This is a genomic window from Haloferax sp. Atlit-48N (assembly GCF_003383015.2).
Classification (GTDB): Archaea; Halobacteriota; Halobacteria; order Halobacteriales; family Haloferacaceae; genus Haloferax; species Haloferax volcanii.
Window position 1 is genome coordinate 816,366 of sequence record NZ_CP137689.1, and the last position, 111,071, is coordinate 927,436.

General features: G+C 67.3%; 114 protein-coding genes and 1 tRNA gene (2 of these 115 cut by a window edge). 64 read left to right on the forward strand and 51 right to left on the reverse strand.

Annotated elements, in window-relative coordinates:
- On the reverse strand, positions 1 to 975 hold the 5' portion of the coding sequence (gene proS, locus DEQ67_RS04470; protein WP_115891327.1) for a proline--tRNA ligase. Its footprint begins 492 nt before the window's first position; 975 of the gene's 1,467 nt are visible here — the first part of the coding sequence; its start codon is at positions 973 to 975; its stop codon lies off the left edge, out of view.
- A gap of 163 nt (positions 976 to 1,138) precedes the next feature.
- On the opposite strand from proS, the gene DEQ67_RS04475 reads away from it, so the two are divergent.
- The gene (locus tag DEQ67_RS04475; protein WP_115802318.1) at positions 1,139 to 1,636 is read left to right on the forward strand and encodes an HTH domain-containing protein; all 498 of its coding nucleotides are present in this window, start codon (positions 1,139 to 1,141) and stop codon (positions 1,634 to 1,636) included.
- Positions 1,637 to 1,678: 42 nt separating this feature from the next.
- Here the strand turns inward: DEQ67_RS04475 and DEQ67_RS04480 are convergent, their stop codons facing one another.
- Positions 1,679 to 2,158 carry a hypothetical protein gene (locus tag DEQ67_RS04480; RefSeq protein ID WP_004064295.1) on the reverse strand — a complete coding sequence of 160 codons (480 nt, stop codon included), beginning with the start codon at positions 2,156 to 2,158 and terminating at the stop codon, positions 1,679 to 1,681.
- Positions 2,159 to 2,406: 248 nt separating this feature from the next.
- Here DEQ67_RS04480 and DEQ67_RS04485 point away from each other — a divergent pair, with 248 nt between their 5' ends.
- The 3 genes from DEQ67_RS04485 to DEQ67_RS04495 all read left to right on the forward strand — a co-directional run bounded on the left by DEQ67_RS04485 (position 2,407) and on the right by DEQ67_RS04495 (position 5,393).
- A complete protein-coding gene (locus tag DEQ67_RS04485) occupies positions 2,407 to 4,329 on the forward strand; it encodes a beta-CASP ribonuclease aCPSF1 (protein ID WP_004064294.1) in 1,923 nt (640 codons plus the stop codon).
- Positions 4,330 to 4,441: 112 nt separating this feature from the next.
- The gene (locus DEQ67_RS04490; RefSeq protein ID WP_115802319.1) at positions 4,442 to 4,825 is read left to right on the forward strand and encodes a methylglyoxal synthase; all 384 of its coding nucleotides are present in this window, start codon (positions 4,442 to 4,444) and stop codon (positions 4,823 to 4,825) included.
- Between the two features lie 136 nt (positions 4,826 to 4,961).
- Entirely contained in the window at positions 4,962 to 5,393 is a 432-nt protein-coding gene (locus DEQ67_RS04495; protein ID WP_115860229.1) for a DUF7332 family protein, read from the forward strand.
- Here DEQ67_RS04495 and DEQ67_RS04500 read toward each other — a convergent pair whose 3' ends face one another.
- Both DEQ67_RS04500 and DEQ67_RS04505 read right to left on the reverse strand, forming a co-directional pair.
- Positions 5,394 to 6,200 (reverse strand): endonuclease III domain-containing protein, encoded by an 807-nt coding sequence (locus DEQ67_RS04500; RefSeq protein ID WP_004064291.1) that lies wholly within the window; start codon positions 6,198 to 6,200, stop codon positions 5,394 to 5,396.
- 69 nt (positions 6,201 to 6,269) lie between these two features.
- Positions 6,270 to 6,695, reverse strand: coding sequence for a DUF371 domain-containing protein (locus tag DEQ67_RS04505; protein WP_004064290.1), 426 nt, complete (start codon positions 6,693 to 6,695; stop codon positions 6,270 to 6,272).
- A gap of 299 nt (positions 6,696 to 6,994) precedes the next feature.
- Here DEQ67_RS04505 and DEQ67_RS04510 point away from each other — a divergent pair, with 299 nt between their 5' ends.
- The 3 genes from DEQ67_RS04510 (at position 6,995) to DEQ67_RS04520 (ending at position 10,192) form a co-directional block, all read left to right on the forward strand.
- Positions 6,995 to 7,918 carry a coiled-coil protein gene (locus tag DEQ67_RS04510; RefSeq protein WP_004064289.1) on the forward strand — a complete coding sequence of 308 codons (924 nt, stop codon included), beginning with the start codon at positions 6,995 to 6,997 and terminating at the stop codon, positions 7,916 to 7,918.
- 92 nt (positions 7,919 to 8,010) lie between these two features.
- The gene (gene sppA, locus DEQ67_RS04515; protein ID WP_004044056.1) at positions 8,011 to 9,012 is read left to right on the forward strand and encodes a signal peptide peptidase SppA; all 1,002 of its coding nucleotides are present in this window, start codon (positions 8,011 to 8,013) and stop codon (positions 9,010 to 9,012) included.
- Positions 9,013 to 9,055: 43 nt separating this feature from the next.
- Positions 9,056 to 10,192 (forward strand): DUF373 family protein, encoded by a 1,137-nt coding sequence (locus DEQ67_RS04520; RefSeq protein ID WP_115860227.1) that lies wholly within the window; start codon positions 9,056 to 9,058, stop codon positions 10,190 to 10,192.
- A 35-nt stretch (positions 10,193 to 10,227) separates the two neighbouring features.
- Here DEQ67_RS04520 and DEQ67_RS04525 read toward each other — a convergent pair whose 3' ends face one another.
- Positions 10,228 to 10,419 (reverse strand): DUF7333 family protein, encoded by a 192-nt coding sequence (locus tag DEQ67_RS04525; protein WP_004044054.1) that lies wholly within the window; start codon positions 10,417 to 10,419, stop codon positions 10,228 to 10,230.
- An 88-nt stretch (positions 10,420 to 10,507) separates the two neighbouring features.
- Entirely contained in the window at positions 10,508 to 11,290 is a 783-nt protein-coding gene (locus tag DEQ67_RS04530; RefSeq protein WP_004064287.1) for an aldo/keto reductase, read from the reverse strand.
- 236 nt (positions 11,291 to 11,526) lie between these two features.
- On the opposite strand from DEQ67_RS04530, the gene DEQ67_RS04535 reads away from it, so the two are divergent.
- Positions 11,527 to 11,724, forward strand: coding sequence for a hypothetical protein (locus DEQ67_RS04535; protein ID WP_013035477.1), 198 nt, complete (start codon positions 11,527 to 11,529; stop codon positions 11,722 to 11,724).
- 213 nt (positions 11,725 to 11,937) lie between these two features.
- Here the strand turns inward: DEQ67_RS04535 and DEQ67_RS04540 are convergent, their stop codons facing one another.
- Together DEQ67_RS04540 and DEQ67_RS04545 are read right to left on the reverse strand one after the other, a co-directional pair.
- Positions 11,938 to 12,801: a 2-oxoacid:ferredoxin oxidoreductase subunit beta gene (locus DEQ67_RS04540; RefSeq protein WP_004044051.1), complete on the reverse strand. Its 864-nt coding sequence runs from the start codon at positions 12,799 to 12,801 to the stop codon at positions 11,938 to 11,940.
- Entirely contained in the window at positions 12,798 to 14,558 is a 1,761-nt protein-coding gene (locus tag DEQ67_RS04545; protein ID WP_004044050.1) for a 2-oxoacid:acceptor oxidoreductase subunit alpha, read from the reverse strand. Before DEQ67_RS04545 ends, DEQ67_RS04540 begins: the two co-directional genes overlap by 4 nt.
- A 306-nt stretch (positions 14,559 to 14,864) precedes the next feature.
- On the opposite strand from DEQ67_RS04545, the gene DEQ67_RS04550 reads away from it, so the two are divergent.
- A complete protein-coding gene (locus tag DEQ67_RS04550; RefSeq protein ID WP_115860223.1) occupies positions 14,865 to 15,509 on the forward strand; it encodes an FAD-dependent oxidoreductase in 645 nt (214 codons plus the stop codon).
- A 52-nt stretch (positions 15,510 to 15,561) separates the two neighbouring features.
- Here DEQ67_RS04550 and DEQ67_RS04555 read toward each other — a convergent pair whose 3' ends face one another.
- From DEQ67_RS04555 to DEQ67_RS04565, 3 genes are read right to left on the reverse strand one after another with little or no spacing between them, the layout of a single operon-like run.
- A complete protein-coding gene (locus DEQ67_RS04555; protein WP_115860221.1) occupies positions 15,562 to 16,383 on the reverse strand; it encodes an ABC transporter permease in 822 nt (273 codons plus the stop codon).
- Positions 16,380 to 17,231, reverse strand: a complete 852-nt coding sequence (locus DEQ67_RS04560; protein ID WP_115860219.1) for an ABC transporter ATP-binding protein — start codon at positions 17,229 to 17,231, stop codon at positions 16,380 to 16,382. Before DEQ67_RS04560 ends, DEQ67_RS04555 begins: the two co-directional genes overlap by 4 nt.
- Entirely contained in the window at positions 17,224 to 19,149 is a 1,926-nt protein-coding gene (locus DEQ67_RS04565) for a NosD domain-containing protein (protein WP_115860217.1), read from the reverse strand. Before DEQ67_RS04565 ends, DEQ67_RS04560 begins: the two co-directional genes overlap by 8 nt.
- A gap of 222 nt (positions 19,150 to 19,371) precedes the next feature.
- Between DEQ67_RS04565 and DEQ67_RS04570 the strand changes: the two genes are divergently transcribed.
- Together DEQ67_RS04570 and acs are read left to right on the forward strand one after the other, a co-directional pair.
- The gene (locus tag DEQ67_RS04570) at positions 19,372 to 21,072 is read left to right on the forward strand and encodes an acyl-CoA mutase large subunit family protein (protein ID WP_004064281.1); all 1,701 of its coding nucleotides are present in this window, start codon (positions 19,372 to 19,374) and stop codon (positions 21,070 to 21,072) included.
- A 186-nt stretch (positions 21,073 to 21,258) separates the two neighbouring features.
- Complete coding sequence (acs, locus tag DEQ67_RS04575; RefSeq protein ID WP_115891326.1) at positions 21,259 to 23,247, forward strand: acetate--CoA ligase; 1,989 nt, start codon at positions 21,259 to 21,261, stop codon at positions 23,245 to 23,247.
- Between the two features lie 29 nt (positions 23,248 to 23,276).
- On the opposite strand, the gene DEQ67_RS04580 is transcribed toward acs, so the two are convergent.
- Positions 23,277 to 23,522, reverse strand: coding sequence for a hypothetical protein (locus DEQ67_RS04580; RefSeq protein WP_004044043.1), 246 nt, complete (start codon positions 23,520 to 23,522; stop codon positions 23,277 to 23,279).
- Positions 23,523 to 23,698: 176 nt separating this feature from the next.
- Here DEQ67_RS04580 and DEQ67_RS04585 point away from each other — a divergent pair, with 176 nt between their 5' ends.
- The gene (locus tag DEQ67_RS04585) at positions 23,699 to 25,321 is read left to right on the forward strand and encodes a long-chain-fatty-acid--CoA ligase (RefSeq protein WP_006600532.1); all 1,623 of its coding nucleotides are present in this window, start codon (positions 23,699 to 23,701) and stop codon (positions 25,319 to 25,321) included.
- Between the two features lie 83 nt (positions 25,322 to 25,404).
- Here the strand turns inward: DEQ67_RS04585 and DEQ67_RS04590 are convergent, their stop codons facing one another.
- A complete protein-coding gene (locus DEQ67_RS04590) occupies positions 25,405 to 26,013 on the reverse strand; it encodes a Tat pathway signal protein (RefSeq protein WP_115802329.1) in 609 nt (202 codons plus the stop codon).
- Between the two features lie 561 nt (positions 26,014 to 26,574).
- Between DEQ67_RS04590 and DEQ67_RS04595 the strand changes: the two genes are divergently transcribed.
- The 6 genes from DEQ67_RS04595 (at position 26,575) to DEQ67_RS04620 (ending at position 32,348) form a co-directional block, all read left to right on the forward strand.
- Positions 26,575 to 27,903, forward strand: coding sequence for a substrate-binding protein (locus DEQ67_RS04595; RefSeq protein WP_199505983.1), 1,329 nt, complete (start codon positions 26,575 to 26,577; stop codon positions 27,901 to 27,903).
- 120 nt (positions 27,904 to 28,023) lie between these two features.
- Positions 28,024 to 28,992: a branched-chain amino acid ABC transporter permease gene (locus tag DEQ67_RS04600; protein WP_004044039.1), complete on the forward strand. Its 969-nt coding sequence runs from the start codon at positions 28,024 to 28,026 to the stop codon at positions 28,990 to 28,992.
- Positions 28,989 to 30,170 (forward strand): branched-chain amino acid ABC transporter permease, encoded by a 1,182-nt coding sequence (locus DEQ67_RS04605; protein ID WP_004064270.1) that lies wholly within the window; start codon positions 28,989 to 28,991, stop codon positions 30,168 to 30,170. The genes DEQ67_RS04600 and DEQ67_RS04605 overlap by 4 nt, the downstream gene beginning before the upstream one ends.
- Entirely contained in the window at positions 30,167 to 30,925 is a 759-nt protein-coding gene (locus DEQ67_RS04610; RefSeq protein ID WP_004064268.1) for an ABC transporter ATP-binding protein, read from the forward strand. Before DEQ67_RS04605 ends, DEQ67_RS04610 begins: the two co-directional genes overlap by 4 nt.
- Positions 30,922 to 31,665 (forward strand): ABC transporter ATP-binding protein, encoded by a 744-nt coding sequence (locus DEQ67_RS04615; protein ID WP_115802330.1) that lies wholly within the window; start codon positions 30,922 to 30,924, stop codon positions 31,663 to 31,665. Before DEQ67_RS04610 ends, DEQ67_RS04615 begins: the two co-directional genes overlap by 4 nt.
- Before the next feature lie 2 nt (positions 31,666 to 31,667).
- Positions 31,668 to 32,348 (forward strand): thioredoxin family protein, encoded by a 681-nt coding sequence (locus DEQ67_RS04620; RefSeq protein ID WP_115860213.1) that lies wholly within the window; start codon positions 31,668 to 31,670, stop codon positions 32,346 to 32,348.
- On the opposite strand, the gene DEQ67_RS04625 is transcribed toward DEQ67_RS04620, so the two are convergent.
- From DEQ67_RS04625 to DEQ67_RS04650, 6 genes are all read right to left on the reverse strand, one after another.
- Entirely contained in the window at positions 32,345 to 32,749 is a 405-nt protein-coding gene (locus tag DEQ67_RS04625; protein WP_004044034.1) for a universal stress protein, read from the reverse strand. The two genes, DEQ67_RS04620 and DEQ67_RS04625, sit on opposite strands and share 4 nt — an antisense overlap.
- A gap of 54 nt (positions 32,750 to 32,803) precedes the next feature.
- Positions 32,804 to 33,058: a DUF7520 family protein gene (locus DEQ67_RS04630; protein WP_115802332.1), complete on the reverse strand. Its 255-nt coding sequence runs from the start codon at positions 33,056 to 33,058 to the stop codon at positions 32,804 to 32,806.
- Between the two features lie 414 nt (positions 33,059 to 33,472).
- Positions 33,473 to 35,236: a cbb3-type cytochrome c oxidase subunit I gene (locus tag DEQ67_RS04635; RefSeq protein ID WP_004064261.1), complete on the reverse strand. Its 1,764-nt coding sequence runs from the start codon at positions 35,234 to 35,236 to the stop codon at positions 33,473 to 33,475.
- A gap of 98 nt (positions 35,237 to 35,334) precedes the next feature.
- On the reverse strand, positions 35,335 to 35,694 hold the full coding sequence (locus DEQ67_RS04640; protein WP_004064260.1) for a DUF6684 family protein: 360 nt from the start codon (positions 35,692 to 35,694) through the stop codon (positions 35,335 to 35,337).
- A gap of 102 nt (positions 35,695 to 35,796) precedes the next feature.
- The gene (locus DEQ67_RS04645) at positions 35,797 to 36,162 is read right to left on the reverse strand and encodes a DUF7541 family protein (protein WP_004064259.1); all 366 of its coding nucleotides are present in this window, start codon (positions 36,160 to 36,162) and stop codon (positions 35,797 to 35,799) included.
- 45 nt (positions 36,163 to 36,207) lie between these two features.
- Positions 36,208 to 36,411 (reverse strand): hypothetical protein, encoded by a 204-nt coding sequence (locus tag DEQ67_RS04650; RefSeq protein WP_004044029.1) that lies wholly within the window; start codon positions 36,409 to 36,411, stop codon positions 36,208 to 36,210.
- Between the two features lie 157 nt (positions 36,412 to 36,568).
- On the opposite strand from DEQ67_RS04650, the gene DEQ67_RS04655 reads away from it, so the two are divergent.
- Both DEQ67_RS04655 and DEQ67_RS04660 read left to right on the forward strand, forming a co-directional pair.
- Positions 36,569 to 37,678 (forward strand): OBG GTPase family GTP-binding protein, encoded by a 1,110-nt coding sequence (locus tag DEQ67_RS04655; RefSeq protein ID WP_004064256.1) that lies wholly within the window; start codon positions 36,569 to 36,571, stop codon positions 37,676 to 37,678.
- Positions 37,675 to 38,166, forward strand: a complete 492-nt coding sequence (locus tag DEQ67_RS04660; RefSeq protein WP_115802334.1) for a TIGR04206 family protein — start codon at positions 37,675 to 37,677, stop codon at positions 38,164 to 38,166. Before DEQ67_RS04655 ends, DEQ67_RS04660 begins: the two co-directional genes overlap by 4 nt.
- 43 nt (positions 38,167 to 38,209) lie before the next feature.
- Here the strand turns inward: DEQ67_RS04660 and DEQ67_RS04665 are convergent, their stop codons facing one another.
- A complete protein-coding gene (locus DEQ67_RS04665; protein ID WP_004064253.1) occupies positions 38,210 to 39,652 on the reverse strand; it encodes an MATE family efflux transporter in 1,443 nt (480 codons plus the stop codon).
- A gap of 135 nt (positions 39,653 to 39,787) precedes the next feature.
- On the opposite strand from DEQ67_RS04665, the gene DEQ67_RS04670 reads away from it, so the two are divergent.
- Complete coding sequence (locus DEQ67_RS04670) at positions 39,788 to 40,567, forward strand: VOC family protein (RefSeq protein ID WP_004064251.1); 780 nt, start codon at positions 39,788 to 39,790, stop codon at positions 40,565 to 40,567.
- 154 nt (positions 40,568 to 40,721) lie between these two features.
- On the forward strand, positions 40,722 to 41,633 hold the full coding sequence (gene artA / locus DEQ67_RS04675) for an archaeosortase A (RefSeq protein WP_004064249.1): 912 nt from the start codon (positions 40,722 to 40,724) through the stop codon (positions 41,631 to 41,633).
- Between the two features lie 20 nt (positions 41,634 to 41,653).
- Here artA and dph5 read toward each other — a convergent pair whose 3' ends face one another.
- A complete protein-coding gene (gene dph5, locus DEQ67_RS04680; protein WP_115802335.1) occupies positions 41,654 to 42,463 on the reverse strand; it encodes a diphthine synthase in 810 nt (269 codons plus the stop codon).
- 117 nt (positions 42,464 to 42,580) lie between these two features.
- On the opposite strand from dph5, the gene DEQ67_RS04685 reads away from it, so the two are divergent.
- The 3 genes from DEQ67_RS04685 to DEQ67_RS04695 all read left to right on the forward strand — a co-directional run bounded on the left by DEQ67_RS04685 (position 42,581) and on the right by DEQ67_RS04695 (position 44,205).
- Positions 42,581 to 43,156 carry a DoxX family protein gene (locus DEQ67_RS04685; protein WP_049921758.1) on the forward strand — a complete coding sequence of 192 codons (576 nt, stop codon included), beginning with the start codon at positions 42,581 to 42,583 and terminating at the stop codon, positions 43,154 to 43,156.
- 87 nt (positions 43,157 to 43,243) lie between these two features.
- Positions 43,244 to 43,453 (forward strand): DUF7542 family protein, encoded by a 210-nt coding sequence (locus DEQ67_RS04690; RefSeq protein WP_004044021.1) that lies wholly within the window; start codon positions 43,244 to 43,246, stop codon positions 43,451 to 43,453.
- A 308-nt stretch (positions 43,454 to 43,761) separates the two neighbouring features.
- Positions 43,762 to 44,205, forward strand: a complete 444-nt coding sequence (locus tag DEQ67_RS04695; RefSeq protein WP_004064228.1) for a Rieske (2Fe-2S) protein — start codon at positions 43,762 to 43,764, stop codon at positions 44,203 to 44,205.
- A gap of 54 nt (positions 44,206 to 44,259) precedes the next feature.
- On the opposite strand, the gene DEQ67_RS04700 is transcribed toward DEQ67_RS04695, so the two are convergent.
- Positions 44,260 to 44,739 (reverse strand): Lrp/AsnC family transcriptional regulator, encoded by a 480-nt coding sequence (locus DEQ67_RS04700; protein ID WP_006600528.1) that lies wholly within the window; start codon positions 44,737 to 44,739, stop codon positions 44,260 to 44,262.
- A gap of 234 nt (positions 44,740 to 44,973) precedes the next feature.
- On the opposite strand from DEQ67_RS04700, the gene DEQ67_RS04705 reads away from it, so the two are divergent.
- Both DEQ67_RS04705 and DEQ67_RS04710 read left to right on the forward strand, forming a co-directional pair.
- Entirely contained in the window at positions 44,974 to 45,396 is a 423-nt protein-coding gene (locus DEQ67_RS04705; RefSeq protein WP_115860211.1) for an NAD(P)-binding protein, read from the forward strand.
- Complete coding sequence (locus DEQ67_RS04710) at positions 45,393 to 47,570, forward strand: amino acid permease (RefSeq protein ID WP_008605846.1); 2,178 nt, start codon at positions 45,393 to 45,395, stop codon at positions 47,568 to 47,570. Before DEQ67_RS04705 ends, DEQ67_RS04710 begins: the two co-directional genes overlap by 4 nt.
- Before the next feature lie 239 nt (positions 47,571 to 47,809).
- Here DEQ67_RS04710 and DEQ67_RS04715 read toward each other — a convergent pair.
- The 3 genes from DEQ67_RS04715 to DEQ67_RS04725 all read right to left on the reverse strand — a co-directional run bounded on the left by DEQ67_RS04715 (position 47,810) and on the right by DEQ67_RS04725 (position 49,544).
- A tRNA-Thr gene (locus DEQ67_RS04715) sits at positions 47,810 to 47,882 on the reverse strand.
- 92 nt (positions 47,883 to 47,974) lie between these two features.
- Positions 47,975 to 48,961: a class I SAM-dependent methyltransferase gene (locus DEQ67_RS04720; RefSeq protein WP_008605845.1), complete on the reverse strand. Its 987-nt coding sequence runs from the start codon at positions 48,959 to 48,961 to the stop codon at positions 47,975 to 47,977.
- A 112-nt stretch (positions 48,962 to 49,073) separates the two neighbouring features.
- Positions 49,074 to 49,544, reverse strand: a complete 471-nt coding sequence (locus DEQ67_RS04725) for an HTH domain-containing protein (protein ID WP_049896119.1) — start codon at positions 49,542 to 49,544, stop codon at positions 49,074 to 49,076.
- A gap of 195 nt (positions 49,545 to 49,739) precedes the next feature.
- On the opposite strand from DEQ67_RS04725, the gene DEQ67_RS04730 reads away from it, so the two are divergent.
- A complete protein-coding gene (locus DEQ67_RS04730) occupies positions 49,740 to 50,168 on the forward strand; it encodes a universal stress protein (protein ID WP_049897042.1) in 429 nt (142 codons plus the stop codon).
- 82 nt (positions 50,169 to 50,250) lie between these two features.
- Here DEQ67_RS04730 and DEQ67_RS04735 read toward each other — a convergent pair whose 3' ends face one another.
- Positions 50,251 to 50,691, reverse strand: coding sequence for a universal stress protein (locus DEQ67_RS04735; RefSeq protein ID WP_006600526.1), 441 nt, complete (start codon positions 50,689 to 50,691; stop codon positions 50,251 to 50,253).
- A 117-nt stretch (positions 50,692 to 50,808) separates the two neighbouring features.
- Here DEQ67_RS04735 and DEQ67_RS04740 point away from each other — a divergent pair, with 117 nt between their 5' ends.
- A complete protein-coding gene (locus DEQ67_RS04740; protein WP_006600525.1) occupies positions 50,809 to 51,525 on the forward strand; it encodes a TVP38/TMEM64 family protein in 717 nt (238 codons plus the stop codon).
- On the opposite strand, the gene DEQ67_RS04745 is transcribed toward DEQ67_RS04740, so the two are convergent.
- Positions 51,500 to 54,313 carry a cation-translocating P-type ATPase gene (locus DEQ67_RS04745; RefSeq protein ID WP_115860209.1) on the reverse strand — a complete coding sequence of 938 codons (2,814 nt, stop codon included), beginning with the start codon at positions 54,311 to 54,313 and terminating at the stop codon, positions 51,500 to 51,502. The two genes, DEQ67_RS04740 and DEQ67_RS04745, sit on opposite strands and share 26 nt — an antisense overlap.
- A gap of 95 nt (positions 54,314 to 54,408) precedes the next feature.
- Here DEQ67_RS04745 and fdhF point away from each other — a divergent pair, with 95 nt between their 5' ends.
- Together fdhF and yqeC are read left to right on the forward strand one after the other, a co-directional pair.
- The gene (gene fdhF, locus DEQ67_RS04750) at positions 54,409 to 56,451 is read left to right on the forward strand and encodes a formate dehydrogenase subunit alpha (protein ID WP_115891325.1); all 2,043 of its coding nucleotides are present in this window, start codon (positions 54,409 to 54,411) and stop codon (positions 56,449 to 56,451) included.
- Complete coding sequence (yqeC, locus tag DEQ67_RS04755; RefSeq protein WP_115860205.1) at positions 56,444 to 57,208, forward strand: selenium cofactor biosynthesis protein YqeC; 765 nt, start codon at positions 56,444 to 56,446, stop codon at positions 57,206 to 57,208. Before fdhF ends, yqeC begins: the two co-directional genes overlap by 8 nt.
- A gap of 37 nt (positions 57,209 to 57,245) precedes the next feature.
- Here yqeC and DEQ67_RS04760 read toward each other — a convergent pair whose 3' ends face one another.
- The 5 genes from DEQ67_RS04760 to DEQ67_RS04780 all read right to left on the reverse strand — a co-directional run bounded on the left by DEQ67_RS04760 (position 57,246) and on the right by DEQ67_RS04780 (position 61,650).
- Positions 57,246 to 57,686, reverse strand: coding sequence for a pyridoxamine 5'-phosphate oxidase family protein (locus DEQ67_RS04760; protein ID WP_004044008.1), 441 nt, complete (start codon positions 57,684 to 57,686; stop codon positions 57,246 to 57,248).
- 79 nt (positions 57,687 to 57,765) lie between these two features.
- Positions 57,766 to 58,086: a hypothetical protein gene (locus DEQ67_RS04765; protein ID WP_004044006.1), complete on the reverse strand. Its 321-nt coding sequence runs from the start codon at positions 58,084 to 58,086 to the stop codon at positions 57,766 to 57,768.
- A gap of 66 nt (positions 58,087 to 58,152) precedes the next feature.
- Complete coding sequence (locus DEQ67_RS04770; protein ID WP_115860203.1) at positions 58,153 to 60,633, reverse strand: heavy metal translocating P-type ATPase; 2,481 nt, start codon at positions 60,631 to 60,633, stop codon at positions 58,153 to 58,155.
- Positions 60,634 to 60,635: 2 nt separating this feature from the next.
- Entirely contained in the window at positions 60,636 to 61,430 is a 795-nt protein-coding gene (locus DEQ67_RS04775) for a sulfite exporter TauE/SafE family protein (protein WP_004064203.1), read from the reverse strand.
- A gap of 1 nt (position 61,431) precedes the next feature.
- Positions 61,432 to 61,650, reverse strand: a complete 219-nt coding sequence (locus DEQ67_RS04780; RefSeq protein WP_004064201.1) for a hypothetical protein — start codon at positions 61,648 to 61,650, stop codon at positions 61,432 to 61,434.
- A gap of 165 nt (positions 61,651 to 61,815) precedes the next feature.
- On the opposite strand from DEQ67_RS04780, the gene DEQ67_RS04785 reads away from it, so the two are divergent.
- From DEQ67_RS04785 to DEQ67_RS04810, 6 genes are all read left to right on the forward strand, one after another.
- Complete coding sequence (locus tag DEQ67_RS04785) at positions 61,816 to 62,043, forward strand: hypothetical protein (protein ID WP_058565934.1); 228 nt, start codon at positions 61,816 to 61,818, stop codon at positions 62,041 to 62,043.
- The gene (locus tag DEQ67_RS04790) at positions 62,044 to 62,583 is read left to right on the forward strand and encodes a cytochrome c oxidase subunit II (protein ID WP_004064197.1); all 540 of its coding nucleotides are present in this window, start codon (positions 62,044 to 62,046) and stop codon (positions 62,581 to 62,583) included. It abuts the gene before it with no gap.
- A complete protein-coding gene (locus tag DEQ67_RS04795; protein WP_115802341.1) occupies positions 62,583 to 64,355 on the forward strand; it encodes a b(o/a)3-type cytochrome-c oxidase subunit 1 in 1,773 nt (590 codons plus the stop codon). Before DEQ67_RS04790 ends, DEQ67_RS04795 begins: the two co-directional genes overlap by 1 nt.
- Positions 64,352 to 64,546 carry a hypothetical protein gene (locus tag DEQ67_RS04800; RefSeq protein ID WP_004064193.1) on the forward strand — a complete coding sequence of 65 codons (195 nt, stop codon included), beginning with the start codon at positions 64,352 to 64,354 and terminating at the stop codon, positions 64,544 to 64,546. Before DEQ67_RS04795 ends, DEQ67_RS04800 begins: the two co-directional genes overlap by 4 nt.
- 182 nt (positions 64,547 to 64,728) lie before the next feature.
- The gene (locus DEQ67_RS04805) at positions 64,729 to 64,950 is read left to right on the forward strand and encodes a hypothetical protein (RefSeq protein WP_004064191.1); all 222 of its coding nucleotides are present in this window, start codon (positions 64,729 to 64,731) and stop codon (positions 64,948 to 64,950) included.
- Between the two features lie 134 nt (positions 64,951 to 65,084).
- A complete protein-coding gene (locus tag DEQ67_RS04810; protein WP_115802342.1) occupies positions 65,085 to 65,516 on the forward strand; it encodes a universal stress protein in 432 nt (143 codons plus the stop codon).
- Positions 65,517 to 65,539: 23 nt separating this feature from the next.
- Here the strand turns inward: DEQ67_RS04810 and DEQ67_RS04815 are convergent, their stop codons facing one another.
- Complete coding sequence (locus DEQ67_RS04815) at positions 65,540 to 65,941, reverse strand: hypothetical protein (protein WP_004064187.1); 402 nt, start codon at positions 65,939 to 65,941, stop codon at positions 65,540 to 65,542.
- Between the two features lie 150 nt (positions 65,942 to 66,091).
- On the opposite strand from DEQ67_RS04815, the gene DEQ67_RS04820 reads away from it, so the two are divergent.
- A complete protein-coding gene (locus DEQ67_RS04820; protein ID WP_115860201.1) occupies positions 66,092 to 66,751 on the forward strand; it encodes a bifunctional 4-hydroxy-2-oxoglutarate aldolase/2-dehydro-3-deoxy-phosphogluconate aldolase in 660 nt (219 codons plus the stop codon).
- Between the two features lie 110 nt (positions 66,752 to 66,861).
- Here DEQ67_RS04820 and DEQ67_RS04825 read toward each other — a convergent pair whose 3' ends face one another.
- The 9 genes from DEQ67_RS04825 to DEQ67_RS04865 form a co-directional block, all read right to left on the reverse strand.
- Entirely contained in the window at positions 66,862 to 67,875 is a 1,014-nt protein-coding gene (locus DEQ67_RS04825; protein ID WP_115860199.1) for a hypothetical protein, read from the reverse strand.
- Positions 67,876 to 68,051: 176 nt separating this feature from the next.
- The gene (locus DEQ67_RS04830) at positions 68,052 to 68,747 is read right to left on the reverse strand and encodes a carbonic anhydrase (RefSeq protein ID WP_004043993.1); all 696 of its coding nucleotides are present in this window, start codon (positions 68,745 to 68,747) and stop codon (positions 68,052 to 68,054) included.
- A gap of 22 nt (positions 68,748 to 68,769) precedes the next feature.
- Entirely contained in the window at positions 68,770 to 70,611 is a 1,842-nt protein-coding gene (locus tag DEQ67_RS04835; RefSeq protein WP_115891324.1) for a PH domain-containing protein, read from the reverse strand.
- Entirely contained in the window at positions 70,608 to 71,072 is a 465-nt protein-coding gene (locus tag DEQ67_RS04840; RefSeq protein WP_049896144.1) for a PH domain-containing protein, read from the reverse strand. Before DEQ67_RS04840 ends, DEQ67_RS04835 begins: the two co-directional genes overlap by 4 nt.
- An 83-nt stretch (positions 71,073 to 71,155) precedes the next feature.
- Positions 71,156 to 71,932, reverse strand: coding sequence for a DUF7260 family protein (locus tag DEQ67_RS04845; RefSeq protein ID WP_115891323.1), 777 nt, complete (start codon positions 71,930 to 71,932; stop codon positions 71,156 to 71,158).
- A complete protein-coding gene (locus tag DEQ67_RS04850; RefSeq protein WP_115891322.1) occupies positions 71,923 to 72,960 on the reverse strand; it encodes a metallophosphoesterase family protein in 1,038 nt (345 codons plus the stop codon). Before DEQ67_RS04850 ends, DEQ67_RS04845 begins: the two co-directional genes overlap by 10 nt.
- On the reverse strand, positions 72,957 to 73,082 hold the full coding sequence (locus DEQ67_RS04855; protein WP_004043988.1) for a hypothetical protein: 126 nt from the start codon (positions 73,080 to 73,082) through the stop codon (positions 72,957 to 72,959). Before DEQ67_RS04855 ends, DEQ67_RS04850 begins: the two co-directional genes overlap by 4 nt.
- A 106-nt stretch (positions 73,083 to 73,188) precedes the next feature.
- Positions 73,189 to 73,635 carry a transporter gene (locus DEQ67_RS04860; protein ID WP_115891321.1) on the reverse strand — a complete coding sequence of 149 codons (447 nt, stop codon included), beginning with the start codon at positions 73,633 to 73,635 and terminating at the stop codon, positions 73,189 to 73,191.
- Between the two features lie 113 nt (positions 73,636 to 73,748).
- The gene (locus DEQ67_RS04865; protein ID WP_004043986.1) at positions 73,749 to 74,435 is read right to left on the reverse strand and encodes a YqjF family protein; all 687 of its coding nucleotides are present in this window, start codon (positions 74,433 to 74,435) and stop codon (positions 73,749 to 73,751) included.
- A 117-nt stretch (positions 74,436 to 74,552) separates the two neighbouring features.
- Between DEQ67_RS04865 and DEQ67_RS04870 the strand changes: the two genes are divergently transcribed.
- From DEQ67_RS04870 to DEQ67_RS04880, 3 genes are read left to right on the forward strand one after another with little or no spacing between them, the layout of a single operon-like run.
- Positions 74,553 to 75,398, forward strand: coding sequence for an aldo/keto reductase (locus DEQ67_RS04870; protein WP_115860791.1), 846 nt, complete (start codon positions 74,553 to 74,555; stop codon positions 75,396 to 75,398).
- 1 nt (position 75,399) lies between these two features.
- Complete coding sequence (locus DEQ67_RS04875; protein WP_006600515.1) at positions 75,400 to 75,918, forward strand: macro domain-containing protein; 519 nt, start codon at positions 75,400 to 75,402, stop codon at positions 75,916 to 75,918.
- A 2-nt stretch (positions 75,919 to 75,920) separates the two neighbouring features.
- Positions 75,921 to 76,124, forward strand: a complete 204-nt coding sequence (locus tag DEQ67_RS04880; RefSeq protein ID WP_004064159.1) for a hypothetical protein — start codon at positions 75,921 to 75,923, stop codon at positions 76,122 to 76,124.
- Between the two features lie 39 nt (positions 76,125 to 76,163).
- Here the strand turns inward: DEQ67_RS04880 and DEQ67_RS04885 are convergent, their stop codons facing one another.
- Positions 76,164 to 77,192, reverse strand: coding sequence for a succinylglutamate desuccinylase/aspartoacylase family protein (locus DEQ67_RS04885; protein WP_008573471.1), 1,029 nt, complete (start codon positions 77,190 to 77,192; stop codon positions 76,164 to 76,166).
- A gap of 94 nt (positions 77,193 to 77,286) precedes the next feature.
- Between DEQ67_RS04885 and DEQ67_RS04890 the strand changes: the two genes are divergently transcribed.
- The 6 genes from DEQ67_RS04890 to DEQ67_RS04915 all read left to right on the forward strand — a co-directional run bounded on the left by DEQ67_RS04890 (position 77,287) and on the right by DEQ67_RS04915 (position 82,509).
- Positions 77,287 to 78,633 (forward strand): NADH:flavin oxidoreductase, encoded by a 1,347-nt coding sequence (locus tag DEQ67_RS04890; RefSeq protein ID WP_115891320.1) that lies wholly within the window; start codon positions 77,287 to 77,289, stop codon positions 78,631 to 78,633.
- 26 nt (positions 78,634 to 78,659) lie between these two features.
- Positions 78,660 to 79,034 (forward strand): helix-turn-helix domain-containing protein, encoded by a 375-nt coding sequence (locus DEQ67_RS04895; protein ID WP_004043983.1) that lies wholly within the window; start codon positions 78,660 to 78,662, stop codon positions 79,032 to 79,034.
- Entirely contained in the window at positions 79,034 to 79,327 is a 294-nt protein-coding gene (locus tag DEQ67_RS04900) for a DUF7521 family protein (protein ID WP_004064151.1), read from the forward strand. The genes DEQ67_RS04895 and DEQ67_RS04900 overlap by 1 nt, the downstream gene beginning before the upstream one ends.
- 214 nt (positions 79,328 to 79,541) lie before the next feature.
- Positions 79,542 to 79,967, forward strand: coding sequence for a thioredoxin (gene trxA / locus DEQ67_RS04905; protein ID WP_115860185.1), 426 nt, complete (start codon positions 79,542 to 79,544; stop codon positions 79,965 to 79,967).
- Between the two features lie 60 nt (positions 79,968 to 80,027).
- Positions 80,028 to 81,506 (forward strand): AMP phosphorylase, encoded by a 1,479-nt coding sequence (locus DEQ67_RS04910; RefSeq protein WP_115860183.1) that lies wholly within the window; start codon positions 80,028 to 80,030, stop codon positions 81,504 to 81,506.
- Positions 81,507 to 81,555: 49 nt separating this feature from the next.
- On the forward strand, positions 81,556 to 82,509 hold the full coding sequence (locus DEQ67_RS04915; RefSeq protein ID WP_004064146.1) for a ribose 1,5-bisphosphate isomerase: 954 nt from the start codon (positions 81,556 to 81,558) through the stop codon (positions 82,507 to 82,509).
- A gap of 33 nt (positions 82,510 to 82,542) precedes the next feature.
- On the opposite strand, the gene DEQ67_RS04920 is transcribed toward DEQ67_RS04915, so the two are convergent.
- Positions 82,543 to 83,205, reverse strand: coding sequence for a helix-turn-helix domain-containing protein (locus DEQ67_RS04920; protein ID WP_115860181.1), 663 nt, complete (start codon positions 83,203 to 83,205; stop codon positions 82,543 to 82,545).
- Between the two features lie 97 nt (positions 83,206 to 83,302).
- Between DEQ67_RS04920 and DEQ67_RS04925 the strand changes: the two genes are divergently transcribed.
- Positions 83,303 to 84,997: an NADH-quinone oxidoreductase subunit D gene (locus DEQ67_RS04925; RefSeq protein ID WP_115860179.1), complete on the forward strand. Its 1,695-nt coding sequence runs from the start codon at positions 83,303 to 83,305 to the stop codon at positions 84,995 to 84,997.
- A 39-nt stretch (positions 84,998 to 85,036) separates the two neighbouring features.
- On the opposite strand, the gene DEQ67_RS04930 is transcribed toward DEQ67_RS04925, so the two are convergent.
- From DEQ67_RS04930 to ribH, 6 genes are all read right to left on the reverse strand, one after another.
- Entirely contained in the window at positions 85,037 to 87,976 is a 2,940-nt protein-coding gene (locus DEQ67_RS04930; protein WP_115891319.1) for a methyl-accepting chemotaxis protein, read from the reverse strand.
- Between the two features lie 282 nt (positions 87,977 to 88,258).
- On the reverse strand, positions 88,259 to 89,503 hold the full coding sequence (rbcL, locus tag DEQ67_RS04935) for a type III ribulose-bisphosphate carboxylase (protein WP_115860175.1): 1,245 nt from the start codon (positions 89,501 to 89,503) through the stop codon (positions 88,259 to 88,261).
- 128 nt (positions 89,504 to 89,631) lie between these two features.
- Positions 89,632 to 91,551, reverse strand: a complete 1,920-nt coding sequence (locus DEQ67_RS04940) for a DEAD/DEAH box helicase (RefSeq protein WP_115891318.1) — start codon at positions 91,549 to 91,551, stop codon at positions 89,632 to 89,634.
- A 224-nt stretch (positions 91,552 to 91,775) separates the two neighbouring features.
- Positions 91,776 to 92,252 carry a type IV pilin gene (locus DEQ67_RS04945; protein WP_115891317.1) on the reverse strand — a complete coding sequence of 159 codons (477 nt, stop codon included), beginning with the start codon at positions 92,250 to 92,252 and terminating at the stop codon, positions 91,776 to 91,778.
- 215 nt (positions 92,253 to 92,467) lie between these two features.
- Entirely contained in the window at positions 92,468 to 93,622 is a 1,155-nt protein-coding gene (locus DEQ67_RS04950; protein WP_115802359.1) for a pyridoxal phosphate-dependent aminotransferase, read from the reverse strand.
- Positions 93,619 to 94,023: a 6,7-dimethyl-8-ribityllumazine synthase gene (ribH, locus tag DEQ67_RS04955; protein WP_004064116.1), complete on the reverse strand. Its 405-nt coding sequence runs from the start codon at positions 94,021 to 94,023 to the stop codon at positions 93,619 to 93,621. The genes DEQ67_RS04950 and ribH overlap by 4 nt, the downstream gene beginning before the upstream one ends.
- A gap of 107 nt (positions 94,024 to 94,130) precedes the next feature.
- Between ribH and DEQ67_RS04960 the strand changes: the two genes are divergently transcribed.
- The 14 genes from DEQ67_RS04960 to DEQ67_RS05025 all read left to right on the forward strand — a co-directional run bounded on the left by DEQ67_RS04960 (position 94,131) and on the right by DEQ67_RS05025 (position 108,428).
- Positions 94,131 to 95,879 carry a flippase activity-associated protein Agl23 gene (locus DEQ67_RS04960; RefSeq protein ID WP_115860169.1) on the forward strand — a complete coding sequence of 583 codons (1,749 nt, stop codon included), beginning with the start codon at positions 94,131 to 94,133 and terminating at the stop codon, positions 95,877 to 95,879.
- Between the two features lie 171 nt (positions 95,880 to 96,050).
- Positions 96,051 to 97,199 carry a 5-(carboxyamino)imidazole ribonucleotide synthase gene (locus DEQ67_RS04965; RefSeq protein ID WP_115891316.1) on the forward strand — a complete coding sequence of 383 codons (1,149 nt, stop codon included), beginning with the start codon at positions 96,051 to 96,053 and terminating at the stop codon, positions 97,197 to 97,199.
- Between the two features lie 6 nt (positions 97,200 to 97,205).
- On the forward strand, positions 97,206 to 97,817 hold the full coding sequence (gene purE, locus DEQ67_RS04970) for a 5-(carboxyamino)imidazole ribonucleotide mutase (RefSeq protein ID WP_004064110.1): 612 nt from the start codon (positions 97,206 to 97,208) through the stop codon (positions 97,815 to 97,817).
- A gap of 199 nt (positions 97,818 to 98,016) precedes the next feature.
- On the forward strand, positions 98,017 to 98,433 hold the full coding sequence (locus DEQ67_RS04975; protein WP_004043965.1) for an NADH-quinone oxidoreductase subunit A: 417 nt from the start codon (positions 98,017 to 98,019) through the stop codon (positions 98,431 to 98,433).
- Entirely contained in the window at positions 98,430 to 99,131 is a 702-nt protein-coding gene (locus DEQ67_RS04980; RefSeq protein ID WP_004043964.1) for an NADH-quinone oxidoreductase subunit B, read from the forward strand. Before DEQ67_RS04975 ends, DEQ67_RS04980 begins: the two co-directional genes overlap by 4 nt.
- Entirely contained in the window at positions 99,128 to 100,801 is a 1,674-nt protein-coding gene (locus tag DEQ67_RS04985) for an NADH-quinone oxidoreductase subunit D (protein WP_004064108.1), read from the forward strand. The genes DEQ67_RS04980 and DEQ67_RS04985 overlap by 4 nt, the downstream gene beginning before the upstream one ends.
- A complete protein-coding gene (locus DEQ67_RS04990) occupies positions 100,801 to 101,850 on the forward strand; it encodes a complex I subunit 1/NuoH family protein (RefSeq protein WP_004043962.1) in 1,050 nt (349 codons plus the stop codon). The genes DEQ67_RS04985 and DEQ67_RS04990 overlap by 1 nt, the downstream gene beginning before the upstream one ends.
- Positions 101,847 to 102,308: a NuoI/complex I 23 kDa subunit family protein gene (locus DEQ67_RS04995; protein WP_004043961.1), complete on the forward strand. Its 462-nt coding sequence runs from the start codon at positions 101,847 to 101,849 to the stop codon at positions 102,306 to 102,308. Before DEQ67_RS04990 ends, DEQ67_RS04995 begins: the two co-directional genes overlap by 4 nt.
- Positions 102,309 to 102,413: 105 nt before the next feature.
- Positions 102,414 to 102,674 (forward strand): NADH-quinone oxidoreductase subunit J, encoded by a 261-nt coding sequence (locus DEQ67_RS05000; RefSeq protein ID WP_004043960.1) that lies wholly within the window; start codon positions 102,414 to 102,416, stop codon positions 102,672 to 102,674.
- On the forward strand, positions 102,671 to 103,039 hold the full coding sequence (locus DEQ67_RS05005) for a hypothetical protein (protein WP_004043959.1): 369 nt from the start codon (positions 102,671 to 102,673) through the stop codon (positions 103,037 to 103,039). The genes DEQ67_RS05000 and DEQ67_RS05005 overlap by 4 nt, the downstream gene beginning before the upstream one ends.
- On the forward strand, positions 103,039 to 103,341 hold the full coding sequence (gene nuoK / locus DEQ67_RS05010) for an NADH-quinone oxidoreductase subunit NuoK (RefSeq protein WP_004043958.1): 303 nt from the start codon (positions 103,039 to 103,041) through the stop codon (positions 103,339 to 103,341). Before DEQ67_RS05005 ends, nuoK begins: the two co-directional genes overlap by 1 nt.
- 3 nt (positions 103,342 to 103,344) lie before the next feature.
- Entirely contained in the window at positions 103,345 to 105,381 is a 2,037-nt protein-coding gene (gene nuoL, locus DEQ67_RS05015) for an NADH-quinone oxidoreductase subunit L (RefSeq protein WP_115802362.1), read from the forward strand.
- Positions 105,378 to 106,907: a complex I subunit 4 family protein gene (locus tag DEQ67_RS05020; protein WP_004064105.1), complete on the forward strand. Its 1,530-nt coding sequence runs from the start codon at positions 105,378 to 105,380 to the stop codon at positions 106,905 to 106,907. Before nuoL ends, DEQ67_RS05020 begins: the two co-directional genes overlap by 4 nt.
- Complete coding sequence (locus DEQ67_RS05025; protein WP_004064104.1) at positions 106,908 to 108,428, forward strand: NADH-quinone oxidoreductase subunit N; 1,521 nt, start codon at positions 106,908 to 106,910, stop codon at positions 108,426 to 108,428. It begins immediately after the preceding gene.
- Between the two features lie 38 nt (positions 108,429 to 108,466).
- Here DEQ67_RS05025 and DEQ67_RS05030 read toward each other — a convergent pair whose 3' ends face one another.
- Positions 108,467 to 108,847, reverse strand: coding sequence for a DUF7522 family protein (locus DEQ67_RS05030; protein WP_004043954.1), 381 nt, complete (start codon positions 108,845 to 108,847; stop codon positions 108,467 to 108,469).
- Between the two features lie 89 nt (positions 108,848 to 108,936).
- On the opposite strand from DEQ67_RS05030, the gene DEQ67_RS05035 reads away from it, so the two are divergent.
- Both DEQ67_RS05035 and DEQ67_RS05040 read left to right on the forward strand, forming a co-directional pair.
- Positions 108,937 to 110,394: a DHH family phosphoesterase gene (locus tag DEQ67_RS05035; protein ID WP_004064103.1), complete on the forward strand. Its 1,458-nt coding sequence runs from the start codon at positions 108,937 to 108,939 to the stop codon at positions 110,392 to 110,394.
- Positions 110,395 to 110,437: 43 nt separating this feature from the next.
- Positions 110,438 to 111,071 carry the 5' portion of a CBS domain-containing protein gene (locus DEQ67_RS05040; RefSeq protein ID WP_004064102.1) on the forward strand. It continues 149 nt past the right edge of the window, so the window shows 634 of its 783 coding nt (coding positions 1–634); it begins with the start codon at positions 110,438 to 110,440; its stop codon lies beyond the right edge, outside the window.

Sequence of the window (111,071 nt, forward strand, 5' to 3'; positions counted from 1 at the left end):
GCCCGCGTCTTCGAGGTCTTCGGCGATGTCCTCGGCGTAGTCGAGGACCTTCTCCTGCGTGTCGGCCTGCCAGATGGGGACGATGACGACCTGCTCGGGCGCGATGGTCGGCGGCAGGACGAGGCCCTGGTCGTCGGAGTGCGTCATGATGAGCGCGCCGAGCGAGCGCCACGACAGCCCCCACGAGGTCGTGTGGGCGGGCTCTTCGTCCTCGTCTTCGGTCGTGTAGGTGAGGTCGAACGCCTCTGCGAAGGAGGTGCCGAGGTAGTGGGAGGTGCCGGCCTGCACGGACTTGCCGTCGGGCATGAGCGCCTCGACGGTCGTCGTCGTGTCCGCGCCGGGGAACTTGTCGTGTTCCGGCTTCGCGCCGCGGAGCACGGGGATGGCGAGCACGTCCTCGTAGAGCGACTGGTACTGCGAGAGGCGGGTCATCGTCTCGTCCCACGCGCCGTCGCGGGTCTCGTGGGCCGTGTGACCTTCCTGCCAGAGGAACTCCTTGGTGCGGAAGAACGGCTTCGTCTCGGTCGCTTCCCAGCGCACGACCGAGGCCCACTGGTTCACGCGGAGCGGGAGGTCGCGGTGGCTACGGACCCACTGGGCCATGTAGGGCGCGATGATGGACTCGGAGGTCGGGCGGACGGCGAGGCGCTCTTCGAGTTTCTCGTGGCCGCCGTGGGTGACCCACGCCACCTCGGGGTCGAACCCCTCGACGATGTCCTTCTCGCGTTCGAGGTAGCTCTCGGGGATAAACAGCGGGAAGTACGCGTTCTGGACGCCCGTCTTCTTGAACTCGCCGTCGAGGTAGTTCTGGATGGACTCCCACAGCGCGTAGCCGCGCGGGCGAGTCACGATGAAACCGCTCATGCCCTCCGGGCCGTAGTTCGCGAGACCCGACTTCTGGACGACCTCGGCGTACCACTCGCCGGTGTTGTACTGCTTCGACTCGGTGATACCGAGTTCCTGCTCGTCGCTCATTGCCCATCGGTAGCCGCAGCGAACCCTTAAACGCCCCGAAGGTGCCGGCGCGCCGCCCCGCCGCGCAGACCACCTCTCGTCGACGACGGTCGGCGGTTCCGGCGGACGCATAGATACATATCGCCGGCTATCCTACCAGTACGTGGTGGTTGGTGTGCTAACAATGGACACAATTGTAAGCGGCGAACGGCCGACTCCTCGGGAGGGGACGGTCCGAATCGAACTGTGGGTTCCGAGCGGGCGGCGCGCGGAGTTCACACCGGTTATCGACCGACTGGACGACGCCGTCGGGCGCGGCCTTATCGAGGAGTACACCGTCGAGACGTGGGACCGGTTCGTGGACCTTTCGGGGAGCCTGAGTCCGCGCGAGCGACGCGTCCGCGACCGGCTCGCGTCGTACGCCCAGTGGGCGGCGACACACGGCGAGCGGCTGACGGGATTAGGCGACCTCGGCGTGCGCGGCGTCGGACGGATGGGCCCCGAGCGGCTGACGCGGCGGACCCCGCGAGCGGTCATGGCAGAGTACGAAAACGGCGTGCTCGCGCACGTGACAGCGTGCGAGGAGTGCGTCGGCGCGTTCCGTGGACGGCTCCGCGACCTCGACTCGGAACACGAACGCGAGTCCGAAACCTCGTCGGAGCCGGTTCGTATCGAGTGGTAAGACGCGACTCGAACCTCTTTTTCGCGCGACGCCGTCCGGTGGTCAGCGCCGACTGTCGAACGGCGAGTCACCCTCGCGCCACGACCACCCCGGCAGGCGCGTCTGAAAGCCCGCGGCGAGCGCGGCGTCGAGGTCGTCGCGGCCGGCGGGACCGTCGGTGTGGACGGCCACGTCCGCGAAGTGGAACGTCGCCTGCGCGAGGAGTCGGAGCGGCTCGCCGCCGGCGATGGTCGCCGCGAGCTCGCGCCCGAGCACCTCGTCGACGACGAACCCCGGGTAGTCGTCCTGTACGTCCAGCCGCTTGAGGATGCGGACGTAGGCCGCGACGTTGACGCCGACCTCGCCGTCGGCGAACACCGCGTCGACCGCCTCGCGGTAGGCCGCCTCGTCGACCGCGCCGACGCGCGTGTCGAACTGCTCGCCGAGTCGCCGTCGCGTCTCGTTGATGAGCGGGACGACCACGTCCGCGCGCGCTCGAACCCAGTCGTGTTCCGCCGAGACGGCCGCCGGTGTGAGTTCCATGGTCGTCGGTCGGCCCCGAGACGCTTCGGCTTTGCGAAGGGTTTTATACTGGCGACATGGTACTGTCGGGTAAGCGGGTTTTCCCTGCCTCTTCCCGCAGTCGAGATACAACCGTATTCAGTTCACTATGCTCTCTCCGCAGTCGGCCGAGACTGGCACTCGTACACGTGGACCGGCTCGCGTCGACGCTCCTGAGGTAGGGGTTCCCGAGACCTGCCGGCGCAGGACCGGACGGGTCGCTCGTAACTATGAGCTCCGTAGATAAACAACTCGAGAATCTGAAGGCAGAGATTACGAACGAACTCCCCCGCGACATCTCGGTTTCCGACGTCAAGTACGAGGGTCCCGAACTCGTCGTCTACACGCGCGACCCGAAGAAGTTCGCTCAGAACGGCGACCTCATCCGGAAACTCGCGAGTAAGCTCCGAAAGCGAATCACGGTTCGCCCGGACCCGGACGTGCTGTCCGACCCCCGCGAGGCCGAACCCAAGATTCTGAGCGTCATCCCCGAGGAGGCCGGCGTCACCGACCTCGACTTCCACATCGACACCGGCGAAGTCGTCATCGAGGCCGAGAAACCGGGCATGGTCATCGGTCGCCACGGCTCGACGCTCCGCGAAATCACGCAGAAAGTCGGCTGGACGCCCGAAGTCGTCCGCACTCCCCCCATCGAATCCTCGACGGTTTCGAACGTCCGCAACTTCCTGAAGCAGGAACGCGAGGACCGCCGCCGCATCCTCGAACGCACCGGCCGGCAGATTCACCGCGAGCAGCTCTCGGACGACGAGTGGGTCCGCATCACGACCCTCGGCTGCTGCCGCGAGGTCGGCCGCGCGTCTTTCATCGTCTCGACGCCCGAGACCCGAATCCTCGTCGACTGCGGCGACAAACCCGGCTCCGACGACGTGCCGTATCTGCAGGTCCCCGAGGCGCTCGGGTCGGGCGCGAACTCGCTCGACGCGGTCGTCCTCACCCACGCTCACCTCGACCACTCGGCGCTCATCCCGCTTCTGTTCAAGTACGGCTACGACGGCCCCATCTACACGACCGAGCCGACCCGCGACCTCATGGGCCTACTCACGCTCGACTACCTCGACGTCGCCTCGAAGGAGGGACGCACCCCGCCGTACGAGTCCGAGATGGTTCGCGAGGCCATCAAGCACACCATCCCGCTTGAGTACGGCGACGTGACCGACATCGCGCCCGACGTGAAGCTCACGTTCCACAACGCGGGTCACATCCTCGGCTCCGCCGTCTCGCACTTCCACATCGGTGACGGCCTCTACAACGTCGCGTTCTCCGGCGACATCCACTACGAGGACACCCGCCTGTTCAACGGCGCGGTCAACGACTTCCCGCGCGTGGAGACGCTCGTCCTCGAATCGACCTACGGCGGCCGCAACGACTACCAGACCGACCAGCAGGACTCCGAGGAGCGCCTCATCGAGGTCATCAACGAGACGTACGACCGCGGCGGCAAGGTCGTCATCCCGGCGTTCGCCGTCGGTCGCTCACAGGAGATTATGCTCGTCCTCGAAGAGGCGATGCGCTCGGGCAAGATTCCGGAGATGCCCGTCCACCTCGACGGGATGATCTGGGAGGCGACGGCCATCCACACGACCTACCCCGAGTACCTCCGCGACGACCTCCGCGACCGCATCTTCCACGAGGACGAAAACCCGTTCCTCGCCGAGGAGTTCAACCACATCGACGGCGGCGAAGAGGAGCGACAGGACGTCGCCGACGGCGAGCAGGCCATCATCCTCTCGACCTCCGGGATGGTCACCGGCGGCCCCATCATGTCGTGGCTCCGCCACGTCGGCCCCGACCCGAAGTCCCGACTGGTCTTCGTCGGCTACCAGGCGCAGGGGACGCTCGGCCGCCGCATCCAGAACGGCTGGGACGAGATTCCGGTCAACGGCCGCGACGGCATGGGCCGGTCGGACACGCTGAAGCTCAAGATGGACGTGGAGACGGTCGACGGCTTCTCCGGTCACGCCGACCGGCAGGGCCTCGAAAACTTCGTCAAGACGATGAACCCCCGTCCGGAGAAAGTGCTGTGCGTTCACGGTGACGAACGCTCCGTGCAGGACCTCTCGTCGGCGCTCTACCACGACTACAACATGCGGACGTTCGCGCCGAAGAACCTCGAGACGTTCCGCTTCAAGTAACGACTCGCAGTCACGGCGACCCTCACCGGCGCGTCAACCGCCGCCGCACAACGATTTCTCACGGACGGCATCCGGGCGAACATTAATCAGGACTCTCGAACGAGTGTTTGCTATGCGTCTCGCACTTATTGCGCACGACGAGAAGAAGCCGGACCTCATCGCCTTCGCCGAGGAGCGGCAGGACGACCTCGAACGCTTCGAACTCATGGCGACGGGCACGACCGGCCAGCGACTCATCGACGCCACGGGCCTCGACATCGAGCGCAAGCAGTCCGGGCCGCTCGGCGGCGACATGCAAATCGGCGCGGAGATCGCGAGCGAGACCTGCGACGGCGTCATCTTCCTCCGCGACCCGCTGACCGCCCAGCCCCACGAGCCGGACATCACCGCCCTGCTCCGCATCTGCGACGTCCACCAGACGCCGCTTGCGACCAACCTCGCCAGCGCCGACGCCGTCCTCGACGAACTCATCCGACAGCTCGACGGCGAGGTGTAGTCTCCGGAACTGAGCCGCGCCGCGACCGAACCGCGCCGCGACCCCCGCGTCCATCGCCTCGTTTCGCTTCGAGAGACGGTATCACGCCTGAGAATCGCGGCGTATCCTTAATTAGCAGCGCGCCGGAGGCGACGGTATGCACGCCGCGACTCGCACGTCTCTGATGCTCGCCGTGATTCTCACTGTCGCGACCGCCCCGGTCGCCGCCGCGACCGGGCCGACCTCGCCGTGTTTCCCCGGCGAGGGCCACCAGTTCGACATCGGTGGCGAGGGTGCGGGCATCGACCTCGTGGTCTTCCTCTCGATGTTCGAGAACCTCGGCGGCGAGGGCGGCTTCGGGATGGAAGCCAGCGGCTCCGTCGGCAACGACTCCATCGTCCAACTCCGGGCGGGGGTTGCCTTCGACGGCGTCGGTCCCGCCGCGGCGTTCCTCTCGAACCCCTTCTCGCGGTTCAGCGTCGTCTACGACTACTCGATGACTCTCCCGATGTTCGCCGACTCGGGCATCGAATCGAGCTACGAGGACGACGGTTCGCCGGTGAGCGGACTCGACGCGACGGCCTGTTAGTCAGTCGTCCGCGGCCGCGGGGTCGGTGACGGACTGCGCCGCCGCGTCGACGCCGACCATGTCGCACACGTCGGCCATCGGGCACGCGTCGGGGCCGTCGAGACACGCGGGTTTGCGGGCCGTGCAGAACTCGCGGCCGAACTGAATCATCGCGGTGTGGCCGAAGCCGCACTTCTCGTCGGGGATGTCGCGTTCGAGCGCCGCCCGAACGCCTTCGTGGTCGGCGTCGGCGGGCGCGAGCCCAATCCTGCGGGCGATGCGGTGGACGTGGGTGTCGACGGGGAAGACGCCGCCGCGCCCGCCCGCAAAGAGGAGGACGCAGTCGGCGGTCTTCGGGCCGACGCCTTTCATCTCCAAGAGGCGGTCGCGGACCGTCGCGGGCGCTTCCTCGCGGACGTAGCGGTCGAAGTCGGCCTCGCTCCCGAAGTCGGCCAGCACCTCCTCCGCGACGCCCCGGATGAGCTTCGATTTCTGGTTGTAGAGGCCGCCGGAGCGGATGGCCTCGACGATGCCCTCGCGGTCGGCCGCCGCCAGCGACTCGGCGAGGTCGCCGCCGCCGTACTGCGCCATGAGTTCGTCGTGGGCGGGCTGGCTCGCCTTGTCGCTCGTGTTCTGGCTCAGGATGGTTCGGACGAGACACTCGAAGCCGCCCTGCCCGCCGTAGGCCTTCCGCCAGTAGCGCTCGCCGAGGCGGTCGACGACGACCTCGGCGCGCGTCGCGGTCTCGGGGTCGGCGGGGTCGAACGCCGTCTCTCGGCCGCCGCCGCTCGCGCCGCCGCTGATGTTCTCTGCGGGTTCGTCGGGCATGGCCGGAGGTTACGACCGCGCGGTGAAAAACGCATCCCGTCGGCCGACTCCTCGGCCGATTGCGCCGAGTTACTCGACTTCGATAGTGACGGTCAGTTCCGCCCCGTCGGCGAGCGCCGAGACGAGGTCGCGGTCGAAGCCCGCCGCGGCGTGAGCCGCGTCGACCGCGCCGGTTCGGTCGTCCACGTAGTCGCTCGTGCGGAAGACGATGCTGCGGTCGCCCTCGAACGTGAGGTCCGGGTGTCCGCGGGCGTGGACGGCCTGCTCGTGGGTTTCGTCGCCTGCGTCCACGCGGACGTGCACGTCGATAGCCGCGTCGCGGGACTGGCAGGCCTCGACGAACGCTGGGTCGAAGTCGGCGGGCGTGCGGTCGGCCTCGACGCCGATGATACAGTCGCCCGCGGGGGTGAGCCAGTCGTCCGTCGTCACCTCGAAGGTGCTCGCGTGTTCGGCGCGTACGTGTTCGTGGCCGCGTGCGCGAATGACCTCTCTCATGACGTGGCATCCGACCCGACTCGGTTTAGCCCCCACGATTCACATCCCATTTATATACGCCTTTGGCAACGACTAACATGGTGAATACGGTCGATACGAGCGGTGTGGTAACTGTTTTCACCCGAATTTCCACCGAAGTATTTATTAACTGGTCGCTTGTATGTGTATGTACCTGAGCGCCTCCGGCGTTCCGGCGGCATCGCACGCAGAATGATCGGGAATTCTTATCCACGGTCGGTCGCACTCCCACGAGCAGCCGCCACGCACGGAGTGGTGATGGTATCGAGGATTGATTACGCATGGTAACGAAGCAGGAAGTACTTAGCGAGTTCGACGTGCAGGAACTCGACGAGGCACGAAACATCGATCTCCCAGACGAAAAGCTCGAGAGCGGCTCGAAAGGCGAACTCATCAAACTCGCCGGTCAACTCCGTGACCGCCGCAATGAACTAAACCAGATGGCTTCCGAGCGCGCGTCCAAGCGCGACGACCTCAACGCGAAGACTCGCGAGAAGGTCGACGAAGCCCAGAAGCACCGCGAGAAGCGCGACGAGATGAACTCGCAGGTGCAGGAACACAAGCAGAGCCGCAACGAGCTCAACGCGAAGGCCAACGAGCTCTTCGACGAGGTCGACGAGATGAAAAGCGACCTCGAGCTCGACGACGGCAAGGACATCGACGAGCTCAAAGAGGAGATCGAGCAACTCGAGTTCCGCCAGCAGACCGAAGTCCTCTCGACCGAAGACGAGCGCGAGCTCATCGAGAAAATCGAGAACAAGCGCGAAGAGCTTCGCCAGAAAAAGGACAAGGTCGAAGAGAGCGGTGACCTCGAAGAACTCATCGAAGAGGCAGAAGAGGTCCGCTCCGAGGCGTCCCAGCACCACCAGAAGGTGACCGAGCTGGCCGACGACGCCCAGGAACACCACAACCAGATGATCGAGGCCTACCGCGAGGCCGACGACATCCGCGACAAGGCCGACGAGATGCACGAGCTCTTCGTCGAAGCCCAGGAAGCGGCCGACCGTCACCACGAGGACTTCGTCCGCGTCCAGAAGCGCCTCCGCGAGCTGGACAAGAAGGAAGAGCGCCAGCGCAAGGACTCCCGCGCCGAGGAGCGCGAGGCCGCCAAGGCCGAGGCCGAGGAAATCTACCAGAAGTTCAAGGAAGGCGAGACCCTCGAGACCGAGGACCTGATGAAGCTCCAGAAGTCCGGGCTGCTCTAAACTTCGGTCACTTTCTCTCTCTCTTCGTCGCGCTTGCGACGTATCATTTTTATGCCGTTCGAAGCCCGAGCGACAGCCATGAGTGATTCACCGTGACCGACAGTTTCACGCGCGTCTACCGGCTGGCTATCGTGGTCGTTCTCGCCGTCGTCGGGGCGGCGGTCGGCTGGATTCTGTTCTACCGCGTCCCCGACACGCTCGCGGACCTCGCGGGACTCCTCCTGTTCATCGGGACGGTCGTCGCCGCGCTCCGCGTCGGCGGCAGGCTCGCCGCCTCGGCGTTCCCCGACTACGACGTGGCCGAAGTCGCCGTCGAAGGACCGATTTCCCGCGACGGCGGCGGCGGTCCGGTTCCGGGTCGCGGCGGCGGGACGCCCGCCGACGACATCGTCGAGCAGGTCGACGCCGCGGCCGACGACGACAGCGTCGACGCGCTGCTGGTCAAACTGAACACGCCCGGCGGCGAGGTGTTGCCGAGCGACGATATCCGCCGGGCCGTTGCCGACTTCGACGGGCCGACGGTCGCCTACGCCACGGACACCTGCGCCTCGGGCGGCTACTGGATTGCCAGCGGCTGCGACGAACTGTGGTCCCACGACGTGAGCGTCGTCGGCTCCATCGGCGTCATCGGCTCGTCGGTCAACGCCTCGGAGCTGGCCGACAAGGTCGGGCTCTCCTACGAGCGGTTCGCCGCGGGGAAGTACAAGGACGCCGGGATGGCCCTGAAAGAGCCGACCGAGGACGAACGCGAGTACCTCCAGGGGCTCATCGACGACTACTACGACGACTTCGTCGAGCGCGTGGCCGAGGGCCGCGACATGGACCCGCAGGTCGTCCGCGACACCGAAGCCCGCGTCTACCTCGGTGAGGAGGCCCACGAACTCGGCTTGGTCGACTCGCTGGGGAGCCGCGACGACGTGGAAGACCGACTCGCCGAACGCCTCGGCCGCGACGAGGTGTCGGTGCGGGAGTTCACCCCCGAGGTCGGCCTCACCGACCGGCTCCGCGGCGGCGTCGAAGGGGCGGCGTACGCCTTCGGCGCGGGACTCGCCTCGTCGGTCGACCCCGACGACGGCTTCTCGTTTCGGTTCTGACGACTGGGAGGCTTTTTAGCCCGCGCCCCCGTTCGTCTTCCACGTGACAACGCTCGTCCTCTGTGTCGACCGGGCGAACGACATCGGCCGCAAGACCGGGCTCTCGACGCCCGTCGTCGGCTGGGAAGCGGTCCGGTCGCTCGTCACCGACGTGGGGCTCTCGGACCCCGAGGATTCGAGCGTCAACTGCCTTCTCGCGGCGCTGCGGACGACCCGCGAGCTCAGAGACGAGCGCGAGGACGCCGAAATCGCGGTCATCTCGGGGACGAGCGACAGCGCCGTCGGAGCCGACCGCGCCGTCGCGCGACAGCTCGACGACCTCGCCGAGCAGTTCGACGTCGAGTCCGCCGTCGTCGTCATCGACAGCGCGGAAGACGAGCGGCTCGTCCCGGTCGTCGAAAGCAGGTTCCGGGTCGACGCGGTCGACCGCGTGGTCGTCCGGCAGGCCCACGACATCGAGTCGACGTACTACCTGCTCAAGCAGTTCCTCGGCGACGAGGAGCTTCGCTCGACGGTACTCGTCCCGCTCGGCGTCGGCCTGCTTCTCGTCCCGTTGCTGCTCGTCCAGTTCAGCCCCGAGGTCGCCATGGCCGGGGTCGCCGCCCTGATGGGCGCGGTGCTGCTCTACAAGGGACTGGCCATCGACGAGGTCCTCTCGGACGCCCCGGACCAGATTCGCGACGCCCTCTACTCCGGGCAGGTGTCGGTCGTCACCTACGCGGTCGCGGCCGGGCTGGCCATCGTCGGGCTGTTCCTCGGCGCGCTCGCCATTCGGTCCCCCGGCGTCGGCGGGGGAGAGGAGGTGCTCGTCCCGTCGCTCCTGTTCGTCTACCACAGCGCGCCGTGGCTGGCGCTCGCCGCGCTGACCGCGAGTGCGGGCCGCCTCTTGGACGAACTCATCGGGAGCGAGCGCGTCTCCACGTCGTACATGAACCTCCCGTTCGGCGTCGTCGCCATCGGGCTCGTCGTCCGCGGGTTCGCCGGGTTCCTCCTCGAACGACAGGGCGAGCTAGCGAACCTCGAACTGCTCGGGCGACTCGCGCTCACGCCGGTCCAGCGGCTGGCGATGTTCATCGTCGCCGGCGTCGTCGTGAGCGTCGTGGGCGTCCGCGTCTCCGCGAGCGTCTCGGACGAGACCCTGGAGGACGTCGTCGACACGCCCAGAGAAAACGAGAGCTGAGGATTTCTGTCCCGTGTTTTCGTGTCGTCCCCTCGTTAGTTCGACGCCCGGTACTCGCCGTGTTTGACGCCGATGGCGAGACAGAGTGCCCCGAAGACGAGCATCGACGGCGTCACCATCATCAGGACCGTACTCGTCGCCATCGCGCCCATCCCGACGAGGGCCGCGGTTCCGACGACGACGAGCGCGACGAGCAACGCGACTGTCTTGGGGAGGTCGAACTCCATGGGATTCTGTCGGGACTCGTTCGACAAATCCGTTGCGGCTCCGGGCGACGAATCGAGAGTCGAACCGGGAACAGGCGGGTTCGGTCGCTTACCAGGGCGCGAAGTCGGGGTCGACGCGGCGGTCTTCGACGTCGATGGCGTCGATGGCGGCCACGTCCTCGTCGTCGAGTTGGAGCGCGAGCGACTCCCAGTTGTCGCGGATGTGGACCTCGCCCGTCGCTTTCGGAATCGCGGTGACGCCCTTCTCGCGGAGCCACGCCAGAGACACCTGCGCCTCGCTCGCGTCGTGTTTCTCCGCGATGTCGGACAGCACGTCGACGTCGAAGACCTCCCCGCGGGCGAGCGGCGAGTACGCGACGATTTCGATGTCCTCCTCGGCGCAGACCTCGCGGAGTTCCTCCTGCTGGAAGAGCGGATGCATCTCGATTTGGTTGGCGAAGACGCCGGACTCGGACAGTTCGACGGCCTCGCGGACCTGTTCGGGCTCGAAGTTGGAGATGCCGACGCGCTCGGTCAGCCCTCGCTCGACGAGTTCGTCGAAGGCCGCGAGCGTCTCTTCGGCGTCGTACTCGCGGGACGGCCAGTGGACGTACAGGAGGTCGACGTAGTCGACGCCGAGCTTTTCGAGGCTCGCTTCGGTGCTCTCGATGACGTCGTCGTGGGACAGTTCGTCGGCCCACACCTTCGTCGCGAGGAACACCTCGTCGCGGTCGACGTCGGCGGCGGCGATGCCCTCACCGACCTCCGCCTCGTTCCCGTACGCTTGGGCGGTGTCGATGTGCCGGTAGCCCATCTCCAGCGCCGTCTGCACCGCGTTGCGACACTCGTCGGCGTTCGTGTTCTGCCACGTCCCGAGCCCGAGCATCGGCATCCCGTTCGCTCGCGGTGCGTCGTCTGCTGAAGCGAGGTTCTCCGTCATGGCTGATTCAAGGGCCGCGAGTTGAAAAGACGTTCCGGAAGGGCGGGCAAATTTCCGGCTTTCACGGCCTGAGGGTGTGTCACACGGGGTCTCAGACGCTCGTCACCCGATGCCGCTCGACGCCGCCCGACGCTCGGCGGCGGATAGTTTATGTGTCATGTGATAGCATATCTGACTGGTGGTCAGGAATGTCGTCCGCATCAGAGCCGTTGACAGAAGAGAACACGAACGCGTTCGCACACCGTATCGCGGGTGACTCGCTCGTCTACGAGTGTCCCAACTGCGAGTTCGGTGAGGTGTTGGTGACGGAGCTCATCGAATCCGACGACGCGCGGTGTCTCGACTGCGGGACGCGCTACCGGCTCAACATCGAGACGGTGGCGTAAGAGCGGGTCGTCGGGAGACTCGGTGGCGGTCGGTCGGCTCGGTCGCCCGGACCTCCGTGGTCCCGCTCGGACCGACTCGGTCAGTCGACTCTTTTCGGCGGTGAAGCGTTCGCGGCGCTCGCGGGCCTATCGAGCAGTCGGAGACGGTCGAAAGAACGGTCGAAGTTCGGTGAGCGGTCCGCGCGGCGTCAACCGCGAGTTCGGCGGTCGTCGTTAGTAGAACTCGCGGACGAGGTCCATCGCGTCGTCGGGCGCGCCCGACGGGATGTCCGACATATCCTGGTCGACGCCGAACTTCTCCTCGTAGGAGACGGAGCTTTCGTCCTTGTAGATGATGCCCTCGTACTCCTTCGACGAGTCGAGAATCTTCTCTTTGGCCGCGTCGTAGTCGGTCGGGTCGTGGTCGGTGTCCGCGAGGTCGACGAGGTTGTCGCGGAAGTAGTCGTAGGTGTCCACGTCGTTGAACGTGACACAGGGACTGAACACGTTCACGAAGCCGAAGCCGTCGTGTTCGATGGCCTCCTGGACGATTTCCGCGTGGCGCTTGTGGTCCGTCGCGAACGACTGCGCGATGAACGTGCCGCCGGCGGCCAGCGACAGCGCGAGCGGGTTGACCGGGGGCTGCTGGGGCCCTTCGGGGGTCGTCGAAGTCTCGAAGTCCTCCCGCGAGGTCGGCGAGGCCTGCCCCTTGGTGAGGCCGTAGATGCGGTTGTCCATGACGGTGTAGGCCATGTCCACGTTGCGGCGGACGGCGTGGATGAAGTGGCCCGCGCCGATGGAGTAGCCGTCACCGTCGCCGCCGGCGGCGACGACGGTCAGGTCGGGGTTCGCCAGCTTGACGCCGGCGGCGACCGGGAGCGAGCGCCCGTGGACGCCGTGGATGGCGTACGAGTGCATGTACGTCCCGATTTTCCCGGAACAGCCGATACCGGCGACCATGAACGTGTTGTCGGGGTCGGTGCCGGAGTTGGCGAGGGCTTTCATGATGCCGTTCATCGTCCCGAAGTCCCCACAGCCGGGACACCAGGTCGGTTGTTTGTCTGACTTGAAGTCGGTGAAGCGGACGTTTGAGCTCATGCTGAGACCTCCTCTGCGTCGAGGGTGGCTTTGATTTCGTCTGCGAGTTCGTCCGCCTTGAAGCGGACGCCGTCGTATTTGTTAATGCGCTTGACACGGGTCAATGTGTCGTGCTCGACGACGTTGGCGAACTGCCCCGTCGCGTTACACTCGACGACGATGACCTCGTCGGCCGCCTCGATTTCCTCGGTGAGGTCCGGCCGCGGGAACATGTACGGGACCGACAGGAAGCGCACGTCGATGCCGTCCTCTTCGAGGAAGTCGAGCGCCTCGACGAGCGCGCCCTCGTTGGAGCCCCACGAGAGGATGAGCGTGTCCGAATCGGCGTCACCGAACTCGCGCGGCGAGAAGTCCTCGGTCTGCTTTGCGGTCTCGACCTTCCGGTCGCGCTTGTCGACCTGCTCGACGCGCATCGACCGGTCTTCGGTCCGTCGACCGAGTTCGTCGTGTTCGAGGCCGGTCGACATGTGCGCGCCCTGCTCCGTGCCGGGGAACGCGCGCGGGCTGACGCCGTCGTCGGTGAGCGCGTGCGGCTGGAAGCGACCTTCCTCGTCGAGCCACTCGTCGATGGAGTCGTCGTCGACGACCTTGCCGCGGTCGATTTCGACTTCGTCCATGTCGAACGTCTCGGGGGAGAACGTCTGTTCCGTGACCGCCATCGCCAGGTCGGCGGCGACGTACACCGGGACCTGGTACTTCTCGGCGAAGTTGAACGCTTCGACGGTCTTCCAGAAGCACTCGTCGATGCTCGTCGGCGCGACGACGAAGCGCGGAATCTCGCCGTGGCCGCCGTACAGCATCATGTTGAGGTCGCCCTGTTCCTGCTTGGTCGGCATCCCCGTCGAGGGGCCCGAGCGCATCACGTCGACGATGACGAGCGGCGTCTCGGAGGTGGCGACGAGACCGAACGTCTCGGTCATCAGGTCGATACCCGGACCGGACGTGGCGGTCATCGACCGCGCGCCGGCGCGCGCCGCACCGAGCGCGAGGTTGATGGCCGCGAGCTCGTCTTCCGCCTGCACGACGTGGCCGCCGTAGCGTTCGATGCGGCCGGTGAGGTACTCCATCACGTCGGTCGCGGGCGTGATGGGGTAGCCGGCGTAGAAGCGACAGCCGGCGGCGATGGCGCCCATGCCGATGGCCTGGTCGCCGTTGATGAGCACGTAGTCCTCGTCGGTCGTCTCGAGGTCGTAGTCGAACTCGTGGTCGTACTCGTCGTGGACGTATTCGAGGCCCGCGCGGGCCGCCTTCTTGTTGTTCTCGACGATGGCCTCGCCCTTCCCGCCGAAGCGCTTCTGGAGCGCGCTGTCGAGGTTCTCGATGGGGAAGTCAGCGACGGCGCACGCCGCGCCGAGCGCGACGACGTTGCGCATGATAGCGCCGCCCGCCTCCTCGGCGAGCGCCTTGAGGGGGATGTCCAGCCCGACCATTCCCTCGGGGATTTCGACGTCCGCCATGGTGGAGCGGTCGCCGTCGTAGATGATGACGGAGCCCTCGTGCAACTCGTCGAGGTTCTCGTCGATTGTTCGTTGTGTGAGCGCGATGAGCACGTCGAGTCTGTCGACGACGCTCTGCACGGGGTCGATGGCAGTCCGAACCTTGTACGCGGTGTATCCGCCCCGGATTCGCGAAGCGAAATCCTTAGACGTGAACACGTGGCGTCCGGCCCGGGAGAGTGCCTGAGCGAAAATCTTCCCCGTGGAGTCTATGCCATCGCCAGCCTCGCCGCCGATGGCCCAGTTGAAGTCCGCAGGCATGCTGGGTGAAATCTACCCATAGCCGGGTCAAAAGCCTTCTGAAAATTGGTGTTAAACGATGGTACTGATAATAAATGAAAATTTGACGAGTGAGTTCTGTGAGTGCCTAAAATAGGCCGACCTGCGGACTAATATACGAATTGTGGGAATAGAACCGACCAAATGTCTAATTGAGGTGTGTTTCACCATCTCGTGGCAATTATCTCCGGTTCACACTATGTGCACGGTCGGCACGGTTCGAGCCTGACTCCGGCGCGCACGTCCGGGAAGGCAAGGCCCTTGTGAGCCTGCGACCAACCCGGTCGCATGGACGCAATCGTCACCGTCGCCGCGGCCCGCGACGTCGGTCCCGGAACGGTCGCCATCGAGTTCGAGACGCCCGACGGCTTCGAGGCCGAGCCGGGCCAGTTCGTCAAGCTCTCCGCCGAGGTCGACGGCGAGTCGTACGCGCGGTTCTACACGCTCTCGTCGCCCGGCGTCGGCGACACGTTCGAAGTGACCGTCGGCATCGACCCCGAGGAGGCAGGGCCGTTCAGCCAGCACCTCGACTCGCTCGCCGCCGGCGACGACGTCGAGATTTCCGGGCCGTTCGGCCGGAGCTACTACGACGGCGAGTCGCGCGTGGTCGTCCTCGCGGGCGGCCCCGGCGTCGGCCCCGCGGTCGGCATCGCCGAGGCCGCGGTCGCCGACGGCAACGAGGCCGCCGTGGTCTATCTCGACGACGCGCCCGCCCACGAGGAACGGCTCTCCGCGCTCCGCGACGACGGTGCGAGCGTCGTCGTCACCGGCGACGAGTCCGACCTCGCAGACGCCGTCGCCGACGCGCTCACCGGCGACGAGGGCGAACAGCTGTTCGTCTACGGCTTCGCCGACTTCGTCTCGCGCGCGACCGACGCCGTCGAGGCCGCCGGCGGCGACGCCGACGCCGCGAAGGTCGAGAACTTCGGGTAACCGCTTCGCGCGCGCTGCCTGCGCCGTCCGCGGGCTCGCGCCGCCCGGAACACTATTCTACCGGCCGCCACGCCGTCAGCACCGCGACCGCGAGCGCGACGACGACCCAGCCGACGAGCCCCGCGAGCGCCGCGGCCGGCGACCCGCCCCCGCCGGTCTCGATGGCGACGCCGAGGACGAGCGACCGAAACGCGCCGTTCGGGCTCACCGCGAGCGCGAGCGGCACCGCGTCGATGCCGAGGGTCCCCGAGGCAAGCCCGGCGACGGCGGCGGCGTCGACGCCGACGACGAAGGCGACGACCAGGCCGACGGCGAGCGCGATCGCCTGTCGGGCGGTCCGCGCGGCGGCCGAGACGGCCAGCGCGACGGCCGCGACCGCGAGCGCGAACAGCACCGCGAGGACCGAAAAGCGGAGGAACGCGACCGGCGAGTCGGCGGCCTCGTTCAGCGCGAGAAACGTCGGGTCCGGCGGCGAGAGCACCGGGACGGTCGCGCCCGCGGCGAGCAACGACCCGAAGACGACGAACACGAGCGCGAGCCCCCGGCCGAGGTAGACGCCGCCGACGTAGGCCGGGCGAGACACGTCGAACGTCCTTAGCACGTCGAGTTCGCCCGACTCGCGGTCCGAGAGCACCGCCCGGTAACAGAGCGCGACGGCGAGAAGCGGAACGAGCGCCTCCACGAACGGGACCAAATCCAGAACCAGCGGGACGTAGCCGCCGCGCGCGCCCGACCCCGCGGCCGCGACCGCGACGACCGTCAGCCCGAAGACGACCGACAGCGCGACGACAGCCGGAGTCCTGACGACCGTGCGGAGCTCCCGGGCCGCGATGGCGAACAGGTCGCTGACGCCGCCGGAGCCGGCGTCGCTCATCTCCCCGTCACCCCCTCGGTCGCCACGAGGTCACCGAAGGCGGTCTGGAGGTCGGCCGCGCCGACGGATTCGACCACCGCCCGCGGGTCGCCGTCGGCGACGAACCGGCCGCCGCCGAGGACGACCACCCGGTCGGCGGTCCGCTCGACGGGACCGAGGTTGTGCGACGAGAGGACGACCGCGACGCCCGCGTCGGCGAGGTCGGAGACGATGTCGAACAGTCGCTCGACCATGCCGGGGTCGAGGCCGCTTGCCGGCTCGTCGAGGACGACCACGGCCGGGTCCCCGACGAGCGCCCGCCCGAGACCGAGGAGGCGCGTCATCCCGCCGGAGAGCGCGCCCACCCGGCGGTCCGCGGCGTCCACGAGGCCGACGCGCTCCAGCACGCCGGCCACGTCCACGTCCTCGTCCACGAACTGCGCGTAGAAGTCGAGCGTGTCGGCCGCGGAGAAGCCGGCGCGGAAGCCGGGCTGTTGCGGGAGGTAGCCCACGCGGCCCCGGCCGCCGCCGCTCTCTGTCGACCCCACCGTGACGGTCCCCTCGTCGGGCGCGCGGACTCGCGCGAGAAACCGCAGGAGCGTGGACTTCCCCGAGCCGTTGGGGCCGACGAGCGCGACGATTTCGCCGGGCGCGACCGACAGCGAGACGCCGTCGAGGACGCCCACGTCTCCGAAGGCGTGACTGAGGTCGGTCGCGGCGATAGCCGGCCCGTTCGAGGCCGAGACGGCTGCTTCGCCCGTCGATTCGTCGGAGTCTGTCTCGGCAGTCTCGGCGGTCGCCGCGGGGTCGGGACTCGGCATCGTGGTGGGGTCGTCAGTCGTCGGGGGTGTCTGGTCGCGGTCAGTCATCGGTCTCCTCCGTCGCGTTCAGGGCGGCGAGCGTCTCCGGTCGAACCGGCTCGGTTCGGGGCGCGGCGTCGACCACGCCGGACCCGCGGAGGCCGGACACCGCGTCGCGGGCGCGGCGGAGCGCGCGCATCGCGGGGGACTCCGAGAGCGCGAGCGCGCCGGGTTCGCGGCCGAGTTCGGCGTCGACCGGCCCGGAGGGCTGGTACGCCCGGTCGTAGACCCCGTCGGCGTCGGCGTCTTCGAGCGGGAGGTCGCCCCAGTGGTTGCCCTCGCCGCCGGCGGTCCACGTCCGCATCGGGCCGAGCGACGACTCGACGCGCACGTCGTTGTCGACGATGTCGTTTCGGACGACGACGTTCGTCGGGAACGTCGAACTCCCGCGGACGCCGACGCCGTTGCCGGCGACGACGTTTCCGACGTACACCTGCCGGTCGCCGCTCACGTCCATGCCGTAGTCGTTGCCGGCGAAGACGTTGTCAGCGACGTAGGTGTCGCTCCCGGCGGGCATGAACCCGAAGTCGGACTCGCGCACGTCGTTTCCGACCACGAGGTTGCCGACGGGCCGGGTCATGAGGACGACGCCGATGCGGTCCCCGCGGACGACGTTGCCGGCGACGAGCGCCTCGGAGGTGTACATCTGGTGGACGCCGTAGCGACCGTCTTCCATGCGGTTGTCGCGGACGACGCTCCCGTCGGCGCGGTGGGTGTAGACGCCGTCGCGGCCGTCGATGAACGTCGAGTCCTGCACGACCGCCCGCTCGCCGATGAGGACGACGCCCATGAAGCCGTCGGAGGGTTCGTCGGCCCCGCGGACGGTCACGCCGTCGACGACGCTGTCGGCGCTCTCGCGGGCGATGATGCCGCTCGCGGGCGTGTCGATTTCGACGCCGCGGACCGCCGACTCGTTCGCGCCGTCGAGGACGACGCCGGCGTCGCCGCGGCCGTAGGCGAGTTCGACGCGCGTGTCCCAGTCGACGGATTCGTTGCTGGCGCGGACTCGTCGCGTCCCCACCCCGCCGACGCCGGCGATTGCGAGGTTCCCGACCGCGCTCCGGTCGGCGCGGAGGTGGACGACGCTGCCGTTGCCGTCGCCGACGAGTCGGGTGTCGCGTCCGGCACCGCGGAGCGTCACCGAGCGGTTCAGGTCGACCGCGTCGACCGAGTAGGTGCCCGCGGGGACGTAGACGGTCGTGTTCGCGGGGGCCGCCGTGACCGCCGCCTCGACGGTCGGCGCGTCCTCGCCGACGACGGTCGAGACGGGTCTGTCGAACAGCGCATCACTCGCAGCGGTGGTCCCGTTCGCCCACTCGTGGTGGGCGGCGACCGACGACTCGAAGGCGGCGAGGCGGGACGAAAGCGGGTCGCCGGCGCGGTCGCGGAGCGTCGCCCAATCGACGACCTCGCCGCCGTGGGCGTCCGCGAACGAGCGGGCCGCGTCGGCGTCGGAAAACGGGACCGCAATCGGGCCGGAGGGGACCCGCGCGCCCGAGTCGACGACGAACGACGCCTCGGACGCCTTCGTCCAGTCGGGGTTGCGGTTGTGTTCGGTTCGGAGGTAGCCGTCGCCGTCGAGGTCGGGCGAGACGGTCGCGTAGTCGGTGACGAACACCGCGAGCGGGTCACCGAACTGACGGGCGCTCTCGGGCGTGGACACGTCGGCGGCGGCCGTCCGTACGTCGTAGTAGCCGATGACGTAGCGGTACCGCGAGAAGTGGACCTGCGCGAGCGGGACCTCGAACCCCTCGACCTCGGCCGTGCGAACGTCGACCGACGTGCCGCCGGTCTTGACCGTGTCGTCGAAGGCGACCGGCGAGACGGACCCGGAGGCGGGGACGACGAAGGAGACGCTCGCGAGGACGAAGACGAGCGCCGTCGCGGCGGCGACCCAGCGGGTCGTCTCGGGCGTGAGAAGCGCCATCGGTCAGCGCCCGACTCCGACGGGCTCGGGGACTGCGGCGGGCCGAGCCGCCGCGTCGGGGAATCCCGCATCTGTCGCGCAGCCGTGCATAGCCGGTGCTAAGCGGTCCGGGGGTGATATGTGCGATGGTCTGTGCGTCGAAGCCCCGGGGCCGAGGGCGAACCGCTTTCGGGGCCGACTTCGACCCGAATCCTTAATCATCATCCATACGGATTGGTGGACATGTACGACGAGGACGATTTGGCGTCCATCCGCGAGGCGCGCGACGAGTGGGAATCGGAGACCCGCGACCCCTTCGTGGAGAAGGGCGGCGAGCGCAAAGACCGATTCGCCACCGTCTCGAACCACGAGGTAGACGACCTCTACACGCCCGCCGACGTGGCCGACCTCGACTACGAGTCGGACCTCGGCTTCCCCGGTGAGTCCCCGTACACGCGCGGGGTGTACCCCACGATGTACCGCGGGCGGACGTGGACGATGCGGCAGTTCGCCGGCTTCGGCACGGCCACGGAGACCAACGAGCGTTTCCACTACCTCATCGAGAACGGCCAGACCGGCCTCTCGACGGCGTTCGACATGCCCTCGCTCATGGGCAAGGACTCCGACGACCCGCTTTCGGACGGCGAGGTCGGCAAGGAGGGCGTCGCGGTCGACACCCTCCGCGACATGGAGGTGCTGTTCGACGGCATCGACATCGGCGAGGTGACGACCTCCTTCACCATCAACCCCTCCGCGCCGGTCGTCTTCGCCATGTACGTCGCGCTCGCGGACAACCGCGGCGTCCCCCGCGACCGAATCGGCGGCACCTTCCAGAACGACATGCTCAAGGAGTTCATCGCGCAGAAAGAGTGGGTAATTCCGCCGGAACCGTCGCTCAAACTCGTCACCGACACCGTCGAGTTCGCCGCCGAGGAGACCCCGCGCATCCGGCCCATCTCGGTGTCGGGCTACCACATCCGCGAGGCCGGGTCGACGGCGGTACAGGAACTCGCCTTCACCCTCGCTGATGGCTTCGCTTACGTCGAAGACGCGGTCGACCGCGGCCTCGACGTGGACGAGTTCGCCCCTCAGCTATCGTTTTTCTTCAACTCCCACAACTCCATCTTCGAGGAGGTGGCGAAGTTCCGCGCCGCCCGCCGCATCTACCACGACGTGATGTCGGAGTGGTACGACGCCGAGGACGAGCGCTCGACGCAGTTGAAGTTCCACACCCAGACCGCGGGGCAGTCGCTGACGGCCCAACAGCCGCTCAACAACGTCGTGCGCGTGACGATACAGGCGCTCGCGGGCGTCCTCGGCGGCACGCAGTCGCTCCACACCAACAGCTTCGACGAGGCGCTGGCGCTCCCTTCGGAGGAGGCCGTCACCGTCGCGCTCCGCACCCAGCAGATAATCGCCGAGGAGTCCGGCGCGGCCGACGTCATCGACCCCCTCGGCGGGAGCTTCTTCGTGGAGTCGCTGACCGACGAAATCGAGGCCGAGGCGATGGCCTACATCGAGGAGATTCGGGAGATGGGCGACGGCTCCGTCCGCGACGGCGTCCTCGCCGGCATCGACGAGGGCTACTACCACCGCGAGATTAGCGAGGCGTCCTACGAGTACCAGTCGCGGGTCGAAGACGGCGAGGAAATCGTCGTCGGCGTCAACAAGTACGACACCGAGGAGGACACCCGTCCCGACCTGCTCCACGTCGAAGACGAGGTACAGGACCGACAGCTCGCGCGCCTCGAATCCGTGAAGGACGACCGCGACGACGAGGCGGTCGATGCCGCGCTCTCAGAGCTCCGCGAGACGGTCCGCGACGGCGGCAACGTCATGCCGGTGCTCGTCGACGCCGTCAAGGAGTACGTCACGATGGGCGAAATCATGGACGTGTTCGCCGAGGAGTACGGAACGTACCGCGAGTCCATCGGCGTGATGTGAGGGTCGTCGACGCGGCCACCTCCCCCCGAAACGTCGGGGATGACATGAACGTTCGCTGACTGGAACGCGCGCCGGAGACGCGCGTAACCGACCGACAGCCCGGCGACCGCCCGTGCCGAAGTTCCCCACGCGGACGACTGGACTACATAGATTTATCATGGAGGATTGGTGTAGTTAGCACGTACTATGGCAGACGGTGACACCGAACTGGAGGCACGGCTGGTCGAGCAGGAGGAGTTCGAACCCTCCGAGGAGTTCGTCGCGCAGGCGAACGTCTCCGACCCGGCCGTCTACGACGAGTTCGAGGAGAACTGGCCCGACTGTTGGGAGCGGGCCGCCGAGATGCTCGACTGGGACGAGGAGTACGACGAGGTGCTGGACGATTCGAACCCGCCGTTCTACGAGTGGTTCACCGGCGGCAAGCTCAACGTCTCGTACAACTGCGTGGACCGTCACGTCGAAAACGGGGACAAGAACCGCGTCGCCATCAAGTGGGAGGGCGAACACGGCGAGACGCGGACCTATACCTATCAGGACCTCTACCGCGAGGTGAACGAGTTCGCGGCGGCCCTGCGCGACCTCGGCGTCGAGGAAGACGACGTGGTCACGCTCTACATGCCGATGATTCCGGAACTGCCAATCGCCATGCTGGCCTGCGCCCGCATCGGTGCGCCGCACTCGGTCGTCTTCGGCGGCTTCTCGGCCGACGCGCTGGCGACGCGGATGAACTCCGCGGACTCCCGCTTCCTCGTCACCTGCGACGGCTACTACCGCCGCGGCGACCCGCTCGACCACCTCGACAAGGCCAACGAGGGCCTCGACGGCGTCGACCACGGCGTCGACGCGACGGTCGTCGTCGACCGCCTCGGCGACGACGGCTTCGGCCACGACCTGAAGGGCAACCAGCACGACTGGGACGACCTCCTCGACGAGCACGCCGGCGAGCGCATCGACCCCGTCGAACGCGACGCCGAGGACATGCTGTTCCTCATGTACACCTCGGGCACGACGGGACAGCCGAAGGGGGTCAAACACACCACCGGCGGCTACCTCGCGTACGCCGCGTGGACCTCCCACGCCGTCCTCGACATCGAGAAGGAAGACACCTACTGGTGTTCGGCCGACATCGGCTGGATTACGGGCCACTCGTACATCGTCTACGGGCCGCTCGCGCTCGGCACGACGACGGTGATGTACGAGGGGACGCCCGACTTCCCCAACCGCGACCGCCTGTGGGACATCATCGAGAAGTACGCGGTCGACATCTTCTACACCGCGCCGACGGCGATTCGCGCGTTCATGAAGTGGGGCAGCCGGTTCCCCGAACAGCACGACCTGTCGAGCCTCCGCCTGCTCGGGACGGTCGGGGAACCCATCAACCCGCGCGCGTGGAAGTGGTACTACAAGCACATCGGTGACGAGGACTGCCCGGTGGTAGACACGTGGTGGCAGACCGAGACCGGCGGGATGATGATTACGACGCTCCCGGGAATCAAGAAGATGAAACCCGGCTCCGCCGGGCCGCCGCTGCCGGGCATCGACGCCCAAATCGTCGACACGAGCGGAAAACAGGTCGACGCCGGCCGGGCGGGCTATCTCACGGTGAACAAGCCGTGGCCCGGCATGCTCCGGACGCTCTACAAGAACGACGAGCGCTTCATTCAGGAGTACTGGCAGGAGTACTCCGACACCGACAGCGACGACCTCGACGACTGGGTCTACTTCCCCGAGGACGGCGCGAAAATCGACGGCGACGACTATATCACCATCCTCGGGCGCGTGGACGACGTCATCAACGTCTCGGGCCATCGCCTCGGGACGATGGAAATCGAGTCGGCCATCGTCGGCGTCGAGGGTGTCGCGGAGGCGGCGGTCGTCGGCGGCAACCACGAGGTGAAAGGCGAGGCCGTATACGCCTACGTCATCACCGAGGAGGGCCAGGACGAAGACGACGAGATGCGGGGGCGCATCATCGAGGGCGTCGAGGACGCCATCGGCCCCATCGCTCGCCCCGAGATGGTCGTGTTCACGCCGGAACTGCCGAAGACGCGGTCTGGCAAGATTATGCGTCGGCTCCTCGAAGAGATTGCGAACGGCGAGGAACTCGGTGACACGACGACGCTTCGGAACCCCGAAGTCGTCGAGTCGATTCAGCGGCAGGTCGAAAGCGAGTAACCGCCGGTTCCGCCGCCGTCGGCCCTGCTCTATCGCGGATTTTCTTCCAACCACGCCGACAGCGACGACTCGTCGCGGAAGTAGCGCCGCTCGCGGACGCCGTCGCGTTCGACCACGGCGAGGAGATGCTTCTCGGAGAGCCGAATCTGCTCGCCGCTGTACGTACACGGTTCGATTCGCTCGTCGCCCGGCCGCCACAGCCGATGGGGGACGACGCGGACGATGGTCTCGTCCCGGCCCGTCGGCGAGCGTCCGGTGTAGTCCGAAAGTGCCATACGCGCGCTACGAACTCCACGAATAAGGTATTTTCCTGCATAGTTTGTGTAGTAATATAGTCTCCCGCGGCCCGAGTCGTGGGCTATTGTCACTCGGTGTGCGAATTGTTCTCAACGATGCGCACCGCGGTAGCAGCCCGCACATTTATTTTGAACGTTAGTGAAGGATACCGCGTATGAAGAAACCACTCCTGGTGACGGAGTTCCTCGACCGCGCGCGGCGGTACTACGGGGACGAGGAGGCGGTCGTGGCGACGACCGGCGAGCGCTTTACATACGACGAACTCGGGGAGCGCGCCGACGGCTTCTCGGCGGCGCTCCAGTCCCGCGGCGTCGAGAAGGGCGACCGTGTCGCGGTGCTCGACCCCAACACGCACTACCACCTCGAAGCCGCCTACGGGTCGATGCAGTTGGGTGCGGTCCACATGCCGCTGAACTACCGGCTCGTCCCCGCGGACTTCGAGTACGTGCTGAACGACGCGGGCGTGACGGCCGTCTACGCCGACTACGCCTTCGCCGAGAAGATAGACGCGGTCCGCGACGAGATTCCCGCTGAGATTTTCGTCACGAACGACCCCGAGAAGGCCGCCGAATCGACCGACGGGGAGTGGCTCGACTTCGACGAACTGGTCGCGGAGTCGACCGACTACGAGCGCCCAGAGATGGACGAAGACGACATCATCACCATCAACTACACGTCGGGGACGACCGGCGACCCGAAAGGCGTCTGCCGCACTCATCGCGCCGAGACGATTCACGCCTACCTCATCTCGATGCATCAGGACATCGCGGACGACGACGTGTATCTCTGGACGCTCCCGATGTTCCACGTCAACGGCTGGGGCCACATCTACGCGATTACCGGCCACGGCGCGAAGCACGTCTGCACCCGCGGGGTGGAGGCTGAGGCCGTGTTGGACGCCATCCGCGACGAGGACGTGTCGTATCTCTGCGCCGCCCCGACGGTGCTGAACATCCTGATGAAACACTACCGCGAGGAGGGGGGCGTCGAGACGACCGGCGCGAGCCCCGTCCGGGCGGCGACCGCGGGCGCGGCCCCGCCGGAGGCGACGATTCGGACCGTCGAAGACGAGTTCGGCTGGCGGCTCATGCACGTCTACGGGGCCACCGAGACCGGCCCGCTCATCACGACCTCGGAGGCCGGGCGCTACCTGACGGACGGCGACGACCGCTTCGGCGTGAAGAAGAAACAGGGCATCGGCTACCTCGGCACCGACGTTCGCGTCGTCGACGAGGACGGAAACGACGTGCCGAGAGACGAGCAGTCCGTCGGCGAAATCGTCGTCGCGGGCAATCAGGTGATGGAGAAGTACTGGAACAAACCCGAGGAGACCGAGGAGGCCTTCTCGGCGCGGCTGGAGGGCTACTACCACATGGGCGACCTCGCGGTCGTCGACGAGAACGGCTTCATCAGCATTCAGGACCGCAAGAAGGACATCATCATCTCCGGCGGCGAGAACATCTCCAGCATCGAACTGGAGGACACGCTGTTCGACCACGACGAGGTCGCAGACGTGGCGGTCATCCCCGTCCCGTCCGACGAGTGGGGCGAGTCGCCGAAGGCGTTCGTCGTGCCGACGAGCGGCGACCCCGACGCGCCGGGCGTCACCGCCGAGGCGCTCATCGCGTTCTGTCGGGAGCGCATCGCGACGTACAAAGTGCCGAAGGAAGTCGAGTTCGTCACCGAACTGCCGAAGACCGCGACCGGGAAGATTCAGAAGTACGAACTGCGCGAGCGCGAGTGGGAAGACGAAGGGCGGATGGTGGGAGAAGGATAGCAACGACCGCGTTAAGCTCGCGTTTCGGCCGGTAGCAGGCTCCTAACCGCGGCCGCGGCGTCTCGTTTCGAGGAGGGGACGGTTCAGCGGTCGTTGCAGGGGCAGTCGAGGCCGAGCGACCCGGGGTCGTTGTTGAACGCGTCGAGGGTGTCTTTGAGCGGCTCGCCGTCGACCATGTCGCCGCCGACGGAGACGTACCAGCTCTTTTGCTTGCCGCCGTTCGACCACGCGGAGTTACCGAGCCAGTTTCCGGCCATGTTTTTGACCTCTTCGATGGTGTAGCCCGCGTAGTCGCCGTACTGGATGGTCGCACCGTCGCTCGTGCAGCCCGGGTCGTCGCCCGGTCTGTTCCGGAGGTTGAGGACGATTGCGAGGTAGTGTTTCGCCATGATGTTCGCCTTGTCGCCCTTCGTGGGCGCGACGAGGAACTCGCGCCACTCGTCGTGGGTCATCGTGACGCCGCGGAGGGCGTAGTTCGTGTCACCGTTCGGACCGAGGACCGCCCAGTTGTCGGTGGGACTGCTGTAATCCGGGTTGTTCGCCCAGTAGCCGGGTGTCTTGGGACACATGGTCGCCGCCACCGAGCCGGAAACCGCGGGGATGCCGATACCGATGCCGAGCGCCGACATCGCGCCGAGTCGGAGCACGGAGCGCCGAGTCGGTCTGAATCCGTCGTTCGTGTCGTCTGTCATAGTGGTGCCACGGGCGTGGCTGCATCGGTGTTCGCGCGTTCCGGGGTTAGTTATAAATCGAACATTCACGACGGTACGAGATTAACTGGTCAACGAACGCGCGGAAACGGCGCTGAAACGGCGCTATCCGGGGATATATATCTAGTATTCTGATAGTTGTCGGCCGGCCGTTCGCGCCGCTCACGTCGGTTCCGACGCGGTGAGATTGGTGCGGCGTGCGTCGCGACGAGACGGACTGCACGGCGGACTCGTCGCTCTCGATGCCTGACGGGGCGAACGACTGTGCGGGGCGAGTCCGACACCGGCCCGTATTTTGCGCCAGTGACACGTCCCGCGACGCGGAGTGGGCACTGCGGGAGCCGACCGCCGGTCGGGACGACGGACACCTTATATCATGTTGTAGAGCCCACCAATCTATAATGATTGATTACACAGATATTAGGGAATCAATACATAACTATTATTAACGATGTATCCGCCGATGTGTCTATGGCACGGGATAGCAAGCCGCTCAATAGGCGAGATGTGTTGAAGGCGACTGGTGCTGTCGGAACCGCTGGCTTGGCAGGGCTGGCGGGGTGTACCGGCGGTGGCGACGGCGGCGGCGGTGATGGTGGCGGCGGTAGCGACGGCGGCGGCGGTGATGGTGGCGGCGGTGGCGACGACTACCCGGCGTTGGGCAACTTCCCCATCGAGGGCGACACGGCCACGTTCGGATTCAACGTCCCGCAGTCGGGACCGTACGCCTCGGAGGGTGAAGACGAGCTTCGAGCCTATCAGCTCGCGGTGAAGCACCTCAACGAGGGCGGCGGTTGGGTCGACTCGCAGTTCGACGACCTCTCCGGCGACGGCGTGCTCGGCTACACCATCGACCACGTGGACGGGGACACGGCCACGGACGCGGACCAGGCGCGACAGTCCGCCTCGGGGATGATTCAGCGCGACGACGCGATTATGATTTCGGGCGGCTCGTCCTCGGCGGTCGCCATCGCGGTCCAAGGGCTGTGTCAAAACGAGAAAGTCATGTTCATGTGCTGTCTGACGCACTCGAACGACACCACCGGAAAGGACTGCGTCCGCTACTCCTTCCGGGAGATGTTCAACGCCTACATGACCGGACAGGCGCTCGCGCCGGTCGTCCGCGACGCCTACGGCGAGGGTTTGCAGTTTTATCAGCTCTACGCCGATTACAGCTGGGGCCAGACCCAGCAGGCGTCGATGGAGCAGTTCATGACCGACGTGGCCGGCTGGGAGCAGGTGGAGTCGGTCGCGACCCCGCTCGGCACCTCCGACTACTCGACGTACCTCTCGGAGGCCCAGAGCTCGGGCGCGGACGTGCTCATCTTGAACCACTACGGGCTCGACGGCGCGAACTCCATGCAGCAGGCCATCGACGCCGGCATCGACGAGGACATGGAAATCATCGTTCCGCTGTACAACCGCCCGATGGCGGAGGCGGCCGGCGGCGCGATAGAGGGCATCTACGGCACCGTCGCGTGGGACTCGCAGATAGATAACACGCCGTCGCAGGAGTTCACGCAGGCGTTCCGTGACGAGTACGACCGGACGCCCTCGGGCCCCGCGCAGTTGGCGTACGCACAGACGCTCCAGTACGCCGCCGCCGTCGAGCGCGCGGGCACCTTCTACCCGCCGGAGGTCATCAGGCAGCTCGAAGACTACGAGTACGACAACATCGGCATGGGCGCGGAGACGATGCGCGGCTGCGACCACCAGGCACAGCGCGACGTGCCGGTCGTCCAGGGGCTTCCCGGCTCCGAACAGAGCGAGGGGACGTACTTCAACATCGTCAACATCACCAGCCGCGACGACCTCGGCTACGCGTGCGACGCCGGACCAGCGGCCGAGTGTGAACTCGGGTCCTACGAGTAGCCACTCTCCCCACCGTTATCTTAATGAAAGTTAATCGCAGACAACCACGCACACGTAAATGAGTAAGATTAGCATACCCATGGTAGTTCATGCCTCGAATAGCCGGAGGGGTGGTGGTCGATGAGTCTTCTGTCGGACGTGCTCGTCATCCTGCTCAACGGACTTCAGCAGGGGGCCATCTACGTCCTCTTGGCGGTCGGTCTCTCCATCATCCTCGGGACGCTCAAGTTCGTCAACTTCGCGCACGGCGCGCTGTACCTCGTCGGCACCTACGCGGGGCTGTTCGTCGCGCTGAACGTGCCGCTTTCGAACGGGAAGCTAGCGGAGTGGGGCTTTTCGAGCTTCGGGCTCGATATCGGCTTTCTGGCCGCCCTGCTTTTCGTCCCGCTTTTCGTCTTCGGCGTCGGACTGCTGATGGAGCGGTACCTCGCGCGGGCGTTCTACGACCGCCCCGACACCGACCAGATTCTCGTCACGTTCGGCCTCGCAATCGTCGTTCAGGAGCTGTTTCGCGTCCTGTTCGGCAGCAACAGCCTGCCGTTCGAACAGCCCGAGCGAATCCTCTCTGTCGGCTCGTTCGCCGGCATTCCCGTCTCCGGCCCGATTGCGCTGCCCATCGTCGGTAACTTCCCGCAGTGGCGGCTCTGGGTCATCGGCATCACGGCCGTCCTCGTGGCGCTCGTGTACCTGCTCGTCGAGTACACCGACTTCGGTCTCGTCGTCCGCGCCGGGACCCGCGACGCCGAGATGGTCCGACTCCTCGGCATCAAAATCACCCGCCCGTACATCGTCGTCTTCGGCATCGGCGCGGCGCTCGCCGGGGTGGCGGGCGTCGTCGGCGGCCCGCTGAACGTCGTCAACCCGACTATCGGGACGAACATCCTCGTCCCGGCGTTCCTGACGGTCGTCATCGGCGGGGTCGGCAGCATCGCCGGCGCTGTCGTCGGCGGCATCGTCTTCGGTCTCACGACCGCCGCGCTCGTCTCCTTCGCGCCCGCGTGGTCGCAGGTCGGCCTGTACGCCATCGCGGCCATCGTCCTCCTGACGCGACCGCAGGGTCTGCTCGGCGACGAGGAGGTGGCCCCATGAGCGAGAAGGACGCCAACCCGAGCGCCAAAGACGCGCTCGTCGGCGGCAGTCTGTTCGGTCGTTGGGAGAAACTCCGCGGCCGCGAGGGGACGGTCGTCGGCATCACGGCCATCCTCGTCGCGGTGTTCCCGTACATCTTCGCCCGTGCCCCCGTCGTCTCGGGGGTTTTACAGGGCTACCAGAGCCTCGCGACGCTCATCCTCATCTGGGGCATCTTCGCCATCGGCTTCGACCTGCTTCTCGGCTACACCGGGCTGCTCTCGTTCGGCCACGCGGCCTTCTGGGGTGGCGCGGCGTACGCCGCCGGCATCGTCGCCAAGAACGTCAGCGGCGACCCCATCGTGATGGTCGTCTCGGGGACGCTGTTCGCCGTGTTGCTCGCGTGGGTGCTCGGCTTCCTGTCGCTCCGCCGCGGCGGCATCTACTTCTCCATCCTGACGCTGGCGTTCGCCCAGATGTTCTACTACATGGCCGCGTCGCCGCTGGCGTTTCTGACCAACGGCGAAAACGGCCTGACCGGCGTCGAGGTCGGCAGTTTCCTCGGCGTCATCCACCTCGAAGCCGACATCCCGTCCGTCGGCGGGATGCTCCTCGGGACGTGGCTGTACGCCTTCGTCGGCGCTTTCTTCGTCGGCGCGGTCGCGGTCGCCTACCGCATCCTCAACTCCCCGTACGGGATGGTGTTCCGCGCCATCCGCGAGAACGAACAGCGCGCCGAGTTCGTCGGCCTCAACGTCTGGCGCTACAAGCTCATGGCGTTCATCATCTCTGGCGCGTTCGCCGGCATCGCCGGGAGCCTCTTTACCATCCACGGGGCGTACGTCCCCCTCCAGTCGCTGTTCTGGACGGAGTCGGGCGACATCGTCGTCATGACCGTCCTCGGCGGCGCGGGCTCGATGTTCGGGCCGGTTCTCGGCGTGGGGCTGTACCTCTACATCGAGAACATCGTCAGCACCATCCAGGCGCTGACGATTCCCTTCACGGGCATCGTGCTCGTCCGGGACTTCGGGTTCTACTGGCACCTGCTCTTGGGCCTCGTCTTCGTCGTGGTCGTCTGGGTTGTCCCCGACGGCCTGTGGGGCATCCTGACCCGCCTCCGCGAACTCGCGGTCGACCTCGGTTCGAGGGCGGCGAACCGCGTCCGCTCGCGCGTCGGAAACGGGGGTGACGGTCGATGACGCTCCTCGAAACCGAGAACCTCGTCAAGGAGTTCGGCGGCCTCGTCGCCACCGACGACGTGAACCTCACCGTCGAGGAGGACGAGCGCGTCTCCATCATCGGACCCAACGGCGCGGGGAAGTCGACGCTCATCAACCTCATCACGCGACGGCTCGACCCCACCAGCGGCGACATCCGCTTCAAAGGCGAGTCAATCGTCGGCCTCGAACCGCACCAGGTGGTCCAACGCGGCGTCTCGAAGTCGTTCCAGACCGCTTCCATCTTCCCCGACCTCACCGTCAGGGAGAACGCCGAAATCGCGGCGCTGGCGGCCGAGCGCGGTGCGTTCGGCTTCGAGTTCCTGAGACATCGCGACAGCCTCACGGACGTACACGGCGTCGCCCGCGACACGCTCGACTCGGTCGGGCTGTTGGACCGCGCGGACACTATCGCGACCGACCTCCCCTACGGCGACAAGCGTCGCCTCGAAATCGGTATCGCACTCGCGAGCGAGCCCGACCTGCTCCTCATGGACGAACCGACCGCCGGCATGTCTCCCGAGGAGACGAAGTCGACGGTCGACCTCATCGAGCAGGTCAAACGCGACCACGGCCTCACGTTCGTCCTCGTCGAACACGACATGGAAATCGTCTTCAGCATCTCAGACCGCATCGTCGTCCTCAGCCGCGGCGGCATCATTGCCGAGGGGACCCCCGACGAGATTCGGGGTAACGAAGCCGTCCAAGAGGCCTACCTCGGGGGTGTCGAGCTATGAGCCTCCTCGAAATCGACGCCATCGACGCCTACTACGGCGAGAGCCACATCATCCGCGACCTCTCGATGAGCGTCGAGGAAGGCGAGATATGCGCGCTCCTCGGCCGCAACGGCGCGGGCAAGACCACCACGCTCCGGTGTATCGCCGGCGCGACGCCGCCCGAAGTACGAGAGGGCACTATCCGGTTCAAAGACGACGACATCACGGGCGTCCCCGCCGAAGACGTGTCGGTCCGGGGCATCTCGCTGGTGCCCGAGGAGCGGCGCATCTTCCCGAACCTCTCCGTCGCCGAGAACCTCCACCTCGCGGAGGTCGTCAACAACAAGTCGAACACCTTCGGCCGGTCGCTGTCGTTCGGCCACAAGGGGATGTCGACCGAGGAGGTCTACGACCAGTTCCCCCGACTGGACGAGCGGCGAGACCAGCGCGCGGGGACGCTTTCGGGCGGCGAACAGCAGATGCTCGCCATCGCGCGCGCCCTGAAGCAGAACACGGACCTGCTGCTCCTCGACGAGCCCTACGAGGGGCTCGCGCCGAAGATTATCGAGGACGTTGAGGACGCGGTCGAGCGCATCAGCGACGCGGGCACGACCATCCTGCTCGTCGAGCAGAACGCCGCGGCGGCCATCAAGCTCGCGGACCGCGCGTACGTCATCGACCAAGGGGGCATCGTCTTCGACGGGACCGCCGAGGAACTCCGCGAGGACGACGAGACTCGCGAGCGGTATCTGGGGGTCTGACGATGGCTGCGACCGACATCGACGCCGACCCCGAGACCGCGCTCGAAACGCTCATCGCCGCCGGCGCGGTCGACGAAGCGCCCGACGGAACGCTCTCGACCACGGCGGAGTTCGAGAAGACGCTCGCCGTCTACCACGACATCTACGGGGCGGTCTCGACCGAGGAGTTCCACCGGACCGTCTCCGAGCTCTTCGGCGTCGCCCCCGAGAACGTCGAGGCGCGACTCGACGAGTTCGGCGTCACCAGAGCCGACGTGGTGGCCTATCTCGCGGCCAAGTCGTTCCTCGACGCGCCGGTCGGCCAGGACCTCCTTCTGGTCATGGCGGGCCTGCTCGTCGAGATAACCCCGTCGTCGCCGGTGCCGGACGCCCTCGACGAACTCGACGACGACTCCTTCGAATCGTACCTTGCAGCGCACCCGGACGCCGTCGTCCTCGTGTGGCGACGCTTCTGTGAGCCCTGCGACGCGATGAAAGCGGACCTCGACGCCATCCTCGACCGCGTCCCAGACGGGGTCGCGGCCGCGGGGGTCGACGGCGAGGCGGCCGACGAGTTCTGTCGGCGCTTCGACGTCGACTCTGCGCCGACGCTCCTGTGCGTTCGTGACGGCGAACTGCGAGAACGAGCGTCCGGCCGCCAGACCCCCGCTGAGGTCGCGGCCGTCCTCGACCGGGTGTACTAGCGTTTCCGCTTCGTCGACCCCGTCACCATGACGGGGCGGTCGGAGTTCAGAATCACCGTCTGCGTGACGCTCCCGAACAGCGCCTTGCCCGCGGGCGAGCGCTTCCGCCCGGCGGTGACGATGAGGTCCGCGTCCTCCTCGTCTGCGAACTCGATGATGACCTCCGCGGGGTCGCCCGACGACTCGTTGACGTCGTACTCGATACCGCGGTCTTCGAGGAACTCGCCGGCCTCCCGGACCGAGTGAATCTGCGTCGCCGACGCCCCGCTCGGGTTGTCGGTGAAACTGTGGACGAGCGTCACTTCCTTCTCGTCGGGTTCGCCGGGGAGTTTCGCGACCTCTTCGACGCACGCGAGCGCGTGTTCCGCGTCGTCATCGACACCGATTACCACGTGGTACATACTATCACGTCCCGGTCGTCGGGCTTAGTATTTGTGCTGAACGATAATGCTGAATTAGGCCGCGTCGTCGAGGCCGGCCGAGACGTAGACGACGAGCGCGAGCGGGACGCCGAGGACGAGTGCGATGGTCAGCGCGCCGTAGGCCGCGAAGCCGGCCGGCGTCGGTGGAAACGGCACCAAGAAGAGAAACCGGGGCGCGCTGAGATCCGAGACGAACGTCCCGGTGAGGTAGCCCGCGACTCCGGCGACGGCGACGAGGGCGGCGTACAACCCGAGGACGAAGCGATGACCGCCGACGTTCGAACTCACGGCCGACGTTCGGGAGCGGACGCTGTTAGGGTTTCCGTTCGGCACGTCGGGTCGGCGGCCCCGGCGTACCGATGCACCTTTTGCCGCACGCGCTAAGGTCGGAGTATGTCGGATACCGATATCCTCGGACTCGTGCTCGGGGCCATCGCGATACTGATGTTCGCGACGGGCATCCTCCTCGTCGTCTGAGCCCCCGCCGCTTTTCCGCGTCGCCGCCGCCGAGAGCGGCCGCTTCTCTCCAGTCGTGACTCCCGTCGCCCGCGAGCGGCGGCGCTGGCGAGCGCTCGAATACGGATTGCATCGAACGACACCCCGTCTGCGAGCACGGACAGTCGGCGTCGTCGCGCGCGTTCGCTCTCGCTCTCGAAAACAGCGTCCGAAAAAATAACCCGAACCGCCGGCGAGCGGCGTCGATTACGCGTCGTCAGCGGAGTTCGCGTCCGCGTCCGCGTCGTCGACCGTCTGCCCGCCGTCGGTGGCGAGTTCGGTCTCGTCTTCGCCGCCGTCGGTGACGGCCGTCTCCAGTTTGCGCTCGAACCAGGTCCACTCGGCGGTGGTGAGGTCGTCGTCGGCGAGGTCCCACGGGTCGCCGTCTTCGACCTTGCGACCTTCGAGCCACGACTGGACGAAGTTCCAGACGAATATCATCTGGCCGACGAGCAGGATGAGCGCGCCGACCGTCGCGACCTGATGGAGCGTCGCGAACTGCGGCAGGTAGGTCGCGTAGCGACGCGGCATACCGCCGTAGCCGAGCAGAATCATCGCGAAGAACGTCAGGTTCGTCCCGACCATCGAGAGCCAGAAGTGCCACTTGCCGAGCGTGACCTGGTACATCCGGCCGGTGTAGATGGGGAACCAGTAGTAGAGCCCGGCGAAGCCGGCGAAGGCGATGGCCCCCATGACGATGTAGTGGAAGTGCCCGACGACGTAGTAGGTGTCGTGGAGCACGAGGTCCACCGGAATCGACGCGAGGAAGACGCCCGTCACGCCGCCGATGATGAAGTTCGAGACGAAGCCGATACAGAACAGCATCGGCGTCGTGAGGCGAATCTTCCCGTTCCACATCGTCGTGATCCAGTTGAACGTCTTCACGGCGCTCGGTATCGCGATGGCCAGCGAGACGGCCATGAACGAGGCGCGAAGCCGGGGGTCGATACCCGTCGCGAACATGTGGTGCGCCCAGACGCCGAACGAGAGGACGCCGATGGCGAGCGTGGAGTAGACGACGAACTTGAACCCGAAGAGCCGACGGCCCGCAAAGCGCGGGAGGACGAGGCTCACGATGCCCATCGGGGGCAACACGAGGATGTACACTTCGGGGTGGCCGAAGAACCAAAACAGGTGCTGCCAGAGAATCGCGCCGCCGTCGACCGAGAAGAACATCGTGCCGAAGTTCCGGTCGAGAAGCAGCATCGCGATGGCGCTGCCGAGAAGCGGGAACGCGAAGAGGATGAGTCCGGACTGGGTGAGAATCGTCCACGAGAAGATGTCGAGGTTCGCCCACGACACCTTCTCGTCGCGCTCCGTGAAGATGGTCGCGATGAAGTTAATCGCGCCCATCGTGGCCGAGACACCCGAGAGGTGCAGGCCGAGGAGCATCAGGTCGACGCCGGCGTTCATCTGGTTGCCGGAGCCGACACCGGCCGAAAGCGGCGTGTACATCGTCCACGCGGTCTGCGCCGGGATGACGTCCGGGATGGGGAAGAACCCGGCCCAGATGAGCAGCGCCGCCGGCGGCAGAAGCCAGAACGCGATGGCGTTGATACGCGGGAACGCCATGTCGTCCGCGCCGATGAGAAGCGGGATAAAGTAGTTCGAGAACGCGGCGATGATGGGCGTCCCGAACAGGAACAGCATCGTAATCCCGTGGCTTGTGAGCAACGAGTTGTAGAACGTGTTCGAGATAAGCGTCATCGACGGGTCCGCCAGTTCAATCCGCATCAGGACGACCATGAGACCCCCCACGGCGAACGCGACGAGCGCGTATGCGCCGTAGAGCATCCCGATGTCCTTGTGGTCGACCGTCGTCAACCAACGGATGACCCCGGATGGTTTCTCCTCCGAGACGTACTGCTCTGCGGTACCACCGACCGTCCCTCCGCCCGCGAGCGGAGTGTACGACCGCCAGTCTTCGACCCGCGCGAGCCACGCGGCGACGGCGATGAGGAAGACCCCCATGAGCACCGTCAGTGCTAACTGTCCGTTAACCTCCATGGAAGTGCCTGAGTAGTGCAGGGTAATGAAAGATTCGGGACCGCCCTGCGATTCGAGGTGCTTTAAGCCGTCTCGTCCGCGGCTTCGACGGCGTCGTCAGCCGGCGATTCTTCGAGTTCGGCCGCTCCCTCGCTCTCTTCTTCGTGAAGCGGCTTCGCACCGGGGACCGTCGCCCGACCCGGCGCGTAGACGGTGCCTTCCTTCTCGGAGCCGGCGATGGCCTTCCCCGAGAGGTAGGTGAGCGCCGCGAGGAGCACGAACGGCGCGATGAGGAGCGTGTACTGGAGCCCCGAGGTGAGCGATTCGAACCCAAACGGATTGACGAAGGTGAACGCCACCACGAAAAACAGGATGATGGCCAGCGGAACCATGTTGACCGTGAGGTCGAGGATGGTGTCCTTGTCGAACGTCTTGGTTGCCATATCGAGACACTCGGGGACGCCGTTCAAATAGATTGTTGGTTTCTCGTCCGACTGTGGGGAGTGGGAACGGCCGCGGGGTCACCCGTGGGTCGCCCGCGGCGGTCAGAACGTCTGTCGCTGTTCGCGGACGAACAGTTCGAAGACGACGCCGCCGACCGCCAGCAGAATCGCGGCCGCGATGACCGCGTAGCCCCGGGTCACGAGGGCGATGTCGGTGAACGCGAGCCCCGCGCCGAACGCGAGGAAGACGACCGCAAGCGCGGTGACTGCGCGAATCGTCGAGGTGACGTAGCCGGACTCCTTGAGGATGCCGACGACGCTCCCGCCGAACAGGAGCAGCCCGCCGACGGCGAGTGGAAACAGGCCAAACAGCAGACCCAACTCGGAGATGGGTATCCCGAGCGCGATGAACACGGGCCACGGACTGGCCGTGCGGTACTGGTCGGAGAGTCCCGGCGCTTCGTCCATACGCGTCCGTTGGACTGTGTGGTAACAAGCCCTTCGGAACCGAGACTAGCGGAGAGAGATACCCTGTCGGGCGAGGAAGTCGCTGACTGCGCGAATCTCGACGGGGCTTCCGATAATCCGGCACGTCTCTCCGTCCGCTCGGTGGACGGAGACGACGAACTCCGCTTCGAGGTCGTCGCGCACGCTCTCCAAGAGGTCGCAGGGGAGCACGATTTGCGTGCTGTCGCGAAGCGTCCGGGGGTCGGGCATCGGTGTTCATCGGGCGGTCGAAGGGGTCGTGTATAACCGTGCCGATACTTGTTTTCCCGCGTACGCGCGACCGCCACGATATCCGACGCGTCGGCCCGGCGGAATCCGCCGCGCGGAAGGAAAGGGTTTTTCGACGGACGCGGCGGAACTGTTGACGATGGGACTGGAGGAGGAGATCGAAGATATCCGCGAGGAGATATCTAACACGCCGTACAACAAGTCGACCGAGGCGCACATCGGTCGGCTGAAGGCGAAACTCGCGGAACTGAAAGAGAAACTCGAAAACCAGAGTTCGGCCGGCGGCGGCCAAGGGTACGCCGTCGAGAAGACCGGCGACGCGACGGTCGCGCTCGTCGGCTTCCCGAGCGTCGGCAAATCGACGCTCATCAACGCGCTCACCAACGCCGACAGCGAGACCGGCGAGTACGAGTTCACGACGCTCAACGTCAACCCGGGGATGCTGAAGTACAAGGGCGCGAACATCCAGATACTCGACGTGCCGGGCCTCATCGAAGGGGCCGCTGGCGGCCGCGGCGGCGGCAAGGAGGTCCTCTCTGTCGTCCGCACCGCCGACCTCGTCGTGTTCATGCTCTCGGTGTTCGAAATCGAGCGCTACGAGCGACTGCAACAGGAGCTTTACAACAACAAGATTCGGCTCGACACGTCGCCGCCGAACCTCTCTATCAACAAGAAGGGGAAAGGCGGCATCAACGTCACCAAAAGCGACAGCGTCGACCTCGAAGAGGAGACCATCAAGGGCATCCTCCGCGAGCACGGCTTCGTCAACGCCGAGGTGACGCTGCGCGGCGAGACGACCATCGACGAACTCGTCGACGGCATCATGAAAAACCGGGTGTACCTGCCGTCTATCGTCGCCGTCAACAAGGCCGACCTCATCGACAAGGACTACCTCCCGACGGTCGAGGAGAACCTCCGCGAAGTCGGGCTCGACCCCGACGAGGTGACGTTCATCAGCGCCGAGGCCGAGAAGGGCCTCGACGCGCTCAAAGAGGAGATTTGGGACGCGCTCGGTCTCATCCGCATCTACATGGACAAACCCGGCCGCGGCGTCGACTACGACGAACCGCTCGTCCTCCGGGAGGGCGACACCATCGACGACGCCATCCACGAACTCGGTGCCAAACTCGACGAGCGGTTCCGGTTCGCCCGCGTCTCGGGGCCGAGCGCGAAACACGACGACCAGCAGGTCGGCCGCGACCACGTCCTCGCCGACGAGGACGTGCTCCGCATCATCGCCCAGCGGTGACGACCGACTCGGCGTCCCGGTCGGCGTCGCGGTCGCCCGCGCGTCGCCGCCTCCGGCTACTCCTCGTCTTCGTCCTCGGTCTCGTCCCGTGGTCCGTCCAGACGTTCACCACCGGGAGCGCCACGCTCCTGTTCCCGTGGGGGCTCGTCGGCTCCGCGACGGGGAGCGTGACGACCATCACCGACTTCTTCCTGCGCTTTACGATGGGACTTCCGGACTACATCCTCGTCTGGCCGGTCGGCGTCGCCTGTTACCTCGTCGCGCTCGGAAGCGCGCTCTCGGGCGTCCTGTTCGGCCGCGAGGACGTTCGGCTCACCGCGGCCGGGCTCGCCCTCGCCGGCGTGACCCAGTTGGAGGTCGCCCGCGGCTTTTCGGTCCAACCCGGTCGAACCGCGTGGCCGGTCGGGACCGTTCTCTTGTGGGCCGTGGCGGGGTTCTTGTACTGGTCACGCGCGAACGAGCGCGACGCCGACGGCTCCTCGCGCTGAGCGCAACACACAAAACCGAACGACGCGTCCGCTCTCCTCTCGCTTAGTCGTCTGCGGCCGTCTTCGGTCGGTAGCCCCGACTCACTACCTTCCACGTCCCGGTTTTGAACCGGTAGTAGTTCAGTACCGCCGGAATCGTCGTCTCGGCGAGGAACGCCAAGTAGAGCCCGGTGAGTCCGAGCGAGGTGATAGAGCCGATGTAGGTGAGCGGAATCGACCCGAGGAACATCCCGACGAACTGGCTGCCGAACGTCCAGCGGGTGTCGCCGCTGGCGTCGAGCGGGCCCGCGGAGCCGCCGGAGACGCCCTGTAAGATGACGGCGATACAGGCGACGTAGACGAGGTCGATGGCGATGGGGACCGCCGGGTCAGCCGGGTTATCGACGAACCCGAGGACGATGGGGCGGGCGAATATCGCCACGAGCGCCGCCGAGACGAGGTACGTGGCGACGGCGAACCGGATGACCTCGTTGCCGTAGGCCTCGGCGGTCTGTTCGTCGTCCTTGCCGAGCGCCTGCCCGACGAGGCTCGACGACGCCAGCCCGAAGCCCCAGCCGGGGGTGTTCATGAGCCCCCAGATGCGGCGGGCGATGACGAACGCCGCGACCACGTCGGGTCCGAAGCTGTCGAGGATGGCGAGCATCGGGAACTCCGCGACCGTCCAGACGAGGCTCCGACCCATGACGGGGACGCCGATTTTGACGAGGTCGCGTATCGTCTCGGTGTCGAGGAAGGGGCCGAACGGGTCGACGACGACGGGGAACGCGCCCACGCCGGGGAGCGACCCCCGCGACAGACCGACCGCGAACGCGCCGGTGACGACGACGTTCGAGAGGACGGTTCCGAGCGCCGCCCCCTCCACGCCGAGGTCGAGACCGAAGATGAGCACCGCGTTGAGAACGATGTTGATGACCGCACCGCTCGCACGGAGCGTCATCGCGGTGTAGGCGTCGTCGCTGCCGACGAGAACGCGGCTCCCGATGAGGTTCAGACCGGCGAAGGGGACGCCGAGGCCGACGATTCGGAGGTACGCCGCGCCGAGTTCGATGGCCCCTTGGTCGCTGCTCAGCACGGAGATGAGTTCGGTAGGGAACAGCCAGAAGACGGCCGTGACCGGGAGCGTGGCGACGACGGTCAAGAGCGCGCTCGACCGCACCGCGAGCCCCAGTTCGTCAATCGCGTCCGCGCCGAACCGCTGGGAGACGAGCGCGATGGTTCCGCCGGCGATACCGCCGCCGAGTGCGAAGGCGAGCCCCCAGTACGGCCCGGCGAACCCGACGCCGGTGATGGCGACGGTCCCCGAGGCGATACCCACCATCGCCACGTCGACGGCGTTCTTCGACATCCGGGCGAGACCGGTGACGACGCGGGGCCACGAGAGGTCGGCGATGCGGACGGCGCGCTCGCGGTCGAGGAGACCGAGACGGGCGAGCGCGAGCCCGATGCCGAGGATGAGGAGGCGAACGGGGTTGGGGACCGGGAACACTGCCGAATCGTAACTTCGGGTGGTACTTATGTATCTCGTAACGGGCCGAAAACTCCCGTAGACGGCGTGTGGCAACCATCGACGGTGGCTTCCGCGTTCGGTACGTTTTTCGCCGGCGCGACACATCACTCGGGTATGTCCGGAACCCTCGACCACGTGATGATTCGCGTCGAAGACCTCGAGGAGTCGCTCGACTGGTACACGACCCATCTCGGCTACGAGGAGAAGGGTCGCTGGGAGGCCGACACGTTCACCAACGTCTACCTCGGCCCCGAGGACCTCCACGAGGAGGGCGCGGTTCTCGAACTCACCTACAACCACGGCGACAACACCTACGAGATGGGCGACGCGTGGGGCCACATCGCGGTCCGCGTCCCCGAGGACGAACTCGAATCCTCCTACCAGCAGCTGATGGACGAGGGCGTCGAGGACTACCGCGACCCCGAGTCCTGCGGCGGTCGCTACGCGTTCGTCAAGGACCCCGACGGCCACGAGGTCGAAATCGTCAAGCGCGACCACGGCGCGAAGTGGAGCCTCGACCACACGATGATTCGCGTCGAGGACGCCGACGAGGCGCTCGGCTTCTGGACCCGCAAGTTCGGCTACGAACACACCGGTCGCTGGGAGTCCGACACCTTCGCGAACTACTTCATGAAGCCCGAGGGCGCGGCCGAGGAGGCGATGGCCGTCGAACTCACCTACAACTACGACGGCCGGAGCTACGAGATGGGCGACGCGTGGGGCCACCTCGCCGTCAGCGCCGACGACCTCCACGACTACTGGGAGACGCTCATGGAGCGCGAGGCCGAAGACTACCGCGACCCCGAGTCCTGCGACGACATGTTCGCGTTCACGAAGGACCCCGACGGCCACGAAATCGAGGTCATCCCGGCCGACTTCGAGTCGCCGGAGTAACCCGCGTCGAGTCTGACGCCCCGGGCGTCTCGTTTTCTCGTCGCTCTCGACTGTCGAGACAGCGGCGGCACTGCGGATTCGGACCGCCGGCTCGCACCGGCAGTCGGCGTCCGGAACGGCAAGGGATTTAATCGGTCCACCGCATCCAATACGTATGCCCGGTCTCCTCTCCGACATCCTCGCGTGGGTGGTCATCGGAACCTTCGTCGCCGGCGCGGTCGCAAACGGGCGAGACCGCGAACTCGGCCGGCGGGTGATGACTGCCGCGTGGGTGTTGTTCGCGCTCTTCTGGCTCCAACTCATCCCGCATTTCACGCTCGTCCACAAGAGCTACATCGAGGGGCTGTTGACCATCGCGGCCGTCCCGGCGTCGCTCTACGCCGGCTGGCTCCTCTACAACGGCCGTGACACGCTGTTCGTCCTCTCGCGCGCCGTCGCCGCCATGGGCGTCGTCTACCTCCCGTTCGAGACGATTCCGGCGTTTACCCTTCTCGGGGCGACCGTCCCCGCGCCCCGCGGCGTCCTCATGGAGACCGTCGCGGCGCAGACGCGCTTTCTCATCGAATCGCTCGGCTACACGCCGCAGATGATTGTCGGTGATCAGGGCTATCTGAACACGTTCCTGTGGATGCAGGGCTCGCACCGACTCGAAATCTCGGTCGTCCTCGCCTGCACCGGCCTCGGGAGCATCGCCATCTTCGCCGGCCTCATCGCCGCCGTCGACGCGCCGATGGGCCGGAAACTCCGCGGGCTCGCCATCGCCGTTCCCATCATCTACGCGCTGAACCTGCTTCGGACGACGTTCATCGCCATCTCGGTCGGCAAGCAGTACTTCCACCTGTTCGTCGACGAGATTCTGTTCCTCTTCGGCTCGTCGGACCCGTACATGGTGTCGTTTTTCATCTCCGACCGCATCATCAGTCAGGCGCTCGCGGTCGTCGCGCTCGTGGGAGTCACCTACCTCGTCGTCCACGAAGTGCCGGAACTCCTCACGGTCATCGAGGACGTGCTCTACATGGTGACCGGCGACGAGTACGACCTCAGAAACGAGTTAGGGCTCGACTGATTACGCCGTCGGAGTGACGTTCAGTTTTCGTCGTCGAACAGTTCTTCGGGCGCGCCGCCGAGCGCCGAGAGCGCGTCGGCTTCGACGTGGTGGACCTCGCCGGGGATGACGAGCATGTGGAGCGGGGCGCCGAAGTCGCGTTCCGCGAGCGCCGAGAGGCGGTCCGCGGCGACGACGGGGTCCGGACTTCCGGCCCGGCAGACGGCCACGCCGAGGGCGTCGGCGTCCCAGTGTTCGGCGAACAGCTCCGCCGCGTAGTCGGCGGTCATGTACTGGTCGCCGTCGACCTCGACGCCGCGGCGGCCCTCCCAGTCGACCTTGATGTCGAGGTAGACGAGCGTGTGCAAGCCGAGGTCGCGGTTCGCTTCGAGCGAGTCGACGACGCTCTTCGGCACGGGGTCGCCGCCGTGGACGTACGGGAACGGGAGCGTGACGGCCTTCCCGAAGCGGTAGTTCTGGAGTCCGGTCAGGCCGCTGGCCGCGGACTGGGCGGTCACGCCGTGGATGAGGCGCGTCTCGATGCCGCGGTCTTCGGCGCGGAGTCGCAGGTCGACGTGCGTGGTCGAAATCATCGTATCGCCGGCGGTGAGGAACACGACGTGTTCGTCTTCCGCGGCGTCGAGTATCGGCTCGGGGTCCTGTTCGACGCCGGCGCGGTCGCGGACCTCGATGTCGATGTCGTGGTAGGCTTCGAGTTCCTCGACGGTCGCGCCGACGAGGTGGCTCGTGTAGAACTCCGCGAACGCCCGGTCGGCGTCCGCGAGCGCCTCCCGCCCTTCGACGGTGACGGAGCGCTCGTCGTACAGGCCGAGTCCGATGAACGTGAGCATGTCCGTGTTCTGTCGCCGTCGGTGATAAGCGGCGTGACCCTCGGCGGAACGACGGATACCCATTGCGTGAGATTACCCAACACACTATTGTAGTTTGCCGGAAAATATTTCCTCCGTATGTCAACAGATAGTCGTACACTAGAGACGGAACTGTTCGGACAAGCGGTGCGGTTCGACTACTCGGAGCGCTGGGTGGGCTACTCGCTGTTCCTGCTCAGAGTGGTAATGGGGTGGACGCTGTTCCAAGGCGGTATCACGAAGCTCGTCACCTACCTGGATTCAGACCCCTCGAACAACTGGACTGCGGCGGGCTACCTCGCCAACGCGATTCCCGAGGGGAACCCCCTCATGGGGCTGTGGAGTTCGATGGCCGGCAGCCCCCTCATCGACATGCTGAACATGTGGGGGTTGACGCTGGCCGGACTGGCGCTCATCCTCGGCGCGTTCGTCCGCTTCAGCGCCTTCTGGGGTGCGGTCATGATGCTGTTCTACTGGGCGGCGGCGCTCGAAGGCGGCATCCTCGCCGGACTCCCGCTGGCTCACGGCTGGGTCGTCGACGACCACATCGTCTACGCGGTGCTGTTGTTCGGTCTCGGCGCGTTCGGCGCGGGCCGCATCCTCGGCGTCGACGCCTACCTCGAAAACATGGAGTTCGTGCGGCGCAACCGGTGGATGAGCCTCGTCATGGGCTGACCGCCGTGCGCAAGCGACCGCTTTTTTCGCCGTCCTCCGCGGACTGACCCGACGGAACTATCTCGACTGGCGTGTTCCCTTCGAGTGATGTCGACCCCTCGTGCGACGGTCGCTTGTCCGACGTGCGGGCTCGAAGAGCGCTTTTCGAAGCTCGCTGACGCGCGCCTCCGAATCGAAGAACACCGCGCCGAGACCGGCCACGACCCCGCGTGGGAGTTGGGTCGGTTCGCTCCCGGCGTGGAGAAGATGGGCGACGAGGCGGGCGTCTGCGGCGTGAACCTCGACGAGAACGACTGAGCCGGTCGCTCGCCGGTTCGGGCTCTCGCTCCGAATCGCGCGAGCGTCGAGTCAGCGACTATGAGCTTCATAACAATACGACAGTCTCCCGAACGAGTGAGTATGTGGTGTGAACGGTGCGGACGAGACACGACGGTCCGGAAACACGCGGTAGACGAGTTCACGGGGTTCCTCTGTAACGACTGTCGGGCGGTGTGGGACCGCTTCGTCTCGGCGTAATCGGCATCGATGCGGCGTTCGTCCCCCGTGCGGGGCCAGCCGCGGCGTCGTCGATAGCTACTTTTCCGCTCGGTCGATAGCTGTGGCCGATGGTCGATGGAACCCGAGTCGCGGCCGTAGACGAGGTCCCCGAAAACGGGTCGTATCTGTTCACCGCGGAGGACGCGTACTCGCGGCCAACGGAACTCATTCTCGTTCGGTGCGACGACGAGCCGGGTATCGAAGCGTGGCCGAACACCTGCACCCACGAGAACCAGCGGTTCGACCGGGGGACCGGCGCGGCGGTGCGCGACGGCGAGATTATCTGCCCGAAACACGGGTCGATGTTCGACACCTGTTCCGGCGCGTGCGAAAACGGCGAGGCGGCGGGCACCAGCCTGCCAGACGTGGACATCGCGGTCACCGACGGCGGCGTCTTCCTGACCGACGACGAGTACACCTATCTCTCCGCTGGCGCGGCGGGCGAGGACGAGGACGGCGACGACGGCGACGACGACGACATCCCCAGTTCGACGTCGCACATCGGGTTCTGAGCGCTCCGGGCCCGCTCGCCGTCGCGTCGTCGCCAACCGCGAGATACTGGTCGCCTACTGGTCAGCGCCGTCCTCGTCGAGAAACCCGTGATACGGGCAGACGAACTCGTCGCGGATGAGCTGTTCGTCGACGATGTCGAGGCCGAGCCCATCCAGTTCCTCGCTGATGCGATTGAGGTCGTCGTGGTCCGTCCCGATGGCGTTGACGTACACGTTCCGCTCGCCGGTCATTATCTCTCGAACCGCGGTCACGCCGTGGACGTCGCGCGCCCGATTCGCCAACGCGGAGCGCTCCGGGACGGGCGCGGTACAGATGATCTTCGTGTAGAGCGGGTAGCCCGCGAGGTCGTAGTCGATGTCGACGTGGTAGCCGCGGACGATGCCGGTGTCTTCGAGTCTGTTGAGTCGCGTTCTGACGGTGCTCGACGAGAGACCGAGTTTCTCCGCGATGTCGCTGGACGACGTTCCTCGGGCGTCCTGCTGGAGGTAGTAGAGGATGCGCCTGTCTATCGAGTCTAACTCGCCGTCTTTCATGCGTGGGCTACTCTGGACGCGGTGCGACTATGAGTCTGTTCCATGCGTCGTGTCCGTGTTCGACAGCCGACCCCCGACGAGTTGACCGACGACCCAGAATATAATGACGGATTATGTATTTTAGGAATTTCCTTTGACGACTCGTCAAAATAACACGCTAGTTTAAGCACTTCCGTCACCAACGGGGATGTACGCACGGTCGGAGCCAACTCCGGCCCACCACATTCAGCACACATGACGTCGAATCACTCCGTCGCAGACGAGCGACTCACGGACTGTGAACAGCGCACGTACTACGTCTTGGGTGGCGCGCACCTCGGCTCCGCCGTCGCCCGGCACTTGCGAGCGGACGGCCGCGCCGTCCGCGTGGTCGACGAGTTTCACGACCGTTCGGACACCGACGGGGTTCGCGGCGACCCGGCGGACGTCCGGACCCTGACGGAAGCCGATGTCTCGTCCGCGTCGACGGTCGTCGTGGCCACGGCGTCGGACAGCCGGAACCTGCTCATCGCACAGCTCGTTCGCGCCCGATTCGACGTCGAGCACGTCGTCGTGTTGGTCAACACGCCGGACCGCTTCGAGCTGTTCGCCGAGGCCGGCCACCAGCCGGTCTGTGCGACCTCCGTCCTGTCGGGCACGCTCGCGGGAGCCGTATGAAGGAGTTAGAGCGCGACCTCGGACTGCCGTCCGTCTTCGCCATCAGCATCGGTGCGATGATCGGCAGCGGCATCTTCATCCTGCCCGCGCTGGCGCTCGAAGTCGCCGGTCCGGCGGTGATAGTCGCCTACGCCCTCGCGGGCCTGCTCGTCGTGCCCGCCGCCCTGTCGAAGTCCGAGATGGCGACCGCCATGCCCAAAGCCGGCGGGACGTACATCTACATCGAGCGGGGGATGGGGCCGTTGCTCGGAACCGTCGCCGGCGTCGGCACGTGGTTCTCCCTGTCGTTCAAGGGCGCGCTCGCGCTCGTCGGCGGCGTCCCGTATCTGCTTCTCCTGTTCGACCTCCCGCTCCAGCCCGTCGCGTTGGGACTCGCGGCCGTGTTGATACTCGTCAACGTCGTCGGCGCGAAGCAGACGGGCCGTTTGCAGGTCGCCATCGTCGTCGTCATGCTGGCCGCGCTCGGCTGGTTCGCCGCCGGGAGCGCGCCCAGCGTCGAGCAGGCCAACTACGCCGGCTTCTTCGACGCCGGTATCGGCGGGCTCCTCGCCGCGACCGGCCTCGTGTTCGTCTCCTACGCCGGCGTGACGAAGGTCGCGAGCATCGCCGAGGAAGTCGAGAACCCCGGCCGGAACATCCCGCTCGGCATCCTCGGGTCGCTCGCGTTCACCACGGTGCTGTACGTCGCTATCGTGGCGGTGCTCGTCGGCGTGACGGACCCCGGAAGCGTCGCCGGGTCGCTCACGCCGATGGCGGTCGCCGCCGAGTCGACGCTCGGCCAGTTCGGCGTGGTCGTGGTCATCCTCGCGGCCATCCTCGCGCTCGTCTCGACGGCCAACGCGGGCGTGCTCTCCTCGTCGCGGTACCCCTTCGCCATGAGCCGGGACAAGCTCGCGCCGCCGTCGTTCTCGGCCGTGAGCGAGCGGTTCGGGACGCCCGTCGCCTCGATTACCCTCACCGGCGCGGTGCTGTTGGTGCTCATCGCGTTCGTCCCGATTCTCGATATCGCAAAGCTCGCGAGCGCCTTCCAGATTCTGGTGTTCGGCCTCATCAACGTGGCCGTCGTCGCCTTCCGCGAGGGGAACGCGGAGTACGAGCCCGAGTTCACCTCGCCGCTGTACCCGTGGGTGCAGGTGTTCGGCGTCGTCACCGCGGCGCTCCTGTTGACGCAGATGGGCTCGACCGCCCTGCTCGGGGCCGTCGCCATCACGCTCGGGAGCGTCGTCTGGTACGTGCTGTACGCCCGGTCGCGGGTGAGCCGCGAAGGCGTCGTCACGGACGCCGTTCGCCGGCAAGTCGGACAGAGCGCGCTCACCCGAACGGCGTCGGCGATGCACGAGACCCCCCGTGAGGTCCTCGTCGCGCTCACGAAGGACCTCGACGACGAACGCGAACGGTCGCTCGTCGCCGTCGCCGCGGACCTCGTTCGCCCCGACGACGGCCGCGTCGTCGTCGTCCGCTTCGAGGAGGTTCCCGACCAAGTCCCGCTCACCGAAGACGCCGCGGCGCAGTCGTCGACCGACATCTCGTACGAGGCGCGAATCGAGGCGCTCTCGGCGGAGCTGGGGGTCGACATCGAGGCCGACGAAATCGTGAGCCACGACACGAAACGCGCGGTCGTCAACTTCGCGGACGGTCGCGGGGTCGACACCGTCGTGGCCGAACACGAGCCGCTCCGACTCCGCTCGCGGCTGTTCGGTGACCCCATCGACTGGGTCGTTCGCCACGCGCCCTGCGACGTCCTCTTGGTCGACAACCTCGGTTACGACAACCCCGAACGGGTCGTCCTCGCCGGCGACGGCGGGCCGTACCCGCCGCGAGCGGTCGGAGTCGCAGAAGCCGTCGCCGCCGCCAGCGGGGGCGACGTGCTGCTCCGACAGCCCGCCACTCCGAAGATGACCGACCAGCACAAACGGACGGTCGGGGAGTACCAGGCCGAGCTCTCGGAACTGCTCTCCGTGTCGGTTCGCTCGGAGCCGCTGCGGGCCGACGGCGGCTGGTCGCAGGACCCGGACGTAGTGGTCCGCCGCGGCCCCGAACGGGGTGTTCGGAGCGCCCTGTTCACCGACCGACCGGCCGGCACGCCCCCGCGGTGTACGACAATCACCGTCTACCCGCACGACTCCCGACAGCCGACGTTCGCACAGCGGCTGCTCGAACGGCTGACGTTCTAGCAGGCGTCGCTCCGGTTTGCGTGACCTCGTCTTCGGCTCGTCCAACTCCCTCAGTTGCTCACATTCGTTCGCTCGCGAGCGGTCGCGCACACGGGATGCTCGACGAGTTAGTTTGCTGAAAACGTAAGCCGGTGGAGGGGATTGTGAACCTCATTCGCAACGCGCCGCGTTGCTCCCTGCTTCAAATCCTCAACGCAGGGCTCTTCGTTTCACTTCGTTTCACTTCGTTCGACAGAAAGAGCCGGTGGAGGGATTTGAACCCTCGGCCTATTCCTTACGAAGGAATCGCTCTGCCAGCTGAGCTACACCGGCGCGGTGGGCTTTCGAACGCATTCTTCCGTACCCCGGTTACGTAATTAAGACTTGCGAATCACCCCGGCGTCTGTCGGTCGGCACCAGCCCGCTCACGCCCGCTTCGTCAGGCGAACGTCGAGACAGACGTTGTACTCGTGGGGGGCGTACGACCGGACGACGTGCTCGTTCACGACGTCGACCTCGTAGGTCGGTTCGGCGGCGGCGCGAACGGCGGCGAGTCCCGGGCCGAACGGGTCGTCCTCGTGTTGGATGTCGTAGAGGTGAATCACGCAGTCGTCGCTCGCGAGGCGGACGGCGGTGTCGAGGAAGCCACTGGCGCTGTGCGGGAGGTTCATGATGAGCCGGTCGGCCCAGCCCTCGTAGTCGGCGGCGACTTCGCGCACGTCGCCGTGAATCGCGGTGAGTCGGTCGGCCACGTCGTTCCGCGCGGCGTTCTCCCGGAGGAACGCGACGGCCGCCTCGTTGAGGTCGCAGGCGACGACCTCCGCGCCCGCGGCGGCGGCCGGGACGGCGAACGGGCCGACGCCGGCGAACATATCGAAGACGTGTTCGCCCTCCTGAATCGCCTCGACGACGCGGTGGCGCTCGGTGGCCAGTCGGGGCGAGAAGTAGACGGTGTCGATGTCGAGGCGGAACTCGTGGCCGTACTCGCGGTGGACCGTCTCGGTCGAGTCGCCGACGAGCACGTCCCAGTCGCGGACGCGGAGTTCGCCTTTGACCTTCGAGGCGCGGTTGACGACCGTCTCGGCCTTGAGGTCGGAGGCGACGATAGCGTCGGCAATCTCGCGGGCGCGGTCGGGGTCGTCCTCGTCGAGGATGACGATATCGCCGAGGCGCTCGTAGGAGGGTTCGAAGCCGAGCAGGTCGGCGGGCGTGGTCTGCGTTTCGCGGGTCGGGGGTTCGAAGTCGACGACCGCCAAGTCGTCGGGGACGGCGTCGGCGTCGACGACGGGGATGTAGAGCGTCCCCTCGTCGACGGTAATCTCGTGGTCGTGGTCGAGCAACCCGGCGTCGGCGAGGCGTCGGCGCGCCGCCTCGCCCGACTCGCGGGGCACGCGGACGCAGGGGACGTTCATACCTCGACCACTACACGGTCCCGAGTAAGCGTGACGCTTCGCCGCTCTCGCTCGACTCGCTCAGGGGCGATTGTCCAGAAAATCCGACGGGGAACCGACGGCTGTTCCCCGGTCACACCTCGGCGCGGTCGCGGTCGACGCCGAGGGACGACCTCGCGGTCTCGACCCAGTCGGAGAGCGTTCGGAGCCCCTCGTCTCGCTCGTGCGGGTAGACGACCTCGATTTCGTCGCTCCGGAAGACGATTCCCAGCGTCGGCGGGAGGACGACCGCGTCGTGTTCGGGCCCCATCCGCCCCGACCCGACCGTCGCCCGCTCGTCGAGCGTCGGGAGCGCGACCCCTTCCCTTCGCGCCCAGTGGCGACACTCGGCGAGTCGCTCGCGGACGACCGCGTCGCGCTTCGTCGGCGCGGTGTCGGACTCCACATCGACCTCTCGTCCCCACGTTCGGACGCACACGTCGTCGACGACCCCCTCGTCCGCGAGCCGTTCGAGTCGGACGACGAGCGCTTGGTGTTCCTCCCCAAGGCCGTCCCGAATCGGACGAATCCACAGTTCCACCCTCCGTTCACCGTCAGTCTGCATGCTCCTCACCACCCGGTGAAGGGTACGCGCGATTCGGGCATAAGGCGGACTCATCCTTCCCGGTGGCCGGGAATCGGGAACGCGAGCGAGAGCGACGGGTGTGGTCGGTTCGGGATGCGACGCGGAAGGTTCGGCTCGGCCACCCCGGTTCCGGACGGGTTCGGTTTTATTCGCTCGGCGCGCGTCTGTGCGGATATGTTCGACCACATTCTCGTCCCCACCGACGGCAGCGACCACGCGGTCCGCGCGGCGGAGTACGCGGTCGACCTCGCGGCGACCTACGGGGCCGCCCTGCACGTTCTCTACGTCGTCGACGTTCGGACCGGCCACGCGGACGCGCCCGTCGACGACGACGATTCGCAGACGCGCGGGGAGACGGCGGTCGGTGTCGTTGCCGACCGCGCGGCCGACCGCGACGTGCCCGTCGAGACGGAGATTCGGGTCGGCCTGCCCCACGAGACCATCATCGACTACGGCGACGAGCGCGACATCGACCTCGTGGTGATGGGGACCCACGGGACGAGCGGGCTGGAGCGCTACCTGCTCGGGAGCGTCGCGGAGCGGGTCGTCAGGCTCTCGGACGTGCCCGTCCTGTGCGTGCCGCCGGCTGACGACGACGAGTGACGTGACGTGACGTGACGTGAGGCGCGTCGCTCGGGCCGACAGCCGGCCGCGAGGCGACCGCGAACGAGCGCGAGTGCGCCCGTCAGCGGACGACCATCACGCTCATCGGCGCGCGGCCGGCGACCAACTCGGCGACGCTGCCGAAAAGCAGGTCCGTCTCGCCGGCGCGGCCGTGGCCGCCGAGGTAGACGGCGTCGACGCCCTCCCGACGAGCGAAGTCGACGATGGTCCGCGCGGGGTCGCCGCGGAGCGTCTCGGTCCTGAGTTCCACCTCGCTCCCGTCGGCAACCGCCGCGAGTTCCTCGAAGATTCCGTCCGCGAGTTCCTGCGCCCGCTCGTACCACTCCTCGGAGCCGTGGAGCGGTTCCGTGCTGATGTCCGCGTCCGACGGCGCGCTGTAACCCGGGTCCGTCGGGTCGATGACGTGCAGCGCGACGACCGTCGAGTCGGCGTGCGAGAGGGCCTGTTCGAACGCGCGCTTCGACAGCGGGGAGCCGTCGACGGCGACGAGAATCGTATTCATCACGATTATTACTACAACGTCTCGGGACAAAAGCGCTCCCGCGGTCGGTGGGGCGCTCGCGGAGTCGCCGGGAGGGGTCGCGCCGGGCTTTTCACCGCGGCGTGCGAGTGGGTATCCGTGGTATCAGTCCCCGACCTCTTCGAATCGCGGCGCGACCGATGGCGGACGCTCGCGCTCGCCGTCGTCGTCGTCGCCCTCCTCGCCCTCGTCGGCACGACGCTCGTCGACCGCTTTCCGTTTCTCGCCAATCCGACGGCGCTGCGGGCGTGGCTCCTCGAATTCGGGACGCTCGCCCCGCTCGCGTTCGTCGGCGTGCAAATCGCGCAGGTGCTCGTCGCGCCCATCCCCGGACAGGCGCTCGGCTTCGCCAGCGGCTACCTGTTCGGCGCGCTCTGGGGGACGGTTTACAGCATGGTCGGCATCGTCCTCGGCACGGCGCTCGCCGTCTCGCTCGCGCGATTTCTCGGCCGGCCGTACGTCGAGCGCGTCGTCACCGCCGACGCGCTTTCCGTCTTCGACGACGCGATGGAGACCCACGGGTTGGCCGTCCTCTTTCTCGTGTTTCTCGTCCCCGGCCTCCCCGACGACGCCATCTGCTTCGCCGCCGGCCTCACCGACATCCCGGTTCGCAGGGTCGTCGTCGTCGCGGCGGTGGGCCGGCTCCCCGGCTTCCTGCTCGTGAACCTCGCGGGCGCGGCCGCCGCCGACGGCAACGCCGAACTCACCGCGGTGTTCGTCGGCGCGTTGCTCGCCGCGTCGGTCCTCGGCTATCTCTACCGCGACCGACTCATGGGCGCGCTCGGGTCGCTCACGGAGCGAACAGCCGGTCGTTGAGCCACACCAGACACAGGTTCGCGACGAGGAACGGGACGAACGCGCCCGCGACCCAGCCCCACTCCGTGAGGCCGAGCGGGACGACGCCGAACAGGTCCGCGACCGGCGTGTAGAGGAGGACGAGGTGGAGCGCGAGCGACAGGCCGACCGCGCCGAGGAGCCACGGGTTCGAAAGCGGTGACAGCCGATAGCGGAGCCGAACCGACTGCGTGCGGACCAACTCGGCGGTGACGAGGAACGTAAACAGCACCGTCTGAGCGACGACGAGGTCGCCGGAGCGAGAGAGCGCGTAGAAGAACACGCCCAGTCCGGTCGCGGTGAGCGCGACGCCGATGCCGAGAATCGAGGCGACGGTCCGGCGGTCGAGGACGCCCTCGTCGCGGGGGCGCGGCGGCCTGTGCATCACGTCGTCCGACTTGGGGTCCGCGCCGAGCGCGAGCGCGGGGAAGCCGTCGGTGACGAGGTTGAGCCACAGGAGCGCGACGGGCGTGATGACGAGCGCCGACTCGGACGCGAACACCTCGGGGAACAGCGCCGCGCCGAGGAGCGTCCCGAGGAAGACGACGAACACCTCGCCGGCGTTGGCCGACAGCAGGTAGTTGACGAACTTGCGGATGTTGTCGAAGATGCCGCGGCCCTCCGCGATGGCGTCGCGGATGGTGACGAAGTTGTCGTCGCGGAGCACCACGTCCGACGCGCCCTGTGCGACCTGCGTCCCACGGTCGCCCATGGCGATGCCCACGTCGGCGTTGCCGAGCGCCGGCGCGTCGTTGACGCCGTCGCCGGTCATCGCCACCGTGTAGCCCGCGTCCTGAAGCGCCCGGAGGATGCGGACCTTGTGCTCGGGCGCGACGCGGGCGAACACGTTCGTCTCCTCGACGACTCGCCCGAGTTCCTCGTCGTCCATGGCGGCCACCTCGGTCCCGGTGACGACCGAGTCGGCGTCGATGCCGACCTCGCGGGCGATGGCGCGGGCGGTCCGCGGTGTGTCGCCGGTCGCCATCGTCACCTGCACGCCGGCGTCGCGGCAGTCGGTGACCGCCTCGGCGACGCCCTCGCGCGCCGGGTCGGTCATGCCCTGGAGTCCGAGGAGGACGAGCCCCGATTCGAGCGTCTCGTCGTCGGCGTCGGGGTCGAGCGCGGGCGCGTAGGCGAACCCGAGCACGCGGAGCGCGTCGTCGGCGAAGGCGGCCACGGTCGCCTCGACGCGCTCGCGGCGCTCGTCGGTGAACGCCTCGATTTCCCCGTCGACGAGGACGCGGTCGCACCGCGCGACGATTTCCTCGGGCGCGCCCTTCACGAGCGCGACGGGGCCGTCGCCGGGGGCGTCGAAGTCGTCCACGACGACCGACATGCGCTTTCGCTCGGAAGTGAAGGGGACTTCGCGGAGCCTGTCGTCGGGGTCGCGCGAGCCGTCGAGGCCCGCGTCGGCGGCGGCGGTCACGAGCGCGACTTCGGTGGGGTCCCCGCGGTGGTCGCCGCCGTCGAGTTCCTTGGTGTCGTTGCAGCGGGCACCGCAGGACAGCAGCGCCGCGAGCGCCGGGTCCGGGTCCGACACGGCCCCTGCGTCGGGGCTCGCGTCGCCGTCTCCCGACGCGGCGGCAGTCGAATCCGAACCACCGTCCAGTTCGACCGTCCGGTCGTCGGGGAGCCACGCGCGGGTGACGGTCATGCGGTTTTCGGTCAGCGTCCCCGTCTTGTCGGTGACGATGTAGTCGACCGCGCCGAGGCTCTCGACGACCGCGAGGTTGCGGACGAGCGCGTTGCGCTCCATGAGCGTCCGCGACCCGAGCGCGAGGGTGAGCGTGACGACCGCCGGGAGGCCCTCGGGGACGGCCGCGACGGCGAGCGTGACGGCGACGAGGAGGACGACCACCGGGTCGGTCGCGGTGAGGAACAGCTGGACCGCCGCGATGAGCAGGATGAGCGCGACGATGCCGACGCCGATGCGGCGGCCGAGGCGGTCGACCTCGATTTCGAACGGCGTCTCGCGCTGGCGGGCCTGCCCGAGTTGGTCTGCGATGCCCCCGAGTTCGGTGTCCATCGCGGTGGCGACGACGACGGCCTCGGCGCGACCCCTGACCACGGTGGTTCCGGCGTGGAGGACGCTTCTCCGGTCGGCCAGCGCCGCGTCGGATTCGACCGGGTCGACCGCCTTGTCCACCGGGACGCTCTCGCCGGTCAGCGTCGACTCGTCGGCGCGGCAGTCGGCCGCGGTGAGGATGCGGGCGTCGGCGGGAACGGCGTCGCCCGCTTCGAGGACGACCACGTCGCCCGGCACGACCTCGGTCGCGGGGACCGCCCGAATCGACCCCCCACGACGGACCGTCGCGTCCGGCGTCGCCATCTCCCGGAGCGCCGCGAGCGCCTGTTCGGCGCGGTAGTCCTGCACGAAGCCGAACAGGCCGTTTCCGAAGAGGATGAGCAGGATGAGCGCCGCGTCGGTGTAGCCCGGGTCGCGGCCGGGCAGGAGGCCGACGGCCAGCGAGAGACCGGCGGCGACGAAAAGCAGGAGGATGAGCGGCCCGGTGAACTGCGAGACGAGGAGCGAAAGCGGCGAGACGCCCTCCTCGTCCGCGAGTTCGTTCGGCCCCTCCTCGTCGAGTCGGCGGGCCGCGTCGTCGTCGTCGAGGCCGTCTCGGCTCGCCCCGAGTCGCTCCAGCGCCGCCTCGCCTTCGAGCGCGTGCCACGGCACGTCCTCGCGTCCGCTCGCTTCCTCGGCCTCCCGATGCGCGGTTGCCTGCTCGTGCACAGTTCGACCGAACGACACGAACCGACGTATGTCCACCGGCGATTTTCACCCCGCCGCAGTCGGCGGTACGATGAATACCGTTCGGGTCGCACGTTCGACTATGTGTGTGGTGTGTCAGCGTGCCTGAGCGGGTGGCGGCATCGAGCGAGAGCGTCTGTCCGTACTGCGGCGTCGGCTGCGGCATCCGTTACGACGCCGACCGCGGGAGCGCCGTCGGGTGGAACGGCCCGGTCAACACGCGGGGCGAACTCTGTCCCAAGGGGGCCGCGGCGTGGGACGTGGTCGACCACGACGAGCGCCTGACCACCCCGCTGGTGCGAGTGAACGGCCGGCTCGTCGAGGCGACGTGGGACGAGGCGTTCGACCGCATCGAACGCGAGTTCTCCCGCGTCGTCGCGGACCACGGCCCCGACTCGACGTTCTTCTTCTCGTCGTCGAACTGCACGAACGAGGAGAACTACCTGCTCCAGAAGACGGCGCGGGCGCTCGGGACGAACAACGTCGACAACTGCGCGCGGCTCTGTCACGCCTCGACGGTGGCGGCGATGGGCGACCGCTTCGGCGCGGGGGCGATGACGAACTCGCTTTCTGACCTCGGCGAGGCCGACGTGTTCCTCGTGACCGGCGCGAACCCCGCCGAACAGCACCCGGTCATCTTCCGTTCGTACCTGCTGCCGGCGCTCAAGTCGGGGACGACGATGATTCACGTCGACCCCCGCGAGAACCAGACGACGAAGGCGGCGGACATCCACCTCCCGGTGAAGCCGGGGTTCGACATCCCGCTTCTCAACGCGATGGCCGCCGTCGTCGTCGAGGAGGGACTGGTCGACGAGGCGTTCGTCGCCGAGCGCACCACGGGGTTCGAGACGCTCCGCGAGTCTCTCTCGGGGCTCGATATCGACGCTGAGGCCGAGCGCGCCGGCGTCGACCCCACCGACCTCAGAGCCGCCGCGAGCGCCTACGGCGAGGCCGACCGCGCGGCCGTCTTCACCGGGATGGGGATGAGCCAACACCACTGCGGAACCGACAACGTGCAGGCGCTCATCAACCTCCCGCTTTTGACCGGCAACGTCGGGAAGGCGGGCACCGGCGTCAACCCCCTCCGCGGGCAGAACAACGTGCAGGGCGCGGGCGACGTGGGCGCGCTCCCGAACGTCCTGCCGGGGTATCGCCCCGTCACCGACGACGACGCCCGCGCCGCCGTTGCCGACGTGTGGGGGTTCGAACCACCCGCCCTGCCGGGGCTCACGGAGGTCGAAGCGACCCACCGCTTCGGCGACGAGGTGCGGGCGGCCTACGTCTTCGGTGAGAACCCCGCCGTGACCGAGCCGAACGCGAACCGCGTCCGCGAGGCGTTCGAATCCCTCGACTTCTGCGTCGTCCACGACGTGTTCCCGACCGAGACGGTCGAATTCGCGGACGTGGTGCTTCCGGGGAGCGTCTGGGCCGAGAAGTCGGGGACGGTGACGAACACCGACCGACAGGTCATCCGGATGAACCGGAACGTCGCGCCGCCGGGGAACGCCCGCGCCGACCTCGACATCCTCCGGGAGTTCGCCGCCCGCGTGGCCGGCCTCGACGCGCCGGCGACCCCCGAGGGCGTCTTCGACGAACTCCGGCGGGTGACGCCCATCTACGCCGGGATGTCGTACGACGGCATCGGCGCGGGGAGCCAGCGCTGGCCGTTCCCCGAGGGTGCGACTGAGGGGACCGCAATCCTCCACGCCGACGCGTTCGAATCGGGGTCGAAGACCGCCCCGTTCCGGGTGGTCGAACACGTCGACCCGGCGGACCCCGTCGCCGACGACGAACTCGTCCTCGTGACGGGGCGCGTCCTCCAACAGTTCAACAGCGGCGCGCTCACCCGACGTTCGGGCGTGCTGATGCGGATGCGCGGCGAGGACAGCTTGCAGATTCACCCCGACGACGCCGCCGCCCGCGGCATCGACGACGGTGCGACCGTCCGCGTCGAAAACGACCGCGGCGAGGTCGCGGTCGCGGCCGAGGTGACGCCCGCCGTCCGCCGCGGGACCGTCTTCGCCACGTTCCACTACGCCGACCCGCTCGTGAACCGGCTGACCGGCGATGCGCTCGACCCGGTGGCGAAGATACCCGAGTACAAACACAGCGCCGTCCGCGTGACGGTCGAACCGGAGGTGGCGGCCGATGACTGACCCGTCGGCGTCGCCCGCGCCGAGTGCCTCGCCTCCGACGCTCGCCGACGCCCTCGGTATCGGCCCGGACGACCTCGTCTGCGCCGTCGGCGCGGGCGGCAAGAAATCGCTTCTCTACCGACTCGCCCGCGACCTCGACGGCGTGGTCACGAGCACCGTCCGCATCCCAATCTTCGACGACGAGGTGGCCGAGGTGGTCGTCACCGACGACCCGGAGACCGCCGTCGCGGAGACGCAACCCCGCCCGCTCGGCGTCGTGCCGGAGCGCGAGCGCTCCGACCGCTACCGCGGCTACGACCCGGCGACGGTCGACCGAATCGCGCGCGCCACCGACGACGTGGTGCTCGTCAAGGCCGACGGCGCGCGCTCGCGCTGGCTGAAAGCCCCCGGCGAGGACGAACCGCAACTCCCCGACACGGCCGACCTCGTCTGTCCGGTCGCCAGCGTCCGGGTCGTCGGCGAACCGCTTTCCGACGAGCGCGTTCACCGACCCGAACTCGTCTCCGACGTGTCGGGGACGGCCGTCGGCGACGCGATATCCGAGTGGGACGTGGCCGCCGTGCTGTCGAACGACCGCGGCGGGATGAAAGGCGTGCCCGAGACGGCGCGGGTCGTCCCGGTCCTCAACATGGTCGACGACGAGCGACTGGCCGAGACGGCCGCGGAAATCGCCGGCTGGCTCGGTGAGCACCCCCGCGTCGACCGCGTGGTTGCGACCTCGCTCGCGGCCGATGAGCCGGTCGTCGGGTTCTACTGACCCGCCACGACGCCACGAGACGACACCCGCGAAGCGACTATCTGGCGGTTTCGCGGCCCGTCAGCTCGTCGAGTTCGAGTTCGACGAGGTGGAATTCGAGGTCGTCGACCTCCTCGTCGAACACGCGGACGCCGCCGAACAGGTCGTTTATCGTCGCCGCGTCGGGGCGCTCGTCGTCCGGGAGGACGCGAATCGACCCGCGGGCCATGATGCTCCACGAGTCTTTGCCGGCGTCCTCGTAGCAGACGAACGTCGCCTCCTCCGTCTCCTCGATGAACGCGAACTTCTCGCTTTCGCCGTCGTCGGTCAGTCGGAACAGGAGTCGACCGCCGTCGGCGTCGTAGGAGACGTGCGCGGGAATCGCATACGAGCGGCCGCCGTCGGCCAGCGACAGCACGCCCGACGAGGCGTTCGACAGGCGTTCGGCGACCGTTTCGGGGTCGGTGCCGACGGTGTAGACGAATCTGATATCTCGCATACGTGACGTTCGCGGCCGTGACACATGAAACGGTGGTGCGTGCCGGACTGCGACGGCCCGACGGCGAGGCCGTGATAAATCAGTCGTCGGCTACCGATTCGATTCGCTCGCCCGACGACGCGAGCCGGTCGAGGGCGTCCTGTGCGGCGTCGCTCACGGCGTCCACGTCGCGGTAGGAGTCACCGAGGCCGACCTCGCGGCGGTGCCACTCCCCGTCAGCGAAGGCGAAGATGTCGACCCACCAGTAGAGCGTCAGCCCGCGCGCGAACTCGGTGATGGTGACGCGCCGGTCCGAGTCGGGCGACTCGTAGACGGTCTTAGCGCTCGCCTCGTCGGTGTCCACGTCGGTCTCGACGGTCCACCCCTCCGGAACGGCGAGCGAGAAGGGGTCGTCTGTCATTATCGTTCCCGACGAGACGGAGCGACTTGACTGGTCCGCTTTCGGTGACCGTCTCGGGAAGGCGACTCAGTCGAGCGACCGCGCCGAGTTGGCGACGACGAGCAGGCTCGACGTGCCCATGGCGACGGCGGCGAAAAGCGGGTTGAGCACGCCGAAGGCGGCCAACGGGATGGCGACCGCGTTGTAGCCGAACGCCCACGCGAGGTTGCCGCGGATGCGGCGGTTCACCCCGGTCGAAAGCGAGAACACCTCGGGTATCGCGTCGATGTCGCGGCCGACGAGCACCGCGTCGGCGGCGTCGCCCGCGATGTCCGTCCCCGTGCCGAGCGCGATGCCGATGTCGGCGGCGGCGAGCGCGGGCGCGTCGTTGCTCCCGTCACCGACCATCGCCACGGTCCCCCGGGCGCGGAGGCGTTCGACCGTCTCGGCTTTCGCCTCCGGCGGCACGCCCGCGAACACGTCTGCCACGTCCGGGTGGTCGCGGAACCGGCGCGCGGCGCGCTCGGAGTCGCCCGTGAGGACTACGACCTCGCGGCGGCCGTCGTCAGCGACAGCCGCGACCACGTCGTCCCACGCCTCGCGCGGTTCGTCGCCGACGACGAGCACCGCCCGAGAGCGCCCGTCCCACCCGACGACGACGGGCACCGCGCCCTCGTCGCGGGCGGCCTCGATGGCGTCCTCGTGGGCCGGAGCGAGCGTTACGCCCTCGTCGCGGAGGAGCGAGGGATGACCGACGACGACGCGCCCGCGTCCTCTGTCGACCTCTCCGGAGACGCCGCGGTCGTGGACGGTCACGTCGTCGGCCGCAACGTCGGGAATCGACGCGTTCGCCCCCGCCGCCTCGATTCGGTCTTCGGCCGCCTCCACGACGGCGGTCGCGAGCGGGTGCGCCGAGAACCGTTCGAGCGCGGCGGCCGCGGCGAGCGCGGCGTTCTCGCCGTCGCCCCCACTGTTCTCGCCGTCACCGACGACCCGGAGGACCGCCATGTCGCCGTCGGTGAGCGTCCCGGTCTTGTCGAAGACGACCACGTCAACGTCGGGGACGGCTTCGAAGACGGCTTCGGAGGCGACGACGATACCCCGGCCCGCGGCCTCCTTGATGCCCGAGGCGACCGCCAACGGCGTGGCGAGGCCGAGGGCGCACGGGCACGAGACGATGAGGACCGTGAGGCCGACGAGGAGCGCGTCGGTCGGCGTGCCGCCGCCGAGGAGGGTCCAGCCGAAGGCGACGGCGGCGAGGACGAGCACCGTCGGGACGAAGATGGTCGCCAGTTTGTCGGCGAGGCGCTGGACGCCCGTGCGGGCGCTCTGGATGTCCCAGAGCAGTTCGACCAGTCGGTCGAGGGTGCTCGTCGCGTCCTCGCCGACCGCGACGACGAGCGGGCGGTCGGTGACGACGGTGCCGCCGAGCACGTCGTCGCCGGGGCGCTTCGTCCGCGGCATCGACTCGCCGGTGACGAGCGCCTCGTCGACTGCTGCGGTCCCCTCGCGGACCGTCCCGTCGACCGGGACGCGTTCGCCCGGTCGAACCTCGACGAGGTCGCCCGATTCGAGCGCGTCGAGCGCGACCATCTCGACGGCGGTGTCGCCGGAGCCGTCGGCGTCGCCTTCGACTCGCCGGCGCGCTTCCGAGACGCGCGAGGCCGCGAGGTCCGAGAGCATCCCGGCGGCCTTCCGCTTGATGCGGTCCTCGTAGTAGTTGCCGAGCGTGACGACGAGGATGATGGCGACGGTCACGTCGAAGTAGACGTGCGTCTCGCCGGCGAGGACGGCCGCCGTCGAGTAGACGTAGGCGCTCGTCGCCGCCAGCGAGACGAGCAGGTCCATGTTCGGCTGGCCGGCGCGGAGGCTGACGAGCGCCCCCCGGAGGATGGGAAAGCCGGTGTAGAACAGGACGATGGAGGTCATCACCCAGATGTTGCCGAGGATGTAGACCCCGTCGAACACGCCGAGTTCGACCACCGGCTGGAAGCCGACGTAGGTCGGGTACAGAAACAGGACGTACCACAGCATCACCATCATGCCGAAGACGCCGCCGCCGATGACGAACCGAGCGACCTGATTGTCCGACCGCTCGGCCGCCTCGCGCTCCTCGGGGTCGCGCGTGCCGTAGCCGTAGCGCGCGAGCGTCCCCGACAGCCCGTCCAAGTCGGCGGTTTCGGGGTCGTAGGTGACGCGGACCATGTCGTTGGCGTAACTCGCCTCGGCGGCGTAGACGCCCTCGCAGGTCCGCGCGGTTCCCGAGACGAACGCCTCGCAGGTGGCGCAGTGCATCCCGTCGACGGCCATGTAGGTCCGCTCGGCGTCGTCGGGCACTTCGTCTGTCTCGCCCGCGAGTTCGCGTTCGACCGTCTCGGGGTCGGCGCTCGCGGCGTCGCCGAGCGCGCGGGTGATTTCGAGACAGCCGCGACAGCAGAACTCGCCGTCCACCTCGTCGCCGGTGACGGGCGGCGTCGGCGTCGGCAGGCCGCAGAGGTCACAGCCCTCGCTGTCGTCGCCGTCGCTTCCGCCGCCGGCCGACCCGCGGGACCGCGTCGTGGTCGACATCGTCACAACGGTTGGTAGAAGGGCACGTGAAGGTGCGGGACCGACACGCCCAGAAGCATCAGCCCGTGGGACAGCGGGATGTAGCCGAGGACGAGGAACGCCGCCCCGAGCGCCCGGTGGAGCGTCGCCCGCCGGCGCGCCGAGACGCGACCGAGGAGCGTCCCGTAGAGGAACAGCGTCGGAATCGTCCCGAGGCCGAGCAGGCCGAGTAAGGCGGCGGCCCGGAGCGGGTCGCCCGTCGAGAAGGCGTACAGGTACGCCGGGTAGATGATGGGACACGGGAGCAGGCCGTGAATCGCCCCGAGCCCGAGGATTCGCGGGCCGCCGACGAGTCTGTCGACGCGGGCGGTCGCCCAGCCGCTGACGCGACCGAACAGGCGCGTGACCGCGGTCGGCGTGAATCGGTCGATGGCGGCCGACTGGCCGACAAGGTAGCCGACGCCGGTGAGGATGATGGCTGCCCCGACGAGCAGGCCGGTCGTCGCGCGGACGCCGCTCCCGACGGCGGCCACAGAGTCGAACGCGTCGAAAAACAGGCCCCCGACGAGGGCGAAGACGGCTCCGATGGCGGCGTAGCTCAGCGCTCGCCCGACGTTGAACAGGGCGTGTTGGCGGACCTGTCGGAGCGTGAGCGACCGACTGTCGACGCCTTCGCGGTCGGCGAGACGGTCGGCGTACACGCTGACGAGCGGGCCGCACATCCCGAGGCAGTGCGCCCCGCCGAAGAGGCCGACGAGGAGGAACGCGACGGCCTCGGGCGTCGCGGCCGGCAGTCCGAGCGAGATGCCGCCGTCCATCTCAGGCGGCGTGTTCGGCGTCGGTCTCGGGGTCGGCGTCGCCGTCGTGTCCGTGTCCGCCCTCGGTCGGACTCATGAGGAGGTAGATGGTTGTCGAGATGAGAAGCACGTTGACGGCCGTGACGACCCCTGCGAGGGGGTTTTGCGTCACGCCGAAGATAACCGCGGGGAGGAGCGCGAGCAGTGCGACGGTTCCGGCGCGCCGTGGCGTGAGTTCCATATCGGTCCATTCGCGACCACGGTGTTTCTGATTTCGCCTATTCCCACCGCGTTGGAATGGGGTGTTGCGTTAAAGTCCCGTTATTCCTCATGACCGGGTATGGCCGTTGATTCGACAGCAGAGGGAGCCGCGTCCTCTGCCGCGCGCGCGTCCACCGATGGCGGCGTGCCAGCAAACGCGGATTCCCAAGGAGATTCCGGGCAGGCTGACCCCCCGGTGGATTCTATCGTCGGGACGGCCGACGACGGTATCGTTCGCGAACTCGAACACGACGATTTCGACCCGGTCGGGACGCTCGTGCTCGTGCTCATCTACATGGCGATTCTCATCGGCATGTGGGTGTTCATGTACTTCGTCGAGTTCCTCGGACGTGGTCTCACGGTGGTGGGATAGATGGAGATTCACGCCTACGAGAAGCTCTGGTTGGCGCTGGCGCTCGTCCTCATCGTCGGGTTCATCGGGACGATTACCTACGGGGCCGCCGGCGCGGGTATCGAGATGATAGACGACGAGGGCGGCACGGTCGACCCGGCGACGCTCGACCAGCACCCGAAGTTCGGTGACCCCGGCATCGAGCGGACCGGTGAGAACAGCTACGATGTGTACGTGGTCGCCCGCCAGTTCGTCTTCGAACCCGGGACGACCGAGCCGCTTCGCGTCCCCGCCGGCAGCACGGTCACCTTCCACGTGACCGCCGCCGACGTCATCCACGGCTTCGAGGTCGTCGGCACGAACGCGAACACGATGGCGATTCCCGGGCAGGTCTCGGAGTTCACCGTCCAGTTCGAAGAGGCCGGCGAGTACGGGATGCTGTGCAACGAGTACTGTGGCTCCGGCCACCACGTGATGGAAGGGAAGATTGTGGTTATGGAACAAGGAGAATTCGACAGTTGGTACGAACAGCAGCAGGCGCAAGGGGAGGCTGAGAACTGATGGCGACCGCGTCCGGCGGCGGCAGCGAGTTCGTCGATAAGTTCCCCGACGAGGCGGCAATCATCAAGGCGAGTTTCCTCATCGCGTTCGTCTCGCTCGGCATCGGGGCCTTCTTCGGTCTCATTCAGGCGCTTCACCGCACGAACGTCCTCCGCGTCATCGACTCGGCGGACTACTACACGGTGTTGACGGGCCACGGCGTGCTGCTCGCCATCGTCTTCACCATCTTCTTCCTCTGTGGGGTGTTCCACTGGGCGGTTGCCAGAAGCCTCGACCGGCCCGCCGAGAGCGCGCTGTTCTCGTGGGCGTGGGTCGGCCTGATGACGACGGGCACGGTTCTGGCCACCGTCGCCATCCTCGGCGGCCTCGTCCCGAACCTCGGCATGAGCGCGGACGTGCTGTTCACGTTCTACGCGCCGCTCCAAGCCCATCCGATATTCTACATCGGCCTCGCGATGTTCATCGTCGGGACGTGGCTCGCCGGCGCGGACTGGTTCCTCTCCTACCGCGCGTGGCGGCAGGAGCACCCCGACGAGCGCATCCCGCTGCAGACGTTCATGGTCCTCACGACCATGATTATGTGGTACATCTCCACCCTCGGCGTCGCCGTCTCGGTGGTGTTCTTCCTCATCCCGTGGTCGCTCGGCCTCATCGAGAGCGTCAACCCGCTTCTGACGCGGACGCTCTTTTGGTACTTCGGCCACCCAATCGTCTACTTCTGGCTGATGCCGGCGTACCTGCTTTGGTACACCGTGCTCCCCAAGCTCGCGGGCGGGCGGCTGTTCAGCGACCCGCTCGCACGCGTGGTGTTCGTGTTGTTCCTCCTGCTTTCGACGCCGGTCGGGATTCACCACCAGTACCTCGACCCCGGCATCGCGGAGGGCTTCAAATTCATCGCCATGACGAACACGATGTTCCTGCTCCTCCCGTCGCTGCTGACCGCGTTCACCGTCGTCGCCAGCGTCGAACACGGCGCGCGCCAACGCGGCGGTGAGGGCTACCTCCGCTGGCTCGGCGCGCTCCCGTGGCGCGACCCCGCCTTCACCGGCATGGCGCTCGCGGGCGCGATGTTCGCCGCCGGCGGCTTCTCCGGCATGATTAACGCCGGGATGAACATCAACTACCTCATCCACAACACGCTGTGGGTGCCGGGGCACTTCCACCTCACCGTCGGCACGGCCGTCGCGCTGACGATGATGGCCGGGTCGTACTGGCTCGTCCCGCAGGTCACGGGCAGGAAGCTTTACAGCCGCCCCATCGGCCTCCTGCAGGTCATCATGTGGTTCGTCGGCATGGTGTTCATGTCGAACGCGATGCACCGCGCCGGCCTCGCCGGCATCCCGCGGCGCACCGCCGAACCGCAGTACCAGAACTTCGAGTTCCTGACGCCCATCGGGAGTATCTTCGAGCTTCGGGTGCAGATTGCCCTCGGCGGGACGCTCCTGTTCCTGTCGGTGGTGCTGTTCCTGTTCAACATCCTCCTGACCTCGCTCGGCGAGGAGTCCGACCGCCCGGTCGACTCCTACCTCCCCGAGCCACTTTCGGGGCCCGAGGGAAGCCCGCGCATCCTCGACAACCTGACGATGTGGACCGGTATCGCGGCGGTGCTCGTCGTGCTCGCGTACACGCTCCCGCTGGCCGGCATCATCCAGAACGGCGGCGGGCTGTTCGGCGGCGGCCTCCCCGTCCCGGCGACCGTCTCGGCCGGCGTCGACCTCGTGTTGACGACGGTCACGAGCGCCTTTAACACCCTCTGGGGGGTGGTCGCGTGAAGCTCACGAAGGCGCGGGCGCTCGTCCTCATCGCGATTAGCGTCCCCGTCGCTATCGAACTGCGCACGGTCGCAGGGTTCTTCAACGTCGAACTCCCGCTCATCGCCGTGGCGGTCATCGAGTTCCTGTTCCTCGCCCTGCTGTTCGTGCTGTACGGGCTCTACGGCGAGGGGTCTGAGTCGGCGGCGTAGCCGACGACCCGACTTGCAGTTTCGACACCTGATTTTCGCGCCGTCGCCGCAGTACCGTCAGCGCCGGCCGCCGACTCGACATAAAACCCCCGCGATAGCGTGGGAGACCCCCGGTCAGTTTCCCGGACGCTGGGAAGCAGTCTCCGTTTATATTCGGTCGTCTCGCCTACGTCTAAGCGACCATGAGCAACCTCGACTTGATGAAAGCTGGCATCGGCCTCGCGGTCGTCATCGGCATCGCCCTCACGGCGGTCGCCGGCTACGCGCTGTTTACGACGTTCGGCGGCATCGACGGCCTGACCGTCGCTCCGGAGCTCCTCGTGTCCGTCCTCTTCGGCGGCCTGCTCGTCGCGGCCGCCGCGAGCGTCCGCCGGGTCGCCCCCAAACCGCGCACCCGCGTCTGAGGGCTCGACGCCGACCGCACCACGGCTCCGCTGACCTCCATGCTCCGTTTTCCGACCCGACGAGCGACGGCGTCGCCCCGAGCGTTCCGACGCCGGCACAAAAGACGATATCGTCGGGACGCCAATGAACTGATATGTACGATACCGTTCTCGTCCCCACCGACGGAAGCGCCCGCTCCCGCGCGGCGGCCCGCCGCGCCATCGACCTCGCGGGTACGTCCGGCGGGTCGATTCGCGCCCTCTCGGTCATCGAGGTCGACGACCTCGGGCTGTGGACCGCCGCCGACGCGCCGGTCGAACGAGTGCGCGCGAGCCTCCGCGACGCCGCCGAGATGGCCGTCGAGGAAATCGCATCGCTCGCCGGAGACGCGGGCGTCGACTGCGCGACCGAAATCCGAATCGGCGTGCCGTACCGGGAGATTCTGGACGCGACCGCCGAGGCCGACGCGGACCTCGTGGTGATGGCGACCCACGGGCGAACCGGGCTCGAACACGCGATTCTCGGAAGCACGACGGAGCGGGTCGTCAGGCTCTCGGACGTGCCCGTGTTGACCGTCAGGGAGTGAGGCGAGAGCGAAGCGAGGCCGACTCAGACCAGCGCCCTGAGCCCGTCGCGGAGCGCCCGCCGACCGTAGACCGCGAGGCCGACGGCCCCGGCCGCGCCCAACAGGAGCGGAATCACGTCGAAGCCGTCGACCGCCAACCGGAGCGCGCCCCAGACGAGGAACGCCGCGGCCTGCGCGACGTAGAACGCGAGGGTTCCGTTGAACGGGACGAACCCGCCGGCGAGGAAGACCACACAGAGGAGCGCGATGCCGACCACGTCGGCGCTCATCGGCGGGAGCCAGCCGAACGCGACCGCGGCGACGGCGAACGCGCAGAAGACGACGCCGACGGCCAGCCGGAACGGTGCGATTTCGGCGAACAGCGATTTATCCGGCGGAACGACGTTTGAACCGCCGTCCGTGGGCGTCGTCGATGTCGGTGACACGGTCGTAGTTCGCACAGAACTGTCAAAAAATTATTCTCTCTCGGGCTCACTCACGAGGATGCGACTGCCGCCGCAGCCCCCGTCGTGCGACCGAAGCGATGCCGCGAGGCCCCCAATTTAATACTATATGTAGTAAACGTCGAGACAACGATGGTCGCACTCGACGTACACGAGGACATGCAACGACTCGCCGACAGCGGCGTCGTCGCGGTGATGCGCGGCGCGGACGCGGACACCATCATCGACGTGGCCGACGCGCTCCACGAGGGCGGCGTCACCGCCTACGAAATCACGGCCGACAACCCCGACGCGATGGACCTCATCCGCGAGGTGTCGGCGTCCTTCTCGGACAACGAGGCAATCGTCGGCGCCGGGACCGTTCTCGACGCCCCGACCGCCAACGCGGCCATTCAGGCCGGCGCGGAGTTCGTCGTCGGACCGAACTTCGACGAGGGCGTCGTCGAGACCTGCAACCGCTACGGGACGCTCGTCGCGCCGGGCATCATGACGCCGACCGAGGCGACCGACGCGTACTCCGCGGGCGCGGACCTCGTGAAGGTGTTCCCCGCCTCCTCGCTCGGTCCCGGTCACCTCAAGAGCATGAAGGGGCCGCTCCCGCAGATTCCGATGATGCCGACCGGCGGCGTCGGTCTCGACAACGCCGCGGACTACATCGAGGCCGGCGCGGTCGTCGTCGGCGCGGGCGGCGCGCTCATGGACGACGAGGCAATCGAAAACGGCGACTTCGAGGTCATCACTGAAACGGCCCGCGAGTTCTCGAATATCATCGACGACGCTCGGGACGACTGAGATAGGGGGACGAGTCGCCCGGAATCGAGACGAGTCGAATCGCTAGTTCTTTTCGGCGTTCGTAGTGACGCTATGTTGTCGGAGTCGTGTTGAATAGTGTGGCGAGTCAGTTACAGGCTGTCTTTTCTGCCCTCTACTTGTGGGGTATCGGTGTTTTGACGCTGTTCAACTCGATTCGTATGTTCCAGGCCTTCGCGCTCGACAAAAATATCGAGATCTTCTGCGAGTTCTTCGAGCTCGACCATCAGTTCCTCCTCATGACCTGCCAGTTGCTGTTGCATCTCGTCAGAAAGCTGTTTTTCGAGACGGTCTGTGTAGTTGAGCCGATACTCAAACGGGCCGGTGAGCAATTTACTCTGGACCGAGTCGATTTCGTGACGATCTGACTCAAGATCTCGATTGGCCCACGCTTTCAGATGCCAGGTAAAGCCGCCTTCGACTGTCAACTGCTCCTGTTCAGAGTCGACGATTTGGTTGTGCCAGCGTTTGACTTGGCTCACCAGTTCTCGACGGAGCGTCCACTTTAATTCATCAATCTCCGTCGTCTCGACAGCGACGAAGGCGTCTCCTGCGTAGACCACACTCATATTTGCGAAGATATCCGTTCTGGACTCTTGTTCGGTATCGACAGTCCGTTCGCTAACCTCGCCGGTCATCAATACACGAATGACGTCCTGCCGCGAAATCGCAAATTCACCACTCTCAGTTTGCCAGTATCCGTAGCCACCCGCAACGATGAGTAGAATTCCGACGATACCCCATACCGCATCGCCGATACCCAACAAAAGGAAGAACAGTCCTATGACGATCGCAAGTGCACCGTGGGGCCCGTACGGACGATATTCGAGATTACCATCTCCCACGATATACCAGTCTGACTCTGCGAGCAACCGACCTTTTACTACCCCGGTATTCTGGCCTACGTCTTCGCTTTTAATCTCTAAGTCAGACTCTTGGGATCCCGTTGTTTGGTATTTGAAATCGTTCCCTTCCTGAATCTCTTCGAGGCTACGCTTTAGCGTTCGATAGAATCGACGTGGATTGATTCCACTATAATCCCCCTCTACGAACTTTGTTGCCTTCCGTAGGCCTTGTCTGTTAAAGTCTATCATGCTCCCTGCCATGTCAATTAGAAATTCATTGCTTGTGATAAGAGTTTGGAAAAATGACAATTATTCAACCACATTGGAATTCCGCGCTAACCTCGGCTCAACGAATACCAATACGATTGGCGAGCGAGAATTTACTGATATTCTCGAACGGGACCAACCGTCTCATTCCGTACTCCATCAACTACGCCTCACCGAATCGACTGCACGCGCCCCTCAAACCCCTCGGGAACCACGTCCGCGAGCGCGTCGGGGTCAGACTCGCCGTTGGCCGCGACGAGATAGGCCGCGCCGTCGTCGTCGCCGTAGACGCGCTGGAAGTCGTAGACGAAGCCCCAGCAGTCGGTCGCTTCTGGCACCTCGTCGCTCTCGGTGAGGTACTCCACCTGCCGGACGACCGCGTACTCGACGAGTCGGTTGACCGCCTCGCCGCCCGGCGTGTCCGCGTCGAACACGCCGAGTTCGCGGGCCTCCTCGACGAGCGGGACGAGCCGCGAGACGGCGGCTTCGACCGACGCGGGCAGGTCCCCGACACTCTCGCCGGTGGCCGTCGCGTAGGCGGCCGTCACCGCGCCACAGCCCGTGTGGCCGAGGACGACCACGTCGGTCGACTTGAGCGCCGAGACGGCGTAGCCGACGGCGTCGTTGACGACGAGTCGCCCGTCGACATCGGTCCACACTTGGTTGCCGACGTTGACCGACGTGAACAGCTCGCCGGCCTCGTCGGCGCTCCAGACCGCGTCGGCGGGGACGCGGGAGTCCGAACAGCTCACCGAGACGACCGCCGGCGACTGCGCCTCGCGGACGCCCTCGAAGTGGTCGACGCCGAGGCTCTCGACGTGTCGCGCGTTCCCGGTCAAGAGCGACTCCAGCACTGTTCGCGTCATTGGATTACGTTTCGTCCCGACTCTATATAGCATCCCGCTCGTCGCTCGATTCTTCGGGGTCGTCCGCGTCTTCGTCGTCCTCGCCCTCAGACTCGACCGACTCGCCCCAGATGAAGGGGTCGTCCGCTCTCGCCGGCTCGTCGGCGTCGTCCTCGGTGTCTGCGTTGTCGTCGGTGTCAGCGTCGTCGGTGTCTCCAGTGTCCGCAGTATCTTCAGCGTCGGCGTCGCCCCCGGCGGCCGCGGGTTCGGCTTCTTCGACGAACTCGGGCGTCTGGCTCACGTCGGCCTCGGCGTCGGTGACTGCCACCGAATCCGATGCGTCGGCGTCGCGGTCCGGCTCCGCGTCGCGGATGCCGAGTGCGGCTTGTCGGGACTGCTGTCGGGCCTCGCGGCGCGCCGAAAGCGCCTCGCGGAGGCGGTCGTTCAGCGTCTCTCGAAGCTCCGCCGCGTCGGTGACTTCGATGTCGACGGCGGTCGCGTCGCCACCGACGAGAGAGATGCTCCCCGCGGTGTCGGCCGTGACCGTCGAGACGCGCCAGCGACGCTGGAAAATCGTCCGGCGCTCGATGACCGTCTGCACCCGGTAGTAGGGGACGAAGCGCGTCTCGCGCTTCCAGAATCCGTTTCGGGTGACGATGTGGTCCTCGGTGAGCGCGTAGCCGCGGTGCCGCCACTGGAGCGCGCCGGCGACGACGGCCACCGGGACGAGCGCCAGCGGGACGAACCACGGGATCTCCTGCGGGAGGAGCCGGTCCGCGCCGTAGAGCGCGAGCGTCGCAACCCCGAGGACGAGCGAGTAGCGGACGGCGTAGCGCCGGCGGATGCGCGTCGGCGGCCCCTCGAACGTCGGCAGCTCGACGCCTTCGAGGTCGGCAACGAGGCCGAGCACGCGGTCGCGGGTCGCGAGCGGGATGGCCGCCTCGGAGCCGCGACCGCCGCCGCCGGACCCGTTTGTCCCGTCGGAGCTGGGGGCGTAGCCCGCGGTCTCGACGAGGAGCGTCGCGTAGCCGAACCGGCGCTTCAGGGGGTTGTCCTCGACGGTGAGCGTCTGGAGTTTGTCGAGCGGAATCGACCCGTTGTAGCGCTGGAGGAGGCCGCGTTCGTACTGGAGTTCGTCACCGACGCGGCTCAGCCGGAAGCCGTAGTAGTTCACCACCGCGGAGGCGAAGCCGGCGGCCCACGAGACGAGCGCGACGAGGAGGACGAGCGCGACGATGCCGACCCCCGCGGCCGCGGCGCTCCCGGCGGGGACCGGCACGTCCACGTACGACGCGACGATGGGGAAGACGGTCGACCCGAACACGAAGACGAGTCCGGGCAGTCGGAGGTCGAACGACAGCGCGCCGACGATGGCCAACTCGCGGGGCGTCAGTTCGAACAGCAGTTCCTGTTCGGGTTCGGACGCGTCGCCGTCTGTACCGCCGCGTTTCAGGCGGGCGACCTCCGACTGGATGCGGCGGGCCTCCTCGTAGCTGACGAAGCGGAGACTGCCTTCGGTCTCGCCGCCGCCCGCGGTCTCGAGGTCCACGGCGGCGATACCGACCAGCCGCTGGGCGACGTTGCGGGAGATGTCGACGTTCTGGATGCGCCGGTAGGGGATTTCGCGGTTGCGCCGGGAGAACACGCCCGACCGGATGTCCAGCGTGTCCGGCGTGAGTTCGTACTCGAACCGGCGGAAGTAGGCGAGTTCGTAGCCGGCGATGGCGACCACGACGACGCCGACGAGCGCGACCGCGCCGAGACCGCCGAGGAACCCGCCGAACGTGGTCCCGCCGGTGAACGCGAGGAACGCGAGCGCGAAAGCGATGCTAGCGCTGCGCTGGACCGCCCGATAGGGAACCGAGAGCGGCGACAGCCGGGTCATACCGCGTCGTCGCCCTCGGACGCGATTGCGAGGCGCTTCAGTCGGTCCTGAAGGTCCTCTGCGCCCTCCGGAGTGAGCCCCGGAATCGCCACGTCGGCCCCGCGGGAGCCGGCGGTGTAGACGACGGTCGATGCGAGGCCGACGAGCCGTTCGAGCGGGCCGCGGGCCGAGTCGACGTGCTGGACCCGGACGAACGGGACCACGGTGTTGACCTTGGTGAGGACGCCGCGTTGGAGGTACAGCGAGTCGTCGCGGACCTCGTAGCCCCACGCCCGATACCGGAGGAGCGCGACGGCGACGCCGACGACGAGGAAGACGACGCCGACCGCGACGGGGACGAACGTCGGTATCGAGACGGGCGCGAACAGCGTCGCTGCGGTCGCTACGCCGCCGGCGACGAGCGCGAACACGACCGCTCGGGCGACCCAGAGAAGACGGATACGGGGGTGGAGGCGATTCACGGGAATCCCTCCGAGCGCGTGAACATCGTACACTCCGGCGTCTCCTCGAACGGATAAATAACTGTGGCCGCGCCCGAATCGGCTTACGGGGTGGCGGCGAGGTGGCGCTCGACCCGGCGGGTCGCGGTGGCGAGCGTCGCGCCGACCGCCGCGAGCGTCGCGAGCACCGGGTACCGGACCGACAGGTCGGCGTAGAAGAACTCCGTCACGTCCGGAACCAGCCCGGAGAGCGTCCGCCGATGGTGGGAAATCGTCGCCTGTCGCGCCGCGACGAGTGCTTCGAGTCGCTCGCGAAGCGCCGAAAGCTCCTCGTAAAGCGCCAACAGCGCGTCGAAGCCGCGGTCGGACAGCGGCGTTCTGTCGAGGTCATCGAGCCGCCCGAGGAGGGATGCGATATCGTCGCGCATCGACGCCACGGATTCGGCCTCCTCGTCGACGACGTCGATGAACTGCCCGCGTTCGTCCAGCGACGAGGTGGCGGCCGCTGCAATCGTGCGCCGGAGCGGGGCCGAGAGAACGCTCGCGGACCGGAACGCGGTCGCAACGTCCGGGCCGAACTCGGCGGCGAAGCTCTCCTCGAAGTCGTCGCCGTACTCCTCGTCGTAGTGCGGGACGGACATCACGGTCCGCTCGTAGCTCCGGCGCAGGCCGGAGAGCGCGGCGTCGGTTCGCCCCCGCCCGCCCCGCTGGCCCACGAGCGTCCCGGCCGCTGGGGCCTGATTCGGAGCCGACGCCGTCGCCTGCGACGCGGCGACCTCGCGGCGGAACGCCCGGAACGCCTCGCGTTCGTCCACGCAGCGGCGGCGCTCGGCGCGAAGTGCCTCGCGGGCGTCGTCGAGGCGGTCGAGACTCACCGCCATCGAACCGCCCCCGGAACGTCCGAGCCGACGACCCGTCGCGGCGGCGTCCGCTCGTCGACGAGGGGGAGCGCCGACAGCTGTCCGTGGTCGGCGTGCGCGGCGATGCCCTGTCCGTGAGCGGCCCCGCTGGCGGCGAGCGTGTACGCCTCGGCCATGCCCTTCGGCCCCGCGAGCGGGACGAGTCGGACCGTCGTCCCGCGGCGGTCGACATCGACCACGACGAACGACTGCGGGAACGAGCAGGTCGCCGGGGCGATGAGTTCGCGGACGCCGGCTCGCACGGCCGTCGCGGGCCAGTGGATGTGTCCGGAGAGCACGAGCGGCACGTCGTGGCGCGCGAGCACCGCGGCGAGTTCGTCGGCGTTGCGGAGTTGGTAGAAGTCGGCGTCGGGGAACTGGCCGGTGTGGCGGCGAGGGTGGAAGACGTTGTGGTGGAGGACGACGATTGGGGTCGTCGCGTCAGCGAGGACGGTGTCGAGCCAGCGGAGTTGGGCGTCGGGAACGGCCCCCTCGTGGGTGTCGGTGAGAGCGAGGTCCGGGCCGCCGCTGGCGGAGTCGAGGCCGACGACGTCGACGCCGCCGACCCGGCGGACGAACGGGAGGGAGCCGTCGGCGTAGCGCGCCGCGAACTCGGCCGGCGTCGGGGCGTCGTAGTCGTCCCAGCGCTTCGGCACGTCGTGGTTGCCGGGCACCGCGACCCGCGGCCCCGGCAGGTCGCGGAGGAGTTCGTCGACCACGTCGTACTCCTCGGGGCGACCGTCGCGGGTCAGGTCGCCGAGGAGGACCGTCGCGTCGACGTCGAGGTCGGAGATGGTCGAGACGGCGGTTCGAAGCCGCGTCTCGCTCCGGTGGTAGGCCTTCCACGTACCGGAGCCCGTCGGCGTGACGTGCGGGTCGGAAACGACCGCGAGCCGGGTCGGCGTCTCCGAGACCGGCCGGCCGAGGCGTGCGAGCACGGGACCGGGACCGCGCTCGTCGGGGCTTCCAACCGGCGTCTCCCCGATTGTCGGCGGGGCGTCCGGACTCATCGGTCGATGGTCCGCGTGAACGTCCCCAGCGCGGTCTCCCGGTGGACGCGTATCCGCCCGGTGTCGGGACACAACTCGATTCGAAGCGGCGACTCGGTGGCGCGCGTCTCGTCCCCGTGCATACACGTGGACCCACCCGGAGCGAGATGATAAACATGTCGCATAGAATATATATTTTCGAACGTAGATATAGATACTCTACGGAGTCCTCGGGAGTCGGGGCCGGCGTCAGTTGAGGAGCAGGCCGGCGTCGACGAGGAGGAGAACGGCGACGAGCGCGGCACCGAGGTAGAACGGTGCGGCCTTCTCGGCGGGCGTGCGGACCTTCTTCTCCGCGAGGCCGTCCTTCGCGCGGGCGCGGCCGACTTCGACGAGGCCGGTCAGGACGAACCAGAGCGCGAGCATCCCGAGGACGAGGTGGCCGCGGCCGGTGCCGAGCAGGCTCTCGGCGGTGTAGCGCGTGCCGGCGAGGTGGCCGCCGGTCGCGAACATCACGAGCGAGGCCCCGCGGGACCACATCGTCAGGCGCGAAACGACCGATTCGAACGCGGCGGCGCGGATGTTTCCGGCGCGAGCGGTCGGTAACACGGCGAGCGCGAAAAAGAGGACGCTCCCCGTCCAGAGACCGCCGACGACGAGGTGGAGCGTTGCCATCACGGTGTCGATGAGTGCCATGTCCGTCGGGTTAGTTCAGCGATGCTTGAAGGTTTCACCTTCGGGCGGGCGAGGCGGGTGGCGCAGCCTCATGCGCACGCAGCGAGTGAGCGACAGCGGCGAGGCGACCAACCTCACCGAAGCACCGCGGGCGGCTTCGCCGTCACGTCGAGGTCGGCCGCGTAGTGGAGTATCGGGTCGCCGCCGGGGTGGTCGAAGCCGCAGGCCTCGAACATCGTGTTCGCGCGAATCTCGGCCTCCACGTCCCGTATCGGCCACGGGTCGTGGTCGATGTCGCCGATGACGACGGGCCAGTCGTCCGTGTAGAAGCGGTAGTTCTCGACGAGGAACGCGTCGAGCGACCCGGGGTCGAGGGTTCGGACCTCGCCGGTCGGCCGGTAGGTCGCCTCGAACCGCGCGTCCGGCGTCTCGGCCGTCGCGGGCCGGTAGCTCTCGTAGTCGACCGCGCCGTCTCGCTCCTCGACCGAGATGTTCGCGTAGTGGTACGGGAGCCGGTAGCCCAGTCGGGCCATCGTCACGCCGAGGCGGTCCGCGGCGTCGAGGGTGAAGAAGTAGACGCCGCGGGGGCCGCCGTCGGCGGGTTCGACGTAGGTCCGGAGGTTCACCTCGGGGAACCCCAGTCCGATGGGCGACCCGCGCGGGCGGATGTCAGTCATGTCGAACGAGACGACGCCGAGCCACGCCCGCCCGTCGTAGGTGGCCACCGAGAGCCGGTCGGGGAGTCGGGGCTCCACGAGTTCGGGGTCGACCGGCCAGTGGGCGAACAGCGTGTGCCGCCAGCGCATCGACAGGAGGTCCATGGCGGCCGTTCGGCCCGCCGACGGGTGTGGGTTTCGGCGGTCGCGGGCATCGCTCCGTTCCCTGCGGCCGATTTCCCCCAACGAAACGCACAGGTGTCTGGCGACGAACTGTCACCCATGGGACTCGAAAACGCCAGCGGCACGTTCGACATCGGCGGCGACCTCACGGTGCATCGACTCGGCTTCGGCGCGATGCGCATCACCGGCGACGACATCATCGGCGAGCCGGACGACGTGGAGAACGCGAAGAAGGTCCTCCACGAGTCGCTCACTCACGGCGTCGACCTCATCGACACGGCGGACTCCTACGGTCCCGCCGTCTCCGAGCGCCTCATCGGCGAGGCGCTCGCGCCCTACCCGGACGACCTCGTGGTCGCCACGAAGGGCGGCCTGCTCCGCAACACCGACGGCGACTGGAAGCCCAACGGCGACCCCGACTACCTCAGGAACGCCGTCCTCGGGAGCCTCGACCGCCTCCGCGTGGACACCATCGACCTCTATCAGCTCCACCGCCCGGACCCGCACGTTCCCTTCGAGGACTCGGTCCACGCGCTCGCGGAGATGAAAGACGAGGGGCTGATTCGACACGTCGGCCTCTCGAACGTCTCGGTCGAGCAGCTCGACGAGGCGCGCGACATCGTCGACATCGCCACGGTCCAGAACCGGTTCAACATCGGTGACCGCGAGTTCGAGGCGAGCCTCGACGCCTGCGAGAAGTACGGCGTCGGCTTCATCCCGTGGTACCCGCTCGGCGCGGGCGACCTCGGTGACCGAGCCGACGCCGTCGCCGCGGTCGCGGAGAAACACGACGCGACGCCCCAGCAAATCGCCCTCGCGTGGCTGCTGCACCGGTCGGACGTGATGCTCCCCATCCCCGGCACGTCCAGCGTCTCGCACCTCCGCGACAACGTGGCGGCCTCGCACATCGCCCTCGACGACGAGGACATGGACCGACTGGCCTGACGTGAACTTCACCGTCGTACAGGGCGATATCGCCGCCCAGTCGGCCGACGCGCTGGTGAACGCCGCGGGGACGAGCCTCCGGATGGGGTCGGGCGTCGCGGGCGCGCTCCGTCGCGGCGGCGGCCCCGAACTGAACGAGGCCGCGATGGCGAAGGGACCGATAGACCTCGGCGCGGTCGCCGTCACCGACGCCTTCGACCTCGACGCCGAGGTCGTGATTCACGCCGCGGCGATGCCCCACGACGGGGACGGGCAGGCGACCGCCGCGAGCATCCGCGACGCCACAAAAAACGCCCTTCGAGCCGCGGACGACCGCGGCTGTGAGTCGCTCGTGATTCCGGCGCTCGGCTGCGGCGTCGCCGGGTTCGACCTCGTCGACGGCGCGCGACTCATCTGCGAGGAGATTCGGGCGTTCGAGCCGAGTTCGCTCCGCGACGTTCGGTTCGTCGCCTACGCGGACGACGAGTTCGAGACGATTTCGCGGGTCGCTGACGCGGTCGGTTCGGGCACGGGCGAGTGAGCATGAGCGACGCGACCGACCCGGAACTGTGTCCCGTCTGTGCGACGCCCTACGACTCGGTCTCGCTCCACGACCGCGGCCTGCTCGTCAATCTCCTCGACAACGAGCGCTACCGGCGCGTCTGCTTCGAGCCGGTCGAACGCGACGGCCGGCCGCACGTCCGGTTTTTCCACCACACCCACGAGCAGGTCGGCGCGGACGACTGACCGGGCGGCGTCGTCGGCGACGCGTTCACCGCGTCCGCCCTAACTCCACGGGCGCTCCGTGAACTCGCCGGCCTCGATTTCGCGCTCTATCTCGCGGAGCGTCGCGTCGTCGACGCTGACGAGGTGACACAGCGGGTGGCCGGGGGCGGCGACCGGGTTCTGGAGGACGCCGGCGACGAGGCCGGTGAAGGGAGCCGAGACGCGCTTTTCTCTCGTCTTGAAGTGGTCCGAGATGGTGCAGATGGTGTCGCCCTCGTGGACCAGCGGCACGTCGCCGTACTGCATCTCGACGAGGCCGCCCACGTCGGCGCGGAGCCACGTCTTGTCCGTCGCGGAGTCGATGACGCGCGTCCAACCCGGCCAGCTGACCGCCTCGTCCGGGAGGACGCCGTACTCGGCGAGAACGCTCTCGACGCCGTCGAGCGCGCGGTCGACCATCGCCGGCTGGAAGCGGTGGGCGCGACCCATCTCGACGGTGATGGTCGGAATCCCGTCGTTGGTGGCGACGGTGCGGAGCGAACTCGCCTCGGCCTCGCCCGAGAGGATGAGGTTCGCGCCGAACGACCGCGCGAGGCGGGCGACCTCGGGTCGGCTCATGTCGGCGCGGACGTGGTACATGGTCGTCCGGTTGCGCGTCGAGGTGTGGAAGTCGATGCCGAGGTCGCAGGGCTCGACGAACCGGCGGTAGATTTGGTTCGCCATGCGCTCGGCCGTGTTCGCGCCGTCGCGGCCGGGGAACGACCGGTTCAGGTCGAGGTCGTAGATGGGGATGTAGCGCTGTTGGGCGAGGTAGCCCGGGACGTTCGCCACGTGGATGCAGACGATAGTGCCGTGGATGTCCGCGGGGTTGTACCGGCTCGCGACCTCCTGCATCACCTTCACGCCGTTGAGTTCGTCGCCGTGGAGCGCCGCGGTCATGAAGACCGACGGCCCGCCCTGTTCGCCGTTGATGACGGTGACGGGTATCTCGACGGGGTCGCCGAGGTACGTCTCGCTGATTTCGTATCTGAGGTGTCGCACCTCGCCCGGCGGCACCTCCGAGTCGTACCTGAACGGTTCGGGGTCCATGAGACGGCCATCGGAGCGGACGGGTAAGAAGGTTGACCGGCGGCCGACCGCCGCGTCGATTCGATTTACGTCGCTCGCGCGCCATGTCGTCCTCATGGCGACTCCTCGGCTCGACGACCCGCTCGACATCGGCGGGCTCACGCTCCGAAACCGGCTCTACCGCGCGCCGGTGCTCGAATGCGCGGGCACCGGTCCCGACGCGCCCGAGCGCCTCGCGGCGGAACTCGAACCCGCGGCGCGGGCCGGCGCGGGCCTCGTCTGTCAGGGCGCGACTATCGTCCGCGAGACGGGCGGCTGTGCCGCGCCGGGGATGACGCGAATCGCCGACTCCGAGTTCGCGGCGTCGCTGTCGGCGGTGACGGAGCGACTCCACGACCACGGCTCGGCCGTCGCGGTCCAGTTGGAGTACGGCGGCCTGCGGAGCATGGAGACGTGGCACGCCGCGTACCGACGCGACCACCCGGAGTTACAACAGCTCGCCGTCTCCCGGCCGCCGCGACTCCTCAGACTGCTCGACGCCCTCGGCTTCCTCGACTACGACGCGCACGTCATGACGACCGACGAGGTGTACGACCTCGCGGCCGACTTCGGTCGCTCCGCGGCGATGGCCGTCGACGCCGGCTACGACGTGGTCCACGTCGCCGGCGCGAACATGGGCATCGTCCACCAGTTCCTCTCGCCGTTCTACAACCGCCGGGACGACGAGTTCGGGGACGGCGTCCGATTTCTGGAGGTCGTCTCCGACGAGGTGCGCTCGCGGGCGGGCGACGTGCCGCTCACGACGAAAGTGCCGGCCGAGACGGCCGCGCCGCCCGGCATCCGCCGACGCCTGACCGAGGCCGACGCGGTCGGAATCTGTCGCCGCCTCGACGACGCGGGCTACGACGCGCTCGTCCCCGTCTCGGGGTCGGTGTTCTGGGACGCGAGCATCGTCCGCGGGTCGTTCCCGGCCCGCGCGTGGCGCGACGACCGCTACCGCGACGGCTACGCCGCGGCCTTCGGCGGCCCGCTCCGGGCGCGGCTCGTCGAACTCGGCAACCGAATCGAGGCCGCGTGGTACGACTTCGACCCGGCGTGGAACGCGGACCTGTGCCGCCGCGTCCGCGACGCCGTCTCGGCGCCCGTGCTCTGCGAGGGCGGCATCCGCGAGCGCGGCGAAATCGACCGACTGCTCGGAGACGCCTGCGACGCCGTCGGGATGGCCCGGCCGTTCTACGCCGAACCGGAACTCCCGGCGCGACTGCTCGGCCGCGACGTGTCGGCCGACACGCGGGTCGTCTGCGAGAACTGCAACAACTGCGCGGTGCCGCAGGCGACGGGCGCGCCGGGCGTCTGTCGAACCCCCGCGGTGTTGGCTCGCGCGGGGACCCTCAGAATGGAGGGCGCGTACGATACAGACGCCGAGACCGCGGACGCCGACGAGGCCGACCCGGAGGGTTAATAAGGCTCTCGCCGGAGTTCTGGATAATGGCGCGCGACCGGTCCGCGATGGAGTCGGCCGAACTGACGGCGGTGCTCGACGCGCTCGACGACGCGGACGCCCGAGCCATCATCAGAGGACTCGAAGAACCCATGACGGCAAGCGAAATCTCAGATACGTGTGACATCCCGCTTTCGACGACGTACAGGAAGCTGGACCTGCTCACGGACGCGGCGCTCCTCTCCGAGGGGACCCAGATTCGCGCGGACGGTCACCACGCGACGACCTACGAGGTCGCCTTCGACGAGGTGCGAATCGCCCTCAACGACGAGCGCGACTTCGACGTCGCGGTCGGCCGCCCGGAGCAGACGCCCGACGAACGCCTCGCGGACATCTGGTCGCGGGTCCGGAGGGAGACCTGATGGGGCACCTCAGCGCCTCGCCGACGATTACGACGATGATTATCGTCGTCAAGACGGGCATCCTCGTCCTCGGCGGGCTCATCACCTACTTCAGCTACAAGGCGTACCGGAACACGGGAGCGGCGTCGCTCCGCGCGCTCGCGCTCGGCTTCGGCGTCGTCACCCTCGGCGCGATGCTCGGCGGCGCGCTCGACGTGATTCTCAACGTCGACCTCGCCACCGGACTGCTCATCGACTCGGTGCTGACGCTCATCGGCTTCGCGGTCATCACCTACTCGCTGTACGTCGACTGAGCCGGACCGAAAGGCGGCTTTCGAACTTCCCGAGCCGCCCCCGAACCAACCCGTAACTCGCGGTCGCGTCGCCGCCGTCTCTGTCTCGTCTCTCGGTCGCAACCCACAGCGGCGTCTCCGGAGCGTGCCGTCTGTCACCACGAACCACTCTTTGGAGATATTATTGCTCGAATTGTGCAAAACCGTTATTACGTCGCGGCCGGTATCGGTAGGTATGTCCGACGACGAACTGACCGACATCCGGAAGCAGAAACGCGAACAACTCGAATCCAAGCTCCGCGGCGACGGCGGGAGTGCGGCGAAAGAAGCCTCGGCTGGCCCGGCAGAGCCCATCCATATCGACGGCGCGGACGAGCTGGACGACGCCGTCGCCTCGTACGACGTGGTGCTCGTGGACTTCTACGCGGATTGGTGTGGTCCGTGCAAGATGCTCGAACCCACCGTGAAGAAGCTCGCGGAGAACACCGACGCCGCGGTCGCCAAGGTCGACGTGGACGCGAATCAGGAGCTCGCCGCCCAGTACCAGGTTCGGGGCGTCCCGACGATGGTGTTGTTTGCCGACGGCGAGGCGGTCGAACAGCTCGTCGGCGTCCGCGGTTACGACGACCTGAAGAACCTCGTCGAAGCCCACCTCGCGTAAGCGTTCTCGGTCCCCGAGACTCGGGGTCGATTTATTGACTCTCTCGCCCGACCGTCGGGTATGCAACTCGTCGCCGAGCACATCGACATCGGAACTCGGTCGCCGACGGTCCTCCTGAACGAGAGCGACGCGGCCGAACTCGGGGTCCACGCGCTCGAACGCATCCAACTCCGGTGGGGCGAGCGGACGGCCATCGGCATCGTTGAGCTGACGGACGAGCTCGTCTCCGAGGGGACCCTCGGCGTGACGCGCCGCCTCGGCCACATCGAGGGCGACGTGGAGGTGTCGGTCGCGCCGCAGCCCGACTCGGTGTACTACATCCGCAAGAAGCTCGACGATATCGAGCTCGAAGCCGACGAACTGTCCCAAATCGTCCGCGACATCTACGATGAGCGCCTCGCCGACGTGGAACTCGGGGCGTACGTCTCCGCGACCTACACCAACGGGCTGTCCATGGAGGAGACGATGCACCTCACGGAGTCGATGGCGGACGTGGGCGAGACCATCGCGTGGGAGGAGCCGGTCATCGCCGACAAGCACTCCATCGGGGGCGTCGCGGGCAACCGCGTCACGCCGATTCTCGTCCCCATCGTCGCCGCGGCGGGGCTGAAGATTCCGAAGACTTCCTCGCGAGCCGTCACCTCGGCCGCGGGCACCGCCGACACGATGGAAGTCCTCTGCGACGTGGCGTTCTCCGTCGCGGAGATACGCGATATCGTCGGGAAGACCGGCGGCTGTCTCGTCTGGGGCGGCGCGGTGAACCTCTCGCCGGTCGACGACCGCATCATCCGCGCCGAGACGCCGCTTTCTATCGACCCCAAAGGACAGCTCATCGCCTCCGTCCTCTCGAAGAAGAAGAGCGCCGGCTCGACAAACGTCGTCGTCGACATCCCCTACGGCGAGGGCGCGAAAGTCGAGAGCCTCGCGGAGGCGCGCGAACTCGCGGAGGACTTCAACCGCGTCGGCGACCACCTCGGGATGGCCGTCGAGTGCGCCATCACGAACGGGGGCGCGCCGGTCGGCCGCGGCGTCGGCCCCGTGCTCGAAGCCCGCGAGGTCCTCGCCACGCTCGCCGGCGGCGGCCCGAACGACCTGCGGATAAAGGCGATTCGCCTCGCTGACCTGCTGTTCGAATCCACCGGCGTCGACGCCGACGCCGCCGAGATTCTGGACTCGGGGCAGGCCGAAGAAACCTTCCGCGAGATACTCGCCGTGCAGAACGGCGACCCCGACGTGGAGGCCGCGGACCTCTCGCCCGGCCGGCATACCATTTCGGTCCGCGCCGACCGGGACGGCGTGGTCACGCACGTCAACAACCGCCTCGTCAACGAGGTCGCCCGCCGGGCCGGCGCGCCGCGAGACCCCGGTGCGGGCCTCGAACTCCACCGCCGCGTCGGCGAGATGGCCGCCAGCGGCGAGACGCTGTTTACCGTCCACGCCGAGTCCGAGGACAAACTCGCCGACGCGAAGGCGCTCACCGAGCGCGTCGAGACCGTCCGGGTGCGACACCCCGACGAGGCGCTGGTCGAGCGGGTGTGAAATCCCTCGCCGCGGCGACCTTTTTCCATTCGACGCCCGTAGTTCTCGCATGGACGACCGCGTACACCCCGAGGTCCGGCGCACCGCGACGGAAATCGACACGATGGAGATTCGCGGCGCGGCGACCATCGCCGACGCGGCCGCGCGGGCGCTCCGCACGCAGGCCACGGAGAGCGACGCCACCGACGCCGAGGCGTTCCGAAGCGAACTCCGCGCGGCCGCGCGGGCGCTCTACGAGACGCGGCCGACCGCCGTGAGCCTCCCCAACGCCCTCCGGTACGTCCTCCGCGGCATGTCGAGTACGACCGTCGAGGGACTCCGACAGAACGTCGTCGAGTCGGCAGACGAGTTCTGCGCCCGCCTCGAACGCGCGCAGGCCGACCTCGGGGAGGTCGGCGCGAACCGCCTCCGCGACGGCGACACTGTCATGACCCACTGTCACTCGACGGACGCGCTGGCGTGCGTCGAGGCGGCGGTCGAGCAGGGAAAACACATCGAGGCCGTCGTCAAGGAGACGCGGCCGCGAAACCAGGGGCACATCACCGCGAAGCGGCTCGACGAACTGGGCGTGCCCGTCACGCTCGTCGTCGACTCGGCGGCGCGGCGCTACCTCAACGACGTGGACCACGTGCTCGTCGGCGCGGACGCCGTCGCGGCCGACGGGAGCGTCATCAACAAAATCGGGACGAGCGGTCTCGCGGTCAACGCCCGCGACCGGGGGACGCCCATCATGGTCGCCGCGCAGACGCTCAAGCTCCACCCGGGGACGATGACCGGCCACACCGTCGATATCGAGATGCGCGACACCGCGGAGGTCGTCGACGACGAGACGCTCGCGGACCTCGGCAACCCGACAGTCGAGAACCCCGCGTTCGACGTGACGCCGCCGCGCTACGTGGACGCCATCGTCACCGAGCGCGGGCAGTTCCCGCCCGAGAGCGTCGTCATCCTGATGCGGGAACTGTTCGGAGAAGGTACCTCGGAGCCGTGGGTCGAACCGTAGTCAGGTCGGTTCGACGCCGCCGATCGGAGGCGGTCACGGCCCGCCGACGAGGTCGGCCATGACCTTCATCTCCGCCTTTCGCAGGTGTTCCGCCGCGGTGCTCGTCGAGCAGTCGAGCCGCGCGGCCACGTCGGCGACCGCCCCGGTCCGCGGCTCGCGGTAGTAGCCGCAGTCGACGGCGGCCTCGACGGCCTCGCGCTGGCGGGGCGACAGCGACCCGGCGGAGACGCTCCCCGGTCCCGTGTACTCCCGCACCCGCACGACTTCGAGGCCGCGACCCTCCGGCAGCTCCTCGACCGCCGACTGGAGGGCGTCGTCGGTGCCGACGAGCGTCACCGACACCGTGCCGTCGCCGTCGAAGACGACCGGCGGAACGACGATGAGGTCGCCCCGCGTGACGGCCGCCGTCTGTCTCGCGCCCGCGGCGTCGAGCCGCTCGTTCACCACGATGAAAAACGAGTCGCCGGGGAGCTGTGAGACCTCGTACGACAGGATGCGCTCCGTCTCCGCGAGCGCCGCCTCGTAGGCCTCGATGTCGGAGCCGACGACCTCGAAGACGATGGTGTTTCTGTCGGTCACCGTCGGGTTCCAGTGGTGGAGTTCGGTCCGCTCGAACGCCTCGTGGTCGACGACGAACTCGTGCATCGGATGCAGCTGCCCGTCGTCGGGCGTGAAGCGAAGCCTGACCGATTTCATGCCCGCGGGTTGATTCGACCGCGACATAAAAACTGGCCGCACTCGTGAGGCAGAACGCCGAACCGGCGTTCGGACGAACGAACGGGTGTCAGCCGCCATGTCACTCGAACGCCCGCGACAGACCCCCGACTCCGACGACGACCCCGCCGCGCCCGCCGACGACGCCTCCGGTCCCCTCGACGCCGACGCGCTCCGGCGGGCGTTGGGAGACGCCGTCCTCGCCACCGAGGAGCACGTTCACGCACCCGCGGTGCAGATTCGCCCCGACGCGGTGCAGTCGTCGCTTTCGGCCCTCCGCGAGGACCTCGGTCTCGACCACCTCTCGTGTGTGACCGCACAGGAGTACGAGGACCGCTACGAGTCCGTCTATCACCTGAAATCGTACGACGACCCGACCCGAGAGGCGAGCGTCGTCGTCCCGACGCCGCGCTCGGACCCGGTGAGCGAGTCCGCCGCGCCGGTGTTTCGGACGGCCGAGTGGCACGAGCGGGAGGCGTACGACCTCGTCGGTATCCAGTACGAAGACCACCCGGACCTGCGCCGCATCCTCCTGCCGGAGACGTGGCAGGGTCATCCCCTCGGGCTGGACTACGACCGGACGCGCCCGCAGGTCGTCCGGTACGACGAGAACGCGAACCCGCTTGCCGAAGACGGCCGCGCCGACACGAACACGATGCTCCTCAACATCGGGCCGCACCACCCGGCGACTCACGGCGTGATGCATCTGCAAGTCACGCTGGACGGCGAGCAGGTCGCGGACGTGGAGCCCGACATCGGCTACATCCACCGCTGCGAGGAGCAGATGTGCCAGCAGGGAACCTATCGACATCAGATTATGCCGTACCCCGACCGCTGGGACTGGGGCGGCGGCGGCCTCCTGAACGAGTGGGCGTACGCCCGCACCGCGGAGGCGCTGGCGGATATCGACGTGCCCGAGTACGCGCAGGTGCTCCGGACGCTGGCGGCCGAACTGAGCCGCATCCTCTCGCACATGCTCGCGGTCGGCGCGTACGCCCTCGACGTCGTCGGCGACTTCACCGCGACGTTCATGTACGCCATGCGGGACCGCGAACTCGTCCAGAACATCCTCGAAGACCTCACGGGCCAGCGGCTGATGTTCAACTACTTCCGGCTCGGCGGGGTCGTCTGGGACCTCCCCGAACCCCGCGAGGAGTTCTTCGAGAAGATTCGGACGTTCGTCGACGGCCTCCCCGAGAAACTGCGGGAGTACCACGACCTCCTGACGGCGAACGAGATTTTGCAGGCCCGCACGGTCGAGACCGGACTCCTCCCGCCGGAGGTGGCCAAGGACTACGGCGTGACGGGGCCGGTCGCCCGCGGCTCCGGCATCGACTACGACCTCCGCCGCGACGACCCCTACGGCTACTACGACGAACTCGACTGGTCGGTCGCCGTCGAGGACGACTGCGACAACTTCGCGCGCCTGCTCGTCCGCCTCCGCGAGGTCGAGGAGTCGGCCACCATCGTCGCCCAATGTGTCGACCTGCTCGAAGACTGGCCCGACGACGAGCGGACCATCCAGGCGAACGTCCCGCGCACCCTCAAACCGGACGACGACACCGAGGTCTACCGCGCGGTCGAGGCCGCGAAAGGTGAGTTGGGTATCTACATCCGCGCCGACGGCACCGACACCCCGGCGCGGTTCAAGATTCGCGGCCCCTCGTTTTCGAATCTCCAGTCGCTCCCAGAGATGGCCGAAGGCGAGTACATCCCGGACCTCATCGCGGCGCTCGGAAGTCTCGACACGATAATGGGAGAAGTAGACCGGTAGTCGGCGGCGGGACGGCCGGCGTCGCGCGTCGCCGCCGGCTCAGTCGTCCGAGGGCGAGGCGGGGCCGGTCCCCGACCCGTCGGTGACCGCCCGACTCATCGACTGCGACGACGCGGCGGGACTCGTCTCGCTCGGTGCGGCGTCGCCACCGCGGTCGCTTCCGCCGGCGTCGCCGACGTCGAACCGGCCGACGAGGTCCTTGAGCGACTGGGCGGACTCCGACACCTGTTGGATGTTCCGCGTGACCTCGTTTATCGCGGCCGTCTGTTCTTCGGTCGCCGCCGAGACCGTCGCCGTCTCCGAGGTGGTCTCCTCGCTCACGCTCGACACGTCGTCGACCATCGAGACGACCTCCTCGGTCGAGACGGCTTGGTTCTCGGTCGCCTGCGAAATCTCTTCGACGCCGTGTTCGGCCTCTCGAATCGCCCCCGAGATGTGGTCGAACATCTCGATGGCCTCGCCGATGGTCTCGGACCCGCTCTCGACGCTGTCCTGCATGGACTGCATGTCGTCGACCGTGTCGTCGGCGCTCTCGCGCACCTCGCCGATTCGGGACTCCACCTCGTCCGTGGCCTCGCTCGCCTCCTTGGCGAGCGCCTTGATTTCGTTGGCGACGACGGCGAAGCCCTCGCCGGCCTCGCCCGCACGGGCCGCCTCGATAGAGGCGTTGAGCGCGAGCAGGTCCGTCTGCTCCGCGATGTCGTTGATGAGCTGGACGATTTCGTTGATTTCGCCCACCTGCTCGCCGAGGGCTTCGACCCGCTCGACCGCCTCGTCGGCCTCGGTCTCGATGGTCGATATCTCGGCTGTCGCCTCCGCGGCGTGGTCGCGCCCCTCGTCGGCGAGCGACACGGCCTCGTTGGCGGACTGGACGACGCCGTCGGCGGAGGCGGCGACCTCCTCGATGGTCGCCGAGAGGTCGTTCATCTCGTCGGCGACCGTCTGGAGCCGCTCGGTCTGCTGTTCCGCGCCGTGGGCGATTTCCTCGACCGACCGCGCGGTCTCCTGGCTCGCGGACTCTATCTCCTTCGCGCTCGACACCGTCTCGTTGCTCACCGCAGCGAACTCGTCGGCGACCGACTGCACCTCGACGAAGCCGTCTTGGAGCTTCTGAATCCCGGTGTCGAGGTCGGACATGATGGCTCCGAACTCGCCGGGGAGGTCGGTCCGGAGGTCCTGGTCGAGATTGCCGTCTCCGAGTTCCGTCCCGGCGGTCCGAAGCTCTGAGACCTGCCGTTGGAGGTTCTCCTGCATGTCGTCGAACGCCTCGACGAGTTCGCCGAGTTCGTCGTCGTTGGCGTCGATGTCCTCGCCGTCGTCGAACCGCCCGCGGGCGAGCGACTTGGCGCGGTCCCGGAGCGCCTCTATCGGCTCCGAGAAGTACCGCGCGGCGACGTAGCCGACGCCGACGACGACCGCGATGATGCCGACGATTAACAGGAGCATGATGTTTCGAGCGGTGTCCGCCCGGTCGTTCATCGCCTGCCCGAGCTGTTCGACCGGCCCCGTCACGTCGGACTCGGGGACGGTGGCGACGAGTTCGTACTGCCCGTTACCGAAGTTGAGCGGCGCGTAACCGACGAAGTAGCGAGCCGCCTCGCCGCCGTCGCCGGTCGTCTCGTGGGTGGTCAGGCCGGACTGGCCGACAAGCGCCGTCGCGTTCTCCGCGATTTCGGACTCGACGGAGCCGAGCGATTCCCGGGAGTCGGTCAACAGCGTCCCGCGCTCGCTCACGATAGTCAGGTGGCCGGTCTCACCGACCTGGATGTCGTCGATGAGCGTGTTGAGGAGTTCGAAGTTGAACTGGAGCGTGATGGTTCCGGCGAGTTCTCCCCCGCGGTACACCGGCGCGGTGACGTACACGGCGGCGTCGCCGTCGACGGTCGTCACCTCGCTCACCTGGATCTCGCCCTTCTGAAGCTCTGTCGCGGTCTCGAACCACGCCTCGTCCGCGAACGAGGTGCCGGACACCGACTCGGTGGCGATGCCGTCGCCCGTGCGCGTCGCTCGGACGATGCCCTGCCCGTTCTCGTCGGTGAACAGAATCTCGTCGTAGGCGGGGTGTTCCTCGCCGTCGATGGTCACGGCGCGGGTTTCGAGGTAGCTCCGGAACGAGTCGTTAATCTGGTCGCGCGCGTCGGTGACGGCGGCCGTCTGGAGTTCGTAGTAGTAGACGCTCGGCGCGAGCACCCATTCGAAGTCCTCGTGGTAGGTGTACGCGACGAACTTCTCTTCGACGGGGTTGCCCTCTTGGGTGGTGTCTTCCCACTCGTACTCGACGATGCCCCAGTCCTCGCCGTTGCGGACGGCGGCGTTCGACTCGATTTCGGCGGGCACCTGATTGAACGTCGCTATCCCGGCGTCGTCGACCGTGTTAACCCCGTCTTCGAGGCCGTGGTGGACGACGAAATCGAGGTTCCCGTCGAGGATGAACGCGTAGCCGGTCGACCCGACGTAGCCCGGTCGGAACGCGTCGGAGAGCGTCCCGCTCTGTTGGACGCCGTCTCCGGCGGTTCCGGCGATTCGAGCCTCGACACGGTCTTTCACCTGCTGTTGTTGCGCCGGCGAGAGGTCCGCCCAGTCCTGCCCGCCGTACTGGTTCGCAAGGACGCTCTGTTTCGTGGTCTCGACGGTGGCGCGCATCTGGAGCGCCATGTAGCCCAACTGCGCTTGACTCTGTTCTTGGACGAGCTCCATCTCCCCGTCGCGGGCGGCCTCGTAGTTCTGCACCGGTGCCGAGTCAGCCAGCGCGAGCGCGTCGATTCGGCGGGCGTCGAGGAGGTTTTGTATCTCCTCTTGCCGGGCGGCGACGGTCTGATTCAGGTCGCCGGTAATCTGTGATTCGAGCGTCGCCTCGCTTTGGTCTTGGGCGTAGTTTCCAATGCTACTCATCCCTTGGACGCCTGCGACGCCGACGACTGACACGGGTATCAGCGAGATGGCGAGACAGAGCGCGATGAGTTTCGTTCGTATCTTCATGGTTTGATTGATATCGTCGGCCCCCGGAATTCCTCAGTATGCGCTGTTTGACCGAGAAATCGCCCGGTTCACTCTGAATATAGCTCTACAAAAACAACCGTATAAATCTCACTCGCCGGTTATTATTACCGATACTCGGACCCCGGATTCCCTCGTGATTCCCGCCAAATAGCGGGCCGAGACTCGCACTCGGTATTGCAATAATCACTCAACACGTTTCGAACCATTGTCACAAAACAGCAACAATTGCGAACGCGAGGAGACCGCGCCGTTCCTCTCCGCCTACCGCGGCGTCTCCGTCCCCCACTTATCGAGGGCGACGGCGAGTTCGGGCGTCTCCTCGGCGGCCTCGGTGATTGACCGCCCCTCGGCGTAGGCGTCGATGGCCGACCGGAGCGCGACCGCGCCCGCGCGGGTTCCGTCGGGGTGACCGTGGATGCCGCCGCCGAGCTGGACACAGACGTTCGTCCCCGTGGCGTCGAGCAGGTCGGGGAGCAGACCGGGGTGGAGGCCGCCCGAGGCGACCGGCAGCACGTCGGTCGTCCCGTACAGGTCGCCGGTGAGCCAGTCATTGATGCCGACGGTGTCCTCGTTGGCGAGTTTGCCGAGGCCGGCGGTGCCGGTGTGGAGTTGGTCGACGCCGCAGAGGCGACTTATCTGCGCGAGCACCCGCATCGAGACGCCGTGGGCCGGAAGCCGGTCGAAGGCGGCGTGCATGGCGCGGTGGGCGTGGATGGCGAGACCGTGTTTCTCGGTGCGCTCGCGGACGGTCTGGAGGCCCGCCCAGCCCGCGGTGATGATGTCTACCATGACGTACTCGCCGCCCTGCGCGGCCACCTCGTCCACCCGGTCGAGCATCGTCTGGGTGTCGGCGGTGACGTTGATGAGGTAGGATTTCTTCTCGCCCGTCTCGTCTTCGGCGTCGTCGCGGAGCGACAGCGACTCGGTCAGGCGGTCCGAAAAGGGGTTGAACGCCTGGTCGGTCAGGTTCTCGTCGTCCTTCAGGAGGTCGACGCCGCCGACCCACGCGTCGTAGCCGACCTGCGCGTGCGCCGCCGTCGAGAGGCCGACTTTCGGCTTGGGCACCGTCGCCGTGATGGGGCGGTCGGTGACGCCGAATATCTCCTCGCGGACCGACGACCCGTACAGCGGGCCGGGGTACGCCGAGACGACCGATTCGGGCCACTCGCAGTCGAGGAGGCGAATCGTGTCGACCGCCTTCATACCCATGATGTTGCCGGCGATGCACGACAGCACCTGCGGCATATTGCCGGGTTCGAACAGCCCGGCGGGGTAGGCGACCCGAATCAGGTCGCCGTCGATGTCGAACGTCGTCGCGCCCATGTCGGTGAAGTCTGCGCCGGTCTGGAGGGCCGCCCACGTCCCGTTGGAGGACTCCGAGGCCACGCGACTCGCCGCCGCCTCCTTCGACATCCCCGTCGCGGGGTCGATACGGAAGGTGCAGACGAGGTCCTCGTCGGTCGGTTCGTAGTCGAGGTCGAGGAAGTCTTCGTACGTGATACCCATAGCCTCGCCTACGCCCCCGCGAAGCTTAAAACGGCATCCCGAAGCGCCTTTGGCCCCGCGACGCGAAAGGGAACGGTTCGGCGCGAAGCGATGTCATCACGGGAGCGTCACGCGTCCGGGCCTCCGATTCAGGGCGACAGCAGCGCCCGGACCTCGCGGAACTCGGGTACGTCCGCGTCGAGGGCGGTACAGAGGGCGTCGGCCGCGCCCAACAACCACTCGGCGCGCTCGACGCGGGACTCCACGTCGCCCGGCCCGATTCGGTAGCGCTCGACGAGTTCCTCGATGTCCGAGCCCTCGGTCCACTCGTGGAGGATGCGGGCGGTCTTCACCGCCGTCAGCCACTCCTCGAAGGGGTCGGCGTCGTGCATCGCGGTGGTGAACTCCGCGGCGTAGCTCCGGGCGTACTGGTACATCTGCGCCCGCTCGCGGTTGCCGAGGTAGGTGTCGTGCATATCCGGCGTGTCGCAGACGATTTCGAGGGCGGTCCGAGCGGTGACGTGTTCGTCGGCCATCTCCTCGATGGTGCGAATGCCCGAGACGATGCGCGCCCCGGTCGTCGGCGACACGTACTGTTTTGAGGTCTGTGCGCCCAGCGCCGTCGCCGACAGCGTCTCACCCGTCGCGTCGAGGAGTTCCATCGCTTCGAGGTCGGACACCACGTCGGCGACGAGGTCCGCGAGGTCCACGCTCGGGTGCTGGTGGGCGTAGTAGGTCGCCGAAAACACGTCGGCGACGCCGTCGAGGCTGTCGGCGAACCCGGAGGCGACGACCGACAGCACGTGCGTCCGGAGCGCCTCGGGGTCGTCGAACTGCGAGTCCACGGCCTCGGCGTCGGCGGTGACGTAGCGGTCGACCAGTTCGGCTTTCGTGTCCGCGTCGCCGACGAGCACCGCCTCGCCGAACGGGTCGAGGTGCGGGCGACCGGCGCGGCCGCACATCTGGTGCACGTCGAGGACGGGAATCCATTCCATCGCGTCGCCGGTGTAGCGCTTCTGGTCGCGGATGACGACCCGCCGGGCGGGGACGTTCACCCCGGCGGCGAGCGTCGGCGTCGCGCAGATGACTGCGAGCCGGCGGTCCCGAAACGCGTTCTCGACGGCGACGCGGTGGGCGCTCCGCAGCCCGGCGTGGTGGAAACCGACGCCGGTCCGGGCGCACTCCGAGAGCTGGCGGCCGGTCGCGGTGCCGCCGAGTTCGTCCAGTTCGTCGCCGAGGGCGGGCGCGGGCGACAGCTCCTCGTCGGCGAGGCGGTCGGCCAGCGCTTCGGCCTCGCGGCGCGACCGGACGAACGCGAGACACTGTCCGCCGGTCTCGACCGCGTCTTCGACGAGCGCGACGGTCGCCTCGGTCGCCTCGTCGTCGTTCGGGCCGGTCGGGGGGACGACCACGTCGAGGTCGGTTCCGTCGTCGAATTCGACGGTCTCGTCGGCGTAGACGCCGGTGCGGAGCGAGACGGGCCGCCACGCGCTCTCGACGAGTTCCGCGTCGAGCCAGTCGGCGATGGCTTCGGGATTGTCCACGGTCGCTGAGAGGGCGACGAGTTGGAGGTCCGGGACGCGACGCTGGAGGGTCGAAAGCGTCACTTCGAGCGTCGGCCCGCGCCCCGGCGCGCCGAGCAGGTGGACCTCGTCGACGACGACGCAGGCGAGGCGGTCGACCCACGGCGCGCCGTTTCGAATCGCGGAGTCGACTTTCTCGCTCGTGGCGACGACGATGTCGTGGTCGCCGAGTTCCTCTTCGGCGGCGTCGAAGTCGCCGGTGGAGATACCGACGCTCACGCCGGGCAGTTGGTCGAACGTCTCGTACTTCTCGCGGGCGAGCGCGCGAAGCGGGACGATGTACAGCGCCGGCCCGTCGGCGGTGAGCATGGCGAGTTCCGCGATGAACGTCTTGCCGCTGGCGGTCGGAATGGCGGCGACGACGCGACCGCCCGCCGCGACGCCGGCGTCGACGGCGGCGGCCTGCGGCGGATAGAGTTCCTCGATACCGTTCGACTCGTAGTGGGAGACGAGGGCCGACGACAGCGGGAGGTCGCGCACGCGCATCTGTCACAGTGGTGGCGGCGGACTCACATAAGTATCTTCGCCGGCGGGGGTTCATCGGTCACCGTCTGGCCCGGCGTTCGGGCGGCGAGAAATCGGTGGGGACAGCAACCAATGCAGCCGGTGAGTGGTGCGAAAGTCGGGACTCTCGGGGCGATGCGCCGATAAAAAAATCGAAGTCGTCGGCCGCGTGGTGGCCGATTATCGCGGATTTGGCACGAACTGCGTTACGCGTTAGGGCCGGACCATCGCTGGAGGGTCGCGGAACTCGACCCCGCTTCGTCGGTCCAGACGATGCGGACGGTCTGGTCGGAGAGCGAGTCACCGTCGGGTATGATGGTGACTGAGGTCCCGGCCGTCACGTCAGTTTGCGTATCACCGTTTAACGCGGTCCACGTGCGGCTCTCTGCTGCATCAGTGGCATCCGATTCGGCGGTCCCGTAGATGCTGACGCCCGTCGTGATGTTCAGTTGGTCCGAATCGATTGCTCCACCGCTCTCGTGAGTGATGTTGAGGTGGTCTGGGGAACTCTGGTTGTAGTCGAAACTGAAGCTCGCCTGCGGAGCGGTCGCCGTCTGTTCACCCAGTCCCAGCACGAACGTCCCGATGACGGCCGCGAGGATGACGGTAATCGCGACCATCAGAATCACACCGATGACCGGCGACACCGCGTCGTCGTCTTCGAATAGTTGTTTGAGTTTCATGTGTTGGCTCTCGTATACATACGCGGTTTATCCGCGGAAATCCCACCCGGAGTTCGGTATGTATGGATGCTACATGGGCACTCTCGAACATAAATCTAATCGAGTATTAGACAACAAAAATGACGTTCATTGCTAGCACACAGTTCAGATGGAAGTCACGAATCGGCTGGGAGATCGGTCCGCCACCCCGAAAAGAGACGGTCGTCGCGGGCGGCTCAGATGTAGTCGTGCTCGGCGAGACGCTCGACGGCCTCGCGGAGGCGCTCTTCGCTCGCGGCGTAGGAGATACGGGCGTAGCCCGGTGCGTTGAAGGCGCTTCCGGGGACGGTCGCGACCTTCGCGTCCTGAATCGCGCCCTCGCACCACGCCTGGTCGTCGTCGTCGACGGGGAGCATCATGTAGAACGCGCCCTTCGGGACGGCCACGTCGACGTCGTGTTCGGCGAGGAGGTCCACGAGCATGTCGCGGCGGTCCTCGAACGCCTGACGCATCTCCTCGACGTCGTCGTCGGTGCGCTCCGAGAGCGCCTCGACGCCGGCGTGCTGGACGAAGTTCACGGCGCAGGAGACCGAATGCGAGTGGAGTTTGCCGGCCTGCGCGATGAGGTCGGACGGGGCGTGGAGATAGCCGAGCCGCCAGCCGGTCATCGAGAACGCCTTCGAGAAGCCGTTGATGGTGATGGTGCGGTCTTCCATCCCGTCGAGGGAGCCGAGCGAGGTGTGCTCGAAGCCGTCGTAGACGATGCGCTCGTAAATCTCGTCGGAGATGACGGCGAAGTCGTGTTCGACCGCGAGGTCGCGGACGCCTTCGAGCGCCGCGTCGGAGAACACGCCGCCGGTCGGGTTCGACGGCGAGTTGACGACGAGGAGTTTCGTCTCGTCGGAGACCGTCTCGGCGAGTTCGTCGAGCGCGGGTTCGAGCCTGAAGTCGTGCTGTGCGAGGTCGACGCGGCTGAGCGTGCCGCCGGCGAGTTTGACCATCGCCTCGTAGGAGACCCACGCGGGGTCGAGGAGAACGACCTCGTCGCCGTCGTCGACGAGCGTCTGGAACGTCTCGAACAGCGCCTGCTTGCCGCCGGGCGTGACGATGACCTCGTCGGCCTCTGCGTCGACGCCGTTCCCGCGGAGCTTCGCCGCGATTGCGTCCTTGAGTTCCGGAATCCCGTTCGACGAGGTGTAGCTCGTGTGTCCCGCGTCGAGGGCGTCCTTCGCCGCCTGCGTGATGTTGTCCGGGGTCGGGAAGTCCGGCGCGCCGACCGAGAGGTCGACGACGTCTTCGCCCTGCGCTTCCAGTTCGCTCGCGAGGTTCGAGATGGCGAGCGTCGCGCTCGGTTCGACGCGGCCGACTCGGTCGCTGAAATCGAAGTTCATGCCAACGCCTCCACCATATCGGTCGCGGCGTAAACCGCTTCCGCACCTTTGCTGACGCGCTCGCGCGCTTCAGCGCCGCTCATGCCGGGACCGGAGACGCCGAACGAGACGGGTTTGTCGCGGTCCAGCGAGACCTCCGTCAGCGACTTCGCGGTCGCGTCGGCGATGACGCGGTCGTGGTCGGTGTCGCCGGTGACGATTGCGCCGATGACGACGACGGCGTCGATGTCGTCGCGGCGGGCGAGTCGGTCGGCCGCGAGCGGCGAGTCGTACGCGCCGGGGACCTGAATCGTTTCGACGACCGCCGCGTCGCGCTCGGCGGCCGCGTCGCGGGCCGCTTCCTCCATCTGCTCCGTGACCGACGAGTTGAATCGGGCCACGACGAGTCCGAGAGAGACCATGGCCGACCCTTCCCGTCTCGGATAAAAGAACTACCGACACCGACCGAATTTGGCCCCGGCGACGGGCAAGCACAAAAGTTGTATTGTCGGCGTCGCGATGGGTGGGCATGAGTACTGACAGTGGGACCGAGGCGGTCGCTCGGTCCCGTGCCCTCCTGGCGATTCTCGGCGTGACGGCCCTCGCCCTCCTCGCCCGCCTCGCCGACCTCGGCGGCCGCATCTTCCACTGGGACGAAGGCCGTGTCGGCTACTGGATTCTGCGGTATCACGAGACCGGCGAGTTCTCCTACCGGCCCATCATCCACGGTCCGTTCCTCCCCGTGGTCAACGACTACCTCTTTGCGGTCCTCCCGGCGACCGACTTCACGGCGCGGCTCCCCGTGGCGCTCGTCGGCGGCCTGCTCCCGCTTTCGGTCTGGCTGTTCCGCGAGCACCTCCGCCGCGACGAGCTGGTCGCGCTCGCGTTCTTCCTCGCAGCGAACCCGCTTTTGGTCTACTACTCGCGGTTCATGCGCAACGACGTGCTCGTGGCCGCCTTCTCGTTCGCCGCGCTCGGCTTCGTCGTCCGCGCGTACGACACCGGCCGCCTCGCCTACCTCATCCCCGCCGGGGCCTCCTTCGCAACGGGAGCGGCGACGAAAGAGAACTACGTCGTCTACCTCGCTTGTTTCCTCGGAGCGGCGTTCCTGGTCTTCGACCACCGGCTGCTCGCCCGCACGTCGGCCGGCGAGTCCGCCCGCGACATCCTCTTTTCCGAACTGCCCGCGAGTATCCGCGAGCGACTTCGCGCACGCGGGGCGGGAAGTCTCGGTTACGGCGCGGTTCGCTACGCCGCGGGCGTCCTCGGCGGCCTGCTCGCGTTCCTCGCCGTCTTCGTCTTCTTCTACGCGCCGCGGCCCGACCTCTGGAACGCGCTCGGCGGCTCCGCCTCGATGCTCCCGGTTCTCGAAGCCGGAAGCGTCGGCGCGGTCTCCGAGATGGTCGGCAGTTGGCTCGGCGGCGGCCACCAGTCCCACGAGTACCTCCCGTATCTGAAGGACTTCCTCGAAACGTTCGTCTACGGCGCGCCGGTGCTCATCGTCTTCGCGCTCGTCGGCATCGTCGTCGACCGCTACGGCGTCGTCGCGGGCCGAATCCGGTGGCTCGTCGCCTTCGCCACCTACTGGGGCGTCGTGTGTATCTTCGGCTACCCGCTGGCGACCGACATCCAAGCGCCGTGGGTCGTCGTCCACGCGGTCGTCCCGCTGGCGGTTCCCGCCGCGGTCGGCGCGGCGTTCGTCTTCCGCTCCGGCGTGCAGGCGCTCGACGCCAAAGACACGGTCGGCGTCGGCCTCGCGGCGCTCGTGCTGGTCGCCTCCGTCGGCGGCGTCGCGGCCGCGAACGTCGACTACTGGAACGCCTCGACCGACGAGGACAGCGAGGTGCTCCAGTGGGCGCAACCCGCGAACGACTTACAGGCCACCCTCGACGACGTGGAGCGCGTGTCGGCCGCCAACTCCGGGACGGACGTGCTCCTGTACGGCACGCATCCGCCGGACAGCGACGAGACGCACTTCTACGTCGAAAACGAGTCTGCCCCCCTCGACGGGCCGTCGTGGCACAGTCGCCTCCCGCTCCCGTGGTACTTCGAGAGCGCGGGCGTCGAGCGCACCAGTAGCGCGCCCGACGCGAACGTCTCCGAGGTGACCGCCGACGCGCCGCCGGTCGTCATCGCCTACGAGTGGGACCGCGCCGAACTCGAATCCGAACTCGACGGCTACGTCGCGCGCCAACACGCCTTCAAGCTCTGGAGCGAGGACGTGGTCGTGTTCATCGACGAGGACGCCCTTGACGCCGCGAACGAGACGCGGGGCTGACGCTCGGTCGGGGCGTTCGACCACCTCGATTTTTCCTCGCGTTCGACAGGGTGAGCGCCGCGAGCGCCCGGCGCGTTCGGCGTCGGCTGTTGTCCAATTCTATCCACGTATGTGACTATCTCGGCACCGAATGTGGCAACGTTTATGCACCGACGTACTGAATCCGCGACTGTGACCGTCACCGTACCCGGACCCACGCTCGGCGTCGTCGGTGGGGGCCAGCTCGGGCGTATGCTCGGGGAGGCCGCCGCACCGCTCGGCGTCGACATCGTCGTGCTCGACCCGACACCCGACTGCCCGGCGTCGGCCGTCGCCGACCAAATCGTCGGCGGCTTCGACGACCCCGAGGCGATGGCGGAACTCGCCGCCCGGGCCGACGCGCTGACGTTCGAAATCGAACTCGCCGACCCCGACCTGCTCGACGAACTGGCCGCCGAGGAGGGCATCGCGGTCCACCCGTCGCCCGACGCGCTTCGGACCATCGAGGACAAACTGGTCCAGAAGGACACCTTCGGCGAGGCGGGCATCCAGATTCCGCCGTTCCACCGCGTCGACGACGCGGCCGACCTCCGCGACGCGCTCGACGAGTTCGGCTCGGTCATGCTGAAAGCCCGAACCGGCGGCTACGACGGCCGCGGGAACGTCCCCGTGTCCGACCCCGACGACGCCGAGGCTGCCATCGAGGAGGTCGGCGGCCCGGCGATGGCCGAGGCGTTCGTCGACTTCGAGCGCGAACTCTCGGTCATCGGCGTCCGCGGCGATGACGAGGTTCGGACGTTCCCCGCGGGCGAGAACGTCCACGAGGAGGAGATTCTCCGCGAGACGGTCGTCCCGGCGCGGACGACGGACGAGGTGCGCGAGGAGGCCGACCGCGTCGCCCGAGAGGTGCTGTCGCACCTGCCCGGCCGCGGCGTCTTCGGCATCGAACTGTTCGAGACCGCCGCGGGCGACGTGCTCGTCAACGAGGTCGCCCCGCGCCCGCACAACTCCGGCCACTGGACCATCGAGGGCGCGCTCACCTCGCAGTTCGAACAGCACGTCCGCGCGGTCCTCGGGTGGCCCCTCGGCGCGACGACCCGCCGGTCGCCCACCGTGATGGCGAACGTCCTCGGCACGGTCGACGAGAGCCAGCCGGCGCGACTCGGCGGCCTCGACGACGCGCTCGCGGAATCGGGCGTCTCGCTGCACTGGTACGGCAAAGACGAGGTTCGTCCCCTCCGCAAGATGGGCCACCTCACCGCCGTCGGCGGCGACGACGCCGACCTCGAAACGCTTCTCGCACGCGCACGCGAGCTTCGCGACGGACTGCGCTTCGACTGATTCACCATGACGACAGAACGGGACCTCATCGACGAACTGCACGCACAGGCCGACGCCGACCGCGACCCCGAGACGACGCCCGACGTGGGTATCATCATGGGGTCCGACTCCGACCTCGACGTGATGTCCGGCGCGCACGAGGCGCTGGACACGCTCGGGTTCGGTGAACAGACGGACTTCGACGCGCCGCCCGAGGAGCGATTCACCTACGAGACGTACGTCGTCTCCGCGCACCGGACGCCGGACCTGATGTACGCCTACGGCGACACCGCGCGCGACCGCGGCGTCGAGGTCATCATCGCCGGCGCGGGCGGCAAGTCCGCGGACCTCCCGAACATGACTGCCTCCATCGCGTACCCGATTCCGGTCGTCGGCGTCCCCGTTCAGGAGAAGTCGGTCGACTCGGTCATCGGGATGCCGACCGGCGCACCCATCGTCGCGGTCGACGCCGGCAAGTCGTTCAACGCGGCGCTGTCGGCCGTACAGGCGCTCTCCCGCGGCTACCCCGAACTCGAAGACAGACTCGTCGACTACCACGAGGACCTCGTGTCCGACGTGGCCGAGACCTCGGCCGCGCTCCACGACCTCGGCGTCGCCGGCTTCCGCGAGTCGCGGTAGCGGGGCGCGTTTCGCGGTCGGTCACCGCCCGGTCGTTTCCGCGTCTGTGGGGGTCGATTCCGGCGGCGAAACCCCGCCCGTGCGGGGTTCCGGGCGTCTCTCGCGTATTTTCCAAATAGAAGCCCTCTCGCGCCCGAAACACACAAATCAATGTTTATAGGGGAGCGCTTCTAACCGCCGCACGTCAGGGAGACACGGCATGAGTGATTGGATTGCAATCGGTGCGATGGGGCTGGTCGGTGTCGGCATACCGCTCGCGATGATGGCGGTGTCGGCGCTGCTTCGCCCAAGCGTACCGGAACAAGGAAAGAGTGCCACGTACGAGAGTGGTGAGGTGCCGACAGGCACGGCGCGCGTCCAGTTTAACATTCAGTACTACATGGTCGCGCTGCTGTTCCTCGTATTCGACATCGAGACCGTCCTAATTTTCCCCTGGACGGTCATCTACCGCTCGGCCCTCGAACAGGGCGCGTCGCTGGCGACGATTCTGACGCCGATGCTCGTTTTCATCGGTGTCCTCGTCGTCGGCCTCGTCTGGGCGTGGCGCAACGGCGCAGTCAAGTGGGTCAAAAGCCCGCAGGCAAACCGTCGTAAGACAGAGAGGCAAGATGCATGAGTAGCGAACAGAAGCCATTCGTCACGGACGACACACAGGTACAGACCGAGACTCGCGACGCCCGCATGGCGGGGGCGGACGACCGGTTCAACTCGAAGCTTCGGGAGGCGTTCGGCTCGTCACCGTTCATCCTCACGAAGTTCGACAAGTTCATGAACTGGGTCCGCGGGTCCTCGATGTTCATGCTGCAGTTCGGTATCGCGTGCTGCAGCATCGAGATGATGCACACCTACTCGGTGAAACACGACCTCGACCGCTTTGCGGCCGGGGTCCCGCGTGCGTCGCCGCGGCAGGCCGACGTGATTATCGTGCCGGGGACCATCGTCTCGAAGTTCGCCCCGCGCATGAAGCGCGTCTACGACCAGATGCCCGAACCGAAGTTCGTCGTCGGCATGGGGTCGTGTACGATTTCCGGCGGCCCGTTCCAGGAGGGCTACAACGTCATCAAGGGCGCAGAAGAGGTCATTCCGGTGGACATTCACATCCCCGGCTGTCCGCCGCGCCCGGAGGCGCTCATCTACGGTATCGCGAAGTTGCAAGAGCGCATCGCCAACGGCGAGTCCAGCCCGGTGACGGTCAAGCCGTACGAGCTGGAGCAGTTCGGCGACCTCGAACGCGACGAAATCGTCGACAAGCTCGCCGAGGAGATCGACGAAGAGGACCTCGTCATGCGGTACAACTGGGCTGATTCGCCATGAGCCTCGAAGAACAGCAGTCCGACGACCCCGCGGAACTCGAATCGGGCGTCAGCCGCGGCGACGAACTCGCAGAGCTGCTCGGCGACCTCGTCGTCGGCCGCGAAGAGCACCTGAACGCGCCCGGCCTCGTCATCCGTCCCGACGAGGTCCAAGACGCGCTGTTCAAGCTCCGCGACGAAGCGGGCTTCGACCACCTCTCGTGTGTGACCGCACAGGAGTACGAGGACCGCTACGAGTCCATCTACCACCTGACGAAGTTCGACGACCGGACCGACGAGGTCTCGGTCGTCGTGCCCACGTCGAAGGACAACCCGGTCAGTCAGTCCGCCGAGCCGGTGTTCCGGACGGCCGACTGGCACGAGCGGGAGGCGTACGACCTCGTCGGTATCCAGTACGAGGACCATCCGGACCTGCGTCGCATCCTCCTGCCGGAGACGTGGCAGGGTCACCCGCTCGGGCTTGACTACGACCAGGACCGCCCGCAGATTGCGACGCTCCGCGAGCACGCCAACCCGCTCGAAGAGGACCACCGCGCCGGGGACAGCAACACGATGTACATCAACATCGGTCCCCACCACCCGGCGACCCACGGCGTGCTGCACGTCGAGACGGTCGTCGACGGCGAACAGGTCGTCGACCTCGAATCCGACATCGGCTACCTCCACCGCTGCGAGGAGCAGATGTGTCAACAGGGGACCTACCGGCACCAGATTATGCCGTACCCCGACCGCTGGGACTACATCTCGTCGGGTCTCCTGAACGAGTGGGCGTACGCCCGCGCCGCCGAGGACCTCGCGGACATCGAGGTGCCCGAGTACGCCCAGATTATCCGCACGATGGGTGCGGAACTGTGCCGCATCGCGTCGCACATGATCGCGCTCGGCACGTTCGCGCTGGACGTCTACGGCGACTTCACGGCCATCTTCATGTACGCCATGCGGGACCGCGAGATCGTCCAGAACATTCTGGAGGACCTCACGGGCCAGCGCATGATGTTCAACTACTTCCGGCTCGGCGGGGTCGTCTGGGACCTCCCCGAACCCCGCGAGGAGTTCTTCGAGAAGATTCGCGACTTCATGGACGGGCTCCCGCAGGCGCTCGAGGAGTACCACGACATGATTACCTCGAACGAAATCCTGCAGGCCCGGACGGTCGGCACGGGCGTCCTGCCGCCGGAAGTCGCAAAGAGCTACGGCGCGACCGGGCCGGTCGCCCGCGGCTCCGGTATCGACTACGACCTCCGTCGCGACGACTCCTACGGCTACTACGACGAACTCGACTGGGACGTCGTCGTCGAGGACGGCTGCGACAACTTCTCGCGCCTGCTCGTGCGCATGCGCGAAGTCGAGGAGTCGGCCAAGATCATCCAGCAGTGTGTCGACCTGCTCGAAGACTGGCCCGAAGACGAGCGGAACATCCAGGCGAACGTTCCGCGCACCCTCAAGCCCGACGAGGACACGGAGATCTACCGCGCCGTCGAGGGCGCGAAGGGCGAACTCGGCATCTACATCCGCGCGGACGGCACGGACAAGCCGGCTCGCTTCAAGATTCGGAGCCCGTGTTTCTCGAACCTCCAGACGCTCCCCGAGATGTCCGAGGGTGAGTACATTCCGGACATGATTGCCTCGCTCGGCAGCCTCGACATCGTGCTCGGAGAGGTGGACAGGTGATGCATCTGCAAGCGGTCCTTCCGGACACGGTCAGCGGCCTCCTCGGTCTCGAAGGCATCCTCGGGGACGTCGTCGGCGGCCTCGTCGGCGCGTTCCTCGTCGCCAACATCATGCTCATCATGACGGCGTTCGCCGGGCCGTGGGCGAAGCGGAAAATCACGGCCGCATTCGCCGACCGCATCGCGGTCAACCGAATCGGTCCGTTCGGTCTCCTGACCATCGTCACGGACGCGGTCCGTCTGCTGTCGAAGGAACTCGTCGTCCCCGAGGGCGTCGACCGTCCCGCCTGGGACCTCGCGCCGATGGTCATTCCCTTCTCCGCGCTGCTCGGATTCGCCGTCATCCCGATGGGCAACGGCATCCAGCTCGCGGACCCCGAAACCGGTCTCGCCTTTGCCTTCGCCGCGGCGTCTATCGCCTCGCTCGGCATCGTCATGACCGGCTACGCATCGAACAACAAGTTCTCGCTCATCGGCGCGCTCCGCGCCGTCGCGGCGAACATCGCTTACGAGATTCCGCTGGTCGTCACGGCGGCCTCGGTCGTTATCTTCGCCGGGTCGCTCCGCATGAGCGAAATCGTCGCCGTGCAGGCCGAACCGCTGCTTTCGGTCGCCGGCGTGACGATTCCGACGTGGTTCGCGTTCGTGAACCCCTTCGCGTTCGCGCTGTTCGTCATCGCGAACCTCGCGGAGGTCGGCCGCAACCCGTTCGACATCCCCGAAGCGCCGACCGAGATTGTCGCCGGGTACCAGACCGAGTACTCCTCGGTCTACTTCGTGCTCATCTACCTCGGTGAGTTCATCCACATCTTCCTCGGCGGCGCTATCGCGGCGACCCTGTTCCTCGGCGGTCCGGCGGGCCCGGTCCTGCCCGGATTCGTCTGGTTCACAATCAAAATCTGGGCGTTCTTCCTGTTCACCCAGTGGGCGCGCTCCGCAGTGCCGCGCCTTCGCGTCGATCAGTTCCTCGAAATCGGTTGGAAGGGGATGCTCGTGCTCTCCTTCGCCAACCTGGTTCTCACGGCCATCATCGTGGGGGTGATTGCATGATCGGAATCCTGAAAGGCATGGCAGTGACGCTGAAGCACGCGCTCGACGGGCAGACGTTCACGGTCGAGTACCCCGAGACCGCGCCCGAAGTGAGCCCGCGTTTCCGCGGCGTCCACAAGTTCAGCCAAGAGCGGTGTATCTGGTGTCGCCAGTGTGAGAACGTCTGTCCGAACGACACGATTCAGATCGTTCAGGACGACCAGCGCAACGGCGAGCAGTACAACCTCCACATCGGCCAGTGTATCTACTGCCGGCTGTGCGAGGAGGTCTGTCCCGTCGACGCCATCCTGCTCACGCAGAACTTCGAGTTCACGGCGGACACGAAAAACGACTTCGTCTACAACAAAGAACAGCTCAAGAACGTCCCGTGGTACAAGGATATCGACCCGCTCAACTCCCGCAACCCCGACCGCAACGCGTGGGTCGGCGAGGGCGAAGGAGAGGTCGACTACCAGTAACATGACCGCGAGTGAATCGTTCGAGTCCCGTCAGCCCGCGTCCGCTACCGGACGCTGAGGACGTTCTCGAAATGTTCAAAGGGATATCTCAAGGAGACACACACAATGGTTTATGAAACCATCGCGTTCGCGCTGTTCGCCCTCGTCACCGTGGGTTGCAGCCTGGGCGTCGTCCTCGTGCGGGACATCTGGCATTCCGCACTCCTGCTCGGGGGCGCGCTCTTGAGCGTCGCGGTGCATTACGTGATGTTGCAGGCGGAGTTCCTCGCCGCCATGCAGGTCCTCGTCTACGTCGGCGGGGTCCTGATTCTCATCACGTTCGCCGTGATGCTGACGCGTATCAATCCGGAGGTGAGTAGTACATGACAACCAAACCGCAGCTGAAACTCGGTTCGCACCTCGTGCCCGGACTCGCTGCCGTCGCGCTGTTCGTCGTGATGGCGGTCGTGTTCCTCGGCGCGTCGTTCCCGAACCCACAGGGGTTCCCGGAGGGAGCAAACATCACCGCGAGCATCGGCTATTCGATGTTCAACCTCGGGTTCGGAAGCGTCGACGGCGAGAGCATGCTGGTCGCGTTCGAAATCATCGACCTCGTGCTCGTCGCCGCGCTCGCCGGCGCGGTGCTCCTCGCTCGCCGCGAGGACACCACGGGGCAGATGCGGACCATCCTGACCGACGGCGGTCGGGAGCTCAAGCAGACGCTGTTCGACGACGAGGAGGGTGACAACTGATGGTGCCCGCGCAGTACTACCTCGTTCTGTCGGCCGCCGTGTTCTGCATCGGCATCTTCGGCCTCTTGACCCGTCGGAACGCGCTGTTGTTCCTGATGTCGGTCGAACTGATGCTGAACGCCGCGAACATCAACCTCGTCGCGTTCTCCTACTACTGGGGTAACGTGACGGGCCAGACGTTCGGGCTGTTCACGATGGCGCTCGCCGCCGCCGAGGTGGCGGTCGGTATCGGCATCATCCTCGTACTGTACCGCAACTTCGACGGCGTGGACGTGACCAACGCGACCACGATGAGGTGGTAATCTATGGCAGGTATCTTAGACTTCGCTCCGGCCATCGTCCTCCTCCCGTTCCTCTCGTTCCTGATCGCGCTCGGGGCGGGACGGTACATGCCGAAGGGAGGCGCGCTGGCGGGTATCGGCGCGACGGCGGGCTCGTTCGTCCTGTCCATCGCGACGTTCTTCGCCGTCAGCGGCGGACAGACCTACAACCAACACATCTACACGTGGGCGACCGGCGCCGGCGACGCGGTGACGCTCGACTTCGGCCTACTCATCGACCCGCTTTCGTCGATGATGCTCGTCATCGTGACGCTCGTCGCCGTCCTCGTCCACATCTTCAGCCTCGGCTACATGAACGACGAGGGCGAGACGGGCCTCCCGCGCTACTACGCCGGGCTCGGCCTATTCACCGCGTCGATGCTGGCGTTCGTCGTGTCCAGCAACCTCCTCATGGCGTTCATGTTCTTCGAGCTGGTGGGGCTGTGTTCCTACCTGCTCATCGGCTTCTGGTTCCGCCAGGAGGGCCCGCCGAGCGCCGCGAAGAAGGCGTTCCTCGTCACCCGCTTCGGTGACTACTTCTTCCTCATCGGCGTCGTCGCGGTGTTCGCGACGTTCGGCTCGGCCGCGTTCGCCGGTCCCGAGGCGTTCCCCGTCCTCGCCGAGGAGGCGCTCCACGGCGAGCACGCGGTCAACACGTTCCTCGGCATGGGCGAACAGGCGTGGTTCACCGTCGTCGGCCTCCTCGTTCTCGGGGGCGTCGTCGGTAAGTCCGCGCAGTTCCCCCTGCACACGTGGCTTCCGGACGCGATGGAAGGCCCGACCCCCGTCTCCGCGCTCATTCACGCGGCGACGATGGTCGCCGCGGGTGTCTACCTCGTCGCCCGGATGTACGGTTTCTACGCGCTGACCCCGACGACGCTCGGTATCATCGCGCTCGTGGGCGGCTTCACGGCCCTCTTCGCCGCGACGATGGGCGTCGTCAAGAAAGAAATCAAGCAGGTGCTCGCGTACTCGACCATCAGCCAGTACGGCTACATGATGCTCGGGCTCGGCGTCGGCGGCTACGTCGCCTCGACGTTCCACCTGCTCACGCACGCCTTCTTCAAGGCGCTTCTGTTCCTCGGTGCCGGTGCGGTCATCATCGCGATGCACCACAACGAGAACATGTGGGACATGGGCGGCCTCAAAGACAAGATGCCCGTGACGTACTACGCGTTCCTCTCGGGCTCGCTCGCCCTCGCCGGCATCGTTCCGTTCGCCGGCTTCTGGTCGAAAGACGAGATTCTCTACGAGGCGCTCAACCACGGGCTCGGGACCGACGGTGGTCTCGGAACCGTCTTCCTCATCGCGTACGCGATGGGGCTCATCGCCGTGTTCTTCACCGGGTTCTACACCTTCCGGATGGTGTTCCTCACCTTCCACGGCGAACCGCGTAGCGACACCGCGCGCGACCCGCACGGCTTCGGCTGGAACGTCAAGTTCCCGCTCGCCGTCCTCGGCGTGCTCGCGGCCGTCACCGGCCTCGTCAACATGGCTCCGGTGGAGGACCTCACGGGGATTCACCTCACGTTCCTCCACGACTGGCTCGACGGCGGCATCTCGTCGCTGACCGCGCACCACTACCTCGAAGTGCTCGAAAGCGGCGTCGGTGCGGGGCTCCACCCGGCCGGCATCGGCTCTATCGCGCCGGGGCTGGTCTCGCTGGCCCTCGCCCTCGCGGGTGCCGGACTCGCCTACCGCCTGTACAACGTCCCCGAGCCCGTCGAACACACGGACAAGCTCGGGAGCATCAAGACCGTACTGTACAACAACTACTACCAGGACGAGTACCAGGTCTGGATTGCGACCGGCGTCGTCCAGCCCATCTCGCGCGCCCTCGATAAGTTCGACCAGGGCATCGTCGACGGCGTCGTCAACGGTATCTCCAGCGTGAGCCTGTTCGCTGGCGGTCGCGTCAAGCGCGTCCAGACCGGTGTGGTGAGCAACTACGCGGCGCTCCTCACGCTCGGTCTGACCGCGCTGCTTCTCGGTCTCGGTCTGCTCGGAGGTTGGTTCGCATGATAATCGAAGCGCTCATCGCAGTCACGTTCCTCGCCGCGCTGGTCACCTTCGTCCTGCCGGACCGGTACGCCGGCAAGGCGGCCTTCGCGCTGAGTCTGGCCCCCGTCGTCGGGAGCCTCTACATGTGGCAACAGTACGACGCGAGCGGGAACGCCCTCCTGGGCGGGAACATCGCGTTCGAGACAGACATCGCCTGGCTGCAACTCGGCCAGTACGACATTCACTGGATGGTCGGCGTCGACGGCATCAGCATGCCGCTTGTCGTCCTCACGACCATCCTCACCACGCTCGCTATCGTCAGCGCGTGGACGCCCATCTCGGAGCGTCAGTCCCAGTTCTTCGGCCTGATGCTCCTGATGGAGGCGAACCTGCTCGGCGTCTTCACGGCGCTCGACTTCTTCGTCTGGTTCATCTTCTGGGAGGCCGTGCTCCTGCCGATGTACTTCCTCATCGGCGTCTGGGGCGGTCCACGCCGCAAGTACGCGGCGATCAAGTTCTTCGTCTACACGAACATCGCGTCGCTCGTGATGTTCATCGGCTTCATCTCGCTCGTGTTCGGTCTCGGCGACTCTATCTCGTCGTTCCGCCTGCCCGAAATCGCGCAGGCGTTGCAGGCCGGACAGCTCGGGAGCTTCGCGGGACTGTCGGCCGGCGCGCTCGCGTCTGTCGCGTTCGTCGCGATGTTCTTCGGGTTCGCGGTGAAGGTCCCGGTCGCCCCGCTTCACACGTGGCTGCCGGACGCACACGTCGAGGCCCCCACGCCGGTGTCGGTCATGCTGGCGGGGGTCCTCCTGAAGATGGGTACGTACGCCCTGCTCCGGTTCAACTTCACGATGCTGCCGGAGACGGCGCGCGCCTTCGCGCTGCCCATCGCCCTGCTCGCCGTCGCGAGCGTCATCTACGGCGCACTGCTCGCGCTGGCCCAGCAGGACCTCAAGCGCATCGTCGCGTACTCCTCCGTCTCGTCGATGGGGTACGTCATCCTCGGTCTCATCGCCTACACCACCTACGGCGTCGGCGGTGCGACCTTCCAGATGGTCGCCCACGGCCTCATCTCCGGACTGATGTTCATGGCCGTCGGCGTCATCTACAACACGACCCACACGCGCATGGTGTCGGACATGTCCGGCATCGCCGACCGGATGCCCGTCACGGCGGGCATCTTCGTCGCCGGCGCGTTCGGCTACATGGGCCTGCCGCTCATGGCCGGCTTCGCGGCCGAGTTCTTCATCTTCAAGGGCGCGTTCGAGTCCACGGTGATGGAGGCGATGCCGCTGTTCACCGGCGCCGCGATGTTCGGTATCGTCATCGTCGCCGGCTACCTGCTGTTCGCGATGCAGCGGACGCTGTTCGGACCGTTCCGGTTCGACGGCGACTACGACATCACGGAGGCACCGTTCCACGACGTTGCACCCCTCGCGGTGCTGTTGCTTCTGACCATCGTGCTCGGCGTCTCGCCCGACATCTTCTTCACGATGATTCAGGACGCGGTTAACCCGATTCTCGAACTGGGAGGTGCGTTCTAGATGACGCCCCTCCAGTCCGCTCCCCAGTGGTTCGCAACGGCTCCCGCCATCGTGCTCGCGTTGACGGGGCTCGCGCTGCTGCTCATCGACACCATCGACCCCGACTCCACGAACAACGGCCTCCTGGCCGGCACGGCGACGCTCGGCGCGCTCGCCGCCGGCGGCATCGCCGGTTGGTTCCTCATCGGCGGAACCGGCATGGAGTCCACCGGCGGCGCGATTTCGCTGTACGGCGACGCGCTCGTCGTCGACGGGATGAGCCTGTTCTTCACGCTCATCTTCACCAGCGTCGCCGCGATGGTCTCGGTCGCCTCGTACGACTACCTCGCGGACCAGCAGTACCAAGGCGAGTTCTACGCCCTCGTGCTGTTCGCCGCGACCGGCATGACCCTCATGGGGATGTCGAACTCGCTGGCGACCGTCTTCGTCAGCCTCGAACTGGCGTCCCTGCCCTCGTACGCGCTCGTCGCGTTCCTCAAGAAGGACCGCGGCAGCATCGAGGCCGGGCTGAAGTACTTCCTCATCGGCGCGCTGTCGTCGGCGGTGTTCGCGTTCGGTATCAGCCTCGTGTTCGCCGTCACCGGCTCGCTGGTGCTCCCGGAAATCGCCGCGACGCTCGCTGAGGGCACCGAACTGGTCGGCGTCCTCGGCCTCGGCGTGCTGATGATTGCCGGCGGCTTCGCGTTCAAGACCGCCTCCGTCCCGTTCCACTTCTGGGCGCCGGAGGCCTACGAGGGCGCGCCAGCGCCTGTGAGCGCGTTCCTCTCGTCGGCGTCGAAGGCGGCCGGCTTCGCCGTCGCCTTCCGCGTGTTCACCGTCGCGTTCCCCCTCGAAACCGTCACCGCAATCGGCGGCGGGAGCGTCGACTGGTCGCTGCTGTTCGCGGTGCTCGCCGTCGTCACCATGACGCTCGGTAACTTCGCGGCGGCGACGCAGAACAACGTCAAGCGGATGCTCGCGTACTCCTCTATCGGTCACGCGGGGTACGCGCTCATCGGTCTCGCGGCCATCACCACCGACGGCGGTGCCGCGAACGGTGACGTCCTCGGCGCGAGCATGGCTCACCTGTTCGTCTACGGCTTCATGAACACGGGCGCGTTCCTGTTCATCGCCATGGTCGAAAAGTGGGGCCTCGGCCGCACGTTCGAGGACTACAACGGCATCGCGTCGAAGGCACCCATCGCCGCCTCGGCGATGACCGTCTTCATGTTCTCGCTCGCGGGGCTTCCGCCGTTCGGCGGCTTCTTCTCGAAGTACGCCCTGTTCGAGTCGGCCATCGGCTCCGGCTTTTGGTGGCTCGCCGCGGTCGGCGCGGTCAACAGCGCACTGTCGCTGTTCTACTACAGCCGCGTCGTGAAGGCGATGTGGATCGAGGAGCCGTCGAAGCCCCTCGAAATCGGCAGTCAGCCGGTCGGTCTCTACGTGGCGATCGTCTTCGCCGCGGTGGGGACGGTCCTGCTCCTGCCCGGCTTCCAGCCCGTCATCGAGACGGCTCAGACCGTCGCCGCCGCGCTCTTCTGAGCATTTCGGCGGTTCGGTTCAACTCCGTTCGATTTCTTTTATTCCCGCAGTAACTCGCCGAGCGCCGACGCCAACTCCTCGGAGCGCCTGAGCGTCAGGCCGTCGGTCGTGACGAACACGCCCTTGTCGTCTGCGGTCACCCGCGTCAGGTAGCCGTGGTCGAACGCGCGAACGGTGTAGCGGTAGTCACCGAGTTCGGAGCCGCGATAGGCGGTTCGGGCCTGAAACCCGTCGGTCTCGTGTTCGACGAATCCGGTGAGGTCGGCGTCGGCTTCGAGGTCGTTCCGGAGGTATATCTGCTCGCAGCGGTCGTGCGTGAAGTACGTCACGCTCCTGAGGTCGTCGCCGACGACGGTTCGACAGGTTCGGACGAACGACTCGGCTCGCGATTCGGGGAGCAGTTGCGTCTCGAGTTCCATCGTATATGTGTCATAGTATGCCATGACATAATATCATCGCCGGATGGGAGGACGGTAGGGTTTTGCGGCCGGAGTTCGACCGTCCGTGTATGGTACGTCGCCTGGTTCTCGGCTGCGGGTCGCTCGGTGGGGGCCTCGTCGGGCAACTCGCCGGCCGCGGCGGGACGGTGACGGTCGTCACCGACCGACAGGGCCGCGCCGAGGACCTCCGCTCGGACGGCATCGCCGCGCGAGAGGGCGACCCCGCGGACCCGTCGACCTACCCCGACGAGGTGGACCTCGTCGTCGTCGGCGGACAGTCGCCGCAGGGGAATCTCGACGCGGCGCGCGCGGCCCGCGACCACTATCCGGACGCGCCGCTCGTCGTCTACCTCGGCGACGACGCCGCCCCGTCGGTGCGCGCCGACATCTACGACCTCGCCGACGAGGTCATCGACCCGCGCCGAGTGGTCACAGAGCGCATCCTCGACGCCGTCGGCACGTCGCACACGGAGCGGCTGAACCGGCTGATGCGGGTCCTTCGGAACGTCGACGGCAGGCTCGCGGTCGTGATGCACGACAACCCCGACCCCGACGCCATCGCCGCGGCGCTGGCGCTCCAAGCCATCGCCGAGCGGGCGGGCGTCGACGCCGACGTGTGTTACTTCGGAGATATCTCTCACCAGGAGAACCGCGCGCTCGTGAACCTCCTCGAACTGGACCTCCGCGTCCTCGACGAGGTGCCCGCGGACGACGAGTACGCCGGCTTCGCGCTCGTCGACCACTCCCGGCCGGGCGTCAACGACCGCCTGCCGCCGGAGACGACCATCGACGTCGTCATCGACCACCACCCGCCGCGCGCGCCGGTCGAGGCGGCGTACGTCGACCTCAGACGCGGCGTCGGCGCGACGAGCACGCTGCTGGCTGAGTATCTCGAACGGCTCGGTATCGTCCCCGATACGACGGTGGCGACCGCGCTGTTGTTCGGGATTCAGGTCGACACCAACGACTTCACGCGGGAGGTGTCGACCGCCGACTTCGAGGCCGCCGCCTTCCTCATCCCGCACGTCGACGTGGACCTGCTCGAACGGGTCGAGACGCCGAGTCTGACCTCCGAGACGATGGAGACGCTCGCGCGCGCCGTCTCGAACCGCGACGTTCGGGGGAACGTCCTCACGACGAACGTCGGTGACATCCGCGAGCGGGACGCGCTCGCGCAGGCGGCCGACCACCTCCTCGGGATGGAGGGCGTCGAGGTGACGGTCGTCTACGGCCTGATGGACGGGACGGTCTACGTCTCCGGTCGCGCCCGCGGAGCGCGGGTCGACCTCGGTGAGGCGTTCCGGGAGGCGCTCGGCTCCATCGGGAGCGCCGGCGGCCACGCCGACATGGCGGGCGCACAGATTCCGCTCGGCATCCTCGACGACGTGGGCGACGACTCTCGGGAGTCGCTCGCGACCATCGTCACCGACATCGTCGCCGGACGGGTGTTCGAGACGCTCGAACACGCGACGCCGACGCCGAGTCTGGACACCGACGTGGCCTTCGAGTACCCGTTAGATGAGTGAGCGCCCACACGTTTTTGCCGACGGTGGCCCTATCAGGTGGGAGATGACTACTAAAGCGACCGTCAAGGAGTACATGACGCGCGAGGTCCAGACCGTCTCTCCGACCGACACGGTCGCGGACGTCGCCCAACGCATCGCGGAGAGCGACGGACACAACGGGTTCCCCGTCTGCGACGGACGCAAGGCCGAGGGCTTCGTCACGGCCCGCGATATCCTCCTGTCGGCGGACGACGCGCCCATCGAGACGGTGATGGCGACGGACCTCGTCGTCGCTCATCCCGAGATGGACGTGAACGACGCCGCCCGCGTCATCCTCCGGTCGGGCATCCAGAAACTCCCGGTGGTCGACGACGCGGGTAACCTCGTCGGCATCATCTCGAACACCGATGTCATCCGGAGCCAAATCGAGCGCGCGACGCCCGAGAAGGTGGGCAAACTCATGCGAACGCTCGAACAGATTCACGGCATCACGGTCCACCAAGAGCGCCGCACGGTCTCGCTTTCGGCCCTCATCCCCACGCAGGCCCGCGTCTACGCCGACGAACTCGACGGTCGCCGGTACGAACTCGAACGCGGCCTCGCCGAACCGCTCGTCGTCATCGACAACAACGGGACGCTGCTCCTCGCGGACGGCCACCACCGCGTCCTCGCGGCCGACCGCATCGGCATCGAGGAGA

Coding starts and splice junctions, on each gene's coding strand:
- DEQ67_RS04560 (WP_115860219.1), bottom strand. CDS start 17,231: ATGACTGACCGCGACCAGACACCCCCGACGACTGACGACCCCACCACG.
- DEQ67_RS04535 (WP_013035477.1), top strand. CDS start 11,527: ATGTCGTCCGCATCAGAGCCGTTGACAGAAGAGAACACGAACGCGTTC.
- DEQ67_RS04570 (WP_004064281.1), top strand. CDS start 19,372: ATGTACGACGAGGACGATTTGGCGTCCATCCGCGAGGCGCGCGACGAG.
- DEQ67_RS04500 (WP_004064291.1), bottom strand. CDS start 6,200: ATGCCCGACGAACCCGCAGAGAACATCAGCGGCGGCGCGAGCGGCGGC.
- DEQ67_RS04480 (WP_004064295.1), bottom strand. CDS start 2,158: ATGGAACTCACACCGGCGGCCGTCTCGGCGGAACACGACTGGGTTCGA.
- DEQ67_RS04490 (WP_115802319.1), top strand. CDS start 4,442: ATGCGTCTCGCACTTATTGCGCACGACGAGAAGAAGCCGGACCTCATC.
- DEQ67_RS04590 (WP_115802329.1), bottom strand. CDS start 26,013: ATGACAGACGACACGAACGACGGATTCAGACCGACTCGGCGCTCCGTG.
- DEQ67_RS04720 (WP_008605845.1), bottom strand. CDS start 48,961: ATGAACGTCCCCTGCGTCCGCGTGCCCCGCGAGTCGGGCGAGGCGGCG.
- DEQ67_RS04685 (WP_049921758.1), top strand. CDS start 42,581: ATGTCAACAGATAGTCGTACACTAGAGACGGAACTGTTCGGACAAGCG.
- DEQ67_RS04585 (WP_006600532.1), top strand. CDS start 23,699: ATGAAGAAACCACTCCTGGTGACGGAGTTCCTCGACCGCGCGCGGCGG.
- DEQ67_RS04995 (WP_004043961.1), top strand. CDS start 101,847: ATGATCGGAATCCTGAAAGGCATGGCAGTGACGCTGAAGCACGCGCTC.
- DEQ67_RS04985 (WP_004064108.1), top strand. CDS start 99,128: ATGAGCCTCGAAGAACAGCAGTCCGACGACCCCGCGGAACTCGAATCG.
- nuoK (WP_004043958.1), top strand. CDS start 103,039: ATGGTGCCCGCGCAGTACTACCTCGTTCTGTCGGCCGCCGTGTTCTGC.
- DEQ67_RS04990 (WP_004043962.1), top strand. CDS start 100,801: ATGCATCTGCAAGCGGTCCTTCCGGACACGGTCAGCGGCCTCCTCGGT.
- DEQ67_RS04475 (WP_115802318.1), top strand. CDS start 1,139: ATGGACACAATTGTAAGCGGCGAACGGCCGACTCCTCGGGAGGGGACG.
- DEQ67_RS05025 (WP_004064104.1), top strand. CDS start 106,908: ATGACGCCCCTCCAGTCCGCTCCCCAGTGGTTCGCAACGGCTCCCGCC.
- rbcL (WP_115860175.1), bottom strand. CDS start 89,503: ATGGGTATCACGTACGAAGACTTCCTCGACCTCGACTACGAACCGACC.
- DEQ67_RS04735 (WP_006600526.1), bottom strand. CDS start 50,691: ATGAATACGATTCTCGTCGCCGTCGACGGCTCCCCGCTGTCGAAGCGC.
- DEQ67_RS04525 (WP_004044054.1), bottom strand. CDS start 10,419: ATGGAGTTCGACCTCCCCAAGACAGTCGCGTTGCTCGTCGCGCTCGTC.
- DEQ67_RS04610 (WP_004064268.1), top strand. CDS start 30,167: ATGACGCTCCTCGAAACCGAGAACCTCGTCAAGGAGTTCGGCGGCCTC.
- DEQ67_RS04770 (WP_115860203.1), bottom strand. CDS start 60,633: ATGTCGACCACGACGCGGTCCCGCGGGTCGGCCGGCGGCGGAAGCGAC.
- DEQ67_RS04545 (WP_004044050.1), bottom strand. CDS start 14,558: ATGCCTGCGGACTTCAACTGGGCCATCGGCGGCGAGGCTGGCGATGGC.
- ribH (WP_004064116.1), bottom strand. CDS start 94,023: ATGGTCTCTCTCGGACTCGTCGTGGCCCGATTCAACTCGTCGGTCACG.
- DEQ67_RS04845 (WP_115891323.1), bottom strand. CDS start 71,932: ATGGCGGTGAGTCTCGACCGCCTCGACGACGCCCGCGAGGCACTTCGC.
- DEQ67_RS04950 (WP_115802359.1), bottom strand. CDS start 93,622: ATGAACTTCGATTTCAGCGACCGAGTCGGCCGCGTCGAACCGAGCGCG.
- DEQ67_RS05005 (WP_004043959.1), top strand. CDS start 102,671: ATGACAACCAAACCGCAGCTGAAACTCGGTTCGCACCTCGTGCCCGGA.
- DEQ67_RS04505 (WP_004064290.1), bottom strand. CDS start 6,695: ATGAGAGAGGTCATTCGCGCACGCGGCCACGAACACGTACGCGCCGAA.
- DEQ67_RS04790 (WP_004064197.1), top strand. CDS start 62,044: ATGGAGATTCACGCCTACGAGAAGCTCTGGTTGGCGCTGGCGCTCGTC.
- DEQ67_RS04880 (WP_004064159.1), top strand. CDS start 75,921: ATGAGCGACGCGACCGACCCGGAACTGTGTCCCGTCTGTGCGACGCCC.
- DEQ67_RS04810 (WP_115802342.1), top strand. CDS start 65,085: ATGTACGATACCGTTCTCGTCCCCACCGACGGAAGCGCCCGCTCCCGC.
- DEQ67_RS04550 (WP_115860223.1), top strand. CDS start 14,865: ATGGACGCAATCGTCACCGTCGCCGCGGCCCGCGACGTCGGTCCCGGA.
- DEQ67_RS04780 (WP_004064201.1), bottom strand. CDS start 61,650: ATGGAACTCACGCCACGGCGCGCCGGAACCGTCGCACTGCTCGCGCTC.
- DEQ67_RS04485 (WP_004064294.1), top strand. CDS start 2,407: ATGAGCTCCGTAGATAAACAACTCGAGAATCTGAAGGCAGAGATTACG.
- DEQ67_RS04860 (WP_115891321.1), bottom strand. CDS start 73,635: ATGGCACTCATCGACACCGTGATGGCAACGCTCCACCTCGTCGTCGGC.
- DEQ67_RS04705 (WP_115860211.1), top strand. CDS start 44,974: ATGACGTCGAATCACTCCGTCGCAGACGAGCGACTCACGGACTGTGAA.
- DEQ67_RS04645 (WP_004064259.1), bottom strand. CDS start 36,162: ATGGACGAAGCGCCGGGACTCTCCGACCAGTACCGCACGGCCAGTCCG.
- DEQ67_RS04530 (WP_004064287.1), bottom strand. CDS start 11,290: ATGCCGATGCTCGGGCTCGGGACGTGGCAGAACACGAACGCCGACGAG.
- DEQ67_RS04760 (WP_004044008.1), bottom strand. CDS start 57,686: ATGCGAGATATCAGATTCGTCTACACCGTCGGCACCGACCCCGAAACG.
- DEQ67_RS04695 (WP_004064228.1), top strand. CDS start 43,762: ATGGTCGATGGAACCCGAGTCGCGGCCGTAGACGAGGTCCCCGAAAAC.
- DEQ67_RS05000 (WP_004043960.1), top strand. CDS start 102,414: ATGGTTTATGAAACCATCGCGTTCGCGCTGTTCGCCCTCGTCACCGTG.
- DEQ67_RS04795 (WP_115802341.1), top strand. CDS start 62,583: ATGGCGACCGCGTCCGGCGGCGGCAGCGAGTTCGTCGATAAGTTCCCC.
- DEQ67_RS04870 (WP_115860791.1), top strand. CDS start 74,553: ATGGGACTCGAAAACGCCAGCGGCACGTTCGACATCGGCGGCGACCTC.
- DEQ67_RS04600 (WP_004044039.1), top strand. CDS start 28,024: ATGAGTCTTCTGTCGGACGTGCTCGTCATCCTGCTCAACGGACTTCAG.
- DEQ67_RS04605 (WP_004064270.1), top strand. CDS start 28,989: ATGAGCGAGAAGGACGCCAACCCGAGCGCCAAAGACGCGCTCGTCGGC.
- DEQ67_RS04670 (WP_004064251.1), top strand. CDS start 39,788: ATGTCCGGAACCCTCGACCACGTGATGATTCGCGTCGAAGACCTCGAG.
- DEQ67_RS04920 (WP_115860181.1), bottom strand. CDS start 83,205: ATGAAATCGGTCAGGCTTCGCTTCACGCCCGACGACGGGCAGCTGCAT.
- DEQ67_RS04725 (WP_049896119.1), bottom strand. CDS start 49,544: ATGCAGACTGACGGTGAACGGAGGGTGGAACTGTGGATTCGTCCGATT.
- DEQ67_RS04850 (WP_115891322.1), bottom strand. CDS start 72,960: ATGAGTCCGGACGCCCCGCCGACAATCGGGGAGACGCCGGTTGGAAGC.
- DEQ67_RS04855 (WP_004043988.1), bottom strand. CDS start 73,082: ATGCACGGGGACGAGACGCGCGCCACCGAGTCGCCGCTTCGAATCGAG.
- DEQ67_RS04890 (WP_115891320.1), top strand. CDS start 77,287: ATGGCGACTCCTCGGCTCGACGACCCGCTCGACATCGGCGGGCTCACG.
- DEQ67_RS04650 (WP_004044029.1), bottom strand. CDS start 36,411: ATGCCCGACCCCCGGACGCTTCGCGACAGCACGCAAATCGTGCTCCCC.
- DEQ67_RS04580 (WP_004044043.1), bottom strand. CDS start 23,522: ATGGCACTTTCGGACTACACCGGACGCTCGCCGACGGGCCGGGACGAG.
- DEQ67_RS04700 (WP_006600528.1), bottom strand. CDS start 44,739: ATGAAAGACGGCGAGTTAGACTCGATAGACAGGCGCATCCTCTACTAC.
- purE (WP_004064110.1), top strand. CDS start 97,206: ATGACGACAGAACGGGACCTCATCGACGAACTGCACGCACAGGCCGAC.
- DEQ67_RS04625 (WP_004044034.1), bottom strand. CDS start 32,749: ATGTACCACGTGGTAATCGGTGTCGATGACGACGCGGAACACGCGCTC.
- DEQ67_RS04980 (WP_004043964.1), top strand. CDS start 98,430: ATGAGTAGCGAACAGAAGCCATTCGTCACGGACGACACACAGGTACAG.
- DEQ67_RS04495 (WP_115860229.1), top strand. CDS start 4,962: ATGCACGCCGCGACTCGCACGTCTCTGATGCTCGCCGTGATTCTCACT.
- DEQ67_RS04900 (WP_004064151.1), top strand. CDS start 79,034: ATGGGGCACCTCAGCGCCTCGCCGACGATTACGACGATGATTATCGTC.
- DEQ67_RS05035 (WP_004064103.1), top strand. CDS start 108,937: ATGGTACGTCGCCTGGTTCTCGGCTGCGGGTCGCTCGGTGGGGGCCTC.
- DEQ67_RS04925 (WP_115860179.1), top strand. CDS start 83,303: ATGTCACTCGAACGCCCGCGACAGACCCCCGACTCCGACGACGACCCC.
- DEQ67_RS04930 (WP_115891319.1), bottom strand. CDS start 87,976: ATGAAGATACGAACGAAACTCATCGCGCTCTGTCTCGCCATCTCGCTG.
- DEQ67_RS04620 (WP_115860213.1), top strand. CDS start 31,668: ATGGCTGCGACCGACATCGACGCCGACCCCGAGACCGCGCTCGAAACG.
- DEQ67_RS04885 (WP_008573471.1), bottom strand. CDS start 77,192: ATGGACCCCGAACCGTTCAGGTACGACTCGGAGGTGCCGCCGGGCGAG.
- trxA (WP_115860185.1), top strand. CDS start 79,542: ATGTCCGACGACGAACTGACCGACATCCGGAAGCAGAAACGCGAACAA.
- DEQ67_RS04635 (WP_004064261.1), bottom strand. CDS start 35,236: ATGGGGGTCTTCCTCATCGCCGTCGCCGCGTGGCTCGCGCGGGTCGAA.
- DEQ67_RS04910 (WP_115860183.1), top strand. CDS start 80,028: ATGCAACTCGTCGCCGAGCACATCGACATCGGAACTCGGTCGCCGACG.
- DEQ67_RS05030 (WP_004043954.1), bottom strand. CDS start 108,847: ATGGAACTCGAGACGCAACTGCTCCCCGAATCGCGAGCCGAGTCGTTC.
- DEQ67_RS04555 (WP_115860221.1), bottom strand. CDS start 16,383: ATGAGCGACGCCGGCTCCGGCGGCGTCAGCGACCTGTTCGCCATCGCG.
- DEQ67_RS04640 (WP_004064260.1), bottom strand. CDS start 35,694: ATGGCAACCAAGACGTTCGACAAGGACACCATCCTCGACCTCACGGTC.
- DEQ67_RS04915 (WP_004064146.1), top strand. CDS start 81,556: ATGGACGACCGCGTACACCCCGAGGTCCGGCGCACCGCGACGGAAATC.
- DEQ67_RS04865 (WP_004043986.1), bottom strand. CDS start 74,435: ATGGACCTCCTGTCGATGCGCTGGCGGCACACGCTGTTCGCCCACTGG.
- nuoL (WP_115802362.1), top strand. CDS start 103,345: ATGGCAGGTATCTTAGACTTCGCTCCGGCCATCGTCCTCCTCCCGTTC.
- DEQ67_RS04710 (WP_008605846.1), top strand. CDS start 45,393: ATGAAGGAGTTAGAGCGCGACCTCGGACTGCCGTCCGTCTTCGCCATC.
- DEQ67_RS04615 (WP_115802330.1), top strand. CDS start 30,922: ATGAGCCTCCTCGAAATCGACGCCATCGACGCCTACTACGGCGAGAGC.
- DEQ67_RS04945 (WP_115891317.1), bottom strand. CDS start 92,252: ATGAAACTCAAACAACTATTCGAAGACGACGACGCGGTGTCGCCGGTC.
- DEQ67_RS04825 (WP_115860199.1), bottom strand. CDS start 67,875: ATGGCAGGGAGCATGATAGACTTTAACAGACAAGGCCTACGGAAGGCA.
- dph5 (WP_115802335.1), bottom strand. CDS start 42,463: ATGCTCACGTTCATCGGACTCGGCCTGTACGACGAGCGCTCCGTCACC.
- DEQ67_RS04730 (WP_049897042.1), top strand. CDS start 49,740: ATGTTCGACCACATTCTCGTCCCCACCGACGGCAGCGACCACGCGGTC.
- artA (WP_004064249.1), top strand. CDS start 40,722: ATGCCCGGTCTCCTCTCCGACATCCTCGCGTGGGTGGTCATCGGAACC.
- DEQ67_RS05020 (WP_004064105.1), top strand. CDS start 105,378: ATGATAATCGAAGCGCTCATCGCAGTCACGTTCCTCGCCGCGCTGGTC.
- DEQ67_RS04940 (WP_115891318.1), bottom strand. CDS start 91,551: ATGCGCGTGCGCGACCTCCCGCTGTCGTCGGCCCTCGTCTCCCACTAC.
- DEQ67_RS04835 (WP_115891324.1), bottom strand. CDS start 70,611: ATGACCCGGCTGTCGCCGCTCTCGGTTCCCTATCGGGCGGTCCAGCGC.
- DEQ67_RS04775 (WP_004064203.1), bottom strand. CDS start 61,430: ATGGACGGCGGCATCTCGCTCGGACTGCCGGCCGCGACGCCCGAGGCC.
- acs (WP_115891326.1), top strand. CDS start 21,259: ATGGCAGACGGTGACACCGAACTGGAGGCACGGCTGGTCGAGCAGGAG.
- DEQ67_RS04805 (WP_004064191.1), top strand. CDS start 64,729: ATGAGCAACCTCGACTTGATGAAAGCTGGCATCGGCCTCGCGGTCGTC.
- DEQ67_RS04690 (WP_004044021.1), top strand. CDS start 43,244: ATGTCGACCCCTCGTGCGACGGTCGCTTGTCCGACGTGCGGGCTCGAA.
- DEQ67_RS04960 (WP_115860169.1), top strand. CDS start 94,131: ATGAGTACTGACAGTGGGACCGAGGCGGTCGCTCGGTCCCGTGCCCTC.
- DEQ67_RS04975 (WP_004043965.1), top strand. CDS start 98,017: ATGAGTGATTGGATTGCAATCGGTGCGATGGGGCTGGTCGGTGTCGGC.
- DEQ67_RS04820 (WP_115860201.1), top strand. CDS start 66,092: ATGGTCGCACTCGACGTACACGAGGACATGCAACGACTCGCCGACAGC.
- DEQ67_RS04765 (WP_004044006.1), bottom strand. CDS start 58,086: ATGACAGACGACCCCTTCTCGCTCGCCGTTCCGGAGGGGTGGACCGTC.
- DEQ67_RS04510 (WP_004064289.1), top strand. CDS start 6,995: ATGGTAACGAAGCAGGAAGTACTTAGCGAGTTCGACGTGCAGGAACTC.
- DEQ67_RS04540 (WP_004044051.1), bottom strand. CDS start 12,801: ATGAGCTCAAACGTCCGCTTCACCGACTTCAAGTCAGACAAACAACCG.
- DEQ67_RS04830 (WP_004043993.1), bottom strand. CDS start 68,747: ATGACGCGAACAGTGCTGGAGTCGCTCTTGACCGGGAACGCGCGACAC.
- DEQ67_RS04655 (WP_004064256.1), top strand. CDS start 36,569: ATGGGACTGGAGGAGGAGATCGAAGATATCCGCGAGGAGATATCTAAC.
- DEQ67_RS04565 (WP_115860217.1), bottom strand. CDS start 19,149: ATGGCGCTTCTCACGCCCGAGACGACCCGCTGGGTCGCCGCCGCGACG.
- DEQ67_RS04895 (WP_004043983.1), top strand. CDS start 78,660: ATGGCGCGCGACCGGTCCGCGATGGAGTCGGCCGAACTGACGGCGGTG.
- yqeC (WP_115860205.1), top strand. CDS start 56,444: ATGACTGACCCGTCGGCGTCGCCCGCGCCGAGTGCCTCGCCTCCGACG.